Annotated in this window: 95 protein-coding genes, 3 tRNA genes and 1 pseudogene (2 of these 99 running past the window's edge); 44 read left to right on the plus strand and 55 right to left on the minus strand. The window is 72.6% G+C overall.

Annotation, left to right across the window (positions count from 1 at the left end):
- The 8 genes from Bra3105_RS05380 to Bra3105_RS05415 all read right to left on the minus strand — a co-directional run.
- Positions 1–1963, minus strand: the 5' portion of a protein-coding gene (locus Bra3105_RS05380) for a [protein-PII] uridylyltransferase family protein (RefSeq protein WP_228358905.1). It extends 386 nt beyond the left edge of the window; the window shows 1963 of its 2349 coding nt (coding positions 1–1963); it begins with the start codon at positions 1961–1963; its stop codon lies beyond the left edge, outside the window.
- A complete protein-coding gene (locus tag Bra3105_RS05385) occupies positions 1953–2291 on the minus strand; it encodes a P-II family nitrogen regulator (RefSeq protein WP_228358906.1) in 339 nt (112 codons plus the stop codon). The genes Bra3105_RS05380 and Bra3105_RS05385 overlap by 11 nt, the downstream gene beginning before the upstream one ends.
- Positions 2288–3718 (minus strand): ammonium transporter, encoded by a 1431-nt coding sequence (locus Bra3105_RS05390; protein WP_228358907.1) that lies wholly within the window; start codon positions 3716–3718, stop codon positions 2288–2290. Before Bra3105_RS05390 ends, Bra3105_RS05385 begins: the two co-directional genes overlap by 4 nt.
- 174 nt (positions 3719–3892) lie before the next feature.
- Complete coding sequence (ftsY, locus tag Bra3105_RS05395) at positions 3893–5401, minus strand: signal recognition particle-docking protein FtsY (protein WP_228358908.1); 1509 nt, start codon at positions 5399–5401, stop codon at positions 3893–3895.
- An 83-nt stretch (positions 5402–5484) separates the two neighbouring features.
- Positions 5485–5634 (minus strand): hypothetical protein, encoded by a 150-nt coding sequence (locus tag Bra3105_RS05400; protein ID WP_193636296.1) that lies wholly within the window; start codon positions 5632–5634, stop codon positions 5485–5487.
- Between the two features lie 154 nt (positions 5635–5788).
- Entirely contained in the window at positions 5789–6211 is a 423-nt protein-coding gene (ndk, locus tag Bra3105_RS05405) for a nucleoside-diphosphate kinase (RefSeq protein WP_228358909.1), read from the minus strand.
- Between the two features lie 89 nt (positions 6212–6300).
- Entirely contained in the window at positions 6301–6717 is a 417-nt protein-coding gene (locus tag Bra3105_RS05410) for a DUF4233 domain-containing protein (RefSeq protein ID WP_228358910.1), read from the minus strand.
- Between the two features lie 2 nt (positions 6718–6719).
- A complete protein-coding gene (locus Bra3105_RS05415; RefSeq protein WP_228358911.1) occupies positions 6720–8093 on the minus strand; it encodes a bifunctional folylpolyglutamate synthase/dihydrofolate synthase in 1374 nt (457 codons plus the stop codon).
- Between the two features lie 322 nt (positions 8094–8415).
- On the opposite strand from Bra3105_RS05415, the gene Bra3105_RS05420 reads away from it, so the two are divergent.
- Entirely contained in the window at positions 8416–10083 is a 1668-nt protein-coding gene (locus Bra3105_RS05420) for a WXG100 family type VII secretion target (RefSeq protein ID WP_228358912.1), read from the plus strand.
- Between the two features lie 89 nt (positions 10084–10172).
- Here the strand turns inward: Bra3105_RS05420 and Bra3105_RS05425 are convergent, their stop codons facing one another.
- The 4 genes from Bra3105_RS05425 to ileS all read right to left on the minus strand — a co-directional run bounded on the left by Bra3105_RS05425 (position 10173) and on the right by ileS (position 16315).
- Entirely contained in the window at positions 10173–11147 is a 975-nt protein-coding gene (locus Bra3105_RS05425) for a DUF979 domain-containing protein (RefSeq protein WP_200503621.1), read from the minus strand.
- Positions 11144–11845, minus strand: a complete 702-nt coding sequence (locus Bra3105_RS05430; protein ID WP_200503622.1) for a DUF969 domain-containing protein — start codon at positions 11843–11845, stop codon at positions 11144–11146. Before Bra3105_RS05430 ends, Bra3105_RS05425 begins: the two co-directional genes overlap by 4 nt.
- Before the next feature lie 11 nt (positions 11846–11856).
- Positions 11857–12918, minus strand: a complete 1062-nt coding sequence (locus tag Bra3105_RS05435; protein WP_228358913.1) for a DUF2891 family protein — start codon at positions 12916–12918, stop codon at positions 11857–11859.
- A gap of 100 nt (positions 12919–13018) precedes the next feature.
- Entirely contained in the window at positions 13019–16315 is a 3297-nt protein-coding gene (gene ileS / locus Bra3105_RS05440; RefSeq protein ID WP_228358914.1) for an isoleucine--tRNA ligase, read from the minus strand.
- 741 nt (positions 16316–17056) lie between these two features.
- Here ileS and Bra3105_RS05445 point away from each other — a divergent pair.
- A complete protein-coding gene (locus Bra3105_RS05445; RefSeq protein WP_228358915.1) occupies positions 17057–18928 on the plus strand; it encodes an HNH endonuclease signature motif containing protein in 1872 nt (623 codons plus the stop codon).
- Positions 18929–19110: 182 nt separating this feature from the next.
- Here the strand turns inward: Bra3105_RS05445 and Bra3105_RS05450 are convergent, their stop codons facing one another.
- Entirely contained in the window at positions 19111–20817 is a 1707-nt protein-coding gene (locus Bra3105_RS05450; RefSeq protein ID WP_228358916.1) for a sensor histidine kinase, read from the minus strand.
- A complete protein-coding gene (locus Bra3105_RS05455) occupies positions 20814–21551 on the minus strand; it encodes a response regulator transcription factor (protein ID WP_152352033.1) in 738 nt (245 codons plus the stop codon). The genes Bra3105_RS05450 and Bra3105_RS05455 overlap by 4 nt, the downstream gene beginning before the upstream one ends.
- 275 nt (positions 21552–21826) lie before the next feature.
- On the opposite strand from Bra3105_RS05455, the gene Bra3105_RS05460 reads away from it, so the two are divergent.
- Entirely contained in the window at positions 21827–22099 is a 273-nt protein-coding gene (locus Bra3105_RS05460) for a 2Fe-2S iron-sulfur cluster-binding protein (protein WP_228358917.1), read from the plus strand.
- A gap of 11 nt (positions 22100–22110) precedes the next feature.
- On the opposite strand, the gene Bra3105_RS05465 is transcribed toward Bra3105_RS05460, so the two are convergent.
- From Bra3105_RS05465 to Bra3105_RS05475, 3 genes are all read right to left on the minus strand, one after another.
- Complete coding sequence (locus Bra3105_RS05465) at positions 22111–22353, minus strand: hypothetical protein (RefSeq protein WP_228358918.1); 243 nt, start codon at positions 22351–22353, stop codon at positions 22111–22113.
- A gap of 187 nt (positions 22354–22540) precedes the next feature.
- A complete protein-coding gene (locus Bra3105_RS05470) occupies positions 22541–24415 on the minus strand; it encodes an ABC transporter ATP-binding protein (RefSeq protein WP_228358919.1) in 1875 nt (624 codons plus the stop codon).
- Positions 24416–24478: 63 nt separating this feature from the next.
- Positions 24479–25279, minus strand: a complete 801-nt coding sequence (locus tag Bra3105_RS05475; protein ID WP_228358920.1) for an SDR family oxidoreductase — start codon at positions 25277–25279, stop codon at positions 24479–24481.
- 62 nt (positions 25280–25341) lie between these two features.
- On the opposite strand from Bra3105_RS05475, the gene Bra3105_RS05480 reads away from it, so the two are divergent.
- On the plus strand, positions 25342–26016 hold the full coding sequence (locus Bra3105_RS05480) for an HAD-IA family hydrolase (protein ID WP_228358921.1): 675 nt from the start codon (positions 25342–25344) through the stop codon (positions 26014–26016).
- An 18-nt stretch (positions 26017–26034) separates the two neighbouring features.
- Here Bra3105_RS05480 and Bra3105_RS05485 read toward each other — a convergent pair whose 3' ends face one another.
- The 3 genes from Bra3105_RS05485 to Bra3105_RS05495 all read right to left on the minus strand — a co-directional run bounded on the left by Bra3105_RS05485 (position 26035) and on the right by Bra3105_RS05495 (position 28702).
- Positions 26035–26964, minus strand: coding sequence for a cation diffusion facilitator family transporter (locus Bra3105_RS05485; protein WP_228358922.1), 930 nt, complete (start codon positions 26962–26964; stop codon positions 26035–26037).
- Complete coding sequence (locus Bra3105_RS05490) at positions 26964–27359, minus strand: ArsR/SmtB family transcription factor (protein ID WP_228358923.1); 396 nt, start codon at positions 27357–27359, stop codon at positions 26964–26966. The genes Bra3105_RS05485 and Bra3105_RS05490 overlap by 1 nt, the downstream gene beginning before the upstream one ends.
- Positions 27360–27421: 62 nt before the next feature.
- Positions 27422–28702, minus strand: coding sequence for a dicarboxylate/amino acid:cation symporter (locus tag Bra3105_RS05495; RefSeq protein WP_228358924.1), 1281 nt, complete (start codon positions 28700–28702; stop codon positions 27422–27424).
- A gap of 106 nt (positions 28703–28808) precedes the next feature.
- Between Bra3105_RS05495 and Bra3105_RS05500 the strand changes: the two genes are divergently transcribed.
- From Bra3105_RS05500 to Bra3105_RS05520, 5 genes are all read left to right on the plus strand, one after another.
- A complete protein-coding gene (locus Bra3105_RS05500; protein WP_228358925.1) occupies positions 28809–29603 on the plus strand; it encodes an ABC transporter permease in 795 nt (264 codons plus the stop codon).
- Positions 29596–30426, plus strand: a complete 831-nt coding sequence (locus tag Bra3105_RS05505; RefSeq protein WP_228358926.1) for an ABC transporter permease — start codon at positions 29596–29598, stop codon at positions 30424–30426. The genes Bra3105_RS05500 and Bra3105_RS05505 overlap by 8 nt, the downstream gene beginning before the upstream one ends.
- The gene (locus tag Bra3105_RS05510; protein ID WP_228358927.1) at positions 30423–31406 is read left to right on the plus strand and encodes an ABC transporter ATP-binding protein; all 984 of its coding nucleotides are present in this window, start codon (positions 30423–30425) and stop codon (positions 31404–31406) included. Before Bra3105_RS05505 ends, Bra3105_RS05510 begins: the two co-directional genes overlap by 4 nt.
- 117 nt (positions 31407–31523) lie before the next feature.
- The gene (locus Bra3105_RS05515; RefSeq protein ID WP_228358928.1) at positions 31524–32792 is read left to right on the plus strand and encodes a hypothetical protein; all 1269 of its coding nucleotides are present in this window, start codon (positions 31524–31526) and stop codon (positions 32790–32792) included.
- Between the two features lie 142 nt (positions 32793–32934).
- Positions 32935–33993, plus strand: coding sequence for a lipoate-protein ligase LplAB (locus tag Bra3105_RS05520; protein WP_228358929.1), 1059 nt, complete (start codon positions 32935–32937; stop codon positions 33991–33993).
- Positions 33994–34050: 57 nt separating this feature from the next.
- Here the strand turns inward: Bra3105_RS05520 and Bra3105_RS05525 are convergent, their stop codons facing one another.
- Positions 34051–35508, minus strand: coding sequence for a purple acid phosphatase family protein (locus Bra3105_RS05525; protein ID WP_228358930.1), 1458 nt, complete (start codon positions 35506–35508; stop codon positions 34051–34053).
- Between the two features lie 248 nt (positions 35509–35756).
- Here Bra3105_RS05525 and valS point away from each other — a divergent pair, with 248 nt between their 5' ends.
- The gene (valS, locus tag Bra3105_RS05530) at positions 35757–38429 is read left to right on the plus strand and encodes a valine--tRNA ligase (RefSeq protein ID WP_228358931.1); all 2673 of its coding nucleotides are present in this window, start codon (positions 35757–35759) and stop codon (positions 38427–38429) included.
- Positions 38430–38447: 18 nt separating this feature from the next.
- On the opposite strand, the gene selB is transcribed toward valS, so the two are convergent.
- From selB to Bra3105_RS05545, 3 genes are all read right to left on the minus strand, one after another.
- On the minus strand, positions 38448–40295 hold the full coding sequence (gene selB, locus Bra3105_RS05535) for a selenocysteine-specific translation elongation factor (RefSeq protein WP_228358932.1): 1848 nt from the start codon (positions 40293–40295) through the stop codon (positions 38448–38450).
- A complete protein-coding gene (gene selA / locus Bra3105_RS05540) occupies positions 40292–41623 on the minus strand; it encodes an L-seryl-tRNA(Sec) selenium transferase (protein WP_228358933.1) in 1332 nt (443 codons plus the stop codon). The genes selB and selA overlap by 4 nt, the downstream gene beginning before the upstream one ends.
- 26 nt (positions 41624–41649) lie before the next feature.
- Positions 41650–41744 (minus strand) — tRNA-Sec (locus tag Bra3105_RS05545).
- A gap of 94 nt (positions 41745–41838) precedes the next feature.
- Between Bra3105_RS05545 and selD the strand changes: the two genes are divergently transcribed.
- Positions 41839–42885: a selenide, water dikinase SelD gene (gene selD, locus Bra3105_RS05550; RefSeq protein ID WP_228358934.1), complete on the plus strand. Its 1047-nt coding sequence runs from the start codon at positions 41839–41841 to the stop codon at positions 42883–42885.
- 27 nt (positions 42886–42912) lie between these two features.
- On the opposite strand, the gene nrfD is transcribed toward selD, so the two are convergent.
- The 7 genes from nrfD to Bra3105_RS05585 form a co-directional block, all read right to left on the minus strand.
- Positions 42913–44031, minus strand: a complete 1119-nt coding sequence (gene nrfD / locus Bra3105_RS05555) for an NrfD/PsrC family molybdoenzyme membrane anchor subunit (RefSeq protein WP_228358935.1) — start codon at positions 44029–44031, stop codon at positions 42913–42915.
- A complete protein-coding gene (locus tag Bra3105_RS05560; RefSeq protein ID WP_228358936.1) occupies positions 44028–45044 on the minus strand; it encodes a 4Fe-4S dicluster domain-containing protein in 1017 nt (338 codons plus the stop codon). Before Bra3105_RS05560 ends, nrfD begins: the two co-directional genes overlap by 4 nt.
- Positions 45044–48463 (minus strand): formate dehydrogenase, encoded by a 3420-nt coding sequence (fdh, locus tag Bra3105_RS05565; RefSeq protein WP_228358937.1) that lies wholly within the window; start codon positions 48461–48463, stop codon positions 45044–45046. The genes Bra3105_RS05560 and fdh overlap by 1 nt, the downstream gene beginning before the upstream one ends.
- Positions 48464–48588: 125 nt before the next feature.
- Positions 48589–49002, minus strand: a complete 414-nt coding sequence (locus Bra3105_RS05570; RefSeq protein WP_228358938.1) for a chorismate mutase — start codon at positions 49000–49002, stop codon at positions 48589–48591.
- Between the two features lie 24 nt (positions 49003–49026).
- Entirely contained in the window at positions 49027–50436 is a 1410-nt protein-coding gene (gene clpX, locus Bra3105_RS05575; RefSeq protein WP_200503180.1) for an ATP-dependent Clp protease ATP-binding subunit ClpX, read from the minus strand.
- A 217-nt stretch (positions 50437–50653) separates the two neighbouring features.
- Entirely contained in the window at positions 50654–51304 is a 651-nt protein-coding gene (locus tag Bra3105_RS05580; RefSeq protein ID WP_200503280.1) for an ATP-dependent Clp protease proteolytic subunit, read from the minus strand.
- Positions 51305–51410: 106 nt separating this feature from the next.
- Positions 51411–52025, minus strand: coding sequence for an ATP-dependent Clp protease proteolytic subunit (locus tag Bra3105_RS05585; RefSeq protein ID WP_200503181.1), 615 nt, complete (start codon positions 52023–52025; stop codon positions 51411–51413).
- Between the two features lie 516 nt (positions 52026–52541).
- Between Bra3105_RS05585 and Bra3105_RS05590 the strand changes: the two genes are divergently transcribed.
- Positions 52542–53360 (plus strand): C40 family peptidase, encoded by an 819-nt coding sequence (locus Bra3105_RS05590; protein ID WP_200503182.1) that lies wholly within the window; start codon positions 52542–52544, stop codon positions 53358–53360.
- A gap of 725 nt (positions 53361–54085) precedes the next feature.
- Here the strand turns inward: Bra3105_RS05590 and tig are convergent.
- Both tig and Bra3105_RS05600 read right to left on the minus strand, forming a co-directional pair.
- On the minus strand, positions 54086–55804 hold the full coding sequence (gene tig / locus Bra3105_RS05595; RefSeq protein ID WP_228358939.1) for a trigger factor: 1719 nt from the start codon (positions 55802–55804) through the stop codon (positions 54086–54088).
- An 88-nt stretch (positions 55805–55892) separates the two neighbouring features.
- A tRNA-Pro gene (locus tag Bra3105_RS05600) sits at positions 55893–55966 on the minus strand.
- 241 nt (positions 55967–56207) lie between these two features.
- Between Bra3105_RS05600 and Bra3105_RS05605 the strand changes: the two genes are divergently transcribed.
- Positions 56208–56278 (plus strand) — tRNA-Gly (locus Bra3105_RS05605).
- Positions 56279–56411: 133 nt separating this feature from the next.
- On the opposite strand, the gene Bra3105_RS05610 is transcribed toward Bra3105_RS05605, so the two are convergent.
- From Bra3105_RS05610 to Bra3105_RS05620, 3 genes are all read right to left on the minus strand, one after another.
- A complete protein-coding gene (locus Bra3105_RS05610; protein ID WP_228358940.1) occupies positions 56412–56864 on the minus strand; it encodes a hypothetical protein in 453 nt (150 codons plus the stop codon).
- Positions 56865–56961: 97 nt separating this feature from the next.
- Positions 56962–57765, minus strand: a complete 804-nt coding sequence (locus tag Bra3105_RS05615) for a family 1 encapsulin nanocompartment shell protein (protein ID WP_228358941.1) — start codon at positions 57763–57765, stop codon at positions 56962–56964.
- Positions 57762–58958, minus strand: coding sequence for a Dyp-type peroxidase (locus Bra3105_RS05620; protein WP_228358942.1), 1197 nt, complete (start codon positions 58956–58958; stop codon positions 57762–57764). Before Bra3105_RS05620 ends, Bra3105_RS05615 begins: the two co-directional genes overlap by 4 nt.
- 171 nt (positions 58959–59129) lie before the next feature.
- On the opposite strand from Bra3105_RS05620, the gene Bra3105_RS05625 reads away from it, so the two are divergent.
- From Bra3105_RS05625 to Bra3105_RS05635, 3 genes are read left to right on the plus strand one after another with little or no spacing between them, the layout of a single operon-like run.
- Positions 59130–60683 (plus strand): DNA-3-methyladenine glycosylase 2, encoded by a 1554-nt coding sequence (locus tag Bra3105_RS05625; RefSeq protein WP_228358943.1) that lies wholly within the window; start codon positions 59130–59132, stop codon positions 60681–60683.
- Positions 60680–61225 (plus strand): methylated-DNA--[protein]-cysteine S-methyltransferase, encoded by a 546-nt coding sequence (locus Bra3105_RS05630; RefSeq protein WP_228358944.1) that lies wholly within the window; start codon positions 60680–60682, stop codon positions 61223–61225. Before Bra3105_RS05625 ends, Bra3105_RS05630 begins: the two co-directional genes overlap by 4 nt.
- A 56-nt stretch (positions 61226–61281) precedes the next feature.
- Positions 61282–62496, plus strand: coding sequence for an aminotransferase-like domain-containing protein (locus Bra3105_RS05635; RefSeq protein WP_228358945.1), 1215 nt, complete (start codon positions 61282–61284; stop codon positions 62494–62496).
- On the opposite strand, the gene Bra3105_RS05640 is transcribed toward Bra3105_RS05635, so the two are convergent.
- From Bra3105_RS05640 to Bra3105_RS05650, 3 genes are read right to left on the minus strand one after another with little or no spacing between them, the layout of a single operon-like run.
- Positions 62477–64114 (minus strand): hypothetical protein, encoded by a 1638-nt coding sequence (locus Bra3105_RS05640; RefSeq protein ID WP_228358946.1) that lies wholly within the window; start codon positions 64112–64114, stop codon positions 62477–62479. The two genes, Bra3105_RS05635 and Bra3105_RS05640, sit on opposite strands and share 20 nt — an antisense overlap.
- A complete protein-coding gene (locus Bra3105_RS05645) occupies positions 64114–64848 on the minus strand; it encodes an ABC transporter ATP-binding protein (RefSeq protein ID WP_228358947.1) in 735 nt (244 codons plus the stop codon). Before Bra3105_RS05645 ends, Bra3105_RS05640 begins: the two co-directional genes overlap by 1 nt.
- A gap of 56 nt (positions 64849–64904) precedes the next feature.
- Complete coding sequence (locus tag Bra3105_RS05650; RefSeq protein ID WP_228358948.1) at positions 64905–66260, minus strand: MFS transporter; 1356 nt, start codon at positions 66258–66260, stop codon at positions 64905–64907.
- Positions 66261–66391: 131 nt separating this feature from the next.
- Between Bra3105_RS05650 and Bra3105_RS05655 the strand changes: the two genes are divergently transcribed.
- Positions 66392–67135, plus strand: a complete 744-nt coding sequence (locus Bra3105_RS05655; protein ID WP_228358949.1) for an NAD(P)H-binding protein — start codon at positions 66392–66394, stop codon at positions 67133–67135.
- Between the two features lie 45 nt (positions 67136–67180).
- Here the strand turns inward: Bra3105_RS05655 and Bra3105_RS05660 are convergent, their stop codons facing one another.
- Positions 67181–67840, minus strand: a complete 660-nt coding sequence (locus tag Bra3105_RS05660; protein ID WP_200503191.1) for an SRPBCC domain-containing protein — start codon at positions 67838–67840, stop codon at positions 67181–67183.
- A gap of 281 nt (positions 67841–68121) precedes the next feature.
- Between Bra3105_RS05660 and Bra3105_RS05665 the strand changes: the two genes are divergently transcribed.
- From Bra3105_RS05665 to Bra3105_RS05700, 8 genes are all read left to right on the plus strand, one after another.
- Positions 68122–68823, plus strand: coding sequence for an HAD family hydrolase (locus Bra3105_RS05665; protein ID WP_267062411.1), 702 nt, complete (start codon positions 68122–68124; stop codon positions 68821–68823).
- Positions 68820–71372 carry a glycoside hydrolase family 65 protein gene (locus Bra3105_RS05670; protein WP_228358951.1) on the plus strand — a complete coding sequence of 851 codons (2553 nt, stop codon included), beginning with the start codon at positions 68820–68822 and terminating at the stop codon, positions 71370–71372. The genes Bra3105_RS05665 and Bra3105_RS05670 overlap by 4 nt, the downstream gene beginning before the upstream one ends.
- Positions 71373–71418: 46 nt before the next feature.
- A complete protein-coding gene (locus Bra3105_RS05675) occupies positions 71419–72690 on the plus strand; it encodes a YhjD/YihY/BrkB family envelope integrity protein (RefSeq protein ID WP_228358952.1) in 1272 nt (423 codons plus the stop codon).
- Positions 72687–73253, plus strand: a complete 567-nt coding sequence (gene def, locus Bra3105_RS05680) for a peptide deformylase (RefSeq protein WP_228358953.1) — start codon at positions 72687–72689, stop codon at positions 73251–73253. The genes Bra3105_RS05675 and def overlap by 4 nt, the downstream gene beginning before the upstream one ends.
- Before the next feature lie 39 nt (positions 73254–73292).
- Complete coding sequence (locus Bra3105_RS05685; RefSeq protein ID WP_228358954.1) at positions 73293–73730, plus strand: QcrA and Rieske domain-containing protein; 438 nt, start codon at positions 73293–73295, stop codon at positions 73728–73730.
- A gap of 5 nt (positions 73731–73735) precedes the next feature.
- Entirely contained in the window at positions 73736–74590 is an 855-nt protein-coding gene (gene trmB / locus Bra3105_RS05690; protein WP_228358955.1) for a tRNA (guanosine(46)-N7)-methyltransferase TrmB, read from the plus strand.
- Positions 74591–74713: 123 nt separating this feature from the next.
- Complete coding sequence (locus Bra3105_RS05695) at positions 74714–75754, plus strand: LCP family protein (RefSeq protein WP_200503198.1); 1041 nt, start codon at positions 74714–74716, stop codon at positions 75752–75754.
- A gap of 79 nt (positions 75755–75833) precedes the next feature.
- Positions 75834–76199, plus strand: coding sequence for a DUF4235 domain-containing protein (locus tag Bra3105_RS05700; protein ID WP_152352072.1), 366 nt, complete (start codon positions 75834–75836; stop codon positions 76197–76199).
- 143 nt (positions 76200–76342) lie between these two features.
- Here the strand turns inward: Bra3105_RS05700 and phoU are convergent, their stop codons facing one another.
- Positions 76343–77017: a phosphate signaling complex protein PhoU gene (phoU, locus tag Bra3105_RS05705; protein ID WP_228358956.1), complete on the minus strand. Its 675-nt coding sequence runs from the start codon at positions 77015–77017 to the stop codon at positions 76343–76345.
- 227 nt (positions 77018–77244) lie between these two features.
- Between phoU and Bra3105_RS05710 the strand changes: the two genes are divergently transcribed.
- Together Bra3105_RS05710 and Bra3105_RS05715 are read left to right on the plus strand one after the other, a co-directional pair.
- Positions 77245–78435, plus strand: a complete 1191-nt coding sequence (locus tag Bra3105_RS05710) for a sensor histidine kinase (RefSeq protein WP_228358957.1) — start codon at positions 77245–77247, stop codon at positions 78433–78435.
- Positions 78436–78532: 97 nt separating this feature from the next.
- Positions 78533–79225: a response regulator transcription factor gene (locus tag Bra3105_RS05715; protein WP_200503201.1), complete on the plus strand. Its 693-nt coding sequence runs from the start codon at positions 78533–78535 to the stop codon at positions 79223–79225.
- Positions 79226–79385: 160 nt separating this feature from the next.
- Here Bra3105_RS05715 and Bra3105_RS05720 read toward each other — a convergent pair whose 3' ends face one another.
- Positions 79386–79979 (minus strand): hypothetical protein, encoded by a 594-nt coding sequence (locus tag Bra3105_RS05720; RefSeq protein ID WP_228358958.1) that lies wholly within the window; start codon positions 79977–79979, stop codon positions 79386–79388.
- A gap of 298 nt (positions 79980–80277) precedes the next feature.
- Here Bra3105_RS05720 and Bra3105_RS05725 point away from each other — a divergent pair, with 298 nt between their 5' ends.
- From Bra3105_RS05725 to Bra3105_RS05735, 3 genes are all read left to right on the plus strand, one after another.
- On the plus strand, positions 80278–80760 hold the full coding sequence (locus Bra3105_RS05725; protein WP_152352076.1) for a CarD family transcriptional regulator: 483 nt from the start codon (positions 80278–80280) through the stop codon (positions 80758–80760).
- A 285-nt stretch (positions 80761–81045) separates the two neighbouring features.
- On the plus strand, positions 81046–81408 hold the full coding sequence (locus tag Bra3105_RS05730) for a PTS sugar transporter subunit IIB (protein WP_228358959.1): 363 nt from the start codon (positions 81046–81048) through the stop codon (positions 81406–81408).
- A gap of 185 nt (positions 81409–81593) precedes the next feature.
- Positions 81594–82991: a pyridoxal-phosphate dependent enzyme gene (locus Bra3105_RS05735; RefSeq protein WP_228358960.1), complete on the plus strand. Its 1398-nt coding sequence runs from the start codon at positions 81594–81596 to the stop codon at positions 82989–82991.
- A gap of 109 nt (positions 82992–83100) precedes the next feature.
- Here the strand turns inward: Bra3105_RS05735 and galE are convergent, their stop codons facing one another.
- Positions 83101–84102, minus strand: coding sequence for a UDP-glucose 4-epimerase GalE (galE, locus tag Bra3105_RS05740; protein ID WP_228358961.1), 1002 nt, complete (start codon positions 84100–84102; stop codon positions 83101–83103).
- Between the two features lie 54 nt (positions 84103–84156).
- Positions 84157–85617 (minus strand): GuaB1 family IMP dehydrogenase-related protein, encoded by a 1461-nt coding sequence (locus Bra3105_RS05745; RefSeq protein ID WP_228358962.1) that lies wholly within the window; start codon positions 85615–85617, stop codon positions 84157–84159.
- 278 nt (positions 85618–85895) lie between these two features.
- On the opposite strand from Bra3105_RS05745, the gene Bra3105_RS05750 reads away from it, so the two are divergent.
- Positions 85896–88631, plus strand: coding sequence for an LCP family protein (locus tag Bra3105_RS05750; protein WP_228358963.1), 2736 nt, complete (start codon positions 85896–85898; stop codon positions 88629–88631).
- Between the two features lie 105 nt (positions 88632–88736).
- Here Bra3105_RS05750 and Bra3105_RS05755 read toward each other — a convergent pair whose 3' ends face one another.
- Positions 88737–90173 carry a mycothione reductase gene (locus tag Bra3105_RS05755; protein ID WP_228358964.1) on the minus strand — a complete coding sequence of 479 codons (1437 nt, stop codon included), beginning with the start codon at positions 90171–90173 and terminating at the stop codon, positions 88737–88739.
- Positions 90174–90245: 72 nt separating this feature from the next.
- On the opposite strand from Bra3105_RS05755, the gene Bra3105_RS05760 reads away from it, so the two are divergent.
- On the plus strand, positions 90246–92696 hold the full coding sequence (locus tag Bra3105_RS05760) for an ATP-binding cassette domain-containing protein (RefSeq protein WP_228358965.1): 2451 nt from the start codon (positions 90246–90248) through the stop codon (positions 92694–92696).
- A gap of 2 nt (positions 92697–92698) precedes the next feature.
- On the plus strand, positions 92699–93805 hold the full coding sequence (locus tag Bra3105_RS05765) for a PLP-dependent cysteine synthase family protein (RefSeq protein WP_228358966.1): 1107 nt from the start codon (positions 92699–92701) through the stop codon (positions 93803–93805).
- Positions 93806–93907: 102 nt separating this feature from the next.
- On the opposite strand, the gene Bra3105_RS05770 is transcribed toward Bra3105_RS05765, so the two are convergent.
- Both Bra3105_RS05770 and Bra3105_RS18535 read right to left on the minus strand, forming a co-directional pair.
- Positions 93908–94447 (minus strand): MarR family winged helix-turn-helix transcriptional regulator, encoded by a 540-nt coding sequence (locus tag Bra3105_RS05770; protein ID WP_228358967.1) that lies wholly within the window; start codon positions 94445–94447, stop codon positions 93908–93910.
- Positions 94448–94505: 58 nt separating this feature from the next.
- The gene (locus tag Bra3105_RS18535; protein WP_323188848.1) at positions 94506–95603 is read right to left on the minus strand and encodes a GNAT family N-acetyltransferase; all 1098 of its coding nucleotides are present in this window, start codon (positions 95601–95603) and stop codon (positions 94506–94508) included.
- Positions 95604–95785: 182 nt separating this feature from the next.
- Between Bra3105_RS18535 and Bra3105_RS05785 the strand changes: the two genes are divergently transcribed.
- The 3 genes from Bra3105_RS05785 (at position 95786) to Bra3105_RS05795 (ending at position 99742) form a co-directional block, all read left to right on the plus strand.
- The gene (locus tag Bra3105_RS05785; RefSeq protein WP_228358968.1) at positions 95786–97018 is read left to right on the plus strand and encodes a glycosyltransferase; all 1233 of its coding nucleotides are present in this window, start codon (positions 95786–95788) and stop codon (positions 97016–97018) included.
- Positions 97015–98832 (plus strand): ArnT family glycosyltransferase, encoded by a 1818-nt coding sequence (locus Bra3105_RS05790; RefSeq protein ID WP_228358969.1) that lies wholly within the window; start codon positions 97015–97017, stop codon positions 98830–98832. The genes Bra3105_RS05785 and Bra3105_RS05790 overlap by 4 nt, the downstream gene beginning before the upstream one ends.
- Positions 98833–98962: 130 nt before the next feature.
- The gene (locus Bra3105_RS05795; protein ID WP_228358970.1) at positions 98963–99742 is read left to right on the plus strand and encodes an ABC transporter permease; all 780 of its coding nucleotides are present in this window, start codon (positions 98963–98965) and stop codon (positions 99740–99742) included.
- On the opposite strand, the gene Bra3105_RS05800 is transcribed toward Bra3105_RS05795, so the two are convergent.
- Genes Bra3105_RS05800 through Bra3105_RS05815 form a run of 4 tightly spaced genes read right to left on the minus strand, consistent with a single transcriptional unit; the run spans position 99654 to position 102943 of the window.
- Complete coding sequence (locus tag Bra3105_RS05800; RefSeq protein ID WP_228358971.1) at positions 99654–100301, minus strand: DedA family protein; 648 nt, start codon at positions 100299–100301, stop codon at positions 99654–99656. The two genes, Bra3105_RS05795 and Bra3105_RS05800, sit on opposite strands and share 89 nt — an antisense overlap.
- A complete protein-coding gene (locus Bra3105_RS05805; protein WP_228358972.1) occupies positions 100298–101413 on the minus strand; it encodes a sensor histidine kinase in 1116 nt (371 codons plus the stop codon). Before Bra3105_RS05805 ends, Bra3105_RS05800 begins: the two co-directional genes overlap by 4 nt.
- A complete protein-coding gene (locus Bra3105_RS05810; protein WP_228358973.1) occupies positions 101410–102090 on the minus strand; it encodes a response regulator transcription factor in 681 nt (226 codons plus the stop codon). The genes Bra3105_RS05805 and Bra3105_RS05810 overlap by 4 nt, the downstream gene beginning before the upstream one ends.
- Positions 102083–102943 (minus strand): phosphatase PAP2 family protein, encoded by an 861-nt coding sequence (locus Bra3105_RS05815; protein ID WP_228358974.1) that lies wholly within the window; start codon positions 102941–102943, stop codon positions 102083–102085. The genes Bra3105_RS05810 and Bra3105_RS05815 overlap by 8 nt, the downstream gene beginning before the upstream one ends.
- A gap of 214 nt (positions 102944–103157) precedes the next feature.
- Between Bra3105_RS05815 and efeU the strand changes: the two genes are divergently transcribed.
- The 6 genes and pseudogenes from efeU (at position 103158) to Bra3105_RS05845 (ending at position 108449) form a co-directional block, all read left to right on the plus strand.
- Positions 103158–104027 (plus strand): iron uptake transporter permease EfeU, encoded by an 870-nt coding sequence (gene efeU, locus Bra3105_RS05820; protein WP_228358975.1) that lies wholly within the window; start codon positions 103158–103160, stop codon positions 104025–104027.
- A 130-nt stretch (positions 104028–104157) separates the two neighbouring features.
- Positions 104158–104739, plus strand: coding sequence for a cupredoxin domain-containing protein (locus Bra3105_RS05825; protein WP_228358976.1), 582 nt, complete (start codon positions 104158–104160; stop codon positions 104737–104739).
- 97 nt (positions 104740–104836) lie between these two features.
- A pseudogene (locus Bra3105_RS05830) lies at positions 104837–105790 on the plus strand (ISL3 family transposase); the annotation flags it as partial.
- Positions 105791–105796: 6 nt separating this feature from the next.
- Positions 105797–106234 carry an EfeM/EfeO family lipoprotein gene (locus Bra3105_RS05835; RefSeq protein ID WP_228359606.1) on the plus strand — a complete coding sequence of 146 codons (438 nt, stop codon included), beginning with the start codon at positions 105797–105799 and terminating at the stop codon, positions 106232–106234.
- A gap of 43 nt (positions 106235–106277) precedes the next feature.
- Complete coding sequence (locus Bra3105_RS05840) at positions 106278–107765, plus strand: Dyp-type peroxidase (protein WP_228358977.1); 1488 nt, start codon at positions 106278–106280, stop codon at positions 107763–107765.
- Positions 107766–107933: 168 nt separating this feature from the next.
- Positions 107934–108449, plus strand: coding sequence for a ferritin (locus Bra3105_RS05845; RefSeq protein WP_152352089.1), 516 nt, complete (start codon positions 107934–107936; stop codon positions 108447–108449).
- 123 nt (positions 108450–108572) lie between these two features.
- Here the strand turns inward: Bra3105_RS05845 and Bra3105_RS05850 are convergent, their stop codons facing one another.
- The 3 genes from Bra3105_RS05850 to Bra3105_RS05860 all read right to left on the minus strand — a co-directional run bounded on the left by Bra3105_RS05850 (position 108573) and on the right by Bra3105_RS05860 (position 110597).
- Positions 108573–109340: an SPFH domain-containing protein gene (locus tag Bra3105_RS05850; RefSeq protein ID WP_228358978.1), complete on the minus strand. Its 768-nt coding sequence runs from the start codon at positions 109338–109340 to the stop codon at positions 108573–108575.
- A gap of 373 nt (positions 109341–109713) precedes the next feature.
- Positions 109714–110163, minus strand: a complete 450-nt coding sequence (locus Bra3105_RS05855) for a hypothetical protein (protein WP_228358979.1) — start codon at positions 110161–110163, stop codon at positions 109714–109716.
- Complete coding sequence (locus tag Bra3105_RS05860) at positions 110160–110597, minus strand: cupin domain-containing protein (RefSeq protein WP_228358980.1); 438 nt, start codon at positions 110595–110597, stop codon at positions 110160–110162. The genes Bra3105_RS05855 and Bra3105_RS05860 overlap by 4 nt, the downstream gene beginning before the upstream one ends.
- Positions 110598–110796: 199 nt before the next feature.
- Between Bra3105_RS05860 and Bra3105_RS05865 the strand changes: the two genes are divergently transcribed.
- Positions 110797–111303, plus strand: coding sequence for a hypothetical protein (locus Bra3105_RS05865; protein WP_228358981.1), 507 nt, complete (start codon positions 110797–110799; stop codon positions 111301–111303).
- 39 nt (positions 111304–111342) lie between these two features.
- Here the strand turns inward: Bra3105_RS05865 and Bra3105_RS05870 are convergent, their stop codons facing one another.
- The gene (locus Bra3105_RS05870; protein WP_228358982.1) at positions 111343–112125 is read right to left on the minus strand and encodes a patatin-like phospholipase family protein; all 783 of its coding nucleotides are present in this window, start codon (positions 112123–112125) and stop codon (positions 111343–111345) included.
- Between the two features lie 119 nt (positions 112126–112244).
- On the opposite strand from Bra3105_RS05870, the gene Bra3105_RS05875 reads away from it, so the two are divergent.
- On the plus strand, positions 112245–113786 hold the 5' portion of the coding sequence (locus Bra3105_RS05875; protein WP_228358983.1) for an MFS transporter. Its footprint extends 126 nt past the window's final position; only the first 1542 of its 1668 coding nucleotides appear in the window; it begins with the start codon at positions 112245–112247; its stop codon lies beyond the right edge, outside the window.

Raw genomic sequence — 113786 nt, forward strand, 5'->3', positions numbered from 1 at the left:
GCCTGCCCGTCACCCACCAGGTGTTCACGGCGACGCCGTCGAGGGTGAGCACGACGGCGCTGCGCACGTCCATCCGGTGGCGGGCGAGGACGCGCGCCTGGGCGGCGAAGACCCCGGGCCCGTCGGACGCGCCCAGGCACACCTGGGTGATGGGCTCCTCGTCGGTCGGGGCGGGATAGAGGACCTGGGCGGAGCCCGTGCGCACGACGGCCTCGCGCACGGCCTCCTGGACGGCGCGCTGCGGCGCGAGCAGGTCGCGCGGGGCGCGGGGCGTGCCGGTGAGGGCGTCGCGGGCCTGCGCGGTGAGGTGGTCGACGAGCTGGGAGCGCCACGAGGACCAGGCGGCGGGGCCGGCCGCGCGGGCGTCGGCCTCGGTGAGGGCGCGCAGCAGCTCGAGGGTCGTCAGGTCGCGGCCGACGGCCTGGAGCAGGGCCTCGAGCGTGCTCGCGTCCGAGAGGTCGCGCCCGGTCGCGAGCTCGACCAGGGTGAGGTGCTCGCGCACGAGCAGCTCGACGAGGTCGGCGTCCCTCGCGTCGAAGCCGAGGCGCAGGGCGGCGGCGCGGGCGAGCGGCGCCCCCTCGGCGGCGTGGTCGCGGCTGCCGGCGCGCTTGCCGAGGTCGTGCAGGAGGGCGGCGACCAGCAGGATGTCCGGCCGGTCGACGGTGCCCAGCATCGCCTGGGACTCGCGGACGGTCTCGATCTGGTGACGGTCCACGGTGAAGCGGTGCACCGGCGAGCGCTGGGGGCGGTTGCGCACCCCGTCCCAACCGGCGACCCAGCGGCCGAAGGCCCCGTGGACGTCGAGGGCCTCGTAGGCGGCGCCGATATGCTCCCCGGCGAGCGCGTCCACGAGCACGTCGCGCTGCACGGAGCTCAGGGAGGCGCGAGCGGACCCGGCGGCGAGACGGGTGAGGGTCGCATCGGAGAGCGGCATGCCGGTGGTCGCGGCGAGCCGCACCGCGGCCAGGTCGCGCAGGGGGTCGGTGACGCGCGGGTCGATCGAGATCTCGTCGGCCTGGACGATGACGCCGTGCGGGTGGCGGGTGAGGGCCGGGCGACGGTCGGCGCCCAGTCCGCGGGTGCCGCGCCCGCCCGGGGCCGCGGCGGCGCGTGCCGCGCGCACGGTGCGGTGCAGCTGCCAGGCGACCGCGCGGGAGGCGTCGGCGAGGGCGGCGAGATGGTCGTCGGCGGTGTCGTGGCCGGTGAGTGCGGCGACGGCGTCCTGCTCCGCGCGGGCGAGCCGCGTGGTGCTGCGCCCGGTGACGGTCTGCAGGGCGTCGCGGGCGTCCAGCAGCACGTCGGATGCCTCCTCGAGCACACGGTGGTCGTGGTCGGCGAGCCAGGACTCGGCGAAGGCGCGGATCACGACGGCGTCGCGCAGGCCGCCGCGATCGGACTTGAGGTTGGGCTCGGTGGAGTGGGCGAGCTGGCCGTAGCGGCCCTCCCGGTCCTCGGCGATGCGGATCATGTCCTCGGTGAAGCGCCGGGCGTCGCGGCGCCACTGCGCCCTCACCCGCGCCGCGGACTCGTCGACGAGCGCGGCGTCGCCGACCACGGGGCGCAGGTCGAGCAGGGAGATCGCCGCCCGCAGGTCCTCGCGGGCCACCTCGGCGCACTCGGCGGGGCTGCGCACGGCATGGTCGAGGGACGTCCCCGAGTCCCAGATCGGGTACCACAGGCCCGCGGCCAGACGGGAGGCCTCCTCCTCGTCGACCTGCTCGCGGTCCACGAGCAGGATCAGGTCCAGGTCGCTCATCGGCCCCAGGTCGAGACGGCCCAGGGAGCCGATCGCGGCGAGGGCGGCTCCGGACGTCGGCGGGCCGGCCGCCTCCCAGAGCTCGCCGAGCCACTCGTCCACCAGGACGGCGTGCTCGCGGCGCCGGGAGGGGCCGGCCTGCGGGTCCGCGAAGCCCGCGTGCAGGACGTGGGTGAGTCGCCTGCCGGGCAGCGGCTCAGATGGCATCCGCGCCCCGCTCCCCCGTGCGCACGCGCACCACGTCGACGACGTCGGTCACCCAGACCTTGCCGTCGCCGATGCGACCGCTGCGCGCGCTGCGCACGATGAGGTCCACCGCCTCGGCGACGCTCTCGTCGGGCAGGACGATCTCGATGCGGGACTTCGGGATCTGGTCGATGCGGTACTCGGCGCCGCGGTAGACCTCGGTGTGGCCGCCCTGGCGGCCGTAGCCCGCGACCTGGGTGACGGTCATCCCGGCGATCCCGTACTCGCGCAGGGCGTCGGCGACGTCGTTGAGCGCGTGCGGCTGGACGATGGCGGTGACGAGCTTCATCGGGGCTCTCCTGTGGTGGCGGTCTGGGCGGGGCGGGACTCGCGGTCGTCCTCCGGGGACGAGCTGTCGGTGGGCGGATCCTGCGCAGCGGCATGCGCGGACATGGTCTCACCGTACGGGGCGGAGCCCGCTGAACCGGTGGAGGCACCCGTGCTCTGCGGGGAACCCGCGGCCCGACGGGAGCCGAAGCCCCCCATGAGGTCCCATCCCGTCTCGGCATGGTGGGTGACATCGATCCCGGTGAGTTCGTCCTCCTCGCTGACCCTCCAGCCCATCAGGGCCTTGAGCACCAGCGCGATGATCGTCGTCACCACGGCGGAGAAGATCACGGCCGCAACGGCGATCACGATCTGGACCAGCAGCTGGCGCACCCCGCCTCCGTAGAGGAGGCCGCTGTCGGTGGCGAGGAACCCGATGAGCACGGTGCCCACGAGACCGCCGACGAGGTGCACGCCGACGACGTCGAGCGAGTCGTCGAAGCCGAGACGGTACTTGAGCCCGACCGCCAGCGCGCAGACGATGCCGGCGATCGCGCCGAGCACGATCGAGCCGATCGGGCTCACCGAGCCGGCGGCCGGCGTGATCGCCACCAGACCCGCGACCACGCCCGAGGCGGCTCCCAGGCTGGTGACGTTCTTGTCCCGGATCTTCTCGGTGATCATCCAGCCGAGCATCGCCGCAGCGGTCGCGACCGTCGTGTTCACCCAGGCGAGTCCGGCCGTGGCATCGGCCGTGCCGGCCGAGCCCGCATTGAAGCCGAACCAGCCGAACCAGAGCAGGGCGGCACCCAGCATGACCAGCGGCAGGCTATGGGGCTTCATCGGGTCCTTGCGCCACCCCAGCCGCTTGCCGACGATGAGGGCGAGCACAAGGCCGGCCGTGCCCGCGTTGATGTGCACGACAGTGCCGCCTGCGAAGTCGATCGGCTCGGCGATCGCTGCGAAGGGTCCGTCGGCCGAGAGCAGTCCGCCGCCCCACACCATGTGCGCCATGGGTGCGTAGCAGACGATGATCCAGATCGCGCTGAACGCGATCCAGGTTCCGAAGCGCACGCGGTCCGCGATCGCACCGGAGATCAGTGCCACCGTGATGATCGCGAAGGTCATCTGGAACCCTGCGGCGACGAGGAAGGGGACGCCCGATTCGGCCAGGAGGGACTGACCGTCCTCGCCGTGCAGGCCGAAGAACTGGAAGGGGTTGCCGAACAGACCCGCGGTGTCGTCGCCGAAAGCGATCGAGTATCCGACGAGGGTCCACACGATCGCGCCGACCCCGAGGGCCGCGAAGGACATCAGCATCATGTTGAGCACGGTGCGGGCGCGCACCATGCCGCCGTAGAAGAAGGCGAGGGCGGGCGTCATGAGCAGCACGAGGGACGCGCTGACCAGGAGCCACGCGGTGGCTCCCGTATCGAGGGTGAAGGCCATGTCGGTGTCCTGGCTCGGAGGGCCCGGGCCGAGGGCCCGGCGCGACCCGGGTGGATCGTCCCCACATCGTGCGGCGCAGAGTTGGTCGTCCGCTCCTCCAGGCCCTGCCGTGATCCTTTTGTGATCTCGGGTCCGGGGCGTGGACGCCCACGGATCGCGCCGATCCCGGCCGGTTCACGCCTCCAGGAGCGCGTCGACGAAGCCGTGCGGGTCGAAGGGGGCGAGGTCGTCCATGCCCTCCCCGAGCCCGACCATCTTCACCGGGACGCCGAGCGCGCGCTGCACGTTGACGACGATGCCGCCCTTCGCGGTGCCGTCGAGCTTGGTGAGCACGATGCCGGTCACGTCGACGACCTCGGAGAAGACCTTCGCCTGCTGCATGCCGTTCTGCCCGGTGGTCGCGTCCAGCACGAGCAGCACCTCGGCGACGCCGTCGCCGTGCAGGGCCTTCTCGGCGACCCGGCGCACCTTGCCGAGCTCGTCCATGAGGCCCTTCTTGTTCTGCAGGCGGCCGGCGGTGTCGATGATGACGACGTCGGCCTGCTGCGCGATGCCCTGGGCGACGGCGTCGAAGGCGACCGAGGCGGGGTCGGCCCCGTCGCGGTCCGAACGCACGGTGTCCACCCCCACGCGGGATCCCCAGGTGGCGAGCTGGTCGGCGGCCGCGGCGCGGAAGGTGTCGGCCGCACCGAGGACGACGCTGCGGTCCTCGGCGACGAGCACGCGGGCGAGCTTGCCGACGGTCGTGGTCTTGCCGGTGCCGTTGACGCCGACCATGAGGGCGACGGAGGGCACCTCGGTGCCGTCGGGCGCCTCGCGGCGGGTCGCGGCGAGACGGCGGTCCAGGCTCGGGTCGACGAGGGCGAGCAGCTCGGCGCGCAGGGCCTCGCGGATCTGCGCGGGGTCGTCGGTGCTGATGACCTGGATCCGGCGGCGCAGGTTCTCCATGAGCTCGTCGGTCGCGTCGGGGCCGAGATCGGCCAGCAGCAGCGTCTCCTCGATCTCGTCCCAGGTGCTCTCGTCGATCGTGCCGCTCGTGAGCAGGCCCAGCAGGCCGCGGCCGAGCGAGCCGGAGCGCGAGAGCCGGTCGCGCAGGCGCTCCATACGGCTGCCGGCGGGCTCGGGGGTCTCGAGCGGCGGCGCGGTCTCTGCGCTCTGGGCGTCCGCGGGCGCCTGGGCGTCGGTCTCCGGCAGCTCGGCGGGCGCCTCGGTGGTCCCGGAGGCCTGAGCGGACTCCGTGGCCTCCGTGGACTCCGTGGTCTCCGCGGCCTCGGGGCCATCGGCCGGGGCCGACGGCGAGGCGCTGGTCGAGGCGGAGTCGGGCGTCGCGGTGCGTCCCGGCTCCGTGCCGGGGATGACGGGGTTCGAGGGGTGGGCGGCGCGCGCGGAGGCGCTGCCGGCCGTGGGCGTCGCGGGAGCGGACGGCGAGGCGGGCTCGGAGAGCGTGTCGCCCCAGGTCGGGGCCGCGGGCCGGTCGGTGCGGGGCTTCTGCGCGGTGGCGGTGGAGCCGCCGGTGCGATCGGCGCGACCGGCGCCCTGGGAGTCCTGGCGGCCCTCGGCGTCCTGATCCCCGCCCTGGCCGCGGCGACGCCGGCTGCGCACCCATGCCCAGGCTCCGGCGCCGATGACGACGATGCCGCCGCCGGTGCCGGCGAGGGCGGCGAGGATGTCATTGGGGTCCACAGGTCACCTCCGGGTCGAACGGCGCCGGGCGGCGCAGGCCTCGCCCAGTGTAGGCGGGACGGAGGGAGGTGCGGACCGCGCGTTCAGGCGTCGCGGCGGGTGCGCGAGGAGCCGCGCAGCACGGTGCCGTCCTCGGCGCGCTCGACGGCGCGCGAGCTCAGCGCGGTCAGCACGAGGACGAGCGCCCCCACGAGGACGGCGAAGAGGAGGAAGACGATCATGACGATGCCCATGGGTTCATTCTCAGCGGGAGGGGCCTCCGCTTCCATCATCCGAGAGGACGACCGCGTGTCGCCTTGCTCACAGACTAAAGGCGACGGCCCCGCTCCCCCGGGCCATGAGGGCGCGGGAGCGGGGCCGTCGGCCGCGGTGCTGCGCGGAGCGGGCTCAGCCGAGCGCGGGGAACCAGATCCCGATCTCGCGGGTCGCGGACTCGACGGAGTCGGAGCCGTGCACGAGGTTCTGGATCACCGGGGCGTCCCACTCGCGGGCGAGGTCGCCGCGGATCGAGCCGGGCGCAGCCTCGGTCGGGTTGGTGGCGCCGGCGAGCGAGCGGAAGCCGGCGATGACGCCCTCGCCCTCGGCGACGACGGCGACGAGCGGGCCGGAGCCCATGTACTGGACGAGCGGGCCGTAGAAGGGCTTGCCCTCGTGCTCGGCGTAGTGGGCGGCGAGGGTGTCGGCGTCGGCCACGCGCTGGTCGAGGGCGACGATGCCGTACCCCTTGGCCTCGAGGCGGCGGAGGATCTCGCCGCGCAGGCCGCGCTCGACGGCGTCGGGCTTGAGCAGGATCAGAGTGCGTTCGGTCATGGAGGGCACTGTATCGGTCGTGCCCGCACGGCGCCTCACCGCCGTCCGCCAGCCCTCGACCAGCCCTCGACCAGCCCTCGACCGAGGGATCAGGTTCCCGGGGTGTCCGCCTGCTCGGGATGGGCGGCCCAGTAGCGGGCGTCGACTGCGTCCTTCTCCCGGTCCAGCGCGTGCCCCTTGAGGACGCCGTACACGAAGAGCACGGCGAACAGGGCGCCCACGATCCACATGGCGCTCACCCACAGCCCCAGCAGCAGGATCGGGATCTGCAGCAGGGCGCCGAGCACGTACGGCCAGGCGCGCTTCTTCAGCATGCCCGCGCAGGCGAGCAGGAGCACGGCGCTGATCAGGGAGATCGTCCACACGGGGACACGGTCCTCGGGGTTCAGCTGGTGGGAGACGAGCGCCGCGAAGAAGACGATGAGCGCCTCGACGGTGAGCGTGGTGGAGCTGAACATGCGCTGCGCCCCGTGCGGGCGCTGGGACGGGGTGAGGTGCAGGGCCATGCTCAGACCTCCTCGGCCACGCCGAGGAGGTCACGGACCTCGGCGGCGAGGGTCACGGAGCCCGCGGCGACGACCCCGCCGAACTGGTCGCCCGAGGCCTCCGCGAGGTCCACGGCCCGCTGGATCGCATCGGGCAGGGAGGCGGACTCGATGACGCGGTCCTCGTCCTCGAAGACGTCGCGGGCGACGTCGGCGAGACGGTCGGCGGGGATCGCGCGCGGCGAGGAGGACTGGGTGACGACCACGGTGTCCAGCAGCGGCTCGAGGGTCGCGAGCAGCTGCTCGGCGTCCTTCTCCTGCAGGATCCCCACCAGGCCGATGGTGCGGGTGAAGCGGAAGTTCTCGCGCACGGTCGCGACCAGCGCCTCGGCGCCCGCGGGGTTGTGGGCGGCGTCCACGAGGATCGTCGGCGCCTGGCGCACCACCTCGGCGCGGCCCGGGGAGGTGACGGTCGCCAGGCCCTCGGTGAGCAGGTCCGCGCCGAGCACCTGCTCGCCGCCTCCCAGCAGCGCCTCGCAGGCGGCGATCGCGAGCAGGGCGTTGTGGGCCTGGTGCTCGCCGAGCAGCGGCAGGAACACGTCCTCGTAGCGACCGGCGATGCCCTGGAAGGTCACGAGCTGCCCGCCGACGCCGGGGGTGCGCGAGAGCACGCCGATCTGGTCGCCCTCGATCGCGGCCTCGGTGCCCAGCTCGAGCAGGCGCTCGCGGATCACGTCGAACGCTCCGGGCTCGCTCTGCTCGGCGATCACGGCGAGCGCGCGGGAGGTGAGGATCCCGGCCTTCTCCCCCGCGATCTCCTCGATGGTCTCGCCCAGGTACTCCTGGTGGTCGAAGCCGATGGGCGCGATGACGGTGACGTCGGGATCGACGACGCCGGTCGCATCCCAGGTGCCGCCCATGCCGGTCTCGACGACGGCGACGTCGACGGGGGCGGAGGCGAAGGCCTGGTAGGCCATCGCGGTGAGGTACTCGAAGTAGGTCAGGGGCGGGCCGCCGGCCGCACGGGACTCCTCGTCGACCATCAGCGCGAAGGGCTCGACGTCCCGGTAGGCCTGGACGAAGGTCTCCTCGTCGACGCTCTCGCCGTCGATCGCGATCCGCTCGGCCGGGGAGTGCAGGTGGGGGCTCGTGGTGCGGCCGGTGCGCAGGCCGGCGGCGCGCAGGATCGCCTCGGCGATGCGGGCGGTCGTGGTCTTGCCGTTGGTGCCGGCGATGCGGATGGAGCGGTAGGAGTTCTGGGGGTCCCCCATCAGCTCCATGACCCGGCGGATGCGGCTCAGGTCGGGCTCGATGCGGTTCTCGGGCGCCCGCTCGAGCAGCGCCGCGTAGACCTCGCGCAGCTGGGGGCCGAGCTCCGGACGGGACGGACGTGGCACTGCGGCTCCTCGGGACGGGGTGGGGCGGGGTGGAGTGCGGCGGCCGACGGCCGGCGGCCGTCCTCCAGTCTACGAGCGCGCGCCGGGGAACGCCCTCACGGGTCCTCCCCATCGTGCGCCCATCCACAACGGGCGCCGGGCCGTGGTCGCGCGGGCACCGTCTTCCTAGCCTGACCGGCATGCACCGCGGGGGCCGTCCCGCGGCGCGAGCGGCGGGCGAGGAGGGGCACATGGCCGAGGGACTGACGGGACTCCGGGAGGTCCGGCGGGAGACGGTGGGACCGGTGGCGGCAGGGGTCGGACGATGAGCGGCTTCTGCGGCATGGACACCGCACAGGTGCGCGATCATGCCGAGCAGCTCCGCGGCGCCGCCGACCGGCTCGAGGCATGGCAGTCGCATCTGGACGCCGCCGTCGCGGGCGCCGCGTGGAGCGGACCGGACGCGGAGGCCTTCCGCTCCCTGTGGGCGCTGCTCTCCCTGGACGCCTTCCGGTCCGCCACCGCGGCACTCGCCTCGCGAGGCGAGCAGGCCGCCGCGCAGGCCGACGACCAGGACGCGGCCTCGAGCGCCCAGGGCAGCGGGGGCGGGGCGGGCGGGACGGGTGGCTCGGAACCGGGAGCGCTGGGCGTCTGCGCGCCCGACGCATCGGACCCCGTCTCGGGGATCCCGGATGCGCCGTCGTCGGACATGCACCAGGGGTACCTGCGGGACGACAACCCCGTGATCCCCGACTGGCTCGAGCACCCCGGGGAGCAGCTCCTCTCCGGCACCGCCCACTCGGTCTCCGATGCGGTCGGCCGGAGCTGGGACTCGGGCTTCGACGTCCTCGAGCTGGGGCTGGATCGCTCCGGTCGGCGCAGCGACGCCATCGGCCAGCTGCGCCGGGACGGCGACCGGTTCGGGGGGATCCTCGAGGACTGGGCCGCGGGCGAGCGAGCGCCCACGTACGCGGAACTCGGGGCCTCCGGGGTCGTGACGCTCGGCTCCGCCGGTGCCGTGACCTCCGAGGCGGTCAGCGACGACGACCAGGACACCGCCTTCCTGGACGACCGTCCCGGCGGCATCGTCTCCGATGTGCGGGTCGACGACGCGCCGTCGACGAGCCCGCGGGACCTGGGCGACCTCCTCATCGGCAACGACTCCCTGCGGATGAAGGGCCGCGGCGCCGACTCCGCGGGCGCGCTCGCGACCGGGCAGATCGGCGTGCAGGAGGTGCGCAGCACGTCCGGCGGCGATCCCGTGTACATCGTGCAGGTGCCGCCCACCGAGGGCCCCGACGTCCAGGACCTCTCCGGCGCCTACGGCCAGACGGGCAACTCCCGGGACTGGGGCTCGAACCTGCGGCTCGTCGCGGGCCAGGACCCTGCCGCGATGGACGACGTGCGCGCGGCGATGACGGCCGCCGACGTCCCCGCCGGGGCCGACGTCATGCTCGTGGGGCACTCGCAGGGCGGGATCATCACCTCGCACCTCGCGGCGGACCCGAGCTTCAACAGCACCTGCGGCGCGGAGGGAACCTTCAACGTGACCCACAGCTTCTCGGCGGGCTCCCCGGTGCAGACGGTGATCCCTTCCCAGGACTCGACCCAGGTCGTCAATGTGGCGCACGGCCCCGTCGGCCTGGCTCCCCACCTCTCCCTCGGCACCTCCCACCGACCGGACCTCGAGTACACCGGCGATCCGATCGCGGAGCTGGACCTGCAGGGCGCCCAGATGGGAGGCGGCACCCTGAGCGCGCCGAACGTGCACGAGGTGATTCTGCCCGGGAGCACGCAGCATGCGAGCGACGGGGTCCGCGGGATCGAGGCGAACCATGAGTCCTTCGAGAGCGGTTCCCCGGACGCCTACTACTACGGATCGATCCAGGAGCACACCGCCTCCGACCCCGTCCTGTCCGCGCTCCAGGGCGATCTCGACGGCCGGTACATCGGCGAGGGCACGTACGTCTCCCGTTCGACCGTGGTCGACGTCGGGCGCGGCGAGCCGTGACGGCGTCCGGTCGGGTCGTCCCGGACCAGGGCCGACCGTCGCGGCGCCGCCGCCCTCCCCGCGGGCCCGCAGACTCCGCAGGCCGATGTTCAGTGCGAGAAGGCGAAGCCCCACATGAACACGGTGATGAGCACGAGCATGATCAGCGCCGTCGGGATCTGCACGGCGATCGCGCCGTACTTGTTCCTCATCTCCAGCAGCGCGGCCGGCACGATGTTGAAGTTCGCGGCCATCGGCGTGCACAGGGTCCCGCAGAACCCGGCGAGCATCCCGAGGGCGAACACCGCGGGGGCGTTGCCGTGGAAGTTCTCCACGAGGATGGGCCAGCCCACGGCGGCGGTCATGATCGGGAAGGCCGCGAAGGCGTTGCCCATGATCACGGTGAACACCGCCATGCCGACGCAGTACGCGATCACGCCCCAGACCAGGACGTCCTCGGGGACGATGAACCCGAAGATGTCGCCGACGGCCGTGCCGACGCCGGCCTCCGTGAACAGGGTCCCCAGGGTCGAGAGCATCTGCGGGAGCAGCGCCGCCCAGCCGATGGCCTCGAGCAGTCTCGTGCTCTCGGTGAACGGGACCGACAGGCGCGGCGGCCGCAGGATGATGCAGGCGACGACGAGGGCGACCAGCGCGCCCACGCCGAGCCCCGTGAGCGTGGCCGAGCCCTCCGCGAGCAGCGGCTCGCCGCCCACGCTGAGCCGCGGGCCGAGCAGCGCCACGATCACGGTGACGATCGGCACGAGCAGCGCGGGGATGAACAGCCGCCCGCGCAGCCGCGCTGCGAAGCCCTCCCTCTCCTCCTCGGAGGTGGTGTGCTCGGTGCCCTTGCCGAGTCCGCCGAATCCGGCGATCGCCACCATCGCGAGCACCGCGAGGCCCAGCACCCAGGCGGGCGCGGAGCCGGCGGTCACGAACGTGGAGTAGAAGAACGAGAGGCCCAGCAGCCCCCAGAACGCCGCGGAGCCGAGCCTGCGCGAGTGGTCCTCGTGCGTGGCGACGAGCACGGCGACGGTGAGGAAGAAGGCGCCGATCAGCCAGTAGAGCCATTCGTTGGAGATCACTTCGCGCCTCCCTGCGGGACGGGGACGGCGCCGGCGAGCCGGTCGAGCCTGCGGTCGAGCCGCAGCAGCCGCGTGCCGTGCACCAGGTAGGCCATCACGGCCACGGGCACGGCCCAGAGCGCCAGCTGGATGGGCTCGAGGGTGAGCCCGTAGGTGGTGTCCACGAAGGAGGTGATGAGGAGGATCGAGCCGATCGCCACGAAGGCGTCCTCCCCGAAGAAGACGCCCACGGTGTCGGCCGAGGCCGAGTACCCCTTGATGGTCTCGGTGGCCTTCTCATTCGGAGCGGCTCCTCGGCGCCGCTCCTCGGCGGCCTCCGCCATCGGGTAGACCAGCGGCCGCACCGTCTGGGCGGGGCCCGCGACGGACTGGAGGCCGATCGCGGCCGTCGCCTGGCGGATCAGCATGTAGAGGGCGAGCAGCCGCCCGGCGGTGAGGCCGCTCAGCCTTCGGATCAGGTTGCCGGCCGCGGCCTGCAGCCCGTACCGCTCGATCAGGCCGATCACCGGGAGCACGAGCACGAAGGTGGTGATGGAGCGGGACCCGGCGAACCCGGTCCCGAAGGTGTTCAGGATCTCGACCGGCGTGAGGCCGCCGATCAGGGCGGTGACGATGCCGGAGACGGTCACCACCAGGAGGGGGTTGATGCGCAGGGCGAAGCCGATGATCACCAGCGCGACCCCGATGAGGACGAACATGGGCGCTTCCTTCAGTCGGTGCGGGATGCGAGGGCGAGGTGCGCCTCCCAGGCGAACGTGGCCAGCCAGTGGGAGGCCATGTACTCCTCGGAGACGGCGGAGCGCAGACCGGGCTCCATCAGGCGCGGGACCGCATCCCGCAGGGCTGCGGCGAGCTCCCGGCCGTCCTCGGATCCGATCCGCTCGAGCGCGGAGGCGATCCGCAGGCCGCTCGCCGCGGCGGTGAGGCCGAGCCCGTCGAGATGGGACTGGTACCCGTCGCTCGGATCGATCACGGGGACGGGGCGGAGCACCTCGGAGCCGGGACGGAGGCGGGAGAGGAAGCGCGGCAGCCAGTCGGCGAGCTCGTCCTCGTCGAGCACCTCGATCATGAGGTCCGCCTCGCTGAGCCCGGCGGAGAGGAAGTCCTGCCCGCTGCGCTCCTGGTCGAAGGCCCAGTCCGCGTCGTCGAGGAAGAACCGCCGGGCGGCCTGCTCGATCTCACCGCTCGCCTCGTCGGCCGAGGCCGCACGGGTCGCGCGGGCCGCGAGCAGCAGGCGGCGCAGGCCGAACGCGGTGTTGGTGTGCAGCCCGTGCCGCACCGGCAGCGGGGTGCGCGGGAGCCAGCTGCGCGTCAGGGCGAGCACCTCGTCGAGCAGCGGGGCCGCGGCGCCGGCGAGCCGGCGCAGCTCCGGTGTGCGGGCCTCTGCGAGCGCCACGGCGAGCTGCGCCGCCCACGCCCATCCGTAGGGCCTCTCCCAGGTGGGGTGCTCGCGCAGATAAGCCGCTTCGACCGCGAGCTCCTGCGGGGCGAGGTGATCGGCGAGCAGCACGAGGGCCTGCTCCCGCCAGGGGGCGTCGGCCGTGGCCTCGACGAGCGATGCCAGCAGCCAGTGCATGTGCACGCTCGAGTGCCAGTCGAAAGAGGTGGCGAAGGCCGGGTGCATCCGGGCGGGCTGATGTAGGTCCTCGGTGGAGTCCTGCACGTGGTGGGCGGCGTACGGGAACTGCCGCGAGAGGTTCTCCAGGGCCACCCCGGCCAGGGCGTCGAGCGGCGCGCCGGCGGGGACTCCGCTGTGCGCGATGGTGGTCATCCGGGGCTCCTTCCACGGCGGCGCCCAGCGCGCGGACCGCCCCGACAGTCTGGGACCCGGCGCCGCCCGTATCGAGCCGACGCGCCGGGTCCCCGCCGCCTCACGCCTTCGCGACCGACACCTTCACCGTGCCGCCGGAGACCTTCTCGCTCGCCTCGTGCGCCCCGGGAGCGGGCTCGGCCGGCACCTCGAGAGCGGTCGCGAGGACCTCGCCCGCCACCAGGTCCCGGTGGGCGGCGACGGCGTCGACGACGGCCTGGTCGCCCGAGACCGTGAGGGTGATCCGGTCCGAGACGTCGAGCCCCGCGTCGCGCCGGGCCGACTGGATCGCGCGCACCACGTCGCGGGCGGTGCCCTCGGCCTCCAGCTCGGGCGTCACCCGGGTGTCGAGCACCAGGAAGTCGCCGCCGCGCAGCACGCCGATCGCCCGGCCCTCGGCCGCCGAGTCGGAGCCGGCGACGAGATCCAGCGAGTACTCGCCCTCGGCCAGTGCGATCCCGCCGGAGGTGACCGTGCCGTCCTCGGCCACGGACCAGTCGCCCGTCTTCGATCCCTTGATGACGGCCTGCACCTGCTTGCCCAGGCGCGGCCCGGCGGCGCGCGCGTTCACGCTGAGACGCTGCTCGACGCCCATCGAGCGCGACTCCTCGCTCGCCACGTCCACGAGCCGCACGTCCTTGACGTTGAGCTCGTCGGCGATGATCTCCGCGAAGGGCGCGAGCGAGGCCGGGTCGTGGTGGACCACGGTGAGCTGCGCGAGCGGCAGACGCGCCCGCAGCCCCTCCTTCTTGCGCAGCGAGTTGCCGACGCTCGCCACGTGCCGCACGTCGTCCATCTGCGCCACCAGACCCTGATCGGCCGGGAACAGCTCCGCGTCCGGCCAGTCGGTGAGGTGCACCGAGCGACCGCCGGTGAGCTGCTTCCAGATCTCCTCGGAGACCATCGGCAGCAGCGGCGCTGCCACGCGGCACAGCGTCTCCAGGCACGTGGAGAGCACGTCGATCGCCTGCTCGTCGCCCTCCCAGAAGCGGTCGCGGGAGCGGCGCACGTACCAGTTGGTGAGCATGTCCAGGTAGTCCTGGATCTGCTCGGCGGCGTCGGCGATCGCGAGGGCCTCGAAGGACTCCCGCACGCCCCGTGCGAGCACGCCCGTGCGGGCCAGCAGGTAGCGGTCCATGACGTCGTCGGACTCGTATCGCGTCTTCCCCCGGTACCCCTGGGGCCGGCCGTCCGCGTCCTTCGGGCCGGCGGCGTTGGCGTACAGCCCCAGGAAGTACCAGACGTTCCACAGCGGCAGCACCACGTGGCGGGTGGCGTCGCGGATCTTCGCCTCGTCGACGATGAGGTTGCCCCCGCGCAGGATCGGCGAGCTCATGAGGAACCAGCGCATCGCGTCCGCGCCGTAGGTCGCGTACATGTCGCGCACGTCGGGGTAATTGCGCAGGGACTTGCTCATCTTCTGCCCGTCCTCGCCCAGCACGATGCCGTGGCAGATGACGGAGGTGAACGCGGGACGGTCGAAGAGCGCCGTGGCCAGCACGTGCATCATGTAGAACCAGCCGCGGGTCTGGCCGATGTACTCGACGATGAAGTCCGCGGGGTTGTGGCTCTCGAACCACTCGGCGTTCTCGAAGGGGTAGTGCACCTGTGCGAACGGCATCGAGCCGGAGTCGAACCAGACGTCGAAGACGTCGGTGATGCGGCGCATCGTCGACTTCCCGCTCGGATCGTCGGGGTTCGGCCGGGTGAGCTCGTCGATGTACGGCCGGTGCAGGTTGACCTCGCCGAACTCGTCGCGCGGGAGCGTCCCGAAGGCCTCCTCGAGCTCCGCGAGCGAGCCGTACACCTCGATGCGCGGGTGGTTCGGGTCGTCGCTCTTCCACACAGGGATCGGCGAGCCGAAGTAGCGGTTGCGGGAGATCGCCCAGTCGCGAGCACCCTCGAGCCACTTGCCGAACTGGCCGTGCTTGACGTTGCCGGGCACCCAGTCGATCTGCTCGTTGAGCTCGAGCATCCGCTCGCGCTGATCGGCGACCTTCACGTACCAGGAGCTCACGGCCTTGTAGATGAGCGGCTTCCGGCAGCGCCAGCAGTGCGGGTAGGAGTGCACGTGGCTCTTCTCCCGCATCAGCCGGTGCTCGCGCTGCAGGTTGCGGATGATCGGCCGGTTCGCGTCGAAGACCTGCAGCCCGGCGATCTCGTCGAGCGCGGTGCCGCGGAAGTAGTCGAGGAACTGCGCGCCGTCGTCGACGGAGACGATCACGGGGATCCCGTACTCGGCGTTGACCTGCTGGTCGATCTCGCCGTAGGCGGTGGCCTGGTGGACCACGCCGGTGCCGTCGTCGGTCGAGACGTAGTCGGCGACCGTCACGATCCACGCGTTCTGCGTGCCCCAGCGCTCGCGGTCCTCCGAGTAGACGGTCCACAGCGGCTCGTAGGCCATGTGCTCGAGCTCGGCGCCGCGGTAGGTGCGCGCCTCGACCGCGGCGACGGCGTCCTCGGCGCTCGCGTACCCGAGCTCCTTCGCGTACTCGCCGACCAGGGCCGCGGCCAGCAGGTACCGGTCGGCGCCGGAGGCTCCGCCGTCGGCCGCACCCTCGGGCCCGGCGGGCGCCACCGCGTACTCGACCTCCGGGCCCACGGCCAGCGAGAAGTTCGTGGGCAGCGTCCACGGGGTCGTCGTCCAGGCGAGAGCCTTGACGCCCGCGAGGCCGAGCTCGTCGGCCCTCTCCCCCTCGAAGGGGAAGGTGACGGTGACGGTCGGGTCCTGGCGGTCCTGGTAGACGTCGTCGTCCATGCGCAGCTCGTGGGAGCTCAGCGGCGTCTGATCGTTCCAGCAGTAGGGCAGCACGTAGTAGCCCTCGTAGGCGCGACCCTTGTCCCATAGGGTCTTGAAGGCCCACAGCACGGACTCCATGAAGGAGACGTCGAGGGTCTTGTAGCCGTTCTCGAAGTCGACCCAGCGCGCCTGCCGGGTCACGTACTCCTCCCACTCCTTGGTGTACTTCAGCACCGAGGAGCGCGCGGCGGAGTTGAACGCCTGGACGCCCATCTCCTCGATCTCAGACTTCTCCGTCATGCCCAGCTCGCGCATGGCCTCGAGCTCGGCGGGCAGGCCGTGGGTGTCCCAGCCGAAACGGCGGTCCACCTTGTACCCGTCCATTGTGCGGAAGCGCGGGACCACGTCCTTGACGAAGCCCGTGAGCAGGTGCCCGTAGTGCGGGAGCCCGTTGGCGAAGGGCGGGCCGTCGTAGAACACGTACTCGGGGGCGCCCTCGCGCTGCGCGATCGAGGCGCGGAAGGTGTCGTCCCTGTCCCAGAACCGCAGGATGCGGCTCTCGAGATCGGGAAGGTTCGGCGAGGGGACGAGCGGGTCTCCGGAGACCGGATAGACCATGGGGACCTCCGAGCGGGGCGTAGGCGGACGGCGACTGTGCTGTCCGAGGACGCCGCCCCCTCCCCTGCCGACCTGCGGCGGGGCGGTGCGCGTGCGCGGTACCACCTCGGTTGACGCCCCGGAAGGCATCCCCTCGTTCCTCAGCTGTGACGGGCTGGTCCCGGCGGGTTCTACTGGGCCGACGGCCCACTCGCGCTGCGCGCTCGGGCCCCTGACCGTTCTTCCCGCGGCTCACCGGTGATGGCCGGGTCGATGCCGATGGGCGTCAGTCTACGTCGGGGCCGACGGACGGGTCACCGGGGTTCGCGGTGGAATCGGTCTCGTCGTGGGGTGGGTGGTGGGAGGTATGGGGCCGACGGGTGGGCGTGCCGGTGCGGCGCGATGCATCGGCGTGAGGGGTCGACTCGTGTCGCTCTCGACGTGCGTCAGGTTCTGGTGTCGCGTGCGCGTCGACTCGGTATCCGTGGTTCCTCCGCACGGGGGTGTTTTCCACGGGGTTATCCACTGGGGACCAATGGGCACGGAGGAGGGGAAGTTCTTCTCCGGCTTATCCACATTCTCGATGGGGGTCTGGTTTTCGGTGGCGAGACGCGATAGAATCGGACATATCGATCGAGCGCGAATGGCGGCGGGTTCATAGGTGAAGTCGCCGGATTCATTGTTGTCGTCTATCTATTCAGAGTCGTTACGTCGCGCACTATCGCGCGGAGTCGTGGAATGCCAGGGAAGGGGGTGGGTGACATGAGTGCAGTCGAGCAGCCGGAGTCGCAGGGGCGTCTGGACCTTCCCGGGGAGCCGGCGATCGAGTCGACGTTCACGATCCTGGACGACGTGGAGAAGATGACCGAGCGTCAGCGCGAGGACATGCACGCCCACACGCCCCGGTTCGTGGCCGCGCCCCCGGAGGGCGTGAAGCCGCTGTTCATCGTGAAGGAACCCAAGAAGGCGGTCTGCCGGGAGGTCGTCGCGCGCAGGGTCAAGTCCCGCCCGGATGCGGAGCTCACCGCGCAGGTCCGCGCCCTCTGGGACGAGGGCGTCGACGAGTCCTACGAACTCTCCCGCCGCTTCGTCGCCCTCGCACCGTTCTGGGCAGGGCGCGAGGACATGGACGCCGACCCCTTTGAGGTCGAACGGCGGGACCTGATGGTCGCGGTCGCGATGCGCTGCACCCGCGGGCAGGCCTCCAAAGCCATCACCGACGCCCACCGGGCCGTGGACCTCCTCCCACGCTGCACCCAAGCCCTGGAAGCAGGAGAATTCCCTGCAGAATGGTTCCGCACCCTGCTGCGACGCACCGCGGATTTCACGCCCGCGGAAATGGTCCTGGTGGATGTCACGGTCGCGTCGTGGTGTCTGGCGATCATGCCGAGAGTATTCACGAAATGCCTCGAACTCCTGGTGACGAAGATTCAGCAGCGCCATCCCAAAGAACCCGAAGAAATCTCCTCCACCCGCCGCCGCATGGTCCTGGACCCCGGAACCCTCGACGGAGTCGCATCCCTGCGGATCATCGGACCCGCCCCCGAGATCAAAGCCCTCGCCGGGAAGTTCGATCAGGCCGCTCGGGCGATCCAGAACGCCCAGCGCCACGCCCTCATGGAGGGCACCGAGATTCCCCTGGATCCGGACCGGCAGGTCGAGAACGAGGGCATGCCCCTGTCACTGAACCTGATCCGCTACCACCTCGCCCATGCCGCCCAGCTCGACACCGGCGGCATCACCGTGCCCGAGGCCAGGTTCCGGTTGAACGTCCTCGTCCCGTTCCTGACCCTCGTCGGCGGCGACGACGCCCCGGGCGTCCTGGAAGATGGGACGCCGATCCCGGCGCAGATGGCCCGCGAGATCGCCGGGAAGAGCGAGGAATGGTTCCGAGTCCTCACCGACCCGTCCTCGGGTGAGTTCTTGCCGCGTCCGGCGGACAAGTACCGGCCCACCGGGGCGATGCTCGAACACCTGAGACTGCGCGGCCAATCCTGCGGCGTCCCCGGCTGCGAACGCACCGCCTCGGTGGCCTCCGAGGCCGATCACATCGTGGAGTACAACCATGCCGATCCCGTCTGTGGTGGTCGGACGGCGGTGGAGAACCTGCACTTCCTGTGCTGGTTCCACCACGCGATGAAAACCGCCGGGCGACTCGACCCCATCCGCGTGGAGGCGGACGAGTCACCGGCAGGGACCGCGGGCACCGTGTGGGAGATGCAAGAACGCTTCCGCGTGTTCCGCGAGGACGACACCGACCTCCTCACCCCACAAGCCGTCGCACAGCTCGACGCCGTCTGGGACTCGATGCAGCGCAGGCAGGACGACTACGAGCAGCAACGCGAGGCAGCGGACGGGACCAGCGCAGAGGCACCGACTCCCGATCCCTTCCGGCTGGACTCGCCCTGGCCGATCCGGCCCGGGCCACCTGACCCGTGGCCCCGCGTGGACATGGACCAAGCCGGAGCGCCTGACCTGGAAGAAGTCCCCGTCGAGAAACCCGTCCGGCGCCGGTACCAACCGCTCCCGACGTTCCACTACGACGGCGACATCCCCATCAGTGCCACCACCCGCCGACCACGCAAGCAGCAGGATCCCCCTCCGAAGTTCGACCCCGGACCACCACCCTTCTGACCCGAGAGCCCGGCCCGGTCGGCCCCGGCAGGGCATGGGGGCCAGAACCCCAGCAGCAGCACCACCCCCACCCGTAGAGGGGCACACCACAGTGCCCCTCTACAAGCACGCCCGAAATCCTTCAGCGCCTCCGGGATCGGGTCCGCTCGTCGCCGGTCCGCGACACCCGACGAGCACTCCGCTCAGCGGGCGACGAGAGGCAGCCGCAGGATGAAGGCGGTCCGCCCCGGCTCCGATTCCAGAGTGATCGAACCGCCGTGCGCCTCGGCGATCGCCTTGACGATCGGCAGCCCCAGCCCCGTCGTCCCGTCGCCGCCCGAGCGGGCGGCATCCGCGCGGGTGAAGCGCTCGAAGACCCGGCCCGCGATCTCCGGCTCGATGCCGGGACCGTCGTCGATCACCTCGAGGATGCCGACTCGTCCCACCGAGCCCGAGGGGGCCGCCGAATCGGAGCCGCCCGACCCTGACCCCGGCTCCGACCCCGACCCCGACCCCGACCCCGACCGCAGCCGCACGGTCACGGTCGTGTCCGCGGGAGTGTGCTTGCGGGCGTTCGACAGCAGGTTCACGATCACCTGCGACAGCTGACGCGGATTGCCGAGCACCGTCACCGGCTCCTCCGGGACCTCGAGCACCCAGCGGTGCTCCGACGCCGTGACCCGCGCGTCCATCGCCGCATCCAGCACGAGCTCCCCCAGATCGGTCTCGGTGCGCTCGTCCCGTGCGCCCTCGTCGAGACGGGCCAGCAGCAGCAGGTCCTCCACGAGCGACGTCATGCGCCGGGACTGCGCGTCCATGCGATCCACCGACTGCTCGCCGCGATCGCTGAGGTCCTCCGTCATCCGCAGCATCTCGCTGTAGCCGCGGATCGCCGTGAGCGGTGTGCGCAGCTCGTGGGACGCGTCGGCGATGAAGCGGCGCATCGACTCCTCGCTGTGCTGGCGCGTCTCGAGCGCCCCCTCCACGTTGTCCAGCAGCAGGTTGAGGGCCCTCCCCACCTCGCCGGCCTCGGTCCCCGAATGGGAGATCCGCTCGTCGACCCGGTCCCCCAGGGCCACGTCGCCGTGGGACAGGGGCATGTCGGCCACCCGTCCGGCGACGGCGGAGACCTCCTCGAGCGGACGCAGGGTGCGCCGCACGATCAGCGATCCCGCCACCCCGCAGAGCGCGGTTGCGAGCAGTCCCGCCGTCACCAGCGTGATGTCCATGCGCGTCAGCGTGCTGTGGACCTGGGTGAGCGGGAGGCCGGTGACGATCACGGCGCCCGAGGCGTCGGTCGCGGTCATCACCCGGTACTGGCCGATGGAGAGCTTCACGTCCGCGTGCTCGTCGCTGTCCAGCCCCTTCGCGACGTCGGCGACCTCGGTGCTGTCCGAGGCGCCGAGCTGCTCGACCTGACCGTCGGTGTCGCGCCACGCGGCGCTCACGACGCGGCCGTCCACGAGGATCGCGGCGAGCTCGAACTCGCCGCCGCCCGGGCCCGTGGCCCCGTCGTCCCCGCTGTCGTCCCCGCCGTCGGCCTCATCGGCCCCGGTGCCGCTCGTACCGGTCGTGCCGCTCGTGCTCCCCGTGCCGCTGGACCCGTCCTCGCCGTTCGTCGGCCCGTCGGGAGCGCCCGGACCGCCCGTGCCGCCGGCACGGTGGGCGGCACGGGTGAGCTGCGCGTCCAGCTGGCCCTCGAGCTGCCCGCGCACCGACACGTGCGTGACCGCCCCGACCAGCAGGCACAGCACCGCCACGGTGCTCACCAGCAGGATCACGAGGGTCGCGCGCAGCGACAGACGATGCCGTCGCGGCGTCGCCGCGGGAGCCGAGGCTCCGGACGACAGGGCCGTGCGCGCCGGCAGGTGGGGGCGCGAGGGGCGGGAGTCGCGGGAGTCGCGGGTCACGCGGGCTTGAGCATGTAGCCGGCGCCGCGGACCGTGCGGATCATCGGCTCGCGGCCCACGTCGATCTTCTTGCGCAGGTAGGAGACGTAGAGCTCGACGATGTTCGCCTGCCCGCCGAAGTCGTAGTTCCAGACCGCATCGAGGATCTGCGCCTTGGACAGCACGCGCTGCGGGTTCTCCATCAGGTACTGCAGCAGCTGGTACTGGGTCGCGGTCAGCGCGATCTCCTCACCGCCGCGCGTGACCTCGTGGGTGTCCAGGTTCATCACCAGATCGCCGACGACGAGCTCGCTGCTCTGCGGGGACGTCGCCCCCGCGCGCTGGACCAGGCGGTGCAGCCGCAGCAGCACCTCCTCCATCGTGAAGGGCTTGGTCACGTAGTCGTCGGCACCGGAGGCGAGGCCCTGGACGCGATCGGCCGGGGCGTCCATCGCGGTGAGCATGAGCGAGGGGACGTCGGGCTGCAGGGCACGGATGCGGCGCAGCACCTCGAGGCCCTCGATGCCGGGGAGCATGCGGTCCAGCACGAGCACGTCGGGCCGGATCTCGCGGGCCACCCGCACGGCCTCGAGGCCGTCGCCCACGACCGTCGCCTCCCAGCCGATCATCTGCAGCGGGAAGCGCAGGAGGTCGGCGATGGTCGGCTCGTCCTCGACGACGAGCGCGCGGATCGGGGACCCGTCCGGATGCGCCAGCGGCGGCAGCGCGGACAGCGCGGCGGGGGTGTTGGACATGTTCAGCTCCCGTTCGAGGTGGTGACACCGAGATTAGTCGCCGACGATCCGTCCGCACAGGCTCCGCGCCCCCGCCACAGCACACCGATCCGTCCCGCACAGCCCGCGCACAGCCCCGGGCGCAGCACTGCCCACGTCCGGACGCGCCCGGTGAGAGCACACTCACCACGCCCCGTGCGCGCGGGCGTGGGATGCTGGAGGGCGGGCCGCGCGCAGGCGCCGGCCGCGCGCACCGACCACCCGATCCACCCCACTCGATCCTTGGAGGAGCACCCATGGGCACGCTGGGCGAACCGTTCACCGCGAAGTGCCGGAAGTCCGGCACGACCGTGGAGGTCGACGGCGAGCACACGCTGCTGCAGGCGCTCCTGGACGCCGGCATCGACGTCGACTACTCGTGCGAGGGCGGCGTGTGCGGCACCTGCGTGCTGCCGCTGCTGGCCGGGGACGTCATCCACGAGGACGAGTTCCTGATGGACGACGAGCGCGAGGAGCGGATGACCGTGTGCGTCTCCCGCGGGGTCGGCGAGATCGAGCTCGACGTCTGACCGTTGCCGGGTCAGGGCCGACGCGGGCCCGCCACCACCCAGCCGATCGCGACGAGCAGCACGGACACCGACGCCATCGCGATCGAGGTCGCGAGCGGCATCGTCGGGCCGCCGAGCAGCACCGTCATCAGCACCGCGAGCGCGATCATCACGATCGCCGTGAACACCGCCGGTCGGCCGGCTCCGCGCGAGGCCGGCGCATCGCTCGAGGACAGCGCGTGCGAGGGGATCGTGCGCATCCTGCCCTGGTCCATGACCGTCTCCTGACGAGTGCTGTGCTGCCGTGCGGGGATCGCGCCGGTGCTGCGCGAACATCCCCACTCTCCCCCGTCGTCCGCCGCCCGCGCATCCTTCGGACGGATGAATCCGGGACATACCCGGGTCGTATCCGGGATGCCCCCGAGACGCCGACGGGGCGGCCCCGGGACGCCAGGACCGGGATCAGAACGGCAGGCTCGCGTCGCGGCGCGCGAGCTCGGCGAAGGCACCTCCCTGCGCGAGCAGCTCCTCGAAGGTGCCACGCTCGGCGATCCGCCCCTTCTCGAGGACCACGATCTGGTCGGCGTCGCGGATCGTGGAGAGGCGGTGCGCGATCGAGATCGTGGTGCGGCCGCGGCTGAGCGCGGCGAGCGCGCCGCTCATCGCCTGCTCGGTGCGCACGTCCAGGGCGCTCGTGGCCTCGTCGAGGAGGAGCACGGGCGGGTCGCGCAGGATCGTGCGGGCGAGCGCGAGCCGCTGCTTCTCCCCACCGGAGAACCGGTAGCCGCGCTCCCCCACCGTGGTGCCGTAGCCCTCCGGGAGGCTCGCGATGTGGTCGTGGATCTGAGCGATCCGGCATGCCCGCTCGAGGTCCTCGTCGCTCGCGTCGGGCGCGGCGAAGCGCAGGTTGTCGGCGATGCTCGCGTGCAGCAGGTAGGTCTCCTGGGTGACCACGCCGATGCAGTCCGAGATCGAGCGCAGGGTGAGGTCGCGCAGGTCGTGGCCGTCCAGGGCGACCGCCCCCAGCGTCGGGTCGTACAGGCGCGCCATGAGGTAGCCGGTGGTGGTCTTGCCCGAGCCGGTCGCGCCGACGAGCGCCGTGTGCGTGCCGGCGGGGACCGTGAGGTCGATGCCGTGGAGGGTGAACGAGGGATCCTCGGGGTCGAGGTCGGTGCGGCTCGGGTCGTCGGCCCCGTCGGCCGCCGCGGTGTCGGGTGCCCCGTCCGCGTCCTCGCCCGGGTAGCGGAAGGCCACGCGCTCGAGGCGGACCTCGCCGCGCACCGCGGAGGGCTCCAGCGCGGTCGCGTCCTCGCGCTGGGTGATGGTCACGGGAGCATCGAGGTACTCGAAGACGCGGGTGAACAGCGCGAAGGAGGAGTTCACCTGGGTCGCCACGCGCAGCAGCGAGTTGATCTGCGGGAACAGCCCGGACTGCAGAGCGATGAAGGCGACCAGGGTGCCGATGGTGACGCCGGGGACGTGCCCGAACAGCAGGTAGCCGCCCAGCAGGTAGGTGAGCGAGGGGATCACCGACATGAGCGTCGAGTAGAGGGCCATCTGCCAGCGACCGGCCGTCGTCGAGGAGAGTCCCAGCTCGGCGAGGCGCCCCGAGAGGCCCGTGAAATGGGCGGTGAGGGCATCGGTGCGCCCCATCGTGGTGCCCAGCAGGATCCCCGAGACCGAGAGGGACTCCTGGATCGACGCGGAGAGGTCGGCGGCGGTCTCCTGCTGGATGCGGGTGATCGCGCGGCGCCGCAGCCCCACCCGCCGGTTCATCCACACGGCGAGCGGGACGGTGATCACGGAGAACAGGGTGAGGCGCCAGTCCATCGCGAGCATCGCGACCACGGCCATCACGATCCCGGCGCTCGCGGAGACGATCTGGGTGACCACGCTCGTGACCACGGCCTGCATCGAGCCGATGTCGTTGAAGATGCGCGACTGCACCTCGCCGGTGCGCGTGCGGGTGAAGAAGCCCAGCCCCATCCGCTGCAGGTGCGAGAAGACGGCGACGCGCAGGTCGTGCATGATCGCCTGGCCCACGCGCGTGGACAGCAGCGACTGCAGCACGCCCAGCACCGAGGAGATCGCGGTGACCGCGATCATCCCGGCCACGCACCAGGCGAGCAGGTCGAGCCGCTGGTCCGGCAGGGCGACGTCCACGACCTCGCGCACCAGGAACGGGGAGACCACGCCCGTCGCGGCGGCGAGCGCGATGAGCACGAGGACGACCAGCAGGGTGCCGCGGTACGGGGTGAACAGGCGCAGGATCCGGCCGACGTCGGCGCGCTGCCCCGGCGCGAGGCGCCGCTCGTCGGCCCCCGGCATCGAGGCCATCCCGCGACCCCCGCCGCCGGGACCGCCAGGTCCGCCCGCCATGCTCATCGGGCGCCCACGCCCTCAGAGACCCGCATGGCGCGCCACCTTGTGCTGCGCCGCCTGGGCGAGCGGGCGGATGGTGACGAGATCGAGGTTCACGTGGTGCGGGGCGTTCAGGGCGTAGGAGATGACGTCGGCGCAGTCCTCGGCGGTGAGCGGCTCCTCGACGCCGTCGTAGACCTTCTCGGCCCGCGAGGCGTCGCCCAGGCGCACCAGGGAGAACTCCTCGGTGCGGACCATGCCGGGAGCGATCTCGATGACGCGGATCGGTGCGCCGTTGAGCTCGAGGCGCAGGGCGGAGGCGAGCATGTGCTCCCCCGCCTTGGCGGCGTTGTAGCCGGCTCCTCCCTCGTAGGCGCCCTGGGCCGCCGTCGAGGAGAGCACGAGGATGTCGCCGCGGCCGCTCGCATTCAGGGCGGGGAGCAGCTCGCGCGTGACCCGGGCGGCGCCGAGCACGTTGACCTCGTACATCCGCTGCCAGGCGTCGAGGTCGGCCTCGGCGACGGGCTCCTGACCGAAGGCGCCGCCCGCGACGTTCACGACCGCGTTCAGGCTCCCGCCGAACGCGTCGTCCACGCGGGCCACGAGCGCGGCCACCGAGTCGTCGTCCGTGACGTCGACGGCGAGGGTCTCGCAGCCGGACTCCTCGGCGAGGGACGCCAGCCGGTCCTCGCGGCGGGCGACGGCGAGCACGCGCCAGCCGTCGGCGGCCAGGCGCACTGCGGTCGCGCGGCCGATGCCCGAGGAGGCGCCGGTGACCACGGCGGTGAGCGGGGCGGAGTGAGCAGCGGAGGAAGCGGTGGAGGAAGCGGTGGAGGTCATGGCCCCGAGGATACGGGCCGGACGGATCCGCGCAGGGCAGCGTTCCGCGAGAGGATGGGGCCATGACCTCGCCCGTCCGCACCGACTCGCCCGCGCTGCTGCGCCCCGTCGTCCTCTTCGACCTGGACGGGACGCTCGTGGACACCGTGGGCCTCATCGTCGACTCCTACGCGCACGTCTTCGAGCGCTTCGGGATCACGGGCATCGAGGAGGCGGAGGTGCGCAGCTGGATCGGCCTCGCCCTCGAGGAGACCTTCGAGGCGCTCGATCCCGTGCGCGCGCCGGCGATGGCCGAGGCCTACCGCGCGTTCAACGTGGGCCATCACGACGAGCGGATCGCCCCGTACCCCGGGGCCGACGCCCATGTGGGCACGCTGCTCGACGCCGGGGCCGACGTGGGCGTGGTGACCTCGAAGGGCTCCGAGCTCGCCCGGCGCGGACTCACGGCGACCTCGATGCCCGCGCTCGACGTGGTGATCGGCAAGGAGCACACGCTCGCCCACAAGCCCGACCCCGCCCCGCTGCGGCACGCGCTCGAGGTGCTCGGCGCGCGCGCCGAGGACGCCGTCTACGTGGGCGACGCGGCGACCGATCTGCAGGCCGCGCACGCCGCGGGCATGGCGGCCGTGGGCGTCACCTGGGGCGCGGGCACGCGGCCCGCCCTCGAGGCGCAGGACCCGCTCGCCGTCGTCGACTCCTTCGCGGAGCTCACCGGGCTGCTCGCTCCCGAGCGCTGAGGTCGAGGACCTCCGAGATCACCAGGTGGTCTCCTGGTCGGTGCGATGGTCCTCGGGCTCGATCTGCAGCGTGCAGTGGTCCAGGCCGTGGCGCTCGCGGAGCATCGACTCGGCCGCGTCGAGGACCGCGTGGCCGTCGGCCCCCTCGCGCACCCGCAGGTGCACGGTGAGGACGTCCATCCCCGAGGTGACCGTCCACAGGTGCAGGTCGTGCACGTCGGTGACGCCCGGGACGGCGCGCAGGTCCTCCCCCACGGACCCGGGATCCAGGTGCCGCGGCGTCTCCTGGCCCAGCACCGAGAGGACCTCGCGCCCCAGGATCAGCGCGCGCAGCGCGACGAACACGCCGATCGCGAGGGCGATGGCGGTGTCCCAGAGCGTGCTCCCGGTCGCGCCCACGAGGATCGCGGCCGCGACCACGCCGACCGAACCGATGGTGTCGGCGAGGACCTCGAGATAGGCGCCCTTGACGTTGAGGCTCTCCTGCGCGCCCGCCTGCAGCAGCCGCATCACCGCGAGGTTCACGACCAGCCCGAGCGCGCCCACCACGAGCATGGGCACCGAGTCGACGTGCGCACCCTCGGCGCCCGCGCCGATCCGGCCGATCGCCTCGAGGACCACGAAGACCGAGACGCCCAGCATCACGAGCACCGCGAGCAGGGAGGCGAATACCTCGAGGCGGTAGCTGCCGAAGCTGCGTCTGCCCGTGCGGTCGGGCCGGGCGGCGAGCACCGTCGCGCCGAGGGCGGCGGCGAGGGTGAGGACGTCGGCCGCCATGTGCCCCGCGTCCGAGAGCAGCGCGAGGGATCCCGTGAGCAGCGCGGTGACCAGTTCGACGACGAAGAAGCCGCCGATCAGCACGAGCGCCCACGCCAGGCGGCGCCGATGCCTCCCGCCCGCGCTCAACGCCTGCGCGGCCGAGGCGTGGGAATGGGAGTGGGCGTCCATCAGGCACCGCCTCCCGTGTGCGCGGTGTGGGCGAGCGCGAGGTCCAGGAGCATCCGCACGTGCGGATCGTCCAGCCGGTAGAACATGCGCCGCCCGTCGCGGCGGGTCGCGACGACGCGGTGGGCGCGCAGCAGCTTGAGGGCGTGGGAGGTCGAGGAGTCCGACTGCCCGGTGAGCGCGGCGAGGTCGTGCACGCACAGCTCTCCCTCGAGCAGGGCGAGCAGAAGGGTGAGCCGGTTGGGGTCCCCGAGCAGGGAGAACACGTCCGCGGTCTCTGCCACGTCGCGGGGGCGCGGCAGGTGCTCGGCGGCGAGCGCGACGCGCCCGGCGTCCCCGACGTCGCTCGCGCAGCCCTCCGCGGGCTCCGCCGCCTGCACATATGACGATGTGTTCATACGTTCAGGCTAGGGGTGCGGAGGGAGCGAGGTCAAGGGCCGACGACCGCCGTCGGCCCCGGTCAGACCCCCGCGAGCTCGACCCCGTCGTCGGCCTCCAGATCCCCGGAGACGCGCCCGCGGGCGATGCGGGAGACGAGCGCGGCGATCGCGCCGTCGCCGGTGACGTTCGTGGCGGTGCCGAAGGAGTCGATCGCGATGTAGGAGGCGATCATGAGGCCGACGGCCGCCTCGCCGAAGCCGAGCATCGAGGAGAGGATCCCGGCGGCGGCCATGATCGCTCCCCCGGGCACGCCCGGCGCGGCGATCATGACGATCCCGAGCATGAGCACGAAGCCCACGAGCTTCGCGGGGTCCAGCGGCATCCCGGTGACCACCATGATCGCGACGGCGAAGGAGGTGATCTTGAGCGTCGAGCCGGCGAGGTGGATCGTCGCGCACAGCGGGACCACGAAGTCGGCGATCGGAGCCGCCACCCCGTTGCGCTTGGTGCACTGGAGGGTCACGGGGATCGTCGCGGCCGACGAGCTGGTGCCGAGCGCCGTCGCGTAGGCGGGGAGCATCGTCCACAGCATCCTCAGGGGATTGCGGCGCATCGCCCAGCCGGCCACGCAGTACTGGGCGAGCAGCACGACCACCGTGAGGACGAAGACCATGAGCACGACCGCGAGGAACGTGCCGATGACGGTCCAGATCTGCCCGTTCATCGTCAGGCCCAGGAACATCCCGAAGATGTAGATCGGCAGCAGCGGGATGATGATCGCCTCGATCGTGCGCACCACGATCGTGCGCACCTGCTCGAAGGACTCCTGCAGCGCCCCGCGGCGCACCAGCGTCAGCCCGATGCCGAGGCAGAAGGCGAGGATGAGCGCGGTCATCACCTCGAAGACGGGCGGCATCTCGATCGTGAAGTACGGGGCGATCGCCGAGTCCTCGGGGTTGTCCAGCGTCCCCACGCTCGCGCCCGCGAGCATGCGCGGGAGCAGCAGGGCGGAGACGGCGAGCGCGAGCAGCCCGCACAGGATCGTCGAGACGTAGGCGATGCCCGCGGTGAGGGCGAGCATCTTCCCCGCCCCGCGGCCCAGCTCGCCGATCGCCGGGGTCACGAGCCCCACGATGATCAGCGGGATGAGGAACTCCAGGAACGCGGAGAACAGTCCGTTGAAGGTGGTGAACACGCGCGCGAGCGCCTCGGGCATCACCAGGCCCAGGAGAATTCCCAGCACGATCGCGACCACGATCCGCGGCAGCAGGCCGAAGCGGGGGCGACGGCGGGAGGGAGCGGCAGGCGCGTCGTCGACGGACGCGGGAGCGGCGGGCGGGGTCTCGGCAGGAGGAGTCATCGATCGTTCGATTCGTCGGGGAACGGGGATCGGCACAGGCTACCGATCCGGGCCGTTTCCGCCGAAACCCTCGCGCGCGCGTCGGCCGCGCCCTAGACTCGCGCGAGTGCTCGCCTTCTGGAGGATCATCGCCGCCTCCTTCCGGCAGTACTCCACCTATCGCGTCGCCACCGTCGCCGGCGTGTTCACGAACTCCGTGTTCGGCCTGATCCGCGCCTCGATCCTGCTGGCCGCGGTCTCCACCGCCGGGGGCGAGCTGCGCGGCTACGACGCCCTGCAGGCCGCGACCTACGTGTGGCTGGGCCAGGCGCTGCTCGCCCCCGTCGAGGCCTTCGGCACCCGGGAGGTCGCCGAGCGCGTCCACCAGGGCGACGTGGCCATCGACCTGCTGCGGCCCCTGGGGTTCCTCCGGCTCCAGTACGCGCAGAAGCTGGGCCGCTCCGCCTTCCTGCTGCTCGCCCGCGGGATCCCGCCGATGCTCGTCGGAGCGGCGCTCACCGGCATCTCCCTGCCGACGGACCCCGTGGCCTGGCTGCTGGGCCTGCTCGCGATCCTGCTCGCGGTCACCGTCGCCTTCCTCGCGGACATGCTGGTGAACCTCGCGGCGTTCTGGATCGTGCAGACCCGCGGGCTCACCGTCGTCTACACGGCCGTGATGAACCTGCTCTCCGGATTCCTCATCCCCATCGCCTGGTTCCCCGACCGGCTGATCGCCCTCACCCGCGCGACCCCGTTCCCCGCCATGGTGCAGACCCCGATCGACGTGCTCTCCGCGCGCGTGACCACGGCCGAGGCCCTCCCCGAGATCGGCGTGCAGGCGCTGTGGGCGGGCATCCTCGCCCTCGCCGCCTGGGCGGTGCTGCAGCGCGGGATCCGTTCGCTGGAGGTGCAGGGTGGCTGAGAGGACACCGTCGGCCCGCCCGGGCTCGACCCTGCGGATGGTCGCGACGCTCTACGGCTCGCGGATCCGCTCCCAGGCCTCGTTCCGCACGAGCTTCCTCATGGACCTGCTGGGCCAGGTCCTCATCGTGGGCACCGAGTTCCTCGAGCTGTGGGTGATCCTCTCCCAGGTCGACGTGCTGGGCGGGATGACGCTGCCGCAGGTCGCCGTGGTCTACGGGCTCGGAGCTCTCGCCTTCGGGATCGCCGACATGCTGTTCGGGGAGATCGACGGGCTCTCCACGGCGATCCGCTCCGGGACGCTCGAGACCCTCATGATCCGCCCCGTGCCGATGCTGCTGCAGATCTCGAGCCTGGACCTCTCCCTGCGCCGTCTGGGCCGGATCGCCGTCGGCATCGCGATGACCGCGACCGCGCTCGCGATCGCCGGCTTCTCCCCCACCCCGCAGACGCTCGCGCTGCTGGTGATCGCGCCGCTCGCGGGCGCCGCGATCATGGGCGCCCTGTTCACGATGGCCGGGGCCATGCAGTTCTGGCTCGTGGACGGTCGCGAGTTCGCGAACGCGTTCACCTACGGCGGCAACTACGTGGCCACGAACCCCGGCGCGGTGTTCCCGCTGCCCCTGCGGGCGTTCTTCACCTTCGTGATCCCGACGACGCTCGTCGCCTACACCCCGACCCTGGCCCTGCTGGACCTGCCCGGCCCGCCGCTGCTGCCGCAGTGGACGGGCTGGCTGGGCCTGCCGGTCGCGGTCCTCACCTGGATCCTCGCCGCGCTGCTCTGGCGCGCGGGGGTCCGTCGCTACACAGGAGCCGGCGGATGACGAACTACGAGACGCCCCAGCCCGCGATCGACCTGCGCTCCCTGCGCCGGGACTACGTGGTGCGCTCGGGCCCGCTGGGCCGACGCACCCGCAGGGTCGTGCGCGCCGTCGACGACGTGACCCTGCAGGTGCACCCCGGGGAGGCGGTCGGCTTCGTGGGCGCGAACGGCGCCGGGAAGTCCACCACCATCAAGATGATGACCGGCATCCTCCAGCCCACCTCGGGCGACGTGCGGGTGCTGGGCCGGCGTCCCGTCGCCGAGCGCCGACGCCTCGCCCGGAAGATCGGCGTGGTCTTCGGCCAGCGCTCGCAGCTCTGGTGGGACCTCCCCCTGCGCGACTCCTTCCGGATCCTCGGCGCGATGCACCGCCTGAGCGAGGCCGAGCGCGTGCGGCGCCTGGGGCGACTCGTCGAGGGGCTCGACCTCGAGGAGTTCCTCGACCGACCGGTGCGCCAGCTCTCGCTCGGCCAGCGGATGCGCGGCGAGGTCGCGGCCTCGCTGCTGCACTCCCCGCGCCTGATCATCCTCGACGAGCCGACGATCGGCCTCGACATGATCTCGAAGGAGGGGCTGCGCCGCTTCCTGCGCGAGGACCGCGAGGAGCGAGGCACCACGCTGTTCCTCACCACGCACGACATGGGCGACGTGGAGCGCCTGTGCGAGCGGATCGTCGTGGTCAACTCCGGCACGGTCGCCTTCGACGGCCCCCTCGCCGGCTTCCGCGAGTCCCTCGGCGCGCCCCGCGAGCTCATCGTCGACCTCGCCGCGCCGCGTGAGGCGCTCGCCCTCCCTCCCGAGGCCGACGTGCTCGCCGTCGAGGCCGACGGGATCCGCCACCGCATCGCCTTCCGCGGCAGCGAGATGACGGTGCCCGCCCTGCTCTCCGCGATCGGCGCGCAGGTCGAGATCGCCGATCTCTCCCTCGCCGAGCCCGCGATCGAGGACCTCGTGCGGGAGATCTACGCCCGGGGCCGGTGAGAGCCGAGGGCGACGGGCCGACGATGCCACGTATCCTCGCTGCGGGCCCGTCCTTCGGCCCCGTCGCACCCCGCAGCGCCCCGGCGCGCACCCACCCGCAGCGAACGAGGAGAGCACATGAGCCCCGCCGCCCCGTCCGTCGGCCGGATGATCTCGAGCGGCCTGGACGCCGTGCCGAAGATGCTCCGCCATGACTCCCCGCGCACCCGCCACGAGGCGATGGCCCGAGGCATGCTCGACCACGTGCTGCGCGACCGCCGCGCCCGCCGGCAGTTCGCCCGCCGCATCGCCGACGTGTCCGGCTCCGTCCCCGCCTTCCGCACCACCACCCGCAGTGCGGCCGACGCCTTCGACCTGGTCGGCCAGTCCCCCTCGACCGGCTCCTCCGAGATCCTCGCGGTCAAGCTCGTGATCGACGGGGACCTCTCCGAGGAGCGCCTGCGCTCCCTGCTCGGCTCCCTCGAGAGGACCCCGGGCAGCCGCCTGCTGCTCATCGTGCCGCGCTCGCGCCGCTCCGCCGTGCGCGAGGTCGACGACCCCACCGGCCGCATCCGCATGGTGACCTGGGCGCAGGTCGCCAAGCGGCTCGTGCCGCACGACCCCGAGAGCGCCGAGCTGTGGACGGCTCTCGCCGAGTTCGGCGAGAACCAGGCCGTCGAGGACGCCCAGCAGCCCGTCGCCCCGAAGGTCCTGCTCGACGAGGAGGTCACCACCGAGCTGCGCGATCACCTGCGCTCGATGCTGCTCGTCAGCGACGAGCTCATCCATCGCGCGCCGCGCTTCTCCTCCTCGCGCAGCCACCCGCGGGCGTGGCTGCACGCGGGCGCGAGCGGCAACGATCTCGGCGTCGAGTTCGACGCCGTCGAGGACGGCTCGGCGATCTGGCTCGTGGGCTCCCGCCCGCAGCGGTCCTTCCCGCTGGGCATCGGGGCGCTCGGCTCCGACGAGGAGCGCGAGGCCGCCATCGCCCGTCTGCGCGCGATCGCCTCCCACGCCGACTGGCGCTACGACGCGGACCTCACCTTCGAGCCCGACTCCTTCATCGGCACCCCGGCCTCCCGGAAGCTCGAGGACGCCCGCGCCCTGCTCTGGGAGGTCCTCGACCCGGGCCGTCTCGAGGCGAGCGGCTTCCCGCTCGTCCCCCGACAGCAGCCCGACATGACCGCCGACCGCCTCTCGGTGCGCGTGCACGCCCCGTCGATCCCGCGCTCGGGCACCTTCCTCGTCTCGATCGGCGGCTCGAGCACCTGGCGCACGCTGCTGCCGCGCGTCACCCGCGAGTACGACCACCGCACCTACGTGGTCCAGGCCAAGAAGTCCGACTCCGTGCAGGACCTCGTCACCAGCGTCCACGAGGCGCTGCACTCGCTCGCGACCAAGCCCTGAGCGCGACTCCGGGCGCGCGGCGAGCGGGCCTCCACGGGAACGACGCGCGGCTCACATCCCGCGGGCGCGCGGCGGCTGGGACAATGGCGGCTGAGGGCGCCCTCACCGGGGCGCCGCAACCAGGTCGCAGGAGGCAGCGAGGGTGAACGGCTCGTTCAAGGTCCGCGGGGGCAAGCTCGTCTCGGTCGAGGTCGAGGCCTCGGACGGGGTGATCACCTCCGCCCACGTGTTCGGCGACTTCTTCCTCGAGCCCGACGAGGCCCTCGAGGACATCGACGCCGCGATCGTCGGCCTGCCCGTGAAGGCGAGCGCCGCGACGATCACCGAGGCGATCTCCGCACGCCTCGCCGCCCGGCACGGCGACGTCCAGATGATCGGCTTCGACGCGGACGCCGTCGCGATCGCCGTGCGCCGGGCCCTCGGCAACGCGACCAGCTGGGACGACCACGAGTTCGACGTCATCGGCCCGGTCACCATGGCGCCGATCATGCACGTGGCGCTCGACGAGGTCATCCCCCACGAGGTCGCCGCCGGTCGGCGCAGGCCGCTGCTGCGGATCTGGGACTGGGACTCCCCGCTCGTGGTGATCGGCTCCTACCAGAGCGTGAAGAACGAGATCGACCCCGCGGGCGCCGCCAAGCACGGCATCGGCGTGGTGCGCCGCATCACCGGCGGCGGCGCCATGTTCATGGAGGCGGGCAACTGCCTCACCTACTCCCTCGTGGTGCCGTCCTCCCTGGTGGAGGGCCTCAGCTTCGAGCAGTCCTACGCCTACCTCGACGATTGGGTGATGGGCGCGCTCGCGGAGATCGGCGTGCGCGCGCGGTACGTGCCGCTGAACGACATCGCCTCGGACAAGGGCAAGATCGGCGGCGCCGCCCAGCGCCGCTTCGCCGACGGCGTGGTGCTCCACCACGTCACCATGAGCTACGACATCGACGCCGACAAGATGGGCGAGGTGCTGCGCGTGGGCCGCGAGAAGCTCTCCGACAAGGGCACCCGCAGCGCGAACAAGCGCGTGGACCCGATGCGCTCGCAGACCGGCATGACCCGCGAGGCCATCATCGACAGCTTCCTGGACCACTTCCGCGGGAAGTACACGACGCACGAGTCGGCGTACACCGAGGCCGAGCTAGCCGCGGCGCGGGACCTCGTGGACATTAAGTTCGGCACCGAGGAGTGGACCCAGCGCGTGCCGTGAGCGGCGGGACGGCTGCTGCCGCACCCGCCGCTCACGACGGTCGCCGGAGCGTCGTCCTCAGCCGCGGCCCTTCCCCCGGCCGTGATGGCCGCGTCCGTGGCCGCGCGACCCCCGCACCAGCTCGACCTCGTCGACGACGCGGCCGTCGGTGACGTCGTGGGTCACCAGCGTCAGGGCGTCGCGCTCGACGCGCACCCGCGTCACGTTGGGGTGGTGCCGCTGCTCGTCCTCGGCGATCCAGTAGAACGAGTCGAGGTTCTCCTCGTCGGTCTCGTAGTACTTGCTGCCGCTGCACGAGTTGCAGGTCAGGTAGAGGACGTCGCCGTCCTCGGCGACCACGCGCCCCCGCACGGTCCCGGCCGTCTCGAAGGAGCTGAGCGCGTTGTCAGGGACGCCGTCCCCGTCCTCGTCGTCGGTGACGTTCATGAGGTACGAGCGGGTGAAGTGGTGGTCGTGCCCCATCAGCACGAGGTCCACCCCGAGCTCGGAGAACCCGGGAGGAAGCACCCGACGGCGCTCGATGATGTCGCTGTCCATCGCGTGGTCGGCGGTGCTGAACACCGAGTGGTGGAAGGTGACGAGCACCCAGCGCGCATCGTCGTGCTCACGCATGATCTGCGCGACGTAGTCCAGATGGGCCGCGTTGTCGGTGCTGTTCGAGTTCAGCGCCACCACGAGCACGTCCTGGAAGCGGAACCAGCTGTTGCCGCCCGCATTGCCCGAGGAGGCGACCACGCCCACGCTCGTCGACTGGTTCGCGACGTGGAAGTGCTGCTTGTACAGGTCCGACCCCTCGTCGTGATTGCCGATGACCGGGGCCACGGGCAGGGAGGCGAGCTGTCGCGGGGCCAGGAGCTCGGTGTACTCCTCCGCCATCGCGGAGAGGTCCCCGGTGGTGTTGATCTGGTCGCCCGCGGAGAGGATGAAGGCGGCGCGCGGGTACTTCTTCTCGGCGTAGCGCAGCGTGGTGGCCCAGCCCTCGCCGTCGGCGGCGTTGTCGCCGCTCGCTCCGATCTGCGGGTCCGCGACCACCAGGAACTCGAAGGAGCCGCTGCGGGCGATCGTGCGGAACTCGAACACGTCCGACCAGCCGGCGCGCGCGGACCCGACGCGGTAGAGGTAGCGAGTGTCGGCCCGGAGGTCCTCGAGCGTCGCGTGATGGAAGTGGTAGCCGTCGGTGAGGGCCTCGCCGCTCGTGCTCCGCACGCGCCGGGCACGCGCACGCGGGAATCCGTGTCCTCGCGAGTACTCGCTCCGACGCACCAACTGCACCTCCTGTCGGCCGCCGTCGGTGCTGAACCAGGCGAGGTTGCGCTGCGTCTCGTCGGACCCGACCAGGAGCACCAGGTCCTCGATCGAGGAGCCGCGCGACGCCTCGTCCGCGCTCGCGGCCTCGACCTGCACGAGAGGGAGCGCGGCGAACGCGCCGAGACCCGCGATGACGGCTCGGCGGGAGGTCTTCTTCGGCGTCGTCAGCGTCGTCTGCGCGGGGTGGGTCTGCGGGGCCTGCGACATGGGTGGGATCTCCTGGGGATCGGACGGATGGGTCGGGAGGGACGACGCCCACGGGCTCGGGCCCGGACGCGCGCCGTCCGCGCACACCCGATCGATGCAACAGGCGCCGCGTGAACCTCCGCGGAGACCGGACCGACATCGCGGTGTCCATCGCGCGAACGGCCGCCCGGAGCCCGGCACGCTGCGTGCGCCCCTGATCACGTCGCAGGATTGCGCTCTCAGGCACGATGCCTGGAACAATGGGCGCCATGACCGACACCGCCCCGCGCCCGAACGCCGCGTCCGCTCTCCCCGACAAGCCCAGCCTCGAGGGCCTCGAGGACAAGTGGGACCGCGTATGGGACGCCGCGCAGGTCTATGCCTTCGACGCCGACACCACCCGTGACCAGGTGTTCAGCGTCGACACCCCGCCGCCCACGGCCTCGGGCTCCCTGCACATCGGCCACGTGTTCGGCTACTCCCAGGCCGACATGATCGTGCGCTACCAGCGCATGCGCGGCAAGAACGTGTTCTACCCGCTGGGCTGGGACGACAACGGCCTGCCCACCGAGCGCCGCGTGCAGAACTACTTCGGCGTGCGCTGCGACCCCTCGCTGCCCTACGAGGAGGACTTCACCCCGCCGCAGGAGGGCGGGGACAACAAGTCCGCGAAAGCCGCGAACCAGAAGCCGATCTCGCGACGGAACTTCATCGAGCTCTGCGAGCGGCTCACGAAGATCGACGAGGCCTCCTTCGAGGAGGTCTTCCGCACGCTCGGCCTCTCCGTCGACTGGAACCACAGCTACCAGACGATCGACGCGCGCTCCCGCGCGACCAGCCAGCGCGCCTTCCTCGAGAACCTGGCCAAGGGCCAGGCCTACCAGTCCGAGGCCCCCACGATGTGGGACGTCACCTACCGCACCGCGGTCGCCCAGGCCGAACAGGAGGACCGCGAGCGCGACGGTGCCTACCACCGCATCGGCTTCACGAAGACCGATGGGAGCGGCGAGAAGGTCTTCATCGAGACCACGCGCCCCGAGCTGCTGCCCGCGTGCGTGGCCCTCGTCGCCCACCCGGACGACGAGCGCTACCAGGAGCTGTTCGGCGCCACGGTGACCTCCCCCCTGTTCGGCGTCGAGGTGCCGGTGCTGGCCCACCCCCTCGCCCAGGCCGACAAGGGCGCGGGCATCGCCATGATCTGCACCTTCGGCGACGCGAACGACGTCACCTGGTGGCGCGAGCTCGAGCTGCCCACCCGCAGCGTCATCGGCCGCGACGGCCGCTTCCTGCCCGAGGCCCCGTGGATCACCTCCGCCGAGGGCCGCGAGCGCTACGCCGAGCTCGCCGGGCTCACCGTGTTCAGCGCGCAGAAGCGCCTCGTCGAGATGGTCATCGAGACCGGCGACCTGGTGGGCGAGCCGAAGAGGATCACGCATCCGGTGAAGTTCTACGAGAACGGCGACAAGGCCCTCGAGTACGTCACCAGCCGCCAGTGGTACCTCACCAACGGCGGCCGCGACACCAGCGAGGACGGGCTGCGCGACGCGCTGATCGCCCGCGGCGCCGAGATCACCTGGCACCCCGCCTACATGGAGTCGCGCTACCGCAACTGGGTCGAGGGCCTCGCGGGCGACTGGCTCGTCTCCCGCCAGCGCTTCTACGGCGTCCCGATCCCCGTCTGGTACGCGCTGGACGCCGCCGGGGAGGTCGACTACGACACCGTGCTCACCCCCGAGCTCGAGCGCCTGCCGATCGATCCCACAACCGACGCGCCCGCCGGCTACGAGGAGTCCCGGCGCGACCAGCCAGGCGGTTTCACCGCCGATCCGGACATCCTCGACACCTGGGCGACGAGCTCCCTGACCCCGCAGCTCGCGGGCGGCTGGGACGCCGATCCGGAGCTGTTCGCGAAGGTCTACCCGATGGACCTGCGCCCCCAAGGCCACGACATCATCCGCACCTGGCTGTTCTCCACGATCGTGCGCTCGCACCTGCAGCAGGACTCCCTGCCCTGGTACAACACGTCGATCAACGGCTGGATCCTGGATCCGGACCGCAAGAAGATGAGCAAGTCCAAGGGGAACGTCGTCACCCCGATCGGCCTGCTGCACGACCACGGCTCGGACGGCGTGCGCTACTGGGCGGGCCGCGCCCGTCAGGGCGTGGACACCGCGTTCGACGAGGGCCAGATGAAGATCGGCCGACGCCTGGCGATCAAGATCCTCAACGCCTCGAAGTTCGCGCTCGGCTTCGGGACCGCCCCGGCCGACCCGTCGGGCCGCCTGGCCGCGGACCCGTCGGCCGTGACGCACCCGCTGGACCGGGCGATGCTGGCGACCCTCGCCGAGGTCGTGGACGCCGCGACCGCCGCCTTCGAGGAGATGGACTACGCGCGGGCACTCGAGGTCGTCGAGCCCTTCTTCTGGACGTTCTGCGACGACTTCATCGAGCTCATCAAGGATCGGGCCCATGGCGCGTCGGCGACCGGCGAGGAGGGCGCGGCCTCGGCGCGCGCCGCGCTCGCGATCGCCCTCGAGGTGCTGCTGCGCCTGTTCGCCCCGGTGATCGTGTTCGCGACCGAGGAGGTCTGGTCGTGGTGGCGCGAGGGCAGCGTGCACACGCAGCCCTGGCCGACGTCCGACGCGCTGCGCGAGGCCGCGGCCGGCCAGGACGCCGCGCTGCTGGGCACCGTCGAGCAGGCCGCGATCGTGCTGCGGCGCATCAAGTCCGATGCGAAGGTTTCGCAGAAGACCCCGATCCTGCAGGTCACCGTCACCGCCCCCGAGTCCGCGATCGCGCACCTCGAGGCGGCGCGCGGGGACCTCACGGCCCTGGGCCGGATCGAGGCGCTGACGATCACAGGCGGGGAGGTCGAGGGCATCGCCACGAGCGACGTCGAGCTCGGCGAGCCGCCGGTCAAGAAGCCCCGGAACCAGGGCTGACGCGGAGCGCTCCCGCGCTCAGCGCACCACCTCACGGCTGGATCCGTCGACACGGCGGGTCCAGCCGCGTGCGTCCAGGTGCTCGAGCAGCGGGATCGCGACGCGGCGCGTGGTGCCGAGCGCCCGACGGGCCGCGCTCGCGGTGAAGGGCTGCTCGAGCCGGGCGAGCTCGCGCATCGCCAGGGCCGGGGCCGATGGCAGCAGCACCACGCCGTCAGGCAGGCGCAGCAGGCGTCCCTGCTTCTCGGCCGCGGCGAGCTCGCGGACGCCGAGGTGCAGGGCGGCGAGGTCGTCGGCCTCCGGAGCCAGGAACGGATGCGCGCGCAGGCGCTCCTCGAGCGCCGCGACCTGCGTTTCCGCCGCGCCGAGACCGACAGCGTGCGCGGGGTCGATGATGCGGCCGCCCTGCGCGGCGAGCCCGGCGGCCGGGAGCACCAGGGAGAGCAGTGAGGCGTCGGGCATCGGCGGGGCGGACCTCTCCGGGACCGTCCCGTCCCGTGCCAGCAGGTCAAGCGCCGCACCGCGCGTGATCCCGGCGGAGAGCGCGTCGCGCTCGTGCTCGGCGCGGACGGCCTCGCGCAGCGCGCCGGCCCAGGCGGTGATCGCCTGCTCGGCCACGAGCCACTCCCCTGCGCGGAGGATGCCGCCCGGCAGCGGATCGGGCACCGCGATCCCCCGGCGCGCGAGGAGGTCCGCGCGGATCGCGCCGCGGCGGGCGGTCTCGTCGGCGGCGTCCCCGTGCGGGTCCATGGTCCCGAGCTCGGTGCTGCGGCGCTTCCCGGCGCCTCGCCGGGTGAGCGCAGACGGGTCGACATCGAGGATCTGCACGCCGCCGAGCACGGCGTGCTCGCCGCTGCCGCGCAGCAGCATCCGGTCGCCCACGCGCAGCGGCAGCGGCCGCTCGAGGGCGAGGCGGGCGTGCTGCGCACCGAGATCCCGCACGCGCGCGGGGACGGCGGCGGTGCCGGCGTGGACCATGACCTCGCGGGGGACCTCGTCGAGCGCCTCGCCGGTCGTCCGGCGCACGTCCACGAGGTCCACGGCCTCGAAAGCGCCAAGGGTGACGAGCGCGTCGCCGCGGCCGATCCCCTCGAGGTCCGCGCCTCGCAGGTTCACGGCGGCCCGGCAGACGGATCCGAGCTCGCGCGCCGATTCCTCGCGGCTCTGCAGGCCGCGGACGAGGACCTGAGCGCCGCCGTCACGGGCCGCGTCCCCCTGGGCGCCGAGCAGAGTGAGGCGGTCGCCCTGGTGCAGCGTCCCGGTCGCGAGGGTGCCGGTGACCACGGTGCCGGCGCCCGAGATGCTGAAGGCCCGGTCGATCCACAGCCGCACGGGGGCGGCCGCGCTCGGTGCGGGGGCGTGCTCGAGGACGTCGTCGAGCACGCTCCGCAGCTCGTCGATGCCCTGGCCGGTGCGCGCGGAGACGGTGACCGCGGGGGCGCCCGCGAGTCCGGTGCCGGCGAGCTCCGTGCGGGCCCGGGCGAGGGCGGCGCGGCCGCCGTCCTCGGCGAGATCCGCGCGGGTGATGACGAGGACGCCGGTCGCGATGCCGAGGGCAGCGAGCGCGTCGCGGTGGTCGTCGGACTGCGCCTGCCAGCCCTCGTCGGCCGCGACGACGAAGCAGACGACCGGGGCGGGGCCGAGCCCGGCGAGCATGTTGCCCAGGAACCGCTCGTGGCCGGGCACGTCGACGAAGGAGACCTCGCGGCCGCTGGGCAGGCGGGTCCAGGCGAAGCCGAGGTCGATGGTCAGGCCCCGGCGTCTCTCCTCCTCCCAGCGGTCGGTCTCGATGCCGGTCAGCGCCCGCACCAGGGTGGACTTGCCGTGGTCGACGTGCCCGGCGGTCGCGACGACGCGCTCGATCATGGGTGCTCCGAGGCGACGTTCGCGACCCGCGCGGCCTGCACGGCCTGCACCGCGCGGGTCAGCTCCTCGTCTCGGTCCGCGGGGACGCAGCGCAGGTCCAGCAGGCAGGCGCCGTCGCGAAGGGTCGCGACGACGGCCGGATCGCCGCGGCGCAAGGGCTCGGCGAGGTCCTCGGGGAGGGCGATCGCGACGCCGGGCAGCGGCACCTCGGCGCCGCCTCCGCCGCCCACGCGGCCGTCGTGGTCGACGACGCGGCCGCCGACCTGCGCGGACACGGCCTCGGTGCGGGCGCGCAGCTGCTCGGGATCGATGTGGAGGGCCGACGGGACGGGTGGCTCGGGGCCCCGCAGCGTGGCCTCGAGCGCGGCGAGGGCGAGCTTGTCGGCGCGCATCGCGCGGGCCATGGGATGGCGGGCGAGGCGGGCGATGACGTCGGCCCGTCCCAGCAGGATCCCTGCCTGGGGCCCGCCGAGCAGTTTGTCGCCCGAGGCGATGACGACGTCGGCCCCGTCGCGCAGCGCCGTGGAGAGCGCGGGCTCCTCGGGCAGGGCGGAGTCCGGTGCGAGGAGTCCGCTGCCGAGGTCGACGACGAGCGGCAGCCGGGCGTCATGGCAGAGCCCGGCGAGCTCGGCGACGGGGACGGCGGAGGTGAAGCCGCTGATGCGGTAGTTGCTCGCGTGGATGCGCAGCACGCAGCCCGTCGCGGGGCCGAGCGCGTCGGCGTAGTCCTCGGCGTGGGTGCGGTTGGTGGTGCCGACCTCGCGGATGCGGCTGCCGGTCGAGGCGATGAGCTCGGGCAGGCGGAAGCCGGCGCCGATCTCGATCATCTCCCCGCGCGAGAGGACCACCTCGCCGCTCCCCGCGAGCGCCGTGGTCGCGAGCAGGAGCGCGGCGGCGCCGTTGTTGACGACCAGCGCGTCCTCGGCCGCGGGACACGCGGCGAGGAGGGCGGCCCGGGCGGCGGCCCCGCGGCGCGAGCGGTGGCCGGACGCGAGGTCGAACTCGACGTCCGTGTACCCTGCGGCATCCTGCAGGGCGGCCCTCGCGGCATCGGAGAGCGGTGCGCGGCCGAGGTTCGTGTGGACGATGACGCCGGTCGCGTTGAGCACCGGGCGCAGGGAGTGGGCGCCGGCGGTGCCGAGCCCGGCGAGCAGCTCGGGCTCCACCTGCTCGGGGGCGATCTGCCCGCTGCGGGCGCGGTCCTGGACGGCGCGGATCAGCTCGCGCACCACGCGCTCCCCCATCTGCGCGCTCGCCCGCTCGACCTCCGGCAGCGCCATCAGGCGGTCGGTGCGCGGGATGCGGCGGCGGGGATCGGACTCGGTCACGCGCGCAGCTCCTCCTGGGTGGGATGTGGCGGAGGCGGACGGGAATCGAACCCGCCAGACCGAGATGCTCGGTCTCACCAGTTTTGAAGACTGGGGCGCCCACCAGGACACGTACGCCTCCACGGGCGATCCTATCGCCGACCTGGGCGCCCGCGGCCCGGATCCGTCGGCCCCGGCCCGGCCACGCCGCGCCCGCACTGCCTAGACTCGCTCCCATGAGCTCCGACGACGCCCAGGCACCTTCCGAATCCATCCCCTCCGCCCTCCCCTCGATCTCGGTGCGGCTGACGACCATGGCCCACGGCGGCGGCTGCGCGAGCAAGATCCCGCCGGGCGAGCTCGAGGAGGCGGTCTCGGCGCTGGCCGGCCAGAGCGCGGGCGACGTGATCGTGGGGCTCGACGACGGCGACGACGCCGCCGCCGTGCGGGTGCGCGAGGACCTCGCCGTCCTCTCGACCGCGGACTTCTTCACCCCCGTGGTCGACGACGCCTTCGACTGGGGCCGCATCGCCGCCGCGAACGCGCTCTCTGACATCTACGCGATGGGCGGCGACCCCGTGGTCGCGATCAACCTCGTGGGGTGGCCGCGCGAGACGCTCCCCTACGAGCTCCTGCGCGAGGTGCTGCGGGGCGGCCTCGAGGTCGCGGCGTCTGCCGGTGTCCCGGTGATCGGCGGGCACAGCGTGGACGATCCGGAGCCCAAGTACGGGATGGCCGTCACCGGCACCGCGCATCCGGATCGGCTGCTGCGCAACGACGCGGCCCGGGCCGGTCTTCCGCTCACCCTCACCAAGCCGCTCGGCGTGGGCCTGCTGAACAACCGCCACAAGGCCACGGCCGAGGTGTTCCCCGCGGCGATCGAGACGATGACGACGCTGAACCGCGACGCCTCGCAGGCTGCGCTCGCGGCGGGCGTGCGCGCGGCGACCGACGTCACCGGGTTCGGCCTGCTCGGGCACCTGTTCAAGATGATGCGCGCCTCGGGCGTCGCTGCGGAGATCGACCGCGGCGCCGTGCCGCTCGTCGACGGCGCGGCGGAGGCGCTGCGCGACGGCTTCGTCTCCGGCGGCACCCGCAGGAACCTGGACTGGGTGCGCGACCGCCTGCAGGCCGGCCCCGGCATCACCGAGGACGATCTGCTGCTGCTCGCCGACGCGCAGACCTCCGGCGGCCTGCTCGTGGTCGGCGAGGTGCCCGGCTACCCGATCATCGGACGGACCGTGCCCGCCGCGGCCGACGCTCCTTCCATCACCGTGAGGTGAGACGCGCGGTGCGCGGCGCCGATCCGGTCACCACCCGGTGGTGATCGAGTCGTCCGTGATGCCGGCGGCGCGGCGCTTCTCGAGGCGGTCCTTCTGCGGGATCATCACGCGCCGCGGGTCCTTCACCGACTCGTGGCCGGCGTGCAGGACGCCGAAGCGGGTGAGGGCGGAGGCTCCCGCGAGGGCCAGGCCGCTGGCGACGGCCACGGTCCGGCTGCGGCGCGCCAGCAACGTGCCGATGCCGCCGGCGACCGCGAGGCGCTCGGCCCAGGTGAGGAGCTTGCCGGGAGTGCCCTCCTCGAGGGGCTCGGACTCCAACGGGTGCATCCTCGACTTCGTGAAGTGCATGCCGACGATGTCGCCGACGACGCCCGCCGCGGCGAGCAGGCGCGCCGGACCCGCGTTCTTCCGCGAGGTGAGCGCCATCGCCATGCCGCCTGCGGCGAGGCTCGCCGAGGAGACGAACACGAAGGGCAGGCCGTGGCGTGCCGCGTTCCAGGTCGGCACGGCGGTGTCGCCCAGCAGCACGGCGGTGTACGCGGCGAGCGGCGCTCCCATGACGCCCTGGAGGACGGCCGACGGCCCCTCCGCCAGGCGCAGCAGCGGACGCAGCGGCCCGAAGGGCAGTCGCTCGCCCGTCAGGCGGTCCACCTCGTTGGCCGCGGTCATCGCGGCACCGCTCGCGTACGAGCTGAGGATCCAGGTGCCCAGGCTCATCGGGGAGCTGACCTTGAACACGCGCATCATGTGCAGGAAGCGCTCGGGCCGGCCCAGGTCGATGACGAGCGCGGGCGTGCCGACGCCCACGGCGGCGATCGCGACCAGGCGGGCGCTGCGGCGCAGCTCGGCGTTCCCGGTGAGCGCGGCCCCGGCCTGGAGCAGCCCGGAGGCGCCGGCGAGACCGCCCACGAACAGGTAGATCCCGATGGGGGTCTCCCACGGCGGAGCCTTCACGACGGGACGGCCGTAGTAGGACTCGAACTCGACGTCCTCGACCATCGCCATCTCGCGCGAGCCGTCGCCGCCGCCGCTCTCGGTCAGGTCTCGACGGCGCTTCCCCCTGCCGCCGGGGCCGGCGCCCCGGCCGCCGCGCCGACGACGCGGGGGCTCGGGCGGGCGGTACTCGTCGTACTCGGAATGGGTCACCGACGTCCTCCCAGGAACGCGAGAGCGGTCGCGACCAGCATGCCGCCCATGGCGACGGCCGCGGTGCGGTACATGTGCGGCAGGTCGGCCGTGGGCACCTGCGGGTCCGGCGGCAGGCCGTAGACCTCGGGCTCGTCCAGCAGCAGGAACACCGATCCGGTGCCGCCCACGCCGTCCTCCGGGTTCGCGCCGTACAGGCGCGCCTCGGTCATGCCCTGCGCGTGCAGCTGGGCGACGCGCTCATGCGCCTGCTCGACCATGTCGGAGCGGTCCCCGAACTTGATGGACGTGGTGGGGCAGGTCTTCGCGCACGCGGGCTCCTCGCCCTCGACCAGCCGGTCGTAGCACAGGGTGCACTTGTTCGCGGTGCCCTTGTTCGGCACCTCCTGCTGCACGCGGCCGCGATCCTCCTTCGGGGAGACCGTGCCGTCGTCGCGGCGCTCGATGACCCCGAAGGGGCAGCTGCCGACGCAGGTGCCGCAGCCGTTGCAGATGTCGGACTGCACCACCACGGTGCCGAACTCGGTGCGGAACAGGGCCCCGGTGGGGCACACGTCCAGGCAGCCGGCGTGCGTGCAGTGCTTGCACACGTCCGAGGACATCAGCCACCGGAACTCCGGGGTGTCCGGGGGCGTGGTGTCCACCCCGGTGAGGTCCTCCCCCGCGCGCCCGCCGGGCGCGGCGGTGCCGCCGCGGGGACCGATCGTGGGCATCCCCAGGGAGACGAGCTTGCGCCCCGACTCGCGGGCCTCCTCGATGCGGTCCTTCTTCTGCTCGACGAAGGCCACGTGGCGCCAGGTGTTCGCCCCCAGCGAGCCCGTGTTGTCGTAGGAGGAGCCCAGGATCTTCAGGTCGCCGTCCTGCGGGTTGCGGTTCCACTCCTTGCACGCGACCTCGCAGGCCTTGCAGCCGATGCAGATCGAGGTGTCGGTGAAGAACCCCTTGCGCGCGTGGTCGTGTCCCCATCCGGAGTCGGCGGCGGGGTTCTCCTCGGGTCCGGACAGCAGTCCCATCAGTCCTCCTCCGTTCCGGTGGTGCGCTGGTCCTCGCCGCCGCTCTCGTGGCGCGGCAGGTCGAACGTCTCCTCGATCGACTCCCCGCTCTGCAGGTCGATGTCCTGCCTCTCGGTGCCCTCGGGGAAGTCGGGCGCCGTGAGCAGCTGGTCCCCGGTGTCGAGCTGGAGACCGGCGCGGCGCTGGAGCTCCTCGACCAGCTCCTGGCGCGCGGCTCCTCGGGGCCGACGGCCGGGCCGGATCGCGCAGGCCGTGACCTTGGAGTTCTGGATTTGCGTGTTCGCGTCCAGGTTCATCGCGATGAGGTCGTTGACGCTGTCGCCCTCGACGACCGCGTGCGTCCCCTGCGCCCAGTGGTAGGGCAGTCCGATCTGGTGCACCGTGCGACCGGAGATCGTCAGCGGCGTCATCCTCTCGGTGACCAGGGCGATCGCCTCGATCGCGGCGCGCGGCGAGATGATCGTGGCCCAGCCGTAGGGCTCGATGCCCACCTCCGCGGCGAGCTCCGGGGAGATCTCGCAGAACAGCTGCGGCTGGAGCTCGGCGAGATAGGGCAGCCAGCGGCTCATGCCGCCCGCCGTGTGGTGCTCGGTGACGCGGTAGGTCGAGAAGTAGTACGGGTACACCTCCTCGCGGGCGTCCCCCGTCATCCCCGGCGCGTTGAGGTTGTCGCGGTCCTGGATGAACTCGCGCGTCGGGTTCGCCTGCTGCGGGTACAGCGGGTTCGGGATCGAGGAGTCCACGGGCTCGTAGTGGGTCGGGAGCGGCCCGTCGACGAGCCCGGTCGGCGCGAACAGCCAGCCGCGCCCGTCGGACTGCATGACGAACGCATCGTTGCCGGCCAGGCCCTTCGCCCCGCCCGCCTCGACGTCGCCAGGATCGTGCGGGGCCTTGTCGGCGGGGAAGTCCGGGACGTCGGGGCCGGCCCACGTCTCCGCCGTCTCGTCCCACCACAGCAGCTTCTTGCGCTCGCTCCAGGGCTTGCCGTCGGCGTCGGCCGAGGCGCGGTTGTAGAGGATGCGCCGGTTCATCGGCCAGGCCCATCCCCACTCGTGGGCGAACTCGTCCTGCTCGTAGCCGGGCTTCTTGCGGGCGGCCTGGTTGATGCCGTCGGCGTACACACCGGTGTAGATCCAGCAGCCGCCGGAGGTCGAGCCGTCGTCGGCCATCTCCGTGTAGCCGCTCAGCGGCTGCCCTGCCTTCGGGCCGGTCTCGTGGCGGCCGTTGATCTCGGCGATCACGGACTCCGAATCGACCTCGCCCTCCTTGTCCACGGGGTAGTCCCACGTGAGGTCGAGAAGCGGCCGGTCACGGGGATCGGTCGACCCCCGGAGCTTCTCGCGGATGCGCCGGCCGAGCTCGTAGAGGAAGTCGAGCTCGCTCTGCGCGTCGCCCGGCGGATCCACGGCCTTCTCGCGCCACTGTACGAGACGCTGGGTCTGGGTGAAGGAGCCGGCCTTCTCGGTGTGGTTCGCCGCCGGCAGGAAGAACATCTCGGTGCCGATGTCCTCCGTGCGCAGCTCGCCCGAGTCGATCTCCGGCCCCTCCTTCCACCAGGTGGCGGACTCGATCATGGAGAAGTCGCGCACCACCATCCACTTCAGGTGGGACATGCCCAGGCGCTGCATGCGGCCGTTCGCCGATCCCACCGCCGGGTTCTGGCCCAGCAGGAAGTACCCGTCCACGCCGTCGTCGAGCATCCGCATCAGCGTCTGGTAGGTGCCGGCCGGACCGTCGAGCCGCGGCAGGTAGTCGAAGGCGAAGTCGTTCTCCGCGGTGGCGTGCTCGCCCCACCAGGCCTTGAGCAGGTTCACGGCGTAGGTGCGCGACTCGGCCCAGAAGCCCTTCTGCTCCTTGCGGCCGATGGAGTCCGCGTAGGTCTGGAAATCGTCGTGCGCCCCCGCCTTGGGCATGGGCAGGTAGCCCGGCAGCAGGTTGAACAGCGTCGGGATGTCCGTCGACCCCTGGATGGTGGCGTGGCCGCGCAGCGCCATGATGCCGCTGCCCGGTCGGCCCACGTTCCCCATCAGCAGCTGCAGCATCGCCGCGGTGCGGATGAACTGGGCGCCGCCCACGTGCTGGGTCCAGCCCACCGCGTAGGCGAAGCACGTGGTGCGCTCGCGACCGGAGTTCTCCACGAGCGCGCGGGCGAGGTAATCGAAATCCGCGCGGGAGATGCCGCAGGCCTCGGTCACCATCTCCGGGGTGTACCGGGAGTAGTGGCGCTTGAGGATCTGGAGGACCGTGCGCGGATCCTGCAGGGTCTCGTCGCGCGCGGGGATGCCGTGCTCGAGCGGCGGACCGCCCGATCCGAACGCCTCGCCGGCGCCGGCGCGGCCGGCGGTCCAGTGGGAGCCCTCCCGGCCCTCGAAGGCGCTCGCGTCGGCGACCTTCCCGTCCTCCCCCGGGGCGGAGTACGCCCAGGACGCGGGGTCGTAGGTCCCGGTCTCCGGGTCGTAGCCGGAGAACAGGCCCTCGAGGTCCTCGGTGTCCAGGAACTCCTCGGAGATGATCGTGGAGGCGTTGGTGTACGCCAGCACGTAGTCCTTGAAGTACAGGTCGTTGCTCAGCACATGGTTGATGAGCGCTCCCAGCAGCACGACGTCACTGCCGGCGCGCGTGGGGATGTGCTTGTGCGCATTGGCCGAGGTGCGCGTGAAGCGCGGATCCACGTGGATGATCGTGGCTCCGCGGGACTTCGCCTCCATCACCCACTGGAAGCCCACGGGATGTGCCTCGGCCATGTTCGAGCCCTGGATGATGATGCAATCCGCGTTGGCCATGTCCTGGAGGGACTGGGTGGCGCCTCCGCGTCCGAACGAGGCTCCCAGACTGGGAACCGTGGCGGAGTGTCATATGCGCGCCTGGTTCTCCATCTGGATCGCGCCCGCGGCCGTGAACAGCTTCTTGGCGAGGTAGTTCTCCTCGTTGTCGATGGTCGCGCCGCCGAGGCTCGCGATGCCCATCGTGCGCCGCAGGGCGTGGCCCTTGTCGTCGACGTCCTCCCAGTGGTTGCGGCGCGCCTCGAGGAAGCGGTCGGCGATCATGTCGATCGCGGTGTCGAGGTCGAGGTCCTCCCACTCGGTCCCGTAGGGCCGGCGGTAGCGCACCTTCGTGATGCGGCGCGGGGAGTTCACGAGCTGCTCGCTCGCCGACCCCTTCGGGCACAGGCGACCGCGCGAGATCGGCGAGGCAGGGTCGCCCTCGATCTGCGTGACCTTCCCGTCCTTCGAGTAGACGAGCTGACCGCAGCCGACGGCGCAGTACGGGCACACGCTGTGCGCGACGTGGTCGGCCTCGGCCGTGCGGGGCGTGATGCTGCGGGTGCGCTTCGAGGTCACGGAGGTTCCGCGGCCGAGCACGTCGCCGTCTCGCAGCTGGCGCACGACCGGCCACTCGAGGAAGCTGAAGCGGGGCATGCCCCGATGCTACTCCGGCGAAACGCCTCTTCGCGGCCGCAATGGCCGCGATTCTGACGACGTGTCAGGCCGGGCGGCCGGGACCCGTGGCCGACGGCGGGGTCACGGGAGGACCGGTCGATGGATCAGGAGGCGTCCTCGCCCCGGATCTGCTCGTGGTGGCGGATCACCTCGGTGACGATGAACTTCAGGAAGGACTCGGCGAACACGGGGTCCAGACCGGATTCCTGGGCGAGCGCGCGCAGGCGGGCGACCTGCTGCTCCTCGCGACGGGGATCGGCGGGCGGCAGGCCGTGCTCGGCCTTCAGCCGGCCCACGCGCTGGGTGTGGCGGAAGCGCTCGGCGAGCAGGTTCACGAGCGCCGCATCGATGTTGTCGATGCTCGAGCGCTCCTCGGCGAGCAGGGCCCGGGCGCGCTCGACGGCCTCGGGCGAGCCCGCCGCGTCGGCCGCTGCCCCTGCGTCGGCGGCACCGGTGGCCTCGGCCCGGATCTCGCTCGCACGCACGTCGGGCGGGGTGGTGTCCTCGTGGCGCGTCATGGTCGCGTCTCCCTCGTGCGCCGCTCAGGCGCTCTGCTCGTGGCGGTCCTCGGACTCGCGCTCGACCTCGGCGGTGGTGACCATGAGCGGGGCGCGGCCGTCCGTCACCACGCCCTCGGTGATGACCACGCGGGCGATGTCGCGCCGCGAGGGCACCTCGAACATGACCGCCTGCAGGGTCTCCTCGAGGATCGCGCGCAGCCCGCGCGCACCGGTGCCGCGGTCGATCGCGCGCTCGGCGATGGCCTCGAGGGCGCTGCGCTCGAAGTCGAGCTCGACGCCGTCGAGCTCGAACATCTTCTGGTACTGCTTGACCAGGGCGTTCTTGGGCTCGGTGAGGATCTGGATGAGGGCCTCGCGATCCAGGTTCGCCACGCTCGTGAGCACGGGCAGGCGACCGATGAACTCGGGGATCAGCCCGAACTTCAGCAGGTCCTCGGGCAGCAGCTTGGAGTAGATCTCCGACTGCTCCATGGGCGCGTGCAGCTCCGCGCCGAAGCCGATGCCGCGCTTGCCGATGCGCGAGCCGATGATGTCCTCCATCCCGGCGAAGGCACCGGCCACGATGAACAACACGTTCGTCGTGTCGATCTGGATGAACTCCTGGTGGGGGTGCTTGCGCCCGCCCTGCGGCGGCACCGCGGCGACCGTCCCCTCGAGGATCTTCAGCAGCGCCTGCTGCACGCCCTCGCCGGAGACGTCCCGGGTGATCGACGGGTTCTCGGCCTTGCGGCCGATCTTGTCGACCTCGTCGATGTAGATGATGCCTCGCTCAGCCTTGGCGACGTCGTAGTCGGCGGCCTGGAGCAGCTTGAGCAGGATGTTCTCGACGTCCTCGCCCACGTAGCCGGCCTCGGTGAGCGCCGTGGCGTCGGCCATCGCGAAGGGCACGTCGAGCAGGCGCGCGAGGGTCTGGGCGAGGTAGGTCTTGCCGCATCCGGTGGGGCCGACGATCAGCACGTTGGACTTGGCGACCTCGACCTCCTCCTCGCTGCTCTCCGCATCGTCCTCGGCGGCGGGGGCCGCACCGGAGGCGCCCGCGCGAGCCGGACCCTTCGATCCCTTGGCCGGGGTCGCGTCCTTCGACGTGCCGGCGACGGCCGGCCCCTGGGTCGCCTCCGCGGCGGCCTCCTGGGCGCGCACGCGCTTGTAGTGGTTGTAGACGGCGACCGAGAGGGCCTTCTTGGCGGGGTCCTGGCCGACGACGTACTGCTGCAGGAAGTCGAAGATCTCCCGCGGGCTGGGCAGGGGTGCGGGCTCCTCGGCGGCGGGCTTGGCGGCCTGGACCTCCTCGGCGATGATCTCGTTGCACAGCTCGATGCACTCCTCGCAGATGTACACCTGCGGGCCCGAGATCAGGCGCTCCACCTGCTTCTGCGACTTGCCGCAGAAGGAGCACTTGAACACGTCGGCTCCGTCGCTCATGCGCGCCATGTCCGTCCTCTTCCCTTTCCGGTCGGGCCGTGTGCGGCTCGTGCCGCCGCGGCCGCTGCCGCACGCGGACGGCGTCCGCGTGCATCAACGGTAGCCCAGCGCGCTCCCGCGTCGTGGGAGACGCGCGGCCCCGGGGTCACGAACTCCGGGGCCGCGCGCCGTGCGTTATGCACCAAGTGGGGCTGGTGCTGCTGGGGTGCTTCTCGGTCGCGCCGGCTCAGCGGGAGAGCTGGCCGGGTGCGTCCTTCCGCGAGGCCAGGACCTGGTCGACCAGGCCGTACTCGAGGGCGCCCTGGGCGGTGAGGATCTTGTCGCGCTCGATGTCGCGGTTGACGTCCTCGGCCGCGCGGCCCGTGTGGTGGGCGAGCGTGGTCTCGAGCCACTCGCGCATGCGCAGGATCTCGTTGGCCTGGATCTCGATGTCCGAGGCCTGGCCGCCGCCCTGTCCGCCCATCGCGGGCTGGTGGATGAGGATGCGAGCGTTGGGCAGCGCGAGGCGCTTGCCGGGCGCGCCCGCCGCCAGCAGCACGGCCGCCGCGGAGGCCGCCTGCCCGAGGCACACCGTGGTGATGTCGGGCTTGATGTACTGCATGGTGTCGTAGATCGCGGTGAGCGCGGTGAACGAGCCGCCGGGGCTGTTGATGTACAGCGTGATGTCGCGGTCGGGGTCCTGGGACTCGAGCACGAGCAGCTGCGCCATGACGTCGTCGGCCGAGGCGTCGTCGACCTGGACGCCCAGGAAGATGATGCGGTCCTCGAACAGCTTGGTGTAGGGGTCCTGGCGCTTGAAGCCGTACGCCGTGCGCTCCTCGTACTGGGGCAGGACGTAGCGGGAGGACGGCATCGGCCCGGCCTGCGCGATGGGCATGCCGGCGCCTGCCTGGGGGGCGAAGCGGGGATCGAAGGTCACGTGGTGCTCCTTGGGTGGTTCGTGAAGACGGTTCGGGTGCGACGGATGCGGGCCGACGGGCGGCTCAGTCGTCGGTCCCGCCCCCGCCGCTGACGTCGTCCGCACGGGTGACGATCCCGTCGATGAAGCCGTACTCGAGGGCCTCGGGAGCGGTGAACCAGTGGTCGCGGTCGCCGTCGGCGATGATCTGCTCGACACTCTTGCCGGTCTGCTCGGCGGTCAGCTCCGCCATCTGCTTCTTCATGGACAGGATCAGATCCGCCTGGATCTTGATCTCGCTCGCGGTTCCGCCGAGGCCGCCCAGCGGCTGGTGCATCAGCACGCGGGTGTTCGGGGTCGCGTAGCGCTTGCCGGGCGTGCCGGAGGACAGCAGGAACTGGCCCATCGAGGCCGCCATGCCCATGGCGATGGTGACGACGTCGGGCTGGATGTACTGCATGGTGTCGTAGATGGCCATGCCGGCGGTGATGGAGCCGCCGGGGCTGTTGATGTAGAGGTAGATGTCCTTCTCGGGATCCTCCGCCGCGAGCAGCAGGAGCTTGGCGCAGATGGCGTTGGAGTTGTCATCGCGCACGTCCTCCCCGAGCCAGACGATGCGCTCGCGCAGCAGGCGCTGATAGACGTTGTCGTCCAGTCCCATGGGGGTGTCGCCCGAGGCGTTGCGGGGCTGCGAGGTCATGGATTACTCCTTAGAGGGGCCGACTTCTCGATGGGGTCGACTCTATGTCGAGCGCCCGCTCCCCCGGCATGCTGTTCGCCGCAGGCGCACACCCGGGCCCCGACCCATGGGGGCCGGTCGGCGGACCGGGACGGCCCCGCGGGCTCGCCGGCGCGGGGCACGATCGGCCGGCCGACGAGGACCCGGCCGCCCCTCCCACGAAGGTGCTGACGCGTCGGCCGACGAGGGGCCGCCCGCGGAGCGGGTCACGCCCTCCGCCGCCCGGCGGTAAAGGAGCCTCCCTGCCTGGCCATGAAGGGTCCGCGCTTTCCCAAGGACTGGCAAAGGAGCCGGTCGGGGTGCACCAAACCGCTGGCCCCGACTATTCCGCGCGCCTAGTCTCAAAGTGCCGGACGAAGCAGAGGCCTTCCCCGCCCGCAGCGCCGAGCACCCCGCACCGTTCATCCAGTACCGGATGAGGACCCTGCACGCCGCCATCCGACCCCCTGGATGAGACCCGGAAGGACCCCGCCTCACATGGCCCAGAAGAACACGCACCGCGCCGCCGGCCGCGCCGTCACCCCGATCAGCGCCTCCTCGGCCGCGGTCCGCACCGCGAGCGGCGCCGCCGTCCTCGGCACGGTCCTCGTCGGCTCGGCCTTCACCATGCAGGGCGCGACCGCGCAGACCGCCCCCGCCGCCCCGGCGCAGAACACCGCGAGCGCGAGCACCGCCAAGGCGACCGTGACCACCGCGGCCTCCGCCAAGAGCACCTCGCTCAGCGCCGGCGCGACCCTGTTCTCGGGCGTCCGCGGCGAGCGGGTCTCCGCCCTCCAGGCCTCTCTCAACGATCACGGCGCCCACCTCGCCGTGGACGGCGTGTTCGGCACCAAGACCAACGCCGCCGTGCGCGATTTCCAGTCGACCAACGGCCTGCGCGTCGACGGCCGCGTCGGCCCCGAGACCCGCGGCGCCCTGAACGGCGGCTCCTCCTCGAGCGTCTCCAGCTCCTCCTCGAGCACCTCCGGCTCCTCGATCGTCGCGGCCGCGCGCTCGCAGATCGGCGTCCACTACAGCTGGGGCTCCTCGAACCCGTCCAACGGCCTCGACTGCTCGGGCCTGACCACCTACGCCTACTCGCAGGCCGGCAAGTCCCTGCCGCGCACCTCGAGCGGCCAGGCGGCCGGCGGCACCCGCATCTCCCAGTCGCAGGCCCAGCCCGGCGACATCGTCCACTGGCCCGGTCACGTCGGCATCTACGCCGGCAACAACAAGGTCATCGACGCCTCCGGCTCCCGCCAGCAGGTCATCGAGCGCACCATCTGGGGCAGCCCGACCTTCATCTCCTACCGCTGATCGAGCGGGCCCTCCGCGGCCCGACGATCACCACGGCAGCACGGAACGGGGCGGCACCGCACAGGTGCCGCCCCGTTCTGCATGTGCGCGCTCGTGGTGGAGGGACGCGCGGGTGTGGGGCAGGAATGGGGCGGACGCGTGGGCGTGAGGCCGGAGCGGGCGTACGGTCCGGCGCACGGGGCCCGCGTGCGGTCCGGCGCACGGGTGGCGTGCGGCAGATGCAGAGATCCGGATGCGGCAGATGCAGGGCGCGGATGCGGCAGATGCAGGGCGCGGATGTCACGGAGCGGCGTATATCGGACGTCTCTGCCATATCTTGCAGAGACGTCCGGTATACGCCGCTGGAGCACATCGTCCCGCACTCACGGAGCAGGCATCAGCGCCGGGCACGACCCGTCAGCACGACCGTCAGCACGACCCGTCGCACGCCGCCCCACAGCGCGAGCTCGCACGGCGGGATTCAGGGACTGGAGCCGGACCGATGCGGGACGGGGAGCCCCCCCCGGGGATGCGACCGTGCGCGCTGCCGTTCTCCTGACCGCTCCGGCCACTCTCCCCCTCCGGAGCACCGACGCACCGACCCCGGCGCACCCGGGCCGGGCACACCCGGGCACAGTCCACGGCACACGGGAACGGGCCGCCCGCCGGATCTCTCCGGCGGGCGGCCCGTTCCCTGTGCCCCGGCGCGTCTCAGAAGACGCGGCCCGGGCGGTGTCCTGCGAGGATCACTTGTCCTCGGCGGACTCCTCAGTCTTCTTGGCCGCCGCGGACTTGGCCGACGTCGCCTTGGAGGCGGCGGGCTTCTTGGCGGCCGTCGACTTCGACGCGGTGGTCTTGGTCGAGGCGGACTTCGACGCGGTCGTCTTGGAGGCGGCCGTCTTCGAGGTCGTGGACTTCGCGGCAGTCGTCTTCTTGGCGGCGGTCGAAGTGGTCGACTTCGCGGCGGTGCTCTTCTTGGCCGGGGCCTTCTTCGCCGGCGCCTTCTCCTCGCCCTCGGCGTCCTCCGCCGCGGCGGTGGACTTCGAGGCGGTCGACTTCGAGGCGGTCGACTTCGAGGCGGTCGCCTTGGTGGCCGGAGCCTTCTTGGCGGGGGCCTTCTTCGCGGGGGCCTTCTTGGCCGGAGCCTTCTCGGCCTCCTCGCCCTCGGCGTCGGCATCCGCCTCGGCGGCGTCGGCCTTGGTCAGCCCCAGGTCGAGCACGTCGCCAGCGGTGTTCTTCACCGTGATGTCGGCGAGGGCCACGTCGAGGGCCTTGGAGCGCTGGGCCTCGGCGAAGACCTGCTCGAGCTGACCGGACTGGGCCAGCATGGAGATGAGCTGGTTGGGGTCGATGCCGTACTGGGCACCGAGCTGGCTCAGGTAGGACATGAGGTCCTCCTGCTCAACCTGGACCTCGCGGGTCTCGTTGAGAGCGTCGAGCACGAACTGCGCGCGGATGCCGGAGATCGTGTCCTCGCGGATCTCCTCGGCGTGCGGGTCGCCGGGCTCCTTGCCCTCGTTCTCGAGGTGCTGGGCGATCTCGTCCTCGACGAGCTGATCCGGGACCGGCAGGTCCAGGTCCGCGACGAGCTTGTCGAGGAAGGCGTTGCGGGCCAGGGCCACGCGGTTGCCCTCGGCGTCCTTCGCGGCCTGCTCCTTGAGGTCGGCCTTGAGCTCGTCGATGGTGTCGAACTCGGAGGCCATCTCGGCGAACTCGTCGTCGGCCTCGGGCAGCTCGCGCACCTTCACGCTCTGGGCGGTGACGGTGATGTCGGCGTCCTCGCCGGCGCGTTCGCCGCCGGCGAGCTTCGAGGTGAAGGTCGTGGTCTCGCCGCCGGACAGGCCGATGAGTGCCTCGTCCAGGCCCTCGAGCATGTTGCCCTCGCCGATGTGGTATGAGACGCCCTCGACGGACTCGACCTCCTCGTCACCGACCTTCGCGGTCATGTCGAGGGAGACGAAGTCGCCGTCCTGCGCGGGACGGTCGACGCCCACGAGGGTGCCGAAGCGCTCGCGCAGCGCGTCGAGGCGCACCTGCACGGCGTCGTCGTCGACCGTGGGCTCCTCGATCTCGACGACCACGTCGGAGAGCTCGGGGAGGGTGAAGTCGGGGCGCACGTCCTGCTGGACGGTGAAGTTGAGGTCACCGGCGTCGGTACCGTCGAGGCCAGGGATCTCGGTGACCTCGACCTCCGGACGGCCCAGCGGGCGGATCTCCGCCTCGGTCGCGGCCTTCTGGTAGAAGTCCGGCAGGGCGTCGTTCACGGCCTCCTGCATGATCGCCGGGCGACCGAAGCGCTGCTCGACCAGGCGCGTGGGGACCTTGCCCTTGCGGAAGCCCGGGATCTGCACCTGCTCGGCGATCTTCTTCGTTGCCGCCTCGACGGCCGGCTTCAGCTCGTCGAACGGCACAGCGACGGTGAGCTTCACCCGGGTCGGGCTGAGCTTCTCGACTTCGGTCTTCACGTGCAGGTCTCCCTGAGGTCTATCGGTGTTCTGGACTTGTCCGGTGGCGCCGCCCGGTGACTCGGCACGGTGGCGACCCAGCCGCGGGTCGGGGTGACAGGATTTGAACCTGCGGCATCCCGCCCCCAAAGCGGGTGCTCTACCAAGCTGAGCTACACCCCGGAGGGCAACCCACCAGATCCTACCTGGTCGCTCCTGCACGCCCCCGGCCGCGTCCGGCACCTGTGATGGGAGACATGCCTCCGCGGGCCGACGCGTGGTGCGCCGCGGCCCGCACCTCTGGTCTAATAGGAGCGGCCGCACACGATGCAGCGCACCTCCGACGATCCGCTCGGCTCCCGGTGGTCCGGTATCCGAAAGCCCCCTGGACGGGGCGCCGAGGAACAGCATCTGCGCTGGTCACGCGGGCGTAGCTTAATGGTAAAGCCTCAGTCTTCCAAACTGATGACGCGGGTTCGATTCCCGTCGCCCGCTCTCCACGGACCGGCCGGTCGAGCAGCTCTCCTGCTCGACCGGCCGGTTCTTCCATGTGTGCCGCCGGAACGCCCTCGGGACCCCGACGCCCGAGCCGCGGGCCCCGGCATCCGGTGCCCGGCGCGGGTAGTGCTCAGGGCCTCCCGGCCCGCAGGAACGGGATCGCCGGGATCCAGAAGACCTTGCCGGTGAGCGAGAAGATCAGGCCGAGGATCGACACGACGATGTGGAACAGGGTGACGAGTCCCCAGAGGGAGATGGCCGTCCCGAGCGGGAAGAAGTCGTGCCCGTACGGCCCGTCCGCGAGGGTGAGGAGCAGCACGAAGTGCAGCGGCACGAGGATCAGCGTGAGCACGAGGTAGGTGCCGCCCCAGTTCGCCGCGTTTCGCGCGTTGACGTGGGCGAGGCCGCCCTTGGTCCGCGAATGGGCGCCGACGGCGAGCATCGTCACGCCGGCGATGACCGTCGAGAAGAAGGGCACGAGAAGGAACACGAGCAGACCGAGGCCCCAGGCGAGCGCTCCACTCGGCGGGGCGGGCTGCGTCGGGGGGAAGCGGGGATCGTGGCTGGGAGGAGGCTGGGTCATGCCTCCAGGGTAGGAGGCGCAGGCATCCGTGCGTCCGGCGCGCCTGCTGCCGGACGCACGACTCCCGCTCCGGCCGTGCTCGGACCTCCCGGGGACCTCAGCTCTCCGCGAGCAGCGGGACCGCGGCCTCCGGCGTAAAGGAGAGGAACGTGATCGACTCCTGGAAGTAGAGCGTCACGGTGTCCGCGTCGTGGGCGGAGTAGCCGATCGACACGTCCTGGCCGATGGTCAGCTCGAAGTCGCCGCCGCGGCGCGAGAGCAGCACGCCGCCCTCGATCGCGGGAGCCCACACGATCGGCCCGTCGAGCACGCGCTTCAGGTGCTCGATGATCGGGTAGCCGTGGTTGGTGGTCTCGTTGACCTCGCGGTACGCGTCGGCGCTGAGGGCGAGCGCGTAGGGGCCGTCGATCGACTCCAGTCGCAGGGCCGTCATCGCCCGGGACACCGCGTCGGGGTAGTCGCGCACGTCCTGCGGCAGGTGGTGCGCGAGCGAGGTGGCCCCGGGGGTGATGCCGGTGATGTGCGCGGCGTCGAGGCCGTTGAAGATCGCGTGGTCCTCGGCGAGCGCGATGGTGCGGGCGGCGTCGACGACGGGGTCCCAGTCGGGGTCCTGCGCGCCGCGGTCGACGTCGTCGATCGCCTCGCGGCTGATGGTGAAGGGGACGGTGAGCTCGGTGATCGGCTGGGACTCGCGCAGGCTCGCGCGCACGCCCTCGAGGCCCAGGTCCACGCGGTGGCGGTGACCGGTGGTGACCGAGGCCAGGTCGAGGCCGTGGGGCCCGCTGACGTCGACCAGGCGGCGCCCGGCGATGTTGCGGCGGAACGAGCGCTTCGCCTCGTCCTCGATGTCCTCCCACGCCGCTGTGGAGATGGGCGCGAGTTCGCGATGCAGGTTGTTCATGGCGTCTCCTTCGTCCCGGCGGTGCCGGGGTCGTGCGGGGCGGGGTCGTGCGCGGCGGGAGCGAGAGGGGCTGGACCGTGAGAGGCGGCGGTGTGCGGAGCGGTCGGTTCGAGGGCCCCGATGCCCAGCGATCCCTCCGCAGGATCCGGCGGGGCGGGGGTGGCCGACGAGGGCACCTCGGCACCGTCGGCCACATCGGCCCCGTCGTCCCCATCGGCCCCCTCGGCACCGTCGCCCGCGTCGCCCGGCGCGGGCGGGATGTCGTCGAGGAAGTCGACGGTGGGGACGAAGAAGTGGGTGCCCGTGAGCGCGGTCGAGAAGTCCAGGAGCCGGTCGTGGTTCGTGCCCTCGGGGTCCCCCAGGAACATGTTGCGCAGCATCTGCTCGGTGACGTCGAGGTCGCGCGAGTAGCCGATGAAGTAGGTGCCGAACTCGTCGGCCGCGGCGCTGCCGAAGGGCATGTTGTCGCGCACGATCTTCAGCTGCGTGCCATCGGCGTCCTCGATGACGGTGAGCGCGGTGTGGGAGTCGGCGGGCTTCGTCTCGTCGTCCATCTCGACGTTGTCCCACTTGTGGCGGCCGATGGTGTCGGCCTGGTGCTCGACGGTGAGCCGCTCCCATCCCTCCATGTCGTGCACGTACTTCTGGACGGTCACAAAGCTGCCGCCCACGAAGTCCGGGTCCGTGTCCTCGTCGAGGACCACGAACCGCTGCGCCTCGAGACCCTCGGGGTTCTCGGTGCCGTCGACGAAGCCGATGACGTCGCGGGAGTCGAAGTAGCGGAACCCGTGGACCTCGTCCTGCACTGTGGTGAACGGCCGCAGCTGCCGCATGAGCTGGCCGGCGAGCTCGAAGCACACGTCCATGCGGTGGGCGCGGATGTGGAAGAGGAGGTCGCCGGGGGTCGACGGGGCGTCGTGCACCGTCCCGGACAGGGCGGGGAAGGTGCGCAGCCCCTTCGGCGCGGGGCCGGAGAACAGGCGGGACCAGGCGCGGGCGCCGATGCCGACCACACACCCGAGGTCCGCCGCGACGATCCGCGAGCGCACGGTGCGAAGGGTGCCGGTGAAGCCGTCGAGGACCTCGCGCACGCCGTCCTCGCCGCCCTCGTCGACCGTGAGGACGAGGAAGATCGCCGACTCGGTGAGCGGCCTCAGGATCCTCTGCGGGATCGGTGCGCTCTGTTCGTCCACGTGCTGCGTCCTCCCGCTCGTCGACCGCGGAGCATGCGCGCCCCGTCCGCGACCCAGGCTAGACCCTCACCCGGTGACGCCACGCAGGGTCGGCCCGAGGTGTTCGATGATCCCCGCCGCCGTGTCCGATTCCCGCTGGCGCCGCTGGTGCGCAGGGGGTTCACTGGGGGCATGGACGAGATGACGGACGACGAGCGCTTCGCCGCGATCCGGGCGCGGGACGCCCGCTTCGACGGCGCGTTCTTCACGTGCGTCCGCTCCACGGGGATCTTCTGCCGCCCCTCGTGCCCGGCCCGCACCCCGGCGCGCGCGAACGTCGACTTCGCCCCGTCGGCCGCGGCGGCGGTCGAAGCGGGCTTCCGCGCCTGCAAGCGCTGCGGGCCCTCGGCCCCGCCCGGATCGCCGGACGAGGACCCCTCCGGCGATCTCGCGCGTCGCGCGCTGCGCCTCATCGACGGCGGCGCGCTCGACGACGGCTCGGTGCCGCAGCTCGCCGCGCGCCTCGCGGTCTCCGAGCGCACGCTGCACCGGGCGCTGAGCGCCCGCACCGGGGCGGGCGCCCTCGCCCATGCGCGCATGCGTCGCGCCCGGCGGGCCCACGACCTGGTCCTGGAGACGGATCTCCCGCTCTCGCGGGTCGCGTTCGCCGCCGGGTTCGGCAGCGAGCGCCAGCTCCACGACACGTTCACGACCGTGTTCGGCCATGCGCCCTCGACCGTCCGGGAGCGCAGGGGGCGGGACGCGACGCGGTCCGACGGGCCGGCGGACCCCGCGGCCGAGGGCGCCGCCCACCTGCGGGCGCGCCTCGCGGTGCGCCTCCCCTTCGACGGGGACGGCCTCGCCCGCTGGTTCTCCGCGCGCGCCGTGCCCGGCGTCGACGAAGTCGTCGCCGACGGGGACGGGGCCGGCGCGGCTCCCGTCCGGCGAACCGCCGTGCGCCTCCCCCACGGTCCCGCCGTGCTCGAGGTCGCCCTGCCCTCCCTCGCGGGCACGGGCACCGCGCGCCTGCCCGCCACCATGCACCTGGTCGACGTGCGCGACTACGGCGCGGCGGTAGGTCTCGCGCGGCGCCTGCTGGACCTGGACGCGGATCCGCTCGGCATCGACGAGGCGCTCCCGCGCTCCCTGCCCGCCCTCGCCCCGCTCGTCGCGGCGCGGCCGGGGGTACGGCTGCCCGGGCTGCCGTCTCTCGCCGAGGCGTTGATGTGGGCGATCGTCGGGCAGCAGATCACCGCCGCGCAGGCCCGGGACCAGATCGCGCGCGCCACGGACCTCGCCGGCGAGGCGCTGCCGCCCTCGCTGCACGTGGGCGGCGTGCACCGTCTGGGCCCGACGCCGGCGGAGGCCGCCGCGCGTGCCGCGGACTGGTACCGCGGGCCCGGCGCCCGCCGCCGCGCCCTGGTCACCGCGCTCACCGAGACGCCCGACGCGGACGCGCTGGATCCCGCGCAGCTCCACGAGGCCGTGCTCGCACTGCCGGGCGTCGGCCCGTGGACCGCCGGCTACGCGCTGCTTCGCGGCACCCGCGGCAGCGACCTGGCTCCCCCGCGCGACGTCGCCCTGCTCGCCGCCGCCCGCGACCTGGGCCTCGCCGAGGACCTCGACGACCTCCCGGAGTCCCTCGCGCCCGCCGCTCCCTGGCGCTCGTACGCGAGCCTGCATCTGTGGCATCACGCCGCCTCCCTGCCACCCGCCCGCCGCACCCGAAGGACACGCAGCTCATGAACTCCACACCCGATCGTTCCGCCGGAGCCTCCGCCTCCCATCCCGCACGCCATCTCGCGGTCGAGACCCCCGTCGGCCGCTATCTGATCGCGGCCCGCCGCACGGCCGACGGCGACGCCGTCACCGGCGTCTGGCGCGAGGCCCAGTCGCACTTCCCGCGCACCGAGCGCCTCGGCGCGCACGTGACCGGGAAGGACCCGCTGCTCGAGGAGGCCTCGCAGCAGCTGCTCGACTTCCTCGCGGGCACCCGCACCGTGTTCGACGTGCCGCTGCGCCTCGAGGGCACGGCCTTCCAGCGCAGCGTGTGGGAGGAGCTGCGACGGATCCCCTTCGGCGACACCACCACGTACGGGGCGCTCGCCCGGCAGATCGGCTCGCCGCGCGCGGCGCAGGCGGTCGGCGCGGCCGTCGGCGCGAACCCGATCTCGATCCTCGTGCCCTGCCACCGGGTGCTCGCGGCCGACGGCTCCCTCACCGGCTACGCGGGCGGCATCGGCACGAAGGAGTCGCTGCTGCGCATCGAGGGCGTCCTCGGCGCCTGAGAGCCTCACATCGCGCCCTGCGCGGCCCCTCGCCGCCCGCGTGCGAGCATGTCCCCATGTCCACGCAGATGAGCTCGGCCAGCACCCCTGATTTCGCCTTCCCCGTCGCCGCCCGCTACGCCGGCATGGCCAGCTCGCCGCTCAAGGACATCTTCTCCCTCGCCGCCCGGCCGGACGTCGTCTCCTTCGCCGGCGGCATCCCCGACCCCTCCCTGTTCGCCCTCGCGGACATCGCCGAGTGCTACGACTGGGTGCTGCGCGAGCAGGGCACGCGCGCCCTGCAGTACGGGGTGAGTGAGGGCGAGGCGGAGCTGCGCGAGCAGGCCGCGCGCCGGCTCTCGCGGGAGCTGCCCACCGACGCCTCGCAGATCCGCGTCACCTCGGGCTCGCAGGAAGGGCTGTTCGTCGCCGCGGAGGCGCTCATCGAGCCGGGCGACGTGGTGCTCGTCGAGTCCCCCACCTACCTCGCCGCGGTGCAGGCCTTCGCGGTGCACGGGGCGCGCATGGTGGGGGTGGAGACGGATGACGGCGGCGTGCTGCCCGACGCGCTGGACGCCGCGATCCGCGCGCACCACCCGCGCCTGGTCTACCTGATCCCCACCTTCCAGAACCCCACCGGGCGCTCGATGTCCGCCGAGCGCCGCGCACAGGTCGCGGACGTGCTGCGTCGCCACGACGTCCCGCTCATCGAGGACGACCCCTACGGCGAGCTGTCCTTCGACGGCGAGCGCTTCGCGCCGATCGCCTCCGAGCCCGGCATGTCCTCGCGCACCCTGCTCATGAAGTCGATGTCCAAGCTCATGAGCCCGGGGGTGCGCATCGGCTGGATCCGCGCGGAGGGCCCGATCCTGGACACCCTGGCCGTCGCGAAGGCCGCGATCTCCATGCAGTCCTCCGTGGTCGACCAGCTCACTGTCGCCCGCTACCTCGAGACCAAGGACCTCGACGCGCACGTCGCGACGGTCATCGAGGTCTACCGCGAGCGACGGGACGCGATGGCGCAGGCCCTCACGGGCAGGCTCCCCGAGGGCGCGCACGTCACGCGCCCCCAGGGCGGCATGTTCCTGTGGGCCGCGCTCGGCGAGGGCTGGGACGCGCAGGACCTGCTGGCCGACGCGGTCTCCGCGGGCGTCGCGTACCTGCCCGGCTGGTCGTTCTTCGCGGAGGACGCGGACCGCTCGACGATGCGCCTGAGCTTCGTCACCCACTCCCCCGAGGTGATCGCGGACGGCGTGGGCCGCCTGGGAGAGGTCATCGCCCGCCGCGGCTGAGCTCCTGGACACGTCGGCGCGCATCGCTCGCCAGCAGCACTCCGGCGACCGCCCAGAGCCCGATCCCCCACGTCCACGATGCCCCGAGGGCGAGGAACAGCAGACCCGCGGCGAGCAGCGCGAACAGGATCGCGTCGGCCTGCCAGGCGACGAGCGGCAGGATCGAGGCGTCGCCCTGCGGGGTCGGGATGGGCGTGGCGAGCGCGAGGGGCATCGGCCCCTTGGCGGCATCGCGCGCCCGTCCGATGATCATCAGCGGCACGAGCGCCGGGGCGAGCACGACGGCGAGCGCGCCGACGGCGCCCGGGTCCGGGCCGAGGCCCGGGCCTGCACCCGGAAGCACGAGCACCCCGAGGCCGGAGCCGAGCACGCTGAGCAGACCCATCACGAGCAGGGGCGCGAGGGAGTGCAGGAGGACCTGGACGCCCACGCCCTGCGCGAGCAGGCGCGGCGCGCCGAGCGACTCGACGCCGTGGCGCAGACCGTCCACGAACACGCCGCTCGCGCTCCACAGCAGGAGCGCCCCGAGCACGAGCGCCGCGAACCCGAGCGGTCCCATCAGCAGCCGGGCGGCCACCAGGAGGACGCTCGCGGCGAGGACGCCGAGCACGCCGAGGACGAGCCGCTCCGGGGTGCGCGCGAGCGCCACCAGATCGCGCCGCAGGTAGAGGCCGACGAGTCCCGCGCTCCGCGCACCCCTTCGCACGGCCGGCAGGCGTCGGCCCACAGAGGGCCTCACCCGGTAGGTGCCGGCGGCGGCGGAGAGGTCGCCGCTGCGCGCGCTCGTGAGCGCCGACTCCCAGCGCGCGGCCTGCTCGAGCAGCACCGTGCCGCGCACGCGGTCGAGCGCGGGAACGCACAGGATCCCGACGAGGACCCCGAGGACGAGGACCGCCAGCGCCGCGGTCCACGGGACGCCCGCGTCCGCTCCCCCGACGGGATACGCGAGGGCGAGCAGGCGCCGGCCCGCGGCGCCTCCGCGCACCGTCCCGAGCACCGCGCCGGCGGCCCCGAGGGCGAGCACGAGCGCGAGGATGCGCCGCCCGACCCCGGGCAGGACCTGGCCCGCGAGCCATGCGCCCTCGAGGAGCGCCGCCGCGCCGAGGCCCGCGATCCCCAGGGCGACGGCCCCGGCGGGGCTCGTCGTCCCTCCGAGCACGAGCACCCAGCCGATCACGCCGGCGAGCGCGAGCAGTCCTGCCGCGAGCGCGGCGCCCGTACGTGCGAAGGGCCGCACCAGGGCGGTGCGCCGCGGGCGGTGCGAGGAGGCGAGGGTGACCACGAAGAAGGGCGGCAGCACCGCCGGTCCGCGGCTCGCCCCGAGCAGGACGAGCAGTCCCGCCGCGAGGAGGAGCCCGGCGGTCACGAGACCTCCCGCCGCGGGGGCGGAGATCACCGGGAGGACGTCGGGCCGGGCGAGCAGCAGGCCGAGCTCGCGCAGCAGCGGCACGGCGATCACGAGGATCGTGATGACGACCAGGTACAGGAGATAGGCGAGATCGAGGGCGCCGCGGGCGTTCGCGCGGGCGGCCCAGACCCGTGCGACGGCGTCCTTCGCGGCGCGGTCCTGGACGGCGAGGTCCTGCGCGGCCGGATCCTGCGCGGCCGGGTCGGCCATCAGCGGGCCCCGTCCGCGTCGTCGCCGAGGCCGGTGCCGTCGCCCTCCGCGTCCCCTGTGGCCCCCGGGTCCCCCGGGTCCCCCGTGAGCTCCACGGTCTTCGTGGCGAGGGCCTCCGCGAGGCGGGGGCTGTGGGTCGCGACGACGATCGCGGCACCGTCCTCGGCGCGCCGTGCGAGCGCGTCGATGACGCGTTCCAGGCGGTCGGGGTCCAGGCGCTGCTCGGGCTCGTCGAGGGCGAGCACCCGGGAGGGTCGGGCGAGGGTGAGGGCGATCGCGACGAGCTGGGACTGGCCGCTCGAGAGCTCGTGCGGGTACCGACGGGCGAGCGCGGAGATGCCGAGCTCCTCGAGCAGGGCGTCGGAGGCCTCGGCGGCGGCGCGGGGTCCGCTGCCCCAGGTGGCGGCGACGAAGCGCAGGTGCTCGTCGATGGTGAGGTCGCGCGCGGTCATGGGAGGGCCGATGAGGGCGGCGAGGGCGCGGCGGAACTCGCGGTCGCGGTCGTCGGGAGCCCTGCCCGCGATGCGCACCCTCCCCGTGGTCGGCGCGAGCAGCCCGGCGAGCACGCGCAGCAGCGTGGTCTTGCCCGCGCCGTTGGCGCCGCGCAGGGCGAGCACGCCGCCGGCGTCGACGGACCCGGTGGCATCGTCGAGCATGAGCACGTCGTCCTGGAGAACGGCCACGTCCGCGAAGAGCACGAGCGGGGACGGAGAGGTGCTCGGGGTGCGCGGCATGCTCCGATGGAACCCCATGGGGGCCGCCCCGCGCATCCGACGATCGTCGTCCGCGCTCACCCTCGTCGCGGCTCGGGGGCGGGCGTGTGCCGCGGCAGCACGCGGGCGAGCCAGGCCCCGCCGCCGAGGCAGAGGACGCCGCTCGCGATCGCCGCGGCGGCCACCGGCGCCACCAGGGTGATCACGGTGACCAGCAGCGGGGCGGTCAGCCGGCCCACCCCGATCATCGTGTTCCACCAGGCCAGGTACGTGGTGCGTCCGTGCACCGGGGAGACGTCGATGCCGAGCGTCATCACGATGCCCGAGCCCAGGCCGTTGCCCAGCGAGATGAGCAGGCTCGGGATCAGCAGGGCGAGCACGGCGACCGTGCCGCCGGTCGTGCCCGCGCGCAGGGCGAGCACCCCCATGAGCACGAAGCCGACGCCCATGATGAGGGAGCACGGCACGGCCACGGCGGCGCGGCCGAAGCGGTCCATGAGCACGCCGGCCGGCACCACGAGCGCGATGTCGAGGACGGCGGAGACGCCGAAGATGATCGAGATCGTGGTGGCGTCGACCCCGAGGACGGCGCCGAGCAGCGGGACGATCGTCGGCCGGTTCACGCGCGCCATCATCAGCGGGGTGATGCCCAGGCCGACGACGAGCATGCGGGCGAGCACCCCGCGGGTAAGGCGCGAGCGGGCGGCGCTGCGCCGGGGCGCATCCGGTCGGGAAGGAGCACCGCGGGAGCGCCCGTCGGCCGTTTCCGCGCGCGCCCGCGGCGCCCGTCGGCCCTCCCCCGGCACCATGAACACCGCGACCATGATCGTCGCCGCCCCGCTGAGCACGGCGAACAGGGCGAAGACCCAGCTCTCGTGGCCCAGCGCCGTCACGCCCGCGCCGAGCAGCGGTCCGACGACCTGGCCGATGCGCATCATGCCGCCGAACAGGGTCATCCCCCGTGCGCGGACCGCCGCGGGCAGCGCCCCGCCGAGGTAGGACTGGCGCCCCAGCGCCCACACCTGGGAGCTCGTGGCCATCACCACGAGCAGCACGACGAGCATGACGCGATGGACGAGGGTCGGCCCCTCGGCGAGTCCGCGGCCGATGACCACGAGCGCCACGAGGTTGGTGATCACGAGCACCACGCCGGTGCCCACGAGCGCCCGCTGCGCGCCCACCCGGTCCATGAGGCGACCAGCGGGGATGGGGCCGAGGACCGCGGCGATCCCGAAGACGAGGGTGATCGCGGCCGTCATCGGCACGGAGAAGCCGAGCGCGAGCGCGAGCAGCGGGATCACGGGGAGCAGCGCGTTGCTGCCGGAGGCCTCGATGAGTGTGGGTGCGTACACCGGGCCGACGAGGGAGCGGATCACGCTGCGGGCGTCTGCTCCTCCGAGCCTCTCGGGGGCGGAGGAGGGGCGCGATGTCACGCCCCTACTCTCCCATCGGATCGTTCGCCAGGGCAAAGACCGTCCAGCCGCGCGGGACGGACCAGGGCCGACGGAGCCGGGAGGGAGCGGCCGTGGGTGCCCGGGTGCAGCCTCCGGGATACCGTGGCCCCATGAGCAGCGCGCGCCCCGACCCGACATCTGCCCACCCTCGGATCGCGGTGTTCGGGGCCGACGGGCTGCTCGGCGAGGCCGTCGCCCGCGATGCGCTGCTGCGCTCGCTCGAGGTGGTCAGCGCCGCCGAGGACCCCACCCGTCTCGCGCGCATCTCCCCCGCCCAGATGCTCGTGCGCATCGACCCGGGCGATCCCGTCGGCCTGCTCGACGCGCTCGAGGGCGCCGACGCCGTCGTCCTCGCCCTCGACCCCGACGCCGCCGCGGCGGGCGACTCCGGGGCCGCGGGCCCCGGCGCGGACGACGTCGACCTGGTGATGAGCGTGATCCGCGGGATGCGCCGACGCCGCGTCCCCCGGCTCGTCGCCTCGTCCTCGCTCGCCCTGCACGGTGACCCTGCGGCCCCGCGGGTGGACCGCTCGCTGCGCCGTGTGCTCGGGGAGATCGGTCGCGAGCTGCGCGGAGCCGCGGACCCGGCGGCGCGCGCCCGCGATCTGCGCCGCTGCGAGATGCTCGTGGCGGGCAGCGGGCTGGACTGGACGCTGCTGCGCGCGGGACGGCTCACCGACCTGCTGGGCACGCGCTCGCCCCGCCTGGTGCGGGCCGACGGCGCGGCGGCCGATCCTCAGGATCCGCGCACCCGCGCGATCCCGCGCGAGGACCTCGCACGGGCGCTCGTGGACCAGGCGCTCGTCGCGGGCGATCCGCGCGCCCGGGTGCGGGCGGTCGCGGTCGACTCCTGAGCAGGACGCCCCGGGCCAGGCGGCTCCGGCTGTGACCGGGGCGGCTCAGACGGCGGCGGGGCTCGCCCCGCCGTAGGCGGCGGTGGTCGCGATCTCTCCCTGGCGGGCCTGGTCGGGATCGGTGCCCGCCGCGGCCGAGGCGGCGGCCCAGCGGATCGACCAGGCGCGCACGAACCCGCGGCCCTCGTCGCCCGCGAGCCACTGCGGGGTGGGAAGCGGCACGGCGCGGCCGCACATGTCCTCCCAGCCGCGGCTGAAGGCCGCGAGGCCGAGCAGGGCGAGGTCCCAGCCGACGGCGAGCGCCCCGGGCCCGAACTGCGCGAAGACGCCGGGATCCATGGCGGTGGTGTGCACGAGCTCGAGGGCGGTCGAGCCGTCGTCCACGGGGTCCAGCCGCAGCAGCAGGTCGTCCTGGCGGCCCTCGTACTCCCAGGTGAGATGGAGGGCATGGGGCGCCTCGACCTCGAGCACGCGGCCGCCCGCGGCGGGCGCGCGGAAGCTGCCGCCCTCGCGGAGGTCCCCGGTGACGGGGCCGTACCACTGCACGAGCTGCGCGGGATCGGTGAGCAGGGGCCAGAGCCGCACGGGCGCCGGTGCGAGATTCGTCGAGAGGGTGGAGGTGACGCCGATCGCGTCCTCGCCGGGGACGATGTCGAGGGTCCTTCGGACCGCGTCGACGAGAGGGGCTGCCGCAGAAGCGGTCATCCGGGCTCCTTGCAAGGGAGAGGCTCGAGAGGTGGGGCGCTGCCGTGACGCAGGCGCCCAGATCGTACGTCGGACGCACGGCGACCCGCCAGGGCCCGACGCACGATGTGCACGGGGCGCCGCGCGCAGGTCACATCCTCGACATGCGGCGCCCGTCCACGGTCGGCGGCGCGCGTGGACCTAGCATGGAGCGCGTGCATCCGAGCCCTACGCCCCAGAGCCCGCCGCCCGCCTCCTCGCATGGCCGCTCCCCGCAGAGCCTCCCCGTCCATCTCTTCGATCTGGACGGCGTCATCACGCCCACGGCCGAGATCCACATGGCCGCGTGGGCCGAGATGTTCTCCGAGTTCCTCGCCTCGCGCGGCGTCGCCGCCCCGTACACCGACGCGGACTACTTCGCGCACGTCGACGGCCGCCCGCGCTACGACGGGGTGCGCGAGATGCTCGCCTCGCGGGGGATCACCCTGCCCGAGGGCGAGTCCGACGACCCGTCCGACCAGGCCGAGGGCGAGGAGACCGTCCGGGGCCTGGGCAACCACAAGAACGCCCGCGTGCTGGAGCTGATCCGCCGCGACGGCGTCGCCCCCTACCCCGGCTCCGTCGCCTATCTCGACGCGCTGCCCGCCGCCGCGCGCCTCGCGGTGGTCTCCAGCTCGCGCAACGCCGAGGAGGTGCTCCGCGGCGCCGGCCTGCGCGAGCGCTTCGAGATCGTGGTCGACGGGAACGTCGCCGAGCAGGAGGACCTGCCGGGCAAGCCCGCTCCGGACACCTTCGTCCACGCCGCGCGCCTGCTGGGGGCCGAGCCGCAGAGCGCCGTCGTCTACGAGGACGCCGTCTCCGGCGTGCGCGCGGGCTCCGCGGGCGGCTTCGGAGCTGTCGTCGGCGTGGACCGCGGCGCGGGCCGAGAGGCCCTCGCCTCCGCCGGGGCCGACCTCGTGGTCGAGGACCTGGACCGACTCATCCCCAGCGAGGAGCGCGCATGAACCCCCGCGACGTGGTCACCGGCGACCCCGTGGACCGCCAGCACCTGCCCGTGGACGAGTGGCGGCTCGTGGAGTCGCGACCCGGAGGGGACCTCGGCCAGCTCGAGACGCTCTTCACGGTCGCCAACGGCTACCTGGGCATGCGCGGCACCCCCGAGGAGGGGCGGCCGGTCCACGCCCACGGCACCTTCATCAACGGCTTCCACGAGACCTGGCAGATCAACCACGCCGAGTCCGCCTTCGGCTTCGCCCGCACCGGCCAGACCATCGTCAACGTGCCGGACTCGACCGTCATGAAGCTCTACGTGGACGACGAGCCGCTGCTCGTGGACACCGCGGAGCTCGAGACCTACGAGCGGACGATCGACTTCCGCGAGGGCGTCCTGCGCCGCGACCTGATCTGGCGCACGCCCGCGGGCAAGCGCATCCGCGTGCGCACGAGCCGCATGATCTCGTTCACCCATCGCCATCTCGCGCAGATGACGATGGAGCTGGAGATGCTCGACGGCAGCGCGCCGGTCGCCGTCTCCTCGCAGATCATCAACCGCCAGGACGGCAGCGACGACTTCGGGGTCCACGGCCGCACCGCGCAGAAGGACGACCCGCGCCGGACCACGAGCTTCGACCACCGCGTGCTGATCCCCCACCAGGACTGGCACAGCGAGCGCCGGATGCTGCTGGGCTACCGCACCGCGGACTCCGACATGTCGCTCGCGATCGGCGCGGACCACAGCGTGCACTCGGACCTCGAGGTCGAGCAGCTGGTCTCCACCGAGCCGGACCAGGGCAAGCACGTCTTCCGCACGCAGATGGTCCCGGGCTCCACCCTGCGCATCACCAAGGCCGTCTCCTACCACTCCTCGGCGTTCCTGCCGGTGCGCGAGCTGTTCGACCGCTGCCGGCGCACCCTGGACAGGGTGCGGCAGGACGGCCTCGCGCACTTCGAGGCCGAGCAGCGCTCGTTCCTCGAGGACTTCTGGGGCCGCACCGACGTGCGCATCCCCGGCCATCCCGTCGAGCAGCAGGCCGTGCGCTGGTGCCTGTTCCAGCTCGCCCAGGCCACGGCCCGGGCCGACGGGCTGGGCGTGGGCGCGAAGGGCGTGACCGGCTCCGGCTACGAGGGCCACTACTTCTGGGACACCGACGTGTACGTCGTGCCGTTCCTGACCTTCACCTCGCCGCGCTGGGCGCGCAACGCGCTGCGCTTCCGCGTGGACCTGCTGGACAAGGCCCGCGAGCGGGCGCGCGAGCTCAACCAGCGCGGCGCCCTGTTCCCCTGGCGCACGATCAACGGCGACGAGGCCTCCGCGTACTACGCGGCGGGCACCGCGCAGTACCACATCGACGCGGACGTGGCCCATTCCCTCGCCCAGTACGCGGACGTCACCGGCGACCTCGAGTTCTACGACCGCGAGGGCATCGAGGTGCTCGCGGAGACCGCTCGCATGTGGGCGGATCTGGGCTTCTGGCGCAGCCACGGCGACGACCGCCACGAGTTCCACATCCACGGGGTGACCGGCCCGGACGAGTACACGACCGTGGTGAACAACAACATGTTCACCAACGTGATGGCGCGCTTCAACCTGCGCCGCGCGGCCGAGGCCGTGCGTTCGCTGCGCGAGCGCAACCCCGTCGAGTACGAGCACCTGGCCGCGAAGATCGACCTCGACGAGGCCGAGCCCGCCCAGTGGGAGGCGTGCGCCGAGGGCATGCACGTCGGCCGCGACGAGGCCTTCGGCATCCACCCGCAGGACGACTCCTTCCTCGACAAGGAGGTCTGGGACCTCCCGGCCACACCGCCGGAGGCGCTGCCGCTGCTGCTGCACTTCCACCCGCTGGTGATCTACCGCTTCCAGGTGCTCAAGCAGGCCGATGTGGTGCTCGCACTGTTCCTGCGCGGCAGCGAGTTCACCCTCGAGGAGAAGCGCGCGGACTTCGAGTACTACGACCCGATCACCACGGGCGACTCGAGCCTGTCCTCGGTCGTGCAGTCGATCGTCGCCTCGGAGGTGGGCCACCACCGCGCGGCCCTCGACTACTTCCACGCGGGACTGTTCGCGGATCTCGCGAACCTGCACGGCAACACGGCCGACGGCGTCCACATCGCCTCCGCGGGCGGCGTCTGGAACGCGCTCGTGCACGGCTTCGGCGGCATGCGCCAGGACGACGGCGCCATCAGCTTCGACCCGCGCCTGCCCGTCTCCTGGCCCGAGCTCGTCTTCCCGCTCACCGTGCGCGGGTCGCGCATCAGCACCCGCGTGACCCAGGAGCGCATCGAGTTCACCCTCGAGGACGGCCCCGAGCTCGAGGTCTCCGTGCGCGGGCAGAGCGTGCGGATCACGGCCGAGGGCGCGGGCGTCGACCTCGCGGACCAGGGCCCGCGGCTGGACGACACCGATCTGAGCGAGCCCGTGGGACTCGGGGACCGGCGGGCCGACGGCTCGATCCTCACCTCCTCGGTCCCCGCGGACCCGGACTCCCCGTGGGAGTTCCCCGTGGTCACCGAGGATCCGGACGGCCGCCACGAGGAGCAGGGGGCGCGGGCATGAGCTCTCCCGCGCGGGCCCGGGGCGCGCGCCCCGTCGGCCCGCGGCGGTGAGGCGCGGGGCGCGCCGGGAGGTCACGATCGACCGGCCGCGGCTGAGCATCTGGCACGTGCTGGACCGCGTGCGCATCCGCCTGATCGACATCCAGGTCTGGGACGTCGCCGGGACCATGACCTTCTACATGCTGCTCTCGGTGCTGCCGGCGGCGATCGCGATGATCTCCATGGTCTCCATGCTGGGCATCCAGGAGCGCACGGTCGACACCCTCGGCGACCTGGTCACCGAGGTGTTCCCGAGCGTCGATCCGAACCCCTACGAGCGCGCCCTGCTGGCGCTGTCCACGACGCGCGGCGGCGTGCTGGGACTGATCCTGGGCACGCTGGGCGCGCTGCTCTCGGCCTCCAACGGGATGGCCGCCTTCCATCGCGCCCTCCACCACGTCTACGACACCCGCGAGGGCCGGCCGTTCCTGTGGTTCCGCACGATCGTGTTCGGCGAGACCGTCCTGGCCGTGGTGATGGTGCTGATGATCGCGGGCGTGGTCACCGTGGGCGGCGAGGCCACCCAGCGCGTCGGCGAGTTCGTGGGCATCCCGCGCATCGCCTTCGACGTCTGGAACGTCGTGAAGTGGCCGATCCTGCTGGCGATCCTCATCGTCGCGATCTCGCTGGCCTACTACCTGTTCCCCAACGTGAAGCTCCCGCGGTACCGGGTGATGACGGTCGGCTCAACCCTCGCGGTGCTGCTCCTGTTCGGCGCCGCCCAGCTGCTGGGACGGCTCACCGGGGAGCTCACCCGGATCTCCGACCTGCTGCCCGCGCTGAACGGCGCGATCGGGATCCTGCTGCTGCTGTGGCTGGCGAACATCGTGATCGTCGCCGGCGCCGCCCTGGACGCCGAGCTGCTGCGCGCCCGCCAGATCGCCTCCGGGCTGCCGGCCTGGCACCATCTGGCGCTGGAGACCCACGCCTCCCACTCCCTCGAGTTCCTCGCCGGGGTCGCGGACCGCAACGAGGAGGTGGGACGGCAGGTCAGCGAGTCCGCGAACAGCGGGGAGCCGCTGCACGCGCCCCGCAGCATCGCGATCGTGGACGCCCGCAGCCCCTTCGCGATCAACCCTCCCCGCCGCAGCGCCGTGCACACGGGGCCCGAGCAGCCCGTGCCCGTGATCGCGCGCCCGGCGGCACTCGCGCCGACGCCCGCCGAGCACACGCCGACGCGCCCGAGCGCACCGTCCGCATCCGACGGCGCATCCACGACCGCACCCGCACCCGCATCCGAGCCCGCTTCCCCCGCCGATCCCCCAGGAGACCGTCCGTGACCGTCCGCCCCATCACGATCCTCGGCCATCGCGCCCTCGAGCGACCCACCCGTCGGGTCCGCGAGGTCACCGAGGACATCCGCACCCTGGTCGCCGACATGTTCGAGACCAACGACGCGGCCGACGGCGCGGGACTCGCCGCGACCCAGGTCGGGGCGCGGTGGCGGATCTTCGTCTACTCGTGCGAGGACGGCGCGGGCGTCGAGCGCCGCGGCGTGGTCATCAACCCGCGCCTCGAGCGCTTCGGGAAGCTGGTGCTGGACGAGGAGTCCATCGAGGGCTGCCTGTCCGTCCCCGGACTGGGCTGGCCGACGACCCGCTTCACGGGCGCCCGCGTCACCGGCATCGACCTCGAGGGCGAGCCCGTGGAGGTGAGCGACGAGGGCGGCGTCCTCGCCCGCTGCCTCCAGCACGAGACCGATCACCTCGACGGCACGCTCTACCTCGACCGGCTCTCCCCCGCCGCTCGCCGGGAGGCGCTCGACGCCGTCACGGCGCGCGGCTGGCGCGCCCGCGGCCTGCTGACGTGGGATCCGCGACAGCTCGCGGCCGACGAGGTCTGATCCCCGCCGGGCACCGGTCCGCTGAGTATCCTGGCGGGCATGGATCGCCGCCCCTGCCTCTCCCGCCGCCGCGCCCTGGGCGCGCTCGCCCTCGGCACCTCCGCCACGGCCGGTCTCGCCGCGTGCGGGCCGGACGATGAGGGCTTCGGCAACGCGGACCCCGTGCAGGCCTCCGACGATGCGGTCGCGCTCTCCGAGATCCCCGAGAACGCGACGACGCTCGTGAACTTCGGGGGCCAGGAGCCCTACGTCGCGATCGTGCGCGGCTCGGGCGGCGACGTCACGGCTCTGTCCGGCTACTGCACCCACCAGGGCTGCGCACTGGCCGTCGGCCACGACGGCGCCGAGCTCGATTGCCCCTGCCACGGGTCGCGCTTCGACGCGTCCTCCGGCGACGTGCTGCGCGGGCCCGCCGCCGATCCGCTGCCGGAGGTCACCGTCGAGGTCGACGGCGACTCCCTCAAGCGCGTCCGCTGAGCGCGATGGTGCCCGAGAACCCGCCGTCCGAGCGTCCGCGCCGCGACGTCGTCTCCTTCGTGCGCCGCGGGACGCGGCTCTCCCGCAGCCGGCAGGAGGCCTGGGACCGGCTCGCCGGCGACTTCGTGCTGGACGTGCCCCGCGGCGAGCGCGACACGGTCCCCGACCCCGGTGCGCGCCTCGATCCCCGCGAGGTCTTCGGCCGCGAGCCCGCCGGGGCCGCCCCGCTCGTCGTCGAGATCGGCAGCGGCCAGGGCGAGAACATCGCCGCGGCGGCCGCCTCGCACCCCGAGCGCGACCACCTGGCGTTCGAGGTCTACCTGCCCGGTATCGCGCAGTCCCTGGACCGCATCGAGCGCGCGGGCTCGCCGAGCAACGTGCGCCTCGTCGCGCTCGACGCGCTGCACTCCCTGCCCACGCTGCTGCCCGCCGGGTCGATCCGGGAGCTCTGGATCTTCTTCCCCGATCCCTGGCACAAGTCCCGTCACCACAAGCGGCGCCTGGTGAACCCTCCCCTGCTGGACGCCGTGCTGCCTCTGATGGCCGAGGGCGGCGTGCTGCGCCTGGCCACGGACTGGGCCGAGTACGCCGCGCACATGCGGACGGTCCTGGACGCGGACCCGCGCCTGGAGTCCCTGCACCCGGGCGGTCCGCGGCCCGCCGGCGAACCCAGCGACCCCGTGCCCGAGGAGACTCCGGACCGCGGCTGGGCACCGCGGTTCGAGGGCCGCGTGCGCACGAGCTTCGAGCGCAAGGCGCTCGACGCGGGCCGCCTGGTCTGGGATCTCGCCTACGGGGTCCGCGGATCGCGCCCTGAGCCGGGCTACTCTGACCCGGAAGCGCCCGCGTCGGGCGCCTGAGTCCGCACCGCGGACGCAGGACCGACCCCGTCGGCCCTCCCCGCATCCTTCGCCCCGCGCGCGCAGCGCGGGCCCGATCCCGCTCCCCCGCCGCCCGTCGGCCCGACCCCGGAGGACCTCCCCATGAGCGAGCCCGATATCGACCTGCCCGGCGACTGGGAGCAGGACGGCGACACGCGCCCGCCCCGACGCCGCAGGCGACGCGCGCTGCTGATCATCCTGCTGATCCTGGTGGTGCTGATCGCCGCGGTCGGCATCATCGCGGGCCGCTACCTCGCCTCGCTCAACGGCTCCTACGAGAAGCGCACCACGGTGAGCATCGACCGCGGGGCGTCCGACGGCGACCGGCCGGAGGACGCCGGCGGGGAGAACATCCTGCTGCTGGGCTCGGACAAGCGCAATGCGGAGGACGCCGCCGCCGAGCACGTCTCGGGGCAGCGCTCGGACGTGATGATGCTCGTGCACATCCCCGAGGACCACAGCGGCGCCTACGTCATGTCGTTCCCGCGCGACCTGTACGTGGACATCCCCGGACACGGCAAGGACCGCATCAACGCGGCGCTCGCCTTCGGCGGGGTGCCGCTCGCGGTGAGCACCGTCGAGGACTTCACGGGCACCCGCATCGACCATGCCGCCCTCATCGACTTCGAGGGCATCCAGGGTCTCGTCGACGCACTCGGCGGGGTCGACGTGCAGGTCAGCCAGGACTTCACAGCCGACGGCACCACCTTCACCAAGGGCTCGATGCACATGGACGGCGCGACCGCCCTGACCTTCGTGCGCCAGCGCAAGGCGTTCGCCGACGGCGACTTCCAGCGCAACCGCAACCAGCAGGCGCTGCTGCAGGGGATCGTCTCCGAGCTGCTGAGCCGGGACACGCTGTCGAGCCCCTCGAGGATCTCCGAGACCGTGAAGGTGATCTCCCCGTACCTCACCACGGACGACGACCTCACCGGCAGCGCCCTGGTGAGCCTGGGGCTCTCCATGCGCGGCATCCGCGGCGACGACATCCACTACCTGGGCGTCCCCCACGGCGATCCGTACACCACCTCGGGCGGCGCGAGCGTCGTGGCCACCGAGGACGAGGACACCAAGGCCCTGCGCACCGCCCTGAAGGACGACACCATGGACGAGTACTTCGCCGCGCACGAGGGCGAGTACTAAGAGCGGGCCGAGCACCGAGGTCGCGCAGGTACCATCGGACCGTCCCCGACACCGACCCCACACCGAGCAGGAGGCTCACGTGCCCAACCCATTGGTGAAGATCGCGATGACCGGTGCCTCGATCGCCGCTGGCATCGTCGGCCAGAAGGTGATCACCGCGGTGTGGAACGCCGTCGTCGACGACGACGCCCCCACGAACAAGAACATCAAGCGCTCCGCCAAGGAGACGAAGGCCGCCCGCAAGGAGGCCAAGAAGTCCGGTGCCTCCAAGCAGGAGGTCAAGGCCATCACGGACCCTGAGAACGAGCGTCCCGCCTGGCAGATCATCGTGTGGACCCTGCTCACGGGAGTGGTCCTGCAGGCGATCCGTCAGGCCGCCCGCAACGGCACCGAGGTGGGGGCGCGCAAGATCACCGAGCGCCGCCCGCGCGCGAATCGCGGCTGATCTCCTCCGCGGCACCTGCCGCAGCGGCCCGAGCAGCCGCGGCCCGAGCAGCCGCGGCCCGAGCCGCTGCGACATGCAGAACGGGGCCCCGACCGATCCGGTCGGGGCCCCGTTCTGCATGCCTGCGCCGCGTCGGCGCGCTCTCACTCCTCGTCAGGATCCCCCAGGGCGCCGCGCGAGTCGAGGGTGTCGCCGGTGACCAGGAAGCCCACGCGACGCACGAGCGAGACGGCGTGGTCCCCGATGCGCTCGTAGTAGCGGGCGAGCAGGGTCAGGTTCATGACCTCGGCGCTCGAGTAGTCGTCGTTGCGGGCGATCGAGCGGTAGATCTCGGACTGCAGGGAGTCGAGCTCGTCGTCGTCCTTCTCGACCTGCGCGGCCAGGGCCAGATCGTTGTCGCTGATGACCTTCGCGCTCGAGGTGACCGCGCCGAGGGCGAGCTCGCCCAGGCGCTGGAACTCCTCGCGATGGCGCTCGGGCACCCCCAGCTGCGGGTGGCTGCGGCGCGCGACGATCGCGATGTGCGCGGCGAGATCGCCCATGCGCTCGATGGTCGAGCTCATCCGGAGCCCCGCGACCAGCAGGCGCAGGTCGCTCGCGACCGGCCCCTGCCGCGCGAGCAGCTCGATCATCTTCTCGTCGATCTGCATCTGATCGTCGTCGATGTGCGAATCGGCGGCGATCACCCGCTCCGCCAGGGCGAGATCCCCCTCGAGCAGCGCCGTCGAGGCGTCCGCGAGCCCCGACCGGACCAGGTCGAGCATCTCGACCAGATCCTCGACCAGGTGTCGCAGGTCGCTCCTGTAGGCCTCGCGCATGTGCCCCTCTTCTCCTCATGGCCGTGGTGGCCGTCATCCCCGTCGTGGCCGTCCGGCCGTCGCGGCCGTCCCGGCGATCGTGCCGACGGGACGCGTGCGTGCTGACGTCCGATGGTCGCAACCCTATGTGAACGCGAGGGCACGGCTTCGTGAACTCCTGCCGACCCGCCCGCCCCGACTCCGCCGACGGTGATTCAGCGCCGTTCACCTGCCTCTACGATGGGGGCGTGCCTGCGTCCGTCCTCCTCGTCCTCGCCGGGGCCATCGGCCTCGTGATCGGCTGTGCGGCGACGCTGTCGCTCGTGCGCCAGGACCGGCCCGCGCAGACCCCCTCGCCCGCGGGGACGGCCGTCGTCCCCCAGTCCGCCTCCGAGGTCCTCGCGATCCTCTCCACGGCCTACGTGGTGCTCGATGCGGGCGGCGACGTGCTGCGCGTCTCGCCGCTGGCGTACTCCTACGGGATCGTGCGCGCGAGCAGCGGCGACTACCCGCGCCTGGCGAACCAGGAGCTGGTCGAGCTCGCGGCCGACGTGGCCCGCAACGGCGGCTATCGCGACGAGCGCCTGACGATCCGCCGGCAGGGCCCGGAGGACTCCGAGTCCGTGATCGACGTGCGGCTCGGGACCCTCGGCTCCCACGGCGTGCTGCTGCTCGCCGAGGACCGCACCCGCGCGGTGCGCGTCGAGGAGACCCGCCGCGACTTCGTCGCCAACGTCTCCCACGAGCTGAAGACGCCCGTCGGTGCGATCACCCTGCTGGCCGAGACGATGGAGGACGCGGCCGACGACCCCGAGGCCGTGCGCCGCTTCGCCCAGCGCATGCAGACCGAGTCCCAGCGCCTCTCCCACCTCGTGCAGGAGATCATCGAGCTCTCTCGCGTCCAGGGCGCCTCGGCGCTGCCCGACGCGAGCGCGGTGGACGTGGACGACGTGGTCGAGGAGGCGCTCAGCGCCAACCGCAACCTCGCTCTCGGCTCGGACATCGAGCTCAGCGGCGGCGCGTCCTCCGGCCTGCAGGTCTACGGCTCCACGACGATGCTCACCACGGCGCTGTCGAACCTGATCTCCAACGCGATCGCCTACTCGCCCGAGGGCACCCGCGTGGGCGTCTCGGTGCGCCGCGACAGCGGCATGGTCGAGATCGCCGTGAAGGACCAGGGCATCGGCATCTCCAAGGAGGACCTCGAGAGGGTCTTCGAGCGCTTCTTCCGCGTGGACCGCGCCCGCTCCCGCTCCACGGGCGGCACGGGTCTGGGCCTCGCGATCGTCAAGCACATCGCCACCGACCACGGAGGCGAGGTCACCGCCTGGTCGATGGAGGGCCAGGGATCCACCTTCGTGCTGCGCATCCCCGAGATGGGACGCACCGACGCGGTGACGGTGGGCCAGGGCGGCAGACCTGCGGCGGAGGAGTCCTGATCTTCCACGCCGCTCCGGACGTCGTCGGCCCCGCCGGCGCGTCAGCCTCTGTATCATCCATCCAGCGCGGCGCCGCCGCACGAGAGAGAGGACGCCGATGACGCGGATCCTGATCGTCGAGGACGAGGAGTCGTTCTCCGACCCCCTCGCCTACTCCCTGCGCAAGGAGGGGTACGAGGTCGCCGTCGCCGGCACCGGCAACGAGGCGCTGCGGATCTTCTCGACCCACGGCGCGGACCTCGTCCTGCTCGACCTCATGCTCCCCGGCATCGGCGGCACCGAGGTGTGCCGCGAGATCCGCCGCACCTCGAGCGTCCCGGTCATCATGCTCACGGCCAAGGACGACGAGTTCGACAAGGTCCTCGGGCTGGAGCTCGGGGCCGACGACTACGTCACCAAGCCCTACTCCTCGCGCGAGCTGCTGGCCCGCATCAAGGCGGTGCTGCGCCGCGGCCAGGACACCGGCGAGGACGAGGAGGACGTGACCCTGCGCGCGGGCGGCATCGAGATGGATGTCGAGCGCCACGTGGTGACGGTGCGCGGCGAGGACGTCTCGCTGCCTCTCAAGGAGTTCGAGCTGCTCGAGCTGCTGCTGCGCAACGTGGACCGCGTGCTCACCCGCGGTCAGCTCATCGACCGGGTGTGGGGCGCGAACTACGTGGGCGACACGAAGACCCTCGACGTCCACGTGAAGCGCCTGCGCGCGAAGATCGAGCCCGACCCGAAGAACCCCGTCCACCTGGTGACGGTGCGCGGCCTCGGCTACAAGTTCGAGGCCCTCGAGCGCTGAGCGCCGGAGGGTCGAGCCCCGGAGCGCTCGGCTCCGAGAGGCTCAGCCCGTCTCCCCCGCATACGGATCGGGGCGCCCACCAGAAGGTGGGCGCCCCGATCCGTATGCGAAGGCAGATGCGCCAGCGGCGATGCACGGGTGGCGCGGCGGGAAGGCCCGATCAGCCCTCGCCGGAGCCCGAACCGCCGTCGGACGCGCCGCCGTCAGAGGCCGCGCCGTCGGACGCGGAGCCGCCCGAGCCCTTGTAGTACGAGAGGCTCGTGTCGGTGACGGGCATCGTCTCGGTGCGCTTCTGGCCGTCGACCGTCATCGTCAGCTCCATGGTCGCGCCCGCGGCGACGGGGAAATCGTCGACCCCGATCTCGAGCGGCGTGGACTCCTCGGGGTCCTGGTCCTTGCGGAGGTCCTTCGGCTCGACCTGGATCGTGGTGTTCGCGGGAACCTTCACGCGCTGGGAGAAGATGACGTCGCCGTCGTTCGTCCCCTCGAGCGTCACGGTCGCGTCCTCGTCGGTGTAGTTCACGACCGAGGCGAGGAGCTCGCCGCGCTTGTCGTCGTTCACGACGACGACCGCGTTGCGCACGCCGAAGGTGAAGTTCTTCGAGGAGTCCTGGAGGCTGACGTTCGTGCCGTCTGCCGCCTGGTAGAAGTCGTGCGTCTGCACCGGGTTCATGTAACTGCAGCCGGTCGCGCCGACGGACAGCGCCACGGCGGCGACGGTGAGGGCGAGGCGGGTGCGACGCAGGGACTTCACGGGGACTCCTGTTCATGTCCGTCCGGAGGGGCGACCGGACGGGAAAAGGGATCGGGGACGCCGCGCCGGAGGGCGACGCCGTACCGGTCCAGGGTAGCGCACCTCGGCCCTGTCACCGGGCACGACGAGCCCCGCGGGCGCGTGATCCCGGGCATGCGCGACGGCCCCCGGCACGTCGGCCGGACCGACGCACACCCCTGCCCCTCGCACCCGCTCCTACCTGCGGTTCTGCCGAGCGGCGGCGAATTGTATCAGACGCGCCCGTGATAGACTCATAGGCAGGAAAGGGGCCATACACATGAACTTTGCCGTCGGCGAGACCGTCGTCTACCCGCACCACGGAGCAGCGCTGATCGAGGAGGTCAAGAGCCGCACCATCAAGGGCGAGGAGCGCACCTATCTCAAGCTGAAGGTGGCCCAGGGGGATCTCACCATCGAGGTGCCGGCCGACAACGTCGACCTGGTCGGCGTCCGCGACGTGGTGGACAAGGAGGGACTCGAGGAGGTCTTCGACGTGCTGCGCCAGCCGTACACGGAGGAGCCCACCAACTGGTCCCGCCGCTACAAGGCGAACGTCGAGAAACTCGCCTCGGGGGATGTCAAGAAGGTCGCCGAGGTCGTGCGCGACCTCTGGCGTCGCGATCAGGACCGCGGCCTCTCGGCCGGGGAGAAGCGGATGCTCGCCAAGGCGCGGCAGATCCTGGTCTCCGAGCTCGCGCTCGCGGAGAAGACCGATGAGACCAAGGCCGAGTCGATCCTCGACGAGGTCCTCGCCTCCTGATCGACCGTTGATCAAACCTTGGTCCCGCCCCGCGGGACGAGGGATCACCACCGCGACCCCGGACGGATCCCGTCCGGGGTCGCGGCGCGTCCCAGGTCCTTGCGGCCGGATCATGGCGCCGGACCGAGCCCTGTGCGGGACGAGCGCCCGGGGTGACGGGCGGGTCCGTCCCTCGGACCCCCTGGTCGTCCGGCCCCGCGCGTGCCAAGATGGTGACCTGCGCCACATGGCGCGGGGTCCGGCGTCGCCCGGACCGCGGCCCGGATTCGAAGGAAGGGAGCGTCCGTGCGCACCATCGCAGTCGTCAGCGGCTCCGGCGTCACCGCCTCCGCGCATCTGGCCCGCCAGGTCCGCGAGCACCTCGCGCACCGGGGCATCCAGGCGCATGTCCTGCCCACCACGGTGATGGACATGCTCTCCCAGGACTTCCACGCCGACCTCATCATCGCGACCGTCGAGATCCCGCAGAGTCTGCGCATCCCCGTGGTCTCCGGGATGCCGCTGCTGCTGGAGACCGATCCCCAGGTGGTCTTCGACGACGTCGAGCGCCTGCTCGCGCGCCCCTCCCCCGTGCGCCCGGCCCGCCATCGGCCGCCGGGACGCCCCGCTCCCGGCCGTCCCGGAGCTCCCCAGCGCCGCACCTCGTGACCGCCTGACGACCGCGGGTGCACCCTCGCGCAGATCTGCGTACTGTCCGTGCAGGGGCAGGATCCACGTCGTCCCGAGTCCGCTCCGCCGGCGCGCCGCACCCGTGCGTGCGCACCCCGTGCGGTCGGCGGCACGACGATCCCGCTCCGACCGCCCGTCCGTCGTCGACCCCTTCCGGAGACTCCATGTCCGCCACTGACACGCCCCAGCCCGTCCTCGCCGCCGAGGACGTCGAGTCCGCCGCCGCGCGCCTGGACGGCATCGTGCGCCGCACTCCCGTGCACCTGAGCGAGCGGCTGAGCGCGATCGCGGGGGTGCCGGTCTGGCTCAAGCGGGAGGACCTGCAGGTGGTGCGCTCCTACAAGCTGCGCGGCGCCTTCCTGTTCATGGACTCCCTGGACGCGGCGTCCCGCACCGCCGGCGTGGTCGCCGCGAGCGCCGGCAACCACGCCCAGGGCGTGGCCTACGCGTGCCAGGCGCTCGGCATCGACGGCCGCATCTACGTCCCCGGCACCACGCCCCGCCAGAAGCGCGACCGCATCACGACGCTCGGCGGCGACCGGGTCGAGCTGATCCTCATCGGCGACACCTTCGACGACGCCGCAGAGGCCGCGGCCGACGACGCCCGACGCACGGGCGCCACCATGGTCCCGCCCTTCGACCACCCGCAGATCATGGCGGGCCAGGGCACCGTCGCCCTCGAGGCGCTCACCGATATCCGCGAGAACCACGGCCAGGACATCTCCACCGTGGTGCTGCCCGTGGGAGGCGGCGGACTGCTGGGCGGATGCGGCACCTGGCTGCGCGAGCGCGAGCCCTCGGTGCGCGTGGTCGCGGTCGAGCCCGCGGGCGCGGTCTCGATGGCGGCCGCCATGCGCCACGGCAGCCCCGTGACCCTGCACGACCTGGACCGCTTCGTCGACGGTGCCGCCGTGCGCCGCGTGGGCGCGGAGACCCTGCGCGCGGCCCAGGCCATCGGGCCGGACCTCGTCGCGGTCGACGAGGGGGCCGTGTGCACCGAGATGCTCGCGCTCTACCAGACCGACGGCATCATCGCCGAGCCCGCGGGCGCACTGGCCGCGGCGGCCGTGGCGACCGGGCTCGTGCGGGCCGACGGCGCCGACGAGGCCGAGGCGATCGGCACCGGGACGCAGGGGTCCGAGGCGCAGAGGTCCGAGGCGCACCGGACCGCCGCCGCGGCGCACGATGCCGCGGACTCGCAGGGGGACTCGGGCGACGGCATCCTGGTCGTCGTCTCGGGAGGGAACAACGACGTCTCGCGCTACAACGAGGTCGTCGAGCGCTCCCTCGTCCACGAGGGCCTCAAGCACTACTTCCTGGTCACCTTCGCGCAGGAGCCGGGGGCGCTGCGGCGCTTCCTGGACCAGGTGCTCGGGCAGGACGACGACATCGTCCTGTTCGACTACATCAAGCGCAACAACCGGGAGGAGGGGCCCGCGCTCGTCGGCATCGAGCTCGGTGCGAAGGAGAACTTCGAGCCCCTGCTCTCGCGGATGGCCGCCTCGAACATGCAGATCGAGCGCATCGACCCCGACGACCCGATCTACCGCTACCTCACCTGAGGCGCGACCGGCCGCGCACGACGGAGGCCGCATCCCCGGAGCGGGGATGCGGCCTCGTGCGTCTGCGTGGGCGCCGGGCCCGGTCCTGCCCGGCTCGGCCCGCCCGAACTCAGCCCTCGGAGGAGGAGCCGGCGGCGTCCGGGCCGTTCGCGGCGTCGCGGGCCTCGACGGCCGAGCGCACGATGTCCTCGAGCGACTTCTCGCTCTTCCAGCTGAGCGTCTCGCGGATGCGATCGGTCGAGCAGATGAGGCGCGCCGGATCGCCGGGGCGGCGCTCGCCGACGCGCGGCTCGATCTCGATGCCCTTGACCTTCGCGATCGCGTCGATCACCTCGAGGACGCTCGAGCCCGTGCCGGTGCCGACGTTGAACACGTGGTGCGGACGGTCGTCGCCGCGCAGGTAGTCGAGCGCCGCGACATGCGCCTCGGCGAGGTCCAGGACGTGCACGTAGTCGCGGATGCAGGTGCCGTCGGGGGTGTCGTAGTCGTCGCCGAACACCGTCGGCACGTCGCCGCGGTCCAGCGCATCCAGGATGATCGGCACCAGGTTCATCACCAGGGTGTCGGCGAGCTCGGGCCAGCCGGCGCCCGCGACGTTGAAGTAGCGCAGCGCGACGGTGCGCATGTCGTGGGCGCGCTCGGCGTCGGCGAGCATCCACTCCCCCACGTACTTCGTGGCGCCGTAGGGGTTGATGGGCCGAGGATCGAGGTCCTCGGTCACGGAGTAGACGTCGGGCATGCCGTAGACGGCCGCGGAGGAGGAGAACACGACGTCGCGCACCTTGGCCTTCGCGCAGGCGGCGAGCACGTTGGCGAGACCGCCCACGTTGTCGTGCCAGTACATCTCCGGGTTCGCGACGGACTCGCCGACCTGCTTGTGGGCGGCGAAGTGGATCACCGAGTCCGCGCCGGAGCTGGTGAGGTGGAAGGCGAGGCGGTCCACGGCATCCTTGCTCGTCACGTCGAGCTCGACGAGGTCAGCGCCCTCCGTGCGCGAGCGGAAGCCCGTGGAGAGGTCGTCGACCACGACCACCTGCTCGCCCTTCTCCAACAGGAGTCGCACCACGTGCGACCCGATGTACCCGGCACCACCGATCACGAGAGTCGTCATGCCCCGAGCGTAACCGGTGGTCCTGCGCACGGACGACGGCGGCGCGCGCCGCGCTCAGCTCCAGGACTGGGAGAGCGGCTTGCCCTCGGCGTAGCCGCTCGCGCTCTGCAGCCCGACGACGGCCCGCTCGCGGAACGCCTCGAGGTCGCCCGCGCCCGCATAGGTGCACGAGGAGCGCACGCCCGCGGTGATCTCGTCGAGCAGGTCCTCGACGCTGCCCGCCCCGTCGGCGAGGTACATGCGGGACGAGGAGATGCCCTCCTCGAACAGGGACTTCCGGGCGCGCGCGAAGGCGTCCTCGGCGGCGGTGCGCGAGCTGACGGCGCGCTTGGAGGCCATGCCGAAGCTCTCCTTGTACGCGCGGCCGCGCTCGTCGACGTGGAGATCGCCGGGCGACTCGAAGGTGCCCGCGAACCACGAGCCGATCATCACGTTGGACGCGCCCGCGGCGAGCGCGAGGGCGACGTCGCGCGGGTGGCGCACCCCGCCGTCGGCCCAGATCCGCGCGCCGAGCTCGCGGGCGGCGCGCGCGCACTCGAGGACGGCGGAGAACTGGGGTCGCCCCACGCCCGTCATCATCCGGGTCGTGCACATGGCGCCCGGGCCCACGCCCACCTTGACGATGTCGGCGCCGGCCTCGATCAGGTCCCGCGTGGCCTCGGCGGTGACGACGTTGCCGGCGACGATGCGCACGCTCGTGGACTCCTGCGGGCCGACGGCCTCGCGGGCGGCGTGCAGCGCCTCGAGCATGCGGTCCTGATGACCGTGCGCCGTGTCCAGGACGAGCACGTCGGCCCCGGCGTCGACGAGGGCGCGGGCGCGCGCGGCGACGTCGGCGTTGATGCCGATCGCGACGGCGATCCGCAGGCGGCCCTCCGCATCGAGGGCGGGCGCGTAGATGGTCGAGCGCAGCACGCCGCGCGCGGTGAGCACGCCCCGCAGGGAGCCGTCCTCCTCGAGCACGAGGGCGGCCTCGTGGTGGGTCGCGGCGATGCGCGCATGCAGCGGCGCGGGCTCGCCGGCGGCCTCCTGCGCGCTCAGACGCAGCACGTCGGTGCTGACCACGTCGCCCACGGCGGTGAAGGCGTCGCGGCCCGCGAGCTCCTCGGCCGAGACCGCGCCGAGCGGGAGCCCGTCGGCGCCCACGACCACGACGATGCCGTGGGCGCGCTTGGGCATGAGGGCGCGGGCCTGGCCGATGGTCCCGTGCGCCTCGAGAGTCAGCGCGTGGTCGACGAGGGGATCGCGGCGCTTCACGCTGCGCACGATGTCCTCCACGCGCTCGGCGGGCAGATCCTGCGGGAGCACGGCGAGCCCACCGCGGCGGGCCATCGTCTCGGCCATGCGGCGCCCCGAGACGGCGGTCATGTTCGCGGCGACCAGGGGGATGGTCGTGCCCGTGCCGTCGTCCGAGCCGAGGTCCACCTCGAACCTCGACCCGATCGACGAGAGGGAGGGCAGGAAGAAGCAGTCGTCGTAGGTGAGATCGGTCTGCGGGGTGTGGATGAGGCGCATGGGGCCAGGATACGGACCGTGGGCACGGCGGGACGGCCTGCGAGGTGAGACCCGCCACGCCGACGCGCGCGCCCACGAGCCCTTCCGACGGGGGCGCAGAAGGCCCCTCCTCCGCGCGACTCGGGCACCTGCGCGAGGGGGATATGATCCGATTCCTCCCGGTTCTGGGAGCACCCTCGGGGGTCTCGGGACCCCGACGCAGCACCTGCGCCCTTTCTTCACACGCCCGGCACGGCCGGAGGAACAAGCCCGGAGGGGACATCCGTAGGATGTGCGCCATGACGGACCAGACACCTGGTCGCCGTTCGCGTCGCCCTCATGTGGGTCGGCGCGCTGACGAGCAGACCGACAGCGGCCCCGCCCGGAACCCGGGCGCGGGCCAGGATCGTGAGCGCTCCGGCGGCTTCGACGCGAGCACAGCACGCCGCTGGATCGGCCCCACCTCGGCCGGATCCGCCGCCTCCGCGGGATCCGCGGACACTGCCGCCTCTGCGGGATCCGCGGGATCTGCTGCGTCCGCGGCCTCGGCGAACACCTCCCCCGCCCCCGCTCCGTCCCCGTCGCGCGCGCCCTCTCCGTCGGCCCCTGCCCCGTCGCCCGGCGCCGCGCCCACCCCGCTGAGCGCCGCCTCTCCGGATGAGTCCGCGCCGCGCCCCCGCGGTCGCCGCGCGGGCCCCCCGCGGGACGAGCGCACCGAGATGGCGGCCGCCTCCTCCGGGACCGCCGATGCCTCCACCCGTCCTCGCGCGCGCCGCGCCCGCCGCGAGTCCGACGACGACATGGATGCATGGTCGGCGGCGGACAGCCACGTGGTCTCCCGCGACCCCTCACGGCGAGAGCAGCCCGCCGACTCCGCGGGGTCCGCGGGGTCGTCGCAGTCCCGGGATCGTTCGCGCGGAGGCTCCGAGGAGCCTCCGACCACCGTCCTCGAGCCCATGGAGACGCCGCGCACCTCGGTGCGACTGGGCGCGAGCTCGTCGGTGACCGCACTCGGACCGCGTGATGCCGAGGAGGAGTCGGCCGCGCCGGTCCCCGCGGACCGCGACGAGCAGGCGGACGAAGCCGGCTCCGCACCGAGCCCCGTCGCCTCCGCCGCGAGCCCTGCTGCTCGACAGAGCCCGGTCAGCGCCTCCTCCGCGGGGTCCCCGAGCGCCGCCGGCCAGGGCGGTCCCGAGGACGCTCGCGACGGTTCCCGCGCAGCCTCCGGTGCCGCCGTCGGCGCTGCCGCCGCCACGACGGGCGTCGCCGCGGCGCGCACGCGCGGCGACGCCGGGCCCCGCGTGCCCTCGAGCGACTCCGCGCGCGGCAGCGCCGGCGCCGGTGCCGGATCCGGCGGAGGCTCCGGCTCGGGCAATCCGCCGTCGGACGGCTCCGATCTGCCCGACGACGGCCGCGAGAGCGGCTCGGGCGACGGGCAGGGCCCGCGCGCTCGGGATCGCCGCACCGGCTCGCTCCCCCGCGCGGCAGGCTGGACCGTGCTGACCTCGTTCATCCCCGGCACCGGCCTGCTCGCGACCCCGCTGCGCAAGCTGGGCTGGGTGCTGCTGGGGATCGTCGTGCTCGCGGCGGTCGTCGCGGGCGTCTGGTACGCGACCGGTGATCCCCTGCTCACGCTGCTCAAGCTGCTGAGCAGCCGCAAGGTGCTGATCGGACTGATGGTCGCGATCGGCGTCGTGGCCCTGGTGTGGATCCTCCAGGTGGTCCTCTCGAATCTCGCGCACAACACCCGTGAGCGCCTTCACGGCCGCCGTCGCGCGGTCTCCCTGATCGTCGCCCTCGTCATGGTCATCGGCGTCGCGGTCCCCTTCGCCCGCGCCGAGCAGTACGTGTACGCCGCGCAGGGCCTGCTGGGCAACCAGAGCGTGTTCCGCTCGGGAGGGGGCTCGGGCAAGCTCAGCTCGAGCGACCCCTGGAAGGACACCGAGCGCGTGAACATCATGCTGCTCGGCCAGGACGCCGGGGCCGATCGCACCGGCACCCGCCCGGACACGATCATGGTCGCCTCGATCGACACCAAGACCGGCCGCACGGCCCTCTTCTCCATCCCCCGCAACCTGCAGTACGTGCGCTTCCCCGAGGGCACCGTGGCGCAGAAGAAGTTCCCCGAGGGCTTCGACGCCTTCGGCAAGGGCCAGAACCTCATCAACGCGGTCTGGACCTGGGCCAACGACAACAAGGACCTGTTCCCGAACGACGACGACCCGGGCCTCACCGCGACCGAGTGGGCCGTCCAGGAGACGCTGGGCCTGGACATCGACTACTACGCGATGGTCAACCTCCAGGGCTTCTCCGACCTCGTCGACGCCATCGGCGGCGTGGATCTGAACGTCGAGCGGAAGATCCCGATCGGCGGCGGCACCAACCAGGCCACCGGCGGGAAGTACCCGATCACCGGGTACATCGATCCGGGCCAGCAGAAGCTCGACGGCAACAAGGCGCTGTGGTACGCGAGGTCCCGCGAGGGTTCGACGGACTTCAACCGCGTCTGCCGCCAGCAGCGCATGGTCCGCGCCGTGTCCGAGCAGGCGAACCCCACCAAGCTCGCCCTGAACTTCACGAAGCTCGTGGGCGTGGCCGGCTCGAACATCGAGACCGACGTCCCCAGCGACGACCTCGATGCCTTCGTGGACCTCGGCTGGCGGGTCAAGGACTCCGGGTTCTCCTCGTACCCGATCGTGCCCGGAGTGGATCTGCCGGACCGGCGCCACGACGGCTACTTCGAGGGCGGGCATCCCGACTGGGACTACCTGCACAAGTGGGTGAAGGAGTCGATCGAGGACTCGATGGCATCGGAGACGACGTCGGTCTCCGGCGACAAGGACTCCTCGAAGGACAAGGACTCGAAGAAGTCCACGGCGCCCGAGAAGACGACGGAGTCGACGACCACCGAGGCCGAGTCCTCGAAGGCGTCCTCGGACGACGCCTCGAAGGAGGCCGAGAAGCAGGCCGACGCCGATCCGCTGGCGGCCTGCATGCCCGGCACCCAGGATCCGGACGCCCAGGCCGGCGACTGACGGGCTCTCGGAGAGTCCATCGCATGACGACGGCGCCGTCCCCTTCCGGGGGCGGCGCCGTCGTCATGCGCTGCGTCGAGCGGGTCGAGCGGTGAGGGCCCTCCCTCAGTCGGTCAGCTGCAGCAGCGCGTTCTCGATGAGCTCGGGCATCGCGGGGTGGATCCAGTACTGCGTGCGGGCGAGCTCGGAGACCGTCTGCCCGGTGCTCATCGCCTGGATGATCAGCTGGATGAGGATCGTCGACTCGGGGCCGATGATGTGCGCGCCGAGGATCCTGCCGGTGCCGCCCTCGGCGAGGATCTTCGCGAACCCGGTCGTGTCCTCGAGCGCCCAGCCGTAGGCGATCGACGAGTAGTCCTGCACGGCGATGCGCACGTCGAGCCCCTGCGCGCGGGCCTCGCGCTCGGTGAGGCCCACCATCGCGATCTGCGGGTTCGTGAACACCCCTGCCGGGACGGGCATCGTGTCCGAGCGCTCGGGGTTCTCCGGATGCAGGACGTTGTGGCGCACCACGCGCAGCTGGTGGTTCGCCACGTGCTTGAGCTGCACGGGATCGGAGAGATCACCGAAGGCCCAGACGCCCTCGAGCACCTGCCCGTCCTCGCCGAGGGCGCGCTGGAAGGGGTCCACGCGCACGCAGCCGTCGTCGGCCGTGGCGATGCCGCCCGCGGCGACGTCGAGCAGATCGGAGTTCGGTCGGCGCCCGACGGCCACGAGGATCTCGTCGGCCCGGATCTCGACGTCCTCCTCGCCGCCGTCCCCCGTCGCCGTCCCCTGCAGGACGACGCCGCCATCGTCCTCGCGGCGGACCGCGGTGGTGGTGACGTCCGTGTGCACGTCCCACTGCTCGCGGGCGAGCTCGGTGATGCGGGTGGAGACGTCGTCGTCGGCCGCGCGCAGCACGCGGCCCGAGCGCGCGACGAGGCTGACGCGCACGCCGAGCCCTGAGAAGATGTGCGCCATCTCGAGAGCGATCACGCCCGAGCCGAGGATCACGAGCGACGCGGGCAGCGCGTCGATCCGCATGATGGTGTCGGAGGTCTGCGGGCGCGCGTCCGCCAGCCCCTCGATCGGGGGGATCGTGGGGCGCGAGCCGGCGCCCAGCACGATCGTGTCCGCGGTGACCTCCTCGCTGCCGCCGTCGCGCAGGTCCACGTGCAGGGCCTTGGGTCCGGTGAAGTGCGCGGTGCCGCGCAGCAGGGTGAGGTTCGCGTTGTCCTCGTGGTCGCGGCGGTAGGCCTCGCCGCCCTCGACGATGGGGTCGATGCGGCCGAAGATGCGGTCGCGGATCGCGGGCCAGTCCACGCCGTCCAGGGTCTCGGAGACGCCGAAGCGGTCGGCGTCGGCAGGGGTCGCGGCGAGGTCGGCGGTGTGCACGAACATCTTGGTGGGGATGCAGCCGACGTTGAGGCAGGTCCCGCCGAAGACCTGGTCGGGGCCGACGCCCTTGTCGATGTAGGCGATGGAGCGTCCGGCGAACTCGGGGCCCGGGAAGGAGTTTCCGGAGCCTGAGCCGATGAGTGCGATGTCGTAATGGGTCACCGAAGCAGACTACGCGGGAGCGCCTGCGGCACGGCATACTCGACCCCGCCGCGTCCCGCAGAAGGAGACCTGATGAGCGCATCCCCGCACCCCGCCGACACCCACGACCGGATCCGCATCGTCGGCGCCCGGGAGAACAACCTGCGCGACGTCGAGGTGACCCTCCCCAAGCGCCGCCTCACGGTGTTCACAGGCGTCTCCGGATCGGGCAAGAGCTCGCTCGTCTTCGGCACCCTCGCCGCCGAGTCCCGGCGCATGATCGACGAGACCTACAGCGCTTTCGTGCAGGGCTTCATGCCCCAGACCTCCCGGCCCGACGTCGACGTGCTCGACGGGCTGACCTCGGCGATCACCGTGGGCCAGGAGCGGCTCGGCGGCGGGCCCCGGTCGACAGTCGGCACCATCACCGACGCCGCGGCGCACCTGCGCACGCTCTTCTCCAAGCGCGCCCAGCCGCATGCGGGCGGCCCCGGCGCCTACTCCTTCAACGTGCCGAGCGTGAGCGCGGCCGGCGCGATGACGGTGCAGAAGGGCGGGAGGACCCTCGCGGAGAAGACCACGTTCTCGCGCGTGGGCGGCATGTGCCCGCGCTGCGAAGGGATGGGCGCGGTGAGCGACCTCGACCTCACCGAGCTGTACGACGCCTCGAAGTCGCTGTCGGAGGACCCCTTCACGATCCCCGGCTACACGGGCGACGGCTGGACGGTGCGCGTGATCCGCGGCTCCGGGTTCTTCCCCGACGACGTCCCCATCCAGGACTTCACGAAGCGCCAGCGCGAGGACTTCCTCTTCAAGGACCCCGTGAAGGTGAAGATCGAGGGCGTCAACCTCACCTACGAGGGCCTGATCCCGAAGATCCGCAAGTCCATGCTGTCCAAGGACCGCGAGCAGATGCAGCCGCACATCCGCGCCTTCGTGGATCGCGCGGTCACCTTCATCACCTGTCCCGACTGCCACGGCACCCGGCTCGCCGAGCACGCCCGCACCTCCCTCATCGACGGCCGCTCGATCGGCGAAGTGAGCGCCCTGCCCGTCACCGATCTGCGCGACTGGGTCGCCGGCCTGGACCCCCGGGGCATCGAACCGCTGCTGGAGTCGCTCCAGGCGCTGCTGGACGCCTTCGTCGGCATCGGCCTGGGGTACCTCTCCCTCGACCGGCCCTCCGGCACCCTCTCCGGCGGCGAGGCGCAGCGCACCAAGCTCGTCCAGCACATCGGATCCTCCCTCACCGACATCACCTACGTCTTCGACGAGCCCACGATCGGGCTGCACCCCCACGACATCTCCCGCATGAACGACCTGCTGCGCACCCTGCGGGACAAGGGCAACACCGTGCTGGTCGTCGAGCACAAGCCCGAGACCATCGCGATCGCCGACCACGTGGTCGACCTGGGTCCGGGCGCGGGCCGTGACGGCGGCACCATCACCTATGAGGGCGACGTCGAGGGGCTGCGCGCCTCCGACACCCTCACCGGCAGGCACCTGTCCGCCCGCACGCCGCTGAAGGAGCACGTGCGGGAGGCCTCGGGCGCGCTCGAGATCCGCGGGGCGAGCACCCACAACCTGCGCGACGTGGACGTCGACATCCCGCTCGGGGTGCTCACCGTGGTCACGGGCGTCGCGGGCTCGGGCAAGAGCTCCCTCATCCACGACTCCCTCCCCCGCGGCACCGAGGCGATCGTCGTGGACCAGCAGGCGATCCGCGGCTCACGGCGCTCGAACCCCGCGACCTACACCGGCCTGCTCGAGCCGATCCGCAAGGCCTTCGCGAAGCAGAACGGCGTGAAGCCCGCCCTGTTCTCCGCGAACTCCGAGGGCGCCTGCCCGGTGTGCTCGGGCGCCGGCGTGGTCTTCACCGAGCTCGGCTTCTTCGAGACCGTCGAGTCGGTGTGCGAGGAGTGCGAGGGCCGGCGCTTCCAGGCCTCCGTGCTCGAGTACCGCCTGGGCGGGACGTCCATCGCCGACGTCCTCGAGATGAGCGTCGACGAGGCTCTCGAGCTGTTCACGGGCGCGGAGGCGAAGGTGCCCGCGGCCGCGAAGATCCTGCGCCACCTGCAGGAGGTGGGGCTCGGGTATCTCACGATCGGGCAGAACCTCACCACCCTCTCCGGCGGCGAGCGCCAGCGCCTCAAGCTCGCCACCCGCATGGGCGAGAAGGGCGGGATCCTGATCCTCGACGAGCCGACGACGGGCCTGCACATGGCGGACGTCGCCCAGATGCTCGAGCTGCTCGACCGCCTCGTGGACTCCGGGAAGTCGGTGATCGTCATCGAGCACCATCAGGCGGTGATGGCCCGCGCCGACTGGATCATCGATCTGGGCCCCGGCGCCGGCCAGGACGGCGGACGCATCGTCTTCGAGGGCACGCCCGCCCAACTGGTCGCCGACGCCTCGACGCTCACCGGCGAGGCCCTCGCGGCGTACGTGTCCGGGGCAGATGCGGCGGGCGCAGACGCGGCCGGCCCAGACGCGGCCGGCCCAGATGCGCCCGGCGAGGACGCGACGGCGAAGGGGACGATGTGACCATGGACGATCTGCTGGGCGCGCTCGAGGACGTCGACCGCTCCGACCCCGCCCTGCGCGACTGGGTCGCCGAGCGGGTGCGGCGCCTGGAGGCCGACGACCGCCGCAGCGCCGACACCCACCTGCTCAAGCCCGACCTCCCGGCCGACTGGGGCATCGACCTCTATCTCAAGGACGAGAGCACCCATCCCACGGGCAGTCTCAAGCACCGCCTGGCCCGGTCCCTGTTCATGTACGCCCTGGTCAACGGGTGGCTGCGCCCGGGGATGACAGTCATCGAGGCCTCCTCCGGGTCGACCGCCGTGAGCGAGGCGCACGTGGCGCGGATGCTCGGCGTGCCCTTCGTCGCGGTGATCCCCCGGGCGACGAGCGCCCGCAAGATCGCCCTCATCGAGGCGGAGGGCGGGAGCTGCCACATGGTCGATCGGCCGGGCGAGATGGACGGCGCCGCCCGCGCCCTCGCCGCCGCGTGCGGAGGGCTGTTCATGGACCAGTTCACCTTCGCCGAGCGCGCGACGGACTGGCGCGGGCACAACTCGATCGCCCGCTCGATCTTCGAGCAGCTCGCCGAGGAGCCGCACCCGGTGCCGCGCTGGCTCGTGGTGGGCGCCGGCACCGGCGGGACGAGCGCGACGCTCGGCCGGTACGTGCGCTACCACCGCCTGCCCACCTCCCTCGCCGTCGCCGACGTGGAGGGCTCGGCGTTCTTCACGGGATGGGAGAGCGGCGATCCGGAGGACGCGCAGGGCCGCGGCTCGCGCATCGAGGGCATCGGCCGCCCGCGGATGGAGCCGAGCTTCGTGCCCGGGGTGGTCGACCGCATGATCCGCGTGCCCGACGCCGCCTCGGTCGCGGCGACCCGCTTCGCCTCCGAGCGGCTGGGCCGGCGCATCGGTGCCTCGACCGGCACCAACCTCGTGGCCGCCGCCCGGATCATCGCCGGTATGCGCGAGCGCGGCGAGAGCGGGAGCGTGGTGACGCTGCTGTGCGACAGCGGCGAGCGCTACACGCGCACCTACTTCGACGACGACTGGGTCGCGGCCCAGGGGTGGGACCTCGTTCCGTGGCTGCGGGAGCTCGCGCGCACCCTGCCCCTCGGCGAGCGCTGAGCACGACGGGGACGAGCGGCGTCGACCGCACGCGTGCCGTCGAGGACGAGGAGGAGGACGAGGAGCGTCATCGGGGAAGCCGGGGACCGGCGGGCCCTCCGCTCAGCGGGGCCCCGCGCCCTCCCAGGAGGTGAGCAGGTCGACGGTGCGCTCGAGCGCCGCCCGGTCCTCGTCGGCGAGCGCCGGCAGCCGATCGCGCAGCGCCTCGGCCCAGTGCAGGCGGATGCGGCGACTGCTCTCCTGGGCGTGCTCGGTGAGACGCAGGTGCACGAGTCGCGAGTCCTCCGGATCGCCCTCGCGCAGCACGAGTCCCTTGCTGACCAAGCCGCGCAGAGCTGCGCTCATATTGCTGCGGTGCAGACCGGTGGCGCGGGCGGTCTCGCCGGAGGTCGTGCCGGGGTGGCGGTGCACCCAGCGGAGCACCGCGGTCTCGGTGCCCGTCAGTGCGACGACGCCCGCGGTCTGCACGTCGGCGACCTGGATCAGTCGGGCGAGCCCAACGATCGCGTCGGCGAGGTCGAACATCATCGCCTCGTCGCCGTCCAGGCGCAGCTCCTCCCCAGCGCTCCTCCCCGTGGCGTCGGCGGCCGATCCGGGGTGCGGTGCGCCGGCATCCTCGGGATCTGGTGCGGCCGGACTCACACGGGGATCCTAGCCTCCGTCGGCCGACGGCCCGTGCCGGCCTCGTCCGACCGGCCGCTCAGGGCTGCAGGCGCACGAAGGCGCGCAGCGGCGGACGGACGTCGTGCGCCTCGGACAGGCCCAGCGACTCGTAGAAGGCGCGCTGGCCGGGCTCGGCATCGGTGAGCAGCACGTGCTGGCGCACCGCGGAGAAGGGCGCGAAGGCCTCGAGCACCAGGGCTCTGCCGATGCCCGCGCGTCGCCGTCCCGGGTCCACGAGGACGTCCTGCAGGTAGGCGATGCTCGCCCCGTCGCTGATCACGCGGGCGAGCCCCACCAGGCGCCCGTCCTCGCGCGCGCAGACCACGCGCGTGCTGCCGGCGAGCGCGCGCTCCAGCGTCTGCGGGTCCCGGGTGTACGCGCTCCAGCCGACGGCTCCGTACAGCGCGAGCGCCTCGGCGAGCGCGGGCACCTCGTCGCGGATGCGCAGCTCGCGAGAGGCTTCGGCGGCGCGGTCCGGCGCGGGGTCGGGAGCCGACGCGGTGCCGACATCACTGTCCCGCCCGTCGTCGGCGCGCCCGTCATCGGCCCGCGGGTCGATGAGCTGGAACAGGCGGCAGTCCGCCCATCCCCCGCCCGCGATTCCCAGGCGCAGCATGCGCGGGGCGAGGCCGATCTCCTCGAATCCGCACGCGCGCAGCACGGCGGCCGAGGCGTCGTTGCCCACCGCCGTGCTCGCCTCGAGCCGGTGCAGGCTCAGCCCCTCGAAGGCGACGTCGATGATCTTGCGCAGGGCGTAGGTGGTCGCTCCCCTGCCGGACTCGGCCTCGTCGATCCAGTAGCCGACGCTCGCCCACTGCGCCGGCCCGCGCACGATCTGCTGCAGGGTGATGCGGCCGACGAGCCGGCCGGGCGCGTCCGGATCGTCGTCCAACAGGATCACCATCGGCAGACAGGCGCCGACATCCTTCTGCGCGAGCAGCTGGGCGATCGCCGCGCGCTGCCCGGCGGGCGTCGCCCAGGCCTCGCCGCGCGCGGGTGCGCCGCGCAGGAGATGGTCGCGGTTGCGGGTCTCGAGGTGGGCGAGCTCCTCCGCGTCCTCCATGCGCAGCGGGCGCAGGCGCACCTGGGAGGCCGTGACCCGCTCGGGGGTCTGCCCGCTGAGCTCCTGCACCATGCTGATTCCCCCGTCGTCCGCTCGTCCCCGCACCGTCGGCCCCGGGGATGGCACGGACCCCGGACCCGCGCGCTCCCCATCATGCCCGCCCGCGCTCCGCCGTCGGCGCGGTCCCTTCGAAGTTTCTTGGAGACGCCTCCCCACACTGACGGCATGACATCGAACATGCAGGTCAGTACGTCATGAGGGCCGACGCTCCGCGGCTGGACATCGTCTTGCCCGTCCTCGACGAGGCCGCGACCCTGCAGGCCTCCGTCGAGACGGTCCACGCCTTCCTCACGGCAAGCACCGAGCTGCCGAGCTGGCAGATCACGATCGCCGACAGCGCGAGCACGGACGGCACCGGCGCGATCGCCGACCTCCTGGCCGCCCGTCTGCCGTCGGTCCGCAACGTCCACCTGCCGCGGAAGGGTCGCGGGCTCGCGCTGCGCACGGCCTGGCTGTCCTCCCCGTGCGAGGTGCTCGCCTACATGGACATCGACCTCTCCACCGACCTGCGCGCGCTCGCGCCGCTGGTCGCACCGCTGCTGAGCGGGCACTCCGATCTCGCGGTCGGCTCGCGCCTGCTGCCCGCCGCGCGCGTGATCCGGGGCGCCCGACGCGAGACCCTCTCGCGCGGCTACAACCTGCTTCTCCACGGCACGCTCGGCGCCGGGTTCTCCGACGCCCAGTGCGGCTTCAAGGCCATCACCTCGCGCGCCGCCCATCACCTGCTGCCCCTCGTCGAGGACCCCGCCTGGTTCTTCGACACCGAGCTGCTCGTGCTCGCCCAGCGCAGCGGGCTGCGGATCGCCGAGGTCCCCGTCGACTGGTACGACGACCCCGAGTCGAGCGTCGACGTCGCCGGGACCGTCCGCGAGGACCTGCGGGGCATCGCGCGGATGGCGCGGGACCTCACCCTCGGGCGCATCCCGCTGGGCCCGGTGGCCGCCGAGCTCGGCCGTCGGCCCCTGCACCGCTCACGGTCCCTGGCCTCGCAGCTCGTGAGCTTCGGCGGCGTCGGAGCCCTCTCGACCCTCGCCTTCACCGGCCTCTACCTGCTGCTGCAGCTCGCCCTGCCCCACCAGGCGGCGAACCTGCTGGCCCTGGCCACGGCCACCGTGCTCAACACCGCGGTGAACCGGCGCCTGACCTTCGGCGTGCTCGAGCGCGCGGGCGCCGGGGTCCATCTGATCCAGGGCACCGCGATGTTCCTGGTCACCTGGGCGATCACGGCCGGCGCGCTCGCCCTCGCACACCTGGGCGGGCATCCGAGCGCCGCCGAGGACGTCCTCGTGCTCACCGCCGCGAATGCCCTGGCCACGGTCCTGCGCTTCCTCGTGCTGCGCCGCCTCTTCGCGAGACCCACGGATGATGCGCCGAAGGTCCTGGGCGAGGACGTGTCGCACACGCGCCGGGAGCTGACGGGCTCATGACGCTGATCCACGACCCGGCCGCCCCGCCCGCCTCTCCCTCGGGTCCCGGACGCCACCGGCACGACGAGGACGAGCGCCCGGGACCCCGCCACGCGCGGCTCGAGAACCGCCCGCTCGCCGTGCCGTGGGGCCTGCTCGCCCTCCTCGCGGGGAGCGCGCTGCTGTACATCACGGGCATCACGATCAGCGGGTGGGGCAACGTCTACTACGCGGCCGCCGTGCAGGCGGGCACCCAGAGCTGGCACGCGCTGCTGTTCGGCGCCTCGGACGCGACCGCGTCGATCACCGTCGACAAGCCGCCCGCCGCGATCTGGCTGATGGCGCTGTCCGCCCGCCTGCTCGGCTTCAGCCCGCTCGCTGTGCTGCTGCCGCAGGCGCTGCTGGGGGTCGCGACCGTGGGGATCGTCCACGCGACCGTGCGCCGCGTCGCCCCGCCCGGGGCGGCCCTGCTCGCGGGCGCCGTGGTCGCCACGACCCCGATCTGCGCCCTGGTCTTCCGCTACGACAACCCCGACGCGCTGCTCACTACGCTGCTCGCGACCGCCCTCTACGGCGCCGTACGGTGCCTCGAGCGCGGCCGCGCACGCTGGGCGGTCCTCGTGGGCGTCGCCTTCGGTCTGGCCTTCCTCACCAAACAGATGCAGGCCTTCGTCCCGCTGCCCGGCCTCGCCCTCGCACTGCTGCTCACCGCGCCGACCTCCTGGCTCCGGAGGATCGGGCTGCTGCTGGTCGCGGGGGTCTCGCTCGCGGCGTCCTCGCTGTGGTGGGTCGCCCTCGTCGAGCTCACGCCGCCCGCAGCGCGGCCCTTCGTCGGCGGCTCGCAGACGAACTCGTTCCTCGAGCTCACGCTCGGATACAACGGCCTGGGGCGGATCCTCGGCGGTCAGGGCAACTCGCCCGAGAAGACCGGCAGCATCGTGCGGACCTTCACCGACGCCTCCGCGCTCGGCATCTCCTGGCTGCTGCCCGCGGCGCTGGTGCTCGGGGCCGGGGCGCTCGTGGTGTGCCGACGGGACCCGCGGGCCCGGGTCCGACGAGGTCTGCTGGTGGCCGCGCTCACGGGACTGGTGGTGTCCGACCTCGCGTTCAGCCTCATGGACGGCATCTACCACTCCTACTACTGTGCGGCGATGGTCCCCTTCCTCGCGATCTCCGTGGACCTCGGCGCGCACACCCTGTGGGAAGCGCACAGTGCAGAGCGCGGGGCGCCCCGCGTGCGGGCGCTGCTCGGGCTGACGTTCGCGCTCACCGCGGTGTGGTCGTGCGTCCTGCTCTCGCAGGGACCGCATCAGCTGCTCCCGCTGCTCCCCCTCGTGGCGTGCACGGCCCTCGCCGCGATCGCGCTGCTGCTCCTGGCCGGTGAGCGCCCGCGGCTCGCGAGCGCCGCGGCGGCCCTGGGGATCATCGCGGCGCTGCTCGCGCCCGCCGGCGTCTCGATCCTCACCGCCGCGAAGGACCACCACGGCTCGGGGCCGATCGCCGGCTACGCCTCGCAGGCCCCCGATCCCGTCGCGCCGGACCTCGCGGACCTGCTCGCCGGCACCAGCACCGAGTGGGCGGCCGCGACCCAGGGCTCGGTGCCCGCGGCGCGCCTGCAGCTCGCGAGCGGCCGATCCGTCATGCCCATCGGCGGCTTCAACGGTACGGATCCCGCTCCCGGGCTCGGCCGCTTCCAGGAGCTCGTGCGCGAGGGCCGCGTGCGCTGGTTCGTCGGGGACGACGGCGAGATCGGCTCCTGGGTCGCACAGCACTACCCGGGGCGCAGCGTCGGCGGAGAAACGGTGTACGACCTCGCCGCCGCGCCCGTCGGCTAGGCCGCTGCGCGCCGTCCGGCACGGAGCCCGGCGCCTTCCGCGCCGTCCGGGAACGCCCGTGCGGCTACGCTGACCGGGTCCGCGGCGCGGCCCGAGCCCGTGCGAAGACCCGTCGACAGGAGGGCGCGCTGTGCAGTCGGTGACCGCCGAGGAGATCGCGAGGACCGTGCTCGCGGTGCTCGTGCTCATTATCCCCACCACCCTGGTGCTGCGCGCGACCGGCGTCCCCCAGCGCTGGGCTCCGGCGCTCGCGGTGCTGCGCGGCATGCTCCAGCTCGCGGTGCTCAGCATCATCCTCACCGGAGTCATCACCGATGCACGGCTGGTCGCGCTCGCCCTCGTGGTCATGTTCGCCGCCGCGGCGCTCACCAGCGCGCGCCGGCTCGGCACCGTCCGCGCGCACCTGCCCCTCGTCGTCGCGGGGATGGGCACCGGCATCGTCGTGACCCTGGTGGTCGTGTTCGCGACCGGCGCGATCGAGCTGTCCGCGCGCTACGCGCTCGCCGTCGGCGGCATCATCATCGGCAACGCGATGTCCACCTCGACGCTCGCCGGCAGGCGCCTGCTGCAGGCGGCCGACGACCGCTGGGACGAGATCGAGGGCTGGCTCGCCCTGGGGGCGACGCCGCGCCAGGCGACCCTGCCGATCTCGCGGCACGCCCTCCATGAGGCGCTCGTCCCCGCGACCGATCAGACCCGCACGACGGGCCTGGTGACTCTGCCCGGGGCGTTCGTCGGCGCGATCTTCGGCGGGATCTCCCCGCTCGAGGCGGGCCGGTTCCAGATCGTCGTGCTCGCCGGGATCATGGCCACCGCAGCGCTCACGAGCGCTGTGGTGTCCCTCGGTCTCGCCCCGCGCCTCTGCCGCGGCGACGCAGCGCTCCGATCGCCATCGGCGCGACCGAGATGACCACGAGCAGCAGCACCGCGGCCTCGAGGTGGTCGCGGATGAGCGCGACCCCGCCGAGCGCGTAGCCGAGGCTGGTGACGGCGGCGACCCAGAGCACCGCCCCCACGGCCGACCAGGTGAGGAAGGTGCGGCGCGGCATCCGCCCGACGCCCGCCACGACGGTGACGAAGGTGCGCACGATCGGCACGAAGCGGCCGATGACCAGGGCGCGCCTGCCGTAGCGGTCGAAGAACTCGATCGTGCGCTCGAAGTGGCGGCGCTTCAGCAGCCGGCCGTCGCGCTCGTACAGCCGCGCGCCGACGGCGCGGCCGATCTCGTAGCCCATCACGTTGCCCGCGAAGGCCGCGAGGGTGAGGGTGAGCAGGGACAGCGCGAGCGGGATGCGGATCGCGCCCTCGTGGGTGAACATGCCGACGGCGAACAGCAGCGAGTCGCCGGGCAGGATGGGGAAGAACAGCCCGCACTCGATGAGCACGATGAGGTGCGCGATCCACCAGAAGGCGGGGCCGAGCTGGGCGAGCAGCTGGGCGGGGTCCATGAGCTGGTGCAGGAGGGTCATCGTCGCTCTCCGTCGTCGGGGCCGCTCGCGGTGAGCGGCAGTCGGATCTCGAAGACCGTGCCCCGGCCGCCCGAGGAGAGCACGTCGATGCTCCCGCCCGCGCGCACGACGGCCTCGCGCACCAGGGCGAGCCCGATGCCGAAGCCCGTGCGGGCACTGCCGCCGCCGTCGACCGCGGCGGAGGAGCGGGCGAAGCGGTCGAAGACGCGGTCCGCCTCGATACCGCGGATGCCGGGGCCCTGGTCGCGGACGGTGAGGACCGCCCAGCCGGGGCGGCCCGCGACCTCGACCTCGACGCGCGAGGCCGGCGGCGAATGCTTGAGGGCGTTGTCGACCACGGCGGTGAGGATCCTCGCCAGCCGGGTCGCGCTCATGGGCACCGGGAGCAGCGACGGGTCGGTCCCGGGCTCGGCGCCTTCCACCTCACGCTCAGCGTCGCCCGTCGCAGGCTCAGCAGCGCCCGTGCAGGTCAGGCGCACATCACGGGCTTCCGCGACGGGGGCAAGATCCCGGCAGACGGCGCGGGCGACGGCGCGCACGTCGCTGCTCTCCGCGTCGTCGGGCCGCAGGTCCTCCTCGACCGCGTCGAGCATGTCGGTGATGATCGCGCCCAGTCGGCGGGCGTCGCGCTGCAGGTCCCGGACCGTCTCCCGGTGCGGGTCGTCGTCGTCGAGGGAGCGCGCGAGGACCTGGATGCGCATGTCGAGCACGGCCACCGGGGTGCGCAGCTCGTGGGAGGCATCGGCGACGAAGCGGCGCTGCCGCGAGAGCGCGTCGGCCAGCGGGGAGATCGCGCGGCGCGCGGCCACGAGGCCGATGATGCCGGAGGCGAGGATCGCGACGACGCCGAGCAGGATGCCCGCCTCGATGAGGTCGCTCGCGCCCAGGGCGATGTGCGCCTCGTGGTCGTCGGCGAACAGCTCGGAGGGGCCGACGCGGCGGATGATGAAGCCGACCGTGATCGCGACGAGCACGACCACGGCGATCGCGCAGGCCAGGGCGATCCGCAGTCCCACGCGCAGCGCCTGTGTGCGGACCAGGCGCTGGTCCGGGTCGGCCGGCCCTGCGGCGAGGCTCCGCACCCGGTCCAGGGCACGACGGGGGCCGTTCACGGCTGCCCCAGGCGGTAGCCGCGGCTGCGCACGGTCTGGATGAGCGCTGGCTCGGTCTTGCGTCGCACGTAGTGCACGTAGGTGTCGACCGTGCCTGCGGTGTCGCTCGCGGCGAACACCTCCTGGAGGATCTCGGCGCGCGTGAAGGTGCGCCGCGGATGGGAGGCGAGCAGTGCCAGCAGGTCGCATTCGCGCTCGGTGAGGATCGTGCGCCCGCCGTAGGGCGAGTACAGGGCGCGCGACTCGGGATACAGGTCCCAGGTGCCCACGGGCAGCCGGTGGCCCTCGTCGGCCAGCATCGCTACGCTGCGCCGTGCGGCCCGCAGCCGGGCCAGGAGCTCCTCGGCGTCGAAGGGCTTGGGCAGGTAGTCGTCGGCCCCGGCATCGAGCCCCTCGACCCGGTCGCGCACGGATCCGAGCGCCGTCAGCAGCACGACCGGGGTGCGCAGACCGGCGGCGCGCAGGGCACGCAGCACGGCGATCCCGTCACGGGTGGGCAGTCGGCGATCGAGCACGATCGCCGCGTGCACGCCGGTCAGCGCCGCATCGAGGCCCTCGGCCCCGTCGGCGACGAGATCGACGTCGTAGTCGGCGGCGAGCATCGCGGCCACGAGCGGCCCGAGCTCGGTGTCGTCCTCGACGAGCAGCAGGCGCGGGAGTCCTTCGGCCTCATGCATGGCGTGCTCCTCTCGACTGCCCGGACATCTGTGCGGTCGGCTGGTCGATCGATGCCTCGGCCGACGGCGCACCGCCATCATCCTCTCCGCGCGCGTCGGACCGCCCGCGGGCTCCCAGCACGTCCATCACGCCGAGCACGCTGAGTGCCCGCGCGGTGAGCAGCGAGAGGATCGGCGCCATCACGATCGAGGCGACCACATCGGTCGGGTGGTGCACGCCGAGCGCGACCCGCGACCAGGCCGTCACCAGCACCGCGCTCGCGCCGAGCAGCACGCCGGCGGTGCGCGCCGTGCGGCCGCGCAGCAGCAGGATGATCGCGCAGCAGATCGCGGCGGCGAACGCCGTATGCCCGCTCGGGAAGCTGAACGACGGCGGATCCGGCACCAGAGCACGCACGAGCACGTGGGGATCCGGGCGCTGCCTGCGCACCATGATCTTGACGAGCTCGGCCGAAGCCCAGGGAACGGCGATCAGCACGCCCGCGCCGAATCCGCTGCGCAGGCGCCGGGTGAGGATCCAGGCGCCGACCACCACGAGCGCGGCGATCGGAGCCGCACCGGCGGGGCCGCACGCCAAGTCGATGCCGACGGCGAGCGCCGACGTGAAGGGCGTGAGCGCGCTGTTGGCGGACCGGACGCCCGAGAGGTCCAGAGCCTCGACGGCGGGCGAGGCGTTGATCAGACGCCCGATCACGGCCATCGCGAGGACGACGAGCACGGCGCCGAGCCCGGCGACGGCGAGAGCGCGCCGACGCACAGCGGAGGGCGTCGAGGAGGGCGTCGCCGGCGGTGCCGACGGAACGGCCGACGGGGCGGCCGACGGGCCTGCGGAGAAGGCGGATGGATCGTTCACAGGACCCACCGTGGGCGGCTTCCTCCAAGACGTCTCTAAGAAACCCGAGAGCGTGATCCATGCCCTATCCGCCCCGGTGGACGAACAGGAAGGCAAGGCTTACCTTGAGGGAACAGATGTTCGCTCTATCCCAGTGGTCCTCTCCCGCGCCCCGCCCGTCTCCGCGTCCTCGGCCGCCCGGCGGAAGCACGCGGCCGACGGGCCCGGAGGCCACATGCTCCTGCCGAACCTGCTGATCTCGCTGCGCGAGGGCCTCGAGGCCTCGCTGGTCGTCGGCATCCTCGTCGCCTACCTCGTGAAGTCGGAGCGCCGCGATGTGCTCCCGAAGCTCTGGGCCGGAGTGGTCGTGGCGGCCCTCGTGCCGCTGGCCGTCGGTGCCGTGCTCACCTGGGGCCCCAAGACCCTCACCTTCCGGGCGCAGGAGATCCTGGGCGGGTCCCTGAGCCTGGTCGCAGTCGCGCTGACCACCGGAATGATCTTCTGGATGTCCAAGAATGCGCGCTCGCTCAAGCGCAATCTCGAGAGCGAGATGGAGCGCGCGCTGCGCCGCGGCGGAGGCTGGGGCGTGGTCGTGATCGCGGCCCTGGCCGTGGGCCGCGAGGGCGTGGAGACCGCGCTGATCCTGTGGGCGACGGTGAAGTCCTCGCTCGAGAGCTCGGTGTACTCGACGACGATCGGCATCGTGCTCGGCTTCGCGATCGCGATCGCCTTGGGCGTGCTCATCTACCGCGGCGCCGTGCAGCTGGATCTCGGGAAGTTCTTCACCTGGACCGGCGGCTTCCTCATCCTCGTCGCCGCGGGCATCACCGCCTACGGCATCGGCGATCTGCAGGAGGCAGGAGTGCTGCCGGGCATCACAGCGCGCGCCTGGAACCTCTCGTCGCTGCTGCCCGACCCGGCCTCGCCGCTGTACTGGCTGTACGTCGTGCTCAACGCGATATTCCAGGTGGACCTGAACCCGACGATCCTGCAGGTCATCGCCTGGCTCGTGTACTTCGTACCGGTCGCGGCGCTGTTCATCGTACGCACCGCCTCGCCGCGCCGCGCCCGCGCCGCCGCCGAGCTCAACGACGCCCACGCCTGAGACCCGACCCTCCCGCGCCCCACTGCGGCCGCGGCCTCCGCACAGGCCCGGCACCCCGACGTTCGCCCCGCGGTCCATCCCGACCGCATCCCAATCCCATCCCGATCGCATCCCTCGACCAGGAGCTCCCATGACCACGACCGCCACCACGCGCCGCACCGACCATCGTCCGCTGCCGCGCCGCACCCTGCTGGGCCTCGCGCCGCTCGCGACGCTGGGCGTCGGGCTCGCCGCGTGCACCGACAATCCCGCGAGCTCGAGCAGCGCGAGCGACGGCGGCTCCTCGCGCACCATCACGGTGACGATCACGGACGACGCCTGCACGCTGTCGGCCGCCACGATCCCCTCCGGCCAGGTGACCTTCACGGTGCAGAACACCGGCAGCGTCCCCAACGAGTTCGAGATCCTCGCCCAGGACAAGCTGCGCATCGTCTCGGAGAAGGAGAACATCGGCCCGGGCACGAGCGTCGAGCTGATGACGGCCCTCAAGGAGGGCACGTACTTCACGGCGAGCAAGCCGAACATGGTGGGCGACCTCGTGGGCACGGCCGAGTTCACCGTCACCAAGGGCGAGGAGGTGGAGGTCGACGAGGACACCAAGAAGCTCGAGGAGAAGGCCGTCAACGACTACACGGCCTACATCAAGGACCAGGTGGGCGCGCTCGTGAGCAACGCGAAGCTCTTCACCGGCTCTTCACAGATGAGGGTGTAGCTGTGGTGCGACCTGGGGCGGCGCGTCGGTGTCGGGGTGAGGGTCGAGGTCTTCCGATGATGGGAGTTCTCACACAACCCGTCCGGAAGACCTCGACGTGCCTGACGCTACCTTCACGCGCCCTGACCTGACTACCTTCACCCGCCTCGACGGCCTCGGTCTGGAGGTCACCGGCCAGCTGCTCGAGCCTGACCGGTCCGTGCTGGCGTGCCGGGTCGTGGAGCCGGACGACTGGTGCAGGCGGTGCGGCTGCCAGGGCGTGCCCCGTGACACGGTGAGCAGGGAGTTGGCGCACGAGCCGTTCGGGTGGCGCCCTACCACGCTGGTGCTCACCGTGCGCCGCTACCGCTGCAAGGAGTGCTCGCACGTGTGGCGTCAGGACACCACCGCTGCGGCGCCGCCGCGGGCCAAGATCTCCCGCGCCGGCCTGCGGTGGGGTCTGGTCGGGATCGTCGTCGGCCACCTGTCGATGGCCCGAGTTGCCGAAGGACTGGGCGTGGCGTGGAACACCGCCAACGACGCGGTCCTGGCTGAGGGCCGGCGTCTGCTCATCGAGGACCCGACCCGCTTGGACGGTGTCAAGGTCGTCGGGGTCGATGAGCACGTGTGGCGGCACACCCGGCGCGGTGACAAGTACGTCACCGTGATCATCGACCTCACCCCGGTCCGGGACGGCACCGGGCCCTCACGCCTGCTGGACGTGGTCGAAGGTCGGTCGAAGAAGGCGTTCAAGGACTGGCTGGCCGAGCGGGACCAGGCTTGGCGCGATGGGATCGAGGTCGTGGCCATGGATGGGTTCGCGGGCTTCAAGACCGCCACCACCGAGGAGCTGCCGGACGCCGTCACGGTTATGGATCCCTTCCACGTCATCCGGTTGGCCGGGGACGCTCTCGATGAGTGCCGCCGCCGAGTCCAGCAGGAACTGCACGGACACCGCGGACGCAAGGGCGGCCCGCTCTACACCGCGCGGCGGACCCTGCACACCGGGGCTGACCTGCTCACCGACCGCCAGCACGAGCGCCTTGACAAGCTCTTCGCTGGGGACCGGCACGGGGGGCTGACCTTCTCCGTCACCCTCGAGGACGTCGTCCAGGGTGCGCAGGGCCTCATGGAGGAGGTCGCGACCAGCAAGATCGTCGGCGAGGAGGACACCTTCTCCCACACCGATCTCGACGACTTCCAGGCGAATCTCGACGGCGCCAAGGTCGCCTACGGCAACGTCCAGGAGCTCGTGAAGTCCAAGGACGCGGACCTGGACACCTCGATCGGCGAGAAGTTCGACGCCGTCCAGAAGGAGCTCGACAAGTACGTCGACGGGAAGACCCCCGATGGCTCGCCGAAGTTCGTGGACTACTCGACGATCGCCGCCGTCCAGGAGGATGCGGGCGAGGCCCCGGGCGACAACGAGTACACGAAGGCCCAGCGCGCGATCTCGGACGTCATCAACGGCCTCGCCGAGGTGCTCTCGAAGGTCGCCGGTACGATCCTGCACTGATCCGCTCCGGTCCGCCCCGCCCCGCTCCCTTTCGAAGAGGCCCATGACCCGCGACGACAGCCCCGCGCCCGACGCTCCTGGCAGCACCGACCCCGCGTCGGCCGACACCCCGTCGACCGACGCCGCGGCGCCAGATGCTGCGTCACCCGAGTCCGGGAGTGCCGGCGGGTCCGCCGCGTCGGCCGGCGGGACCCGGCGCGGGGGCCTCGGCCGACGGGGGCTGTTCGGCGCGGCCGGGGCGGGGCTGGTCGCGGGCGGGCTGCTGGGCTACTCGGGCGGACGGGCCGCCGCGCCCGCTCCCGAGGCGGCGCCCGATCCCCTGCAGACCTCCTACCCCTTCCGCGGGGAGCATCAGCAGGGCATCGTCACGCCCGCGCAGGACTACATGTTCACCGCCGCCTACGACGTCTCCGCGACGAGCCTCGCGGACCTGCGCGAGCTCATGAGCACCTGGCAGGTGGCGAGCGAGCAGATGTGCGCGGGCGAGCTCGTGGGCGGGCAGCCGCTCGCCAACCGTCAGGCCGCCCCGCGCGACACGGGCGAGGCCTGGGGGTACCCGCCCAGCTCGCTGACGTTCACGGTGGGCGTCGGCCCCTCGCTCTTCCGCGACGAGGACGGCAGGGACCGCTTCGGCCTCGCCTCGCGCGCGACCGAGGTGCTCACGCAGGGCGTGCCGCGGTTCACGGGAGACGCGCTGCGCGAGGCCCAGTCCGACGGGGACCTCGTGGTGCAGGCCTGCGCCGACGACGCACAGGTCGCGATGCACGCGATCCGCAACCTCACGCGTCTGGCCTTCGGCACGGCCGCGCTGCGCTGGACGCAGATCGGCTACGGCCGCACCTCCTCGACCTCGACCCAGCAGGAGACGCCCCGGAACCTCTTCGGCTTCAAGGACGGCACCTCGAACATGAAGGCCGAGGACGGCGCGCAGGAGCTGGCCGAGCATCTGTGGGTCGGATCGGACGACGACGGCGCGGACTGGCTGCGCGGCGGCACCTACCTGATGATCCGCAAGATCCGCATGGAGCTCGAGGTGTGGGACCGCCTGCGCCTGCTCGAGCAGGAGGACATCATCGGCCGCGACAAGCGCTACGGCGCGCCGCTGTCGGTCGCCGACCCGACGTCGTCATCGCAGGAGTTCACCGACCCGGATCTCGCGGCCGGCGGATCCGCCTCGCCGCTGATCCCGGTCGACGCCCACATCCGCATGGTCTCCCCCGACCAGAACGACGGCGCGCGCATGCTGCGCCGCGGCTACAACTACACCGACGGCAGCGACTCGCTGGGCCGGCTCGATGCGGGTCTGTTCTTCGAGGCGTTCGTGCGCGATCCGCGCACGGGCTTCTACCCGATCCTCGATCGGATGACCAAGCAGGACGCCCTCTCCGAGTACCTCCAGCACGTCGCGAGCGGCCTGTTCGCGATCCTGCCCGGCGTGGCCGAGGGCGAGACGATGTTCGGCCAGGCCCTGTTCGGCGAGAAGTCCTCGTCTGCGTCGTCCGACGGTGGCTCAGCCTCCGACGGCGGCTGAGCGTCCGCCGGCAGCTGACGACTCCGGCCCTCCCGTCGGCGGTGCCGGATGAGGCCAGGGATTCCTCAGTGAGGTCCGACGACGCCTCGAGGAAGGGAGGCTGAACGCCCCGGTAGTAGACCCTTTCCATGGCTGACAACGACGGATCGGGCGGCTAGTGTCAGCTCCATGAAGATGAGCACTGATCTCGAGAAGAAGTTCCAGGCCCAGATCACCCTGGAGCTCGCCGCATTCGCCACCTACCGTCAGCTCGCCGTCGAGGCGGACGAGCAGGACCTCCCCGGCATCGCCGCCTGGCTCCAGGCCCAGGCCGAGGAGGAGCTGGTCCACGCCAACAAGTTCATCGCCCACGTCTCCGACCGCGGCAACCACGCCCAGATCGGCACCATCGCCGCCCCCGAGGTCGCTCCCGGCCTCTCGGTGCTGGCGATCTTCGAGGCGGCCCTCGCCCACGAGGAGAAGGTCTCCGAGTCGATCCGCGAGCTCTACCGCTCGGCCGACAAGGAGGGCGACCTCGACTCGGTGCCGCTGCTTCAGTGGTTCATCGACGAGCAGATCGAGGAGGAGTCGACCGTCTCCGAGATCATCGGCCGCGTGAAGCGCGTGGGCGACGACGGCTCGGGCATCCTGCGCCTGGACGCCGAGCTCGGCGCGCGCACCCCGGCGGTCTCCGACGAGGAGTGATCGCTCCGCGATCGACGCCTGATCCCCTCGCGGCCTGAACGACCGCGAGCGGGACGGCCGACATCCGACGGCCCGGACACCCTGGTGTCCGGGCCGTCGTCATGTCCAGCGCCTGCTGTCGCCTCAGGCGTCGTCGCCCGTGCCTGTCCCGCTCACCGTGCCTCTCAGGCCCGGCAGCGTCCCGGCGTCGACCGTGAGAGTCGCGCCGGCAGGAAGTGCCTCGAGCAGTCGCACGCCGGCCAGGATCGGGCTCCGTTCGAGCATCTGCGCGGCGGCGAGGCGGGCGCGGGTGGCCTTGACCTCGGCACGGGCACGCTCCATCGCGGTGCGGGAGGTGATCTGGACGACCTGCTCCTCCTCGCGCGCGAGAGCGACCTGGCGCGGGGCCGAGGCGTCCTTGAGGACCACCGCGACCAGCTCGAGCCCCACCCCAGCGGCGGCCGCGCTCGCGGCGCGGCGCACGCCGTCGAGGTCCACGCGGCGCTGCAGGACGTCGTCCAGGGGGACCGCGGCGACGGCGTCGCGCAGCGCGATCTGCACCGCGAGGTAGACCTCGGCGTCGGGATCCTCGGCGGCCGCGGCGAAGGCGACAGGATCGCCCACCCGCACGGTGACGACGGCCGTGACGTGCACGTCGATGCCCTCGGCGGCGGGGATCGACTGCGGGCTCAGCACGAGCTGGCGCCGGCGCAGGTCGACCTGGCGGAACCGGTCCGCAGGGCGGGCGACCTCGCGGCGCGAGATCTTCTCGAGCCGCTCCCCGCGGGCGCGCACCACAGCGCTGCCGGGCACGGCGACGGGCGAGAGCAGCGCAGCCCGCTCCCACGTGGCGGAGCCCTCGTCCGCGAAGGCGAAGGCCGCCGAGGCGCTGCGGCGTCGGCTGAGGATCATGTCGCGTCCCTCCTGGAGTCCATGCTGAGGCTGAGTGTGTGCGGTCGTCGCCGGGCGCGGACGCGGAGGGACGGGGCCCCGGGGCGTCCCCCGCCGAGGCCGGCGCACCGGCGTGCACAGGATCGGCCCCGGGCCGCTGGTCCGCTCCGCGGCGAACCCGCAGCCGGCGACGACCTTGTGTCTGGGGAGTCGAACCCCGAGCCCCGAAGGGCTGATGCCCGAGCAGCGCGGACCGGTCAAGACGCGGGACATCTGCGGAAGACCTCGATGCCGCTCCGTGCCCGATGCTCGCCACCAGTCTGCGGGCAGCACCTCGAAGGGCGCGAGCGCTTTTCCGGCGCGACACCGTCCGGGCGGAGGCCGGTCGCTCGGTTCAGCCGGACAGCGCGACCAGGTGCGCGAGCAGGGCGATGCCGCCGACCAGGAGGCCCACGAGCTTCAGCAGCTCGAGGGCGACGTAGGCATGGTGGGCGCGTGATCGCGGAGCGTCCTCGCCCGCGAGCACGGCGTTCGAGCGGCGGGTCAGGCGAGGCTGGACCACGGCAAGCTGGCCGATGAGCGTGAGGATCGCGAGCACGAGTCCCGCCACGGCGGGCGCAGGGATGCCCGCGCCGGCCCCGACCACCAGGCAGACCACCACCACCACGACGATCGCGATCTGCACGGCGTGCAGCACCCGGAAGACGAGCCGGCCGATCCCGAGGCCCACGGCGAGTGTGACCCCCGGCGCCTGGAACTTCACGGGCGCCTCGATGAAGGAGAGTCCGACGATCAGCCCGATCCACACGAAGGTCAGGGCGAGGACCACGGCGAGCGCGCTCATGCCCGCTTCTCCTGCCCGGCCACGGCGTGACGGGCGATCGTCAGGATCACCACGGCGTCCTCGAGGGCCACGAGATCGTGGCGCTCCTGCGGGATCACCAGCAACTCCCCGGCCGAGAGCTCGAACGTGCGCTCCCCTGCCCGCACCCGCACCCGTCCCCGGAGGGTCTGCAGGGTCGCCTCCCCGGGGTTCTCATGATCCGAGAGCCGCGACCCCTCGGTGAGGGCGAGGACGATCTGCGTGAGCACGCCCGGGCGTCCGGCTCCGTGCGCTGCCCCGCCATCGGCATGCGCATCGATGCCGTGGAAGGGGCGGCCGGCGCGGCCGCTGTGCGCCGAGGCCGCGGCGTCGAGCAGCTCGTCCGCGAGGAGTTCGAGGGAAGTGACGGGAGAGGAGCCGGAGGCGGGATCGGTGGCGGGATCGGAGGCGTTCACGCCTCGACGCTACCGCGCGGGGCCCATGCGTGACCGGGACCGACGTCCCGTCATCACGGACGCGTGTCCATTTCCGCAAGCTCGGCTTTGCGAAATTGCTGGAGACCTGGCTACGGTGACGTCACCGCAGGGCGCACGCCCTGCCCACCAGCCCGGCGGGCCGTCATCGGCGCCGGGGAGCACGAGTGCAAGGACTGACGTGGAGCACCTGCCGGACCGCTGCCTGATCCTCGGCGACGAGCATGATCTGGGGCTCATCTTCACGATGTGCCAGCATCTGCACGAGGATGTGGGCGGCGCGGTGGTCCTCGAGCTCTCGCGTGCCCGGCGCCCTCCGCTCGATCTCCCCGGCCGCATGATGCTCACGGTGCTGCCGCGTCTCGTGCCCTTCTCGGCCGAGTCGCTGTGGGGAGCGCGCGGCGCGCATCCCTCGGCCGCCCGTTCCCTGGGCCTCCCCGAGGCCTCCCAGCCCCGACCCGGCCCGGCCCTGCCGCGCGGCGAGCGCGCCGCCGCGGCACTCAGCGCCTTCGCCGACGAGTGGCTCGTGCCCGAGGACCCCGCCGTGGGCGATCGCGCCCTCTGGGTGGGGATGGTCGGCGTCCCCGCCGTCGACGCCGTGTGCGAGCGCCTGTGCCGGACGGTGCCCCGCCTCCACCTGCATCGGCCGACCGTGGTGGCGGCACCGGACACCGGTCGCCGCTCCTGAGGACGACCTGCCCTCGAGGCCGCCGAGGGCCGCGGTCCCTCAGAGCCCGAGGGCAGGCAGCTGCTCCCGGGCGATCAGGTGGCCGCGCGCGGCGATGCGTCCCGCCCGATGGAACGAGAGCGCCGAGGCGCCGTCCCCCGCGGGCAGCTGCAGCAGCGTCGCCTCGGGATGGGCGGCGAGCACCGCGAGCTCGATGCCGTGCTGGGCGATGCTCAGGGAGTCCATGACGTACCGGGCCGTGCGCCGCCGCGGCACGCCGGCCTCCCACGGGTGCGTGGGCGGCGGGCCCAGCACGCTCACGGCGAGCAGCGTCTGCGCCTCGGGGTCGGGCCGGTCGGGGATCGGCAGCGGCTGGACGAGGGTGCCGTCGGCGAGCACACGACCGTCGATCTCGATGGGCGGCAGCAGGGCGGGCACGCCGATCGAGGCGCGCACCGCCGCGCGCAGCTCCCCGCTCTCGAAGGCGACCGGCAGCCAGGTGGTCACGTCGGTCGCGACCACGCGCAGCGGCAGGTCCAGGTCCTCGATGCGGCGGTCGCCGTAGAGCTCGTCGAGCAGCCGCTCGATCCGTCGACCGCCCACGACCCCTGCGCCGCGCGCCGGCGGGTCGACCAACCGCAGGGCGTCCAGCGGACCGGCCCGATCTGCGAGTCCCTCGAGCGTGCGCACGCTCCCGGCCGCGACCGCGCCGGCGACGAGCGCCCCCATCGAGCAGCCGTGCAGGCGCACGATCTCGTGACCGCGTTCGCGCAGCGCCCGCAGCACGCCCAGATGCGCGAGCCCGTAGGCGGATCCGGCCCCGAGCACGAGTTCGATCCTCATGCTCGCGAGGCTACCGGCAGCGCCACGGAGAGCACGGCGCTCCACCTTTCGATGGACCTTTCTGACAACACGTCACATCGCTCTTGAACCACATCCACGGCGCGACTACCATCATTGTTATGACACAGCGTCAGTTCAGTCCGTCCGATGCACCTTCCACCCCGGCCCCCTCTCCCGATCCGCGCCGCTGGAGGGCCCTGGGCGTGCTGGCCCTCGCGCTCGCGCTGATCGTGCTGGACGGCTCGATCGTCACGATCGCCCTGCCCGCGATCATCGGCGACCTGGGACTGGACATCAGCGATGCGCAGTGGGTGAACTCGCTGTACTCCGTGGTGTTCGCCGCGCTCCTGCTCCCCTCGGGACGGCTCGGGGATCGCCTCGGTCGGCGCACGATGCTGGTGGTGGGCGTGGTCGTGTTCGCGCTCGCCTCGGCCGTCGCCGGGCTGGCCGGCAACGGCGGCGCCCTCATCGCCGCCCGCTTCGTCCAGGGCATCGGCGGCGCGATGATCATGCCCTCGACCCTCTCGACCGTGAACGCGACGTTCCGCGGCAGGGAGCGCGCGGCGGCGTTCGGCGTGTGGGGCGCGGTCATGTCAGGCGCGGCGGCGCTCGGCCCGCTGCTGGGCGGATGGCTGTCCTCGTCGGCGAGCTGGCGCTGGGTGTTCTTCGTGAACCTCCCGCTGGGCGCCCTCGTGCTGATCGGCGCCGGCCTGTGGGTCGCGAACACGCGCGCCTCCTCCCCCGCGGTCTCGTCCCCCGCATCCGCGCCCGCGGCCGACGCCGCTCCGCGCCGCGCGGGCGTGCCCGATCTGTTCGGGGCGCTGCTGAGCGGTCTGGCCCTCGGTCTCCTCGTCTTCGGCATCATCGAAGGGCCGGACCTCGGCTGGCTGACCGAGGAGAAACCGCTCATGGTGTTCGGCGCGAGCATCAGCGGACCCGCGGAGACCTCGGTGGTGGCGCCCGTGCTGCTGGTCGGCGTCGTGCTGCTCGGGGTCTTCCTGCTGCGGGAGCGCCGCCTGCTGCGCCGGGGACGCGACGTGCTGCTGGATCTCGACCTGTTCCGGCTCCCCACCTTCGCCTGGGGGTCGCTCACGGCCGCCGCCGTCGCCGTGGGCGAGTTCGCGCTGCTGTTCACGCTGCCGCTGTACCTCGTGGACGTGCGGGGACTCGACACGATGGGTGCCGGTCTGGTGATGGCGGCGCTCGCCGTCGGCGCCTTCCTCTCGGGGGCCATGGCCCGGCACGTCGCGGCGCGGTTCGGGGCGCCCCGCACGGTGACCATCGGACTGACGCTCGAGGTGGCCGGTGTCCTCGCCCTGGTCCTCCTGCTCACCCCGCAGCTGCCCCTCGCAGCGATGACGGCGATCCTCGTCGTCTACGGGGTCGGCCTCGGGCTCGCCTCCGCGCAGCTCACCAGCACCGTGCTGTCCGATGTCCCCGTCGACGAATCCGGCCAGGGATCCGCCACCCAGTCCACCGTCCGGCAGCTGGGCACCGCGCTCGGGTCCTCGGTCGCCGGTGCCCTGCTCGCCTCGGGCCTGGCCCGATCCTCCGAAGCCATGAGCGGGCCGACGGCCCGGGCTGCGCAGGCCCTCGCGGACTCCGCCGGCGGATCGCTGCAGGGCCTGCGGGCGCAGGGCGCCCCCGGCGACCTCATCGCC

It is taken from the genome of Brachybacterium halotolerans subsp. kimchii (assembly GCF_020792675.1).
In the GTDB taxonomy this organism is placed as follows: domain Bacteria; phylum Actinomycetota; class Actinomycetes; order Actinomycetales; family Dermabacteraceae; genus Brachybacterium; species Brachybacterium halotolerans.

What these genes read in the sequence shown, in the direction of transcription:
- Bra3105_RS05635 (WP_228358945.1), top strand. Translation starts at nt 61,282, where the DNA reads ATGTCCACGCAGATGAGCTCGGCCAGCACCCCTGATTTCGCCTTCCCC.
- Bra3105_RS05480 (WP_228358921.1), top strand. Translation starts at nt 25,342, where the DNA reads ATGACCTCGCCCGTCCGCACCGACTCGCCCGCGCTGCTGCGCCCCGTC.
- Bra3105_RS05580 (WP_200503280.1), bottom strand. Translation starts at nt 51,304, where the DNA reads ATGCCCATCGCGCAGGCCGGGCCGATGCCGTCCTCCCGCTACGTCCTG.
- Bra3105_RS05430 (WP_200503622.1), bottom strand. Translation starts at nt 11,845, where the DNA reads ATGTTCGTCCTCATCGGGGTCGCGCTGGTGATCATCGGCTTCGCCCTG.
- Bra3105_RS05840 (WP_228358977.1), top strand. Translation starts at nt 106,278, where the DNA reads ATGACCCGCGACGACAGCCCCGCGCCCGACGCTCCTGGCAGCACCGAC.
- Bra3105_RS05460 (WP_228358917.1), top strand. Translation starts at nt 21,827, where the DNA reads ATGGGCACGCTGGGCGAACCGTTCACCGCGAAGTGCCGGAAGTCCGGC.
- Bra3105_RS05785 (WP_228358968.1), top strand. Translation starts at nt 95,786, where the DNA reads ATGAGGGCCGACGCTCCGCGGCTGGACATCGTCTTGCCCGTCCTCGAC.
- Bra3105_RS05560 (WP_228358936.1), bottom strand. Translation starts at nt 45,044, where the DNA reads ATGGGACTGCTGTCCGGACCCGAGGAGAACCCCGCCGCCGACTCCGGA.
- Bra3105_RS05810 (WP_228358973.1), bottom strand. Translation starts at nt 102,090, where the DNA reads ATGCATGAGGCCGAAGGACTCCCGCGCCTGCTGCTCGTCGAGGACGAC.
- Bra3105_RS05615 (WP_228358941.1), bottom strand. Translation starts at nt 57,765, where the DNA reads ATGAACAACCTGCATCGCGAACTCGCGCCCATCTCCACAGCGGCGTGG.
- Bra3105_RS05655 (WP_228358949.1), top strand. Translation starts at nt 66,392, where the DNA reads ATGAGCAGCGCGCGCCCCGACCCGACATCTGCCCACCCTCGGATCGCG.
- Bra3105_RS05670 (WP_228358951.1), top strand. Translation starts at nt 68,820, where the DNA reads ATGAACCCCCGCGACGTGGTCACCGGCGACCCCGTGGACCGCCAGCAC.
- Bra3105_RS05870 (WP_228358982.1), bottom strand. Translation starts at nt 112,125, where the DNA reads ATGAGGATCGAACTCGTGCTCGGGGCCGGATCCGCCTACGGGCTCGCG.
- Bra3105_RS05745 (WP_228358962.1), bottom strand. Translation starts at nt 85,617, where the DNA reads ATGCGCCTCATCCACACCCCGCAGACCGATCTCACCTACGACGACTGC.
- ndk (WP_228358909.1), bottom strand. Translation starts at nt 6,211, where the DNA reads ATGACCGAACGCACTCTGATCCTGCTCAAGCCCGACGCCGTCGAGCGC.
- Bra3105_RS05420 (WP_228358912.1), top strand. Translation starts at nt 8,416, where the DNA reads ATGGACACCGCACAGGTGCGCGATCATGCCGAGCAGCTCCGCGGCGCC.
- Bra3105_RS05390 (WP_228358907.1), bottom strand. Translation starts at nt 3,718, where the DNA reads ATGGCCTTCACCCTCGATACGGGAGCCACCGCGTGGCTCCTGGTCAGC.
- Bra3105_RS05570 (WP_228358938.1), bottom strand. Translation starts at nt 49,002, where the DNA reads ATGACGCGCCACGAGGACACCACCCCGCCCGACGTGCGTGCGAGCGAG.
- Bra3105_RS05490 (WP_228358923.1), bottom strand. Translation starts at nt 27,359, where the DNA reads ATGAACACATCGTCATATGTGCAGGCGGCGGAGCCCGCGGAGGGCTGC.
- Bra3105_RS05585 (WP_200503181.1), bottom strand. Translation starts at nt 52,025, where the DNA reads ATGACCTCGCAGCCCCGCAACGCCTCGGGCGACACCCCCATGGGACTG.
- Bra3105_RS05695 (WP_200503198.1), top strand. Translation starts at nt 74,714, where the DNA reads ATGAGCGAGCCCGATATCGACCTGCCCGGCGACTGGGAGCAGGACGGC.
- Bra3105_RS05760 (WP_228358965.1), top strand. Translation starts at nt 90,246, where the DNA reads ATGAGCGCATCCCCGCACCCCGCCGACACCCACGACCGGATCCGCATC.
- Bra3105_RS05610 (WP_228358940.1), bottom strand. Translation starts at nt 56,864, where the DNA reads ATGACCCAGCCTCCTCCCAGCCACGATCCCCGCTTCCCCCCGACGCAG.
- Bra3105_RS05640 (WP_228358946.1), bottom strand. Translation starts at nt 64,114, where the DNA reads ATGGCCGACCCGGCCGCGCAGGATCCGGCCGCGCAGGACCTCGCCGTC.
- Bra3105_RS05850 (WP_228358978.1), bottom strand. Translation starts at nt 109,340, where the DNA reads ATGATCCTCAGCCGACGCCGCAGCGCCTCGGCGGCCTTCGCCTTCGCG.
- phoU (WP_228358956.1), bottom strand. Translation starts at nt 77,017, where the DNA reads ATGCGCGAGGCCTACAGGAGCGACCTGCGACACCTGGTCGAGGATCTG.
- Bra3105_RS05445 (WP_228358915.1), top strand. Translation starts at nt 17,057, where the DNA reads ATGAGTGCAGTCGAGCAGCCGGAGTCGCAGGGGCGTCTGGACCTTCCC.
- Bra3105_RS05765 (WP_228358966.1), top strand. Translation starts at nt 92,699, where the DNA reads ATGGACGATCTGCTGGGCGCGCTCGAGGACGTCGACCGCTCCGACCCC.
- Bra3105_RS05625 (WP_228358943.1), top strand. Translation starts at nt 59,130, where the DNA reads ATGGACGAGATGACGGACGACGAGCGCTTCGCCGCGATCCGGGCGCGG.
- Bra3105_RS05385 (WP_228358906.1), bottom strand. Translation starts at nt 2,291, where the DNA reads ATGAAGCTCGTCACCGCCATCGTCCAGCCGCACGCGCTCAACGACGTC.
- Bra3105_RS05685 (WP_228358954.1), top strand. Translation starts at nt 73,293, where the DNA reads ATGGATCGCCGCCCCTGCCTCTCCCGCCGCCGCGCCCTGGGCGCGCTC.
- valS (WP_228358931.1), top strand. Translation starts at nt 35,757, where the DNA reads ATGACCGACACCGCCCCGCGCCCGAACGCCGCGTCCGCTCTCCCCGAC.
- Bra3105_RS05645 (WP_228358947.1), bottom strand. Translation starts at nt 64,848, where the DNA reads ATGCCGCGCACCCCGAGCACCTCTCCGTCCCCGCTCGTGCTCTTCGCG.
- Bra3105_RS05825 (WP_228358976.1), top strand. Translation starts at nt 104,158, where the DNA reads ATGACCACGACCGCCACCACGCGCCGCACCGACCATCGTCCGCTGCCG.
- Bra3105_RS05735 (WP_228358960.1), top strand. Translation starts at nt 81,594, where the DNA reads ATGTCCGCCACTGACACGCCCCAGCCCGTCCTCGCCGCCGAGGACGTC.
- Bra3105_RS05590 (WP_200503182.1), top strand. Translation starts at nt 52,542, where the DNA reads ATGGCCCAGAAGAACACGCACCGCGCCGCCGGCCGCGCCGTCACCCCG.
- Bra3105_RS05485 (WP_228358922.1), bottom strand. Translation starts at nt 26,964, where the DNA reads ATGGACGCCCACTCCCATTCCCACGCCTCGGCCGCGCAGGCGTTGAGC.
- Bra3105_RS05800 (WP_228358971.1), bottom strand. Translation starts at nt 100,301, where the DNA reads ATGACCCTCCTGCACCAGCTCATGGACCCCGCCCAGCTGCTCGCCCAG.
- galE (WP_228358961.1), bottom strand. Translation starts at nt 84,102, where the DNA reads ATGACGACTCTCGTGATCGGTGGTGCCGGGTACATCGGGTCGCACGTG.
- Bra3105_RS05630 (WP_228358944.1), top strand. Translation starts at nt 60,680, where the DNA reads ATGAACTCCACACCCGATCGTTCCGCCGGAGCCTCCGCCTCCCATCCC.
- selD (WP_228358934.1), top strand. Translation starts at nt 41,839, where the DNA reads ATGAGCTCCGACGACGCCCAGGCACCTTCCGAATCCATCCCCTCCGCC.
- Bra3105_RS05790 (WP_228358969.1), top strand. Translation starts at nt 97,015, where the DNA reads ATGACGCTGATCCACGACCCGGCCGCCCCGCCCGCCTCTCCCTCGGGT.
- Bra3105_RS05855 (WP_228358979.1), bottom strand. Translation starts at nt 110,163, where the DNA reads ATGAGCGCGCTCGCCGTGGTCCTCGCCCTGACCTTCGTGTGGATCGGG.
- Bra3105_RS05400 (WP_193636296.1), bottom strand. Translation starts at nt 5,634, where the DNA reads ATGGGCATCGTCATGATCGTCTTCCTCCTCTTCGCCGTCCTCGTGGGG.
- ileS (WP_228358914.1), bottom strand. Translation starts at nt 16,315, where the DNA reads ATGGTCTATCCGGTCTCCGGAGACCCGCTCGTCCCCTCGCCGAACCTT.
- Bra3105_RS05750 (WP_228358963.1), top strand. Translation starts at nt 85,896, where the DNA reads ATGACGGACCAGACACCTGGTCGCCGTTCGCGTCGCCCTCATGTGGGT.
- efeU (WP_228358975.1), top strand. Translation starts at nt 103,158, where the DNA reads ATGCTCCTGCCGAACCTGCTGATCTCGCTGCGCGAGGGCCTCGAGGCC.
- Bra3105_RS05715 (WP_200503201.1), top strand. Translation starts at nt 78,533, where the DNA reads ATGACGCGGATCCTGATCGTCGAGGACGAGGAGTCGTTCTCCGACCCC.
- Bra3105_RS05435 (WP_228358913.1), bottom strand. Translation starts at nt 12,918, where the DNA reads ATGACCACCATCGCGCACAGCGGAGTCCCCGCCGGCGCGCCGCTCGAC.
- Bra3105_RS05475 (WP_228358920.1), bottom strand. Translation starts at nt 25,279, where the DNA reads ATGACCTCCACCGCTTCCTCCACCGCTTCCTCCGCTGCTCACTCCGCC.
- Bra3105_RS05660 (WP_200503191.1), bottom strand. Translation starts at nt 67,840, where the DNA reads ATGACCGCTTCTGCGGCAGCCCCTCTCGTCGACGCGGTCCGAAGGACC.
- Bra3105_RS05455 (WP_152352033.1), bottom strand. Translation starts at nt 21,551, where the DNA reads ATGTCCAACACCCCCGCCGCGCTGTCCGCGCTGCCGCCGCTGGCGCAT.
- Bra3105_RS05465 (WP_228358918.1), bottom strand. Translation starts at nt 22,353, where the DNA reads ATGGACCAGGGCAGGATGCGCACGATCCCCTCGCACGCGCTGTCCTCG.
- Bra3105_RS05510 (WP_228358927.1), top strand. Translation starts at nt 30,423, where the DNA reads ATGACGAACTACGAGACGCCCCAGCCCGCGATCGACCTGCGCTCCCTG.
- Bra3105_RS05525 (WP_228358930.1), bottom strand. Translation starts at nt 35,508, where the DNA reads ATGTCGCAGGCCCCGCAGACCCACCCCGCGCAGACGACGCTGACGACG.
- clpX (WP_200503180.1), bottom strand. Translation starts at nt 50,436, where the DNA reads ATGGCGCGCATGAGCGACGGAGCCGACGTGTTCAAGTGCTCCTTCTGC.
- Bra3105_RS18535 (WP_323188848.1), bottom strand. Translation starts at nt 95,603, where the DNA reads ATGGTGCAGGAGCTCAGCGGGCAGACCCCCGAGCGGGTCACGGCCTCC.
- selB (WP_228358932.1), bottom strand. Translation starts at nt 40,295, where the DNA reads ATGATCGAGCGCGTCGTCGCGACCGCCGGGCACGTCGACCACGGCAAG.
- Bra3105_RS05470 (WP_228358919.1), bottom strand. Translation starts at nt 24,415, where the DNA reads ATGGCCTCGATGCCGGGGGCCGACGAGCGGCGCCTCGCGCCGGGGCAG.
- Bra3105_RS05725 (WP_152352076.1), top strand. Translation starts at nt 80,278, where the DNA reads ATGAACTTTGCCGTCGGCGAGACCGTCGTCTACCCGCACCACGGAGCA.
- Bra3105_RS05495 (WP_228358924.1), bottom strand. Translation starts at nt 28,702, where the DNA reads ATGACTCCTCCTGCCGAGACCCCGCCCGCCGCTCCCGCGTCCGTCGAC.
- Bra3105_RS05515 (WP_228358928.1), top strand. Translation starts at nt 31,524, where the DNA reads ATGAGCCCCGCCGCCCCGTCCGTCGGCCGGATGATCTCGAGCGGCCTG.
- Bra3105_RS05845 (WP_152352089.1), top strand. Translation starts at nt 107,934, where the DNA reads ATGAAGATGAGCACTGATCTCGAGAAGAAGTTCCAGGCCCAGATCACC.
- Bra3105_RS05410 (WP_228358910.1), bottom strand. Translation starts at nt 6,717, where the DNA reads ATGGCCCTGCACCTCACCCCGTCCCAGCGCCCGCACGGGGCGCAGCGC.
- trmB (WP_228358955.1), top strand. Translation starts at nt 73,736, where the DNA reads ATGGTGCCCGAGAACCCGCCGTCCGAGCGTCCGCGCCGCGACGTCGTC.